76 protein-coding genes and 10 pseudogenes (2 of these 86 cut by a window edge) are annotated in these 115,343 nt (G+C 61.3%); 36 read left to right on the top strand and 50 right to left on the bottom strand.

Annotated elements, in window-relative coordinates:
- The 4 genes and pseudogenes from efeO (NIBR502773_RS00680) to efeU form a co-directional block, all read right to left on the bottom strand.
- Nucleotides 1–454, bottom strand: partial view of an iron uptake system protein EfeO gene (gene efeO, locus NIBR502773_RS00680; protein ID WP_141155068.1) — the 5' portion only. 365 nt of this gene lie to the left of the window's left edge; the window shows 454 of its 819 coding nt (coding positions 1–454); its start codon is at nucleotides 452–454; the stop codon falls past the left edge of the window.
- Between the two features lie 25 nt (nucleotides 455–479).
- Nucleotides 480–1,784, bottom strand: a complete 1,305-nt coding sequence (gene efeB / locus NIBR502773_RS00675) for an iron uptake transporter deferrochelatase/peroxidase subunit (RefSeq protein ID WP_141155067.1) — start codon at nucleotides 1,782–1,784, stop codon at nucleotides 480–482.
- A gap of 14 nt (nucleotides 1,785–1,798) precedes the next feature.
- Nucleotides 1,799–3,000 (bottom strand): annotated as a pseudogene (gene efeO / locus NIBR502773_RS00670) (iron uptake system protein EfeO).
- Nucleotides 3,001–3,010: 10 nt separating this feature from the next.
- On the bottom strand, nucleotides 3,011–3,856 hold the full coding sequence (gene efeU / locus NIBR502773_RS00665) for an iron uptake transporter permease EfeU (RefSeq protein ID WP_115486130.1): 846 nt from the start codon (nucleotides 3,854–3,856) through the stop codon (nucleotides 3,011–3,013).
- A 168-nt stretch (nucleotides 3,857–4,024) separates the two neighbouring features.
- Here efeU and NIBR502773_RS00660 point away from each other — a divergent pair, with 168 nt between their 5' ends.
- Entirely contained in the window at nucleotides 4,025–5,041 is a 1,017-nt protein-coding gene (locus NIBR502773_RS00660) for an AraC family transcriptional regulator (RefSeq protein WP_141155065.1), read from the top strand.
- Nucleotides 5,042–5,068: 27 nt separating this feature from the next.
- On the opposite strand, the gene NIBR502773_RS00655 is transcribed toward NIBR502773_RS00660, so the two are convergent.
- The 4 genes from NIBR502773_RS00655 to mexE form a co-directional block, all read right to left on the bottom strand.
- The gene (locus tag NIBR502773_RS00655; protein ID WP_257228100.1) at nucleotides 5,069–6,316 is read right to left on the bottom strand and encodes an MFS transporter; all 1,248 of its coding nucleotides are present in this window, start codon (nucleotides 6,314–6,316) and stop codon (nucleotides 5,069–5,071) included.
- Between the two features lie 295 nt (nucleotides 6,317–6,611).
- Nucleotides 6,612–8,027, bottom strand: coding sequence for an efflux transporter outer membrane subunit (locus NIBR502773_RS00650; RefSeq protein ID WP_141155064.1), 1,416 nt, complete (start codon nucleotides 8,025–8,027; stop codon nucleotides 6,612–6,614).
- Nucleotides 8,024–11,203, bottom strand: coding sequence for an efflux RND transporter permease subunit (locus NIBR502773_RS00645; RefSeq protein ID WP_065927735.1), 3,180 nt, complete (start codon nucleotides 11,201–11,203; stop codon nucleotides 8,024–8,026). The genes NIBR502773_RS00650 and NIBR502773_RS00645 overlap by 4 nt, the downstream gene beginning before the upstream one ends.
- A gap of 15 nt (nucleotides 11,204–11,218) precedes the next feature.
- Nucleotides 11,219–12,460 (bottom strand): multidrug efflux RND transporter periplasmic adaptor subunit MexE, encoded by a 1,242-nt coding sequence (mexE, locus tag NIBR502773_RS00640; protein ID WP_065927800.1) that lies wholly within the window; start codon nucleotides 12,458–12,460, stop codon nucleotides 11,219–11,221.
- 257 nt (nucleotides 12,461–12,717) lie between these two features.
- Between mexE and NIBR502773_RS00635 the strand changes: the two genes are divergently transcribed.
- Nucleotides 12,718–14,415: a hypothetical protein gene (locus tag NIBR502773_RS00635; RefSeq protein ID WP_141155063.1), complete on the top strand. Its 1,698-nt coding sequence runs from the start codon at nucleotides 12,718–12,720 to the stop codon at nucleotides 14,413–14,415.
- A gap of 75 nt (nucleotides 14,416–14,490) precedes the next feature.
- Here the strand turns inward: NIBR502773_RS00635 and NIBR502773_RS00630 are convergent, their stop codons facing one another.
- The 5 genes from NIBR502773_RS00630 to NIBR502773_RS00610 form a co-directional block, all read right to left on the bottom strand.
- Complete coding sequence (locus NIBR502773_RS00630; RefSeq protein WP_141155062.1) at nucleotides 14,491–16,701, bottom strand: GMC family oxidoreductase; 2,211 nt, start codon at nucleotides 16,699–16,701, stop codon at nucleotides 14,491–14,493.
- On the bottom strand, nucleotides 16,698–17,210 hold the full coding sequence (locus NIBR502773_RS00625; protein WP_141155061.1) for a sorbitol dehydrogenase: 513 nt from the start codon (nucleotides 17,208–17,210) through the stop codon (nucleotides 16,698–16,700). The genes NIBR502773_RS00630 and NIBR502773_RS00625 overlap by 4 nt, the downstream gene beginning before the upstream one ends.
- A complete protein-coding gene (locus tag NIBR502773_RS00620) occupies nucleotides 17,207–18,574 on the bottom strand; it encodes a cytochrome C (protein ID WP_141155060.1) in 1,368 nt (455 codons plus the stop codon). Before NIBR502773_RS00620 ends, NIBR502773_RS00625 begins: the two co-directional genes overlap by 4 nt.
- A gap of 156 nt (nucleotides 18,575–18,730) precedes the next feature.
- A complete protein-coding gene (locus NIBR502773_RS00615) occupies nucleotides 18,731–19,246 on the bottom strand; it encodes a sterol desaturase family protein (RefSeq protein ID WP_115486122.1) in 516 nt (171 codons plus the stop codon).
- Nucleotides 19,247–19,365: 119 nt separating this feature from the next.
- Nucleotides 19,366–20,280 carry a LysR substrate-binding domain-containing protein gene (locus tag NIBR502773_RS00610; RefSeq protein WP_115486121.1) on the bottom strand — a complete coding sequence of 305 codons (915 nt, stop codon included), beginning with the start codon at nucleotides 20,278–20,280 and terminating at the stop codon, nucleotides 19,366–19,368.
- 105 nt (nucleotides 20,281–20,385) lie between these two features.
- On the opposite strand from NIBR502773_RS00610, the gene NIBR502773_RS00605 reads away from it, so the two are divergent.
- Together NIBR502773_RS00605 and NIBR502773_RS00600 are read left to right on the top strand one after the other, a co-directional pair.
- The gene (locus NIBR502773_RS00605; protein ID WP_027605662.1) at nucleotides 20,386–21,198 is read left to right on the top strand and encodes a phytanoyl-CoA dioxygenase family protein; all 813 of its coding nucleotides are present in this window, start codon (nucleotides 20,386–20,388) and stop codon (nucleotides 21,196–21,198) included.
- A gap of 79 nt (nucleotides 21,199–21,277) precedes the next feature.
- On the top strand, nucleotides 21,278–22,246 hold the full coding sequence (locus NIBR502773_RS00600; RefSeq protein WP_115486119.1) for an ABC transporter substrate-binding protein: 969 nt from the start codon (nucleotides 21,278–21,280) through the stop codon (nucleotides 22,244–22,246).
- 113 nt (nucleotides 22,247–22,359) lie between these two features.
- Here the strand turns inward: NIBR502773_RS00600 and NIBR502773_RS00595 are convergent, their stop codons facing one another.
- The 5 genes from NIBR502773_RS00595 to glnH are packed head-to-tail and all read right to left on the bottom strand — an operon-like array spanning nucleotide 22,360 to nucleotide 26,526.
- The gene (locus NIBR502773_RS00595) at nucleotides 22,360–23,265 is read right to left on the bottom strand and encodes a MurR/RpiR family transcriptional regulator (RefSeq protein ID WP_027605664.1); all 906 of its coding nucleotides are present in this window, start codon (nucleotides 23,263–23,265) and stop codon (nucleotides 22,360–22,362) included.
- A gap of 40 nt (nucleotides 23,266–23,305) precedes the next feature.
- Complete coding sequence (locus tag NIBR502773_RS00590) at nucleotides 23,306–24,367, bottom strand: C45 family peptidase (protein WP_141155059.1); 1,062 nt, start codon at nucleotides 24,365–24,367, stop codon at nucleotides 23,306–23,308.
- Between the two features lie 9 nt (nucleotides 24,368–24,376).
- Complete coding sequence (glnQ, locus tag NIBR502773_RS00585; RefSeq protein ID WP_027605666.1) at nucleotides 24,377–25,099, bottom strand: glutamine ABC transporter ATP-binding protein GlnQ; 723 nt, start codon at nucleotides 25,097–25,099, stop codon at nucleotides 24,377–24,379.
- Nucleotides 25,096–25,752: a glutamine ABC transporter permease GlnP gene (gene glnP / locus NIBR502773_RS00580; protein WP_054987504.1), complete on the bottom strand. Its 657-nt coding sequence runs from the start codon at nucleotides 25,750–25,752 to the stop codon at nucleotides 25,096–25,098. Before glnP ends, glnQ begins: the two co-directional genes overlap by 4 nt.
- A gap of 30 nt (nucleotides 25,753–25,782) precedes the next feature.
- Complete coding sequence (gene glnH / locus NIBR502773_RS00575; RefSeq protein WP_115486117.1) at nucleotides 25,783–26,526, bottom strand: glutamine ABC transporter substrate-binding protein GlnH; 744 nt, start codon at nucleotides 26,524–26,526, stop codon at nucleotides 25,783–25,785.
- Between the two features lie 360 nt (nucleotides 26,527–26,886).
- Here glnH and NIBR502773_RS00570 point away from each other — a divergent pair, with 360 nt between their 5' ends.
- Nucleotides 26,887–28,215 carry an aspartate aminotransferase family protein gene (locus NIBR502773_RS00570; protein ID WP_141155058.1) on the top strand — a complete coding sequence of 443 codons (1,329 nt, stop codon included), beginning with the start codon at nucleotides 26,887–26,889 and terminating at the stop codon, nucleotides 28,213–28,215.
- Nucleotides 28,216–28,226: 11 nt separating this feature from the next.
- Nucleotides 28,227–28,790 carry a carboxymuconolactone decarboxylase family protein gene (locus NIBR502773_RS00565; protein ID WP_115486115.1) on the top strand — a complete coding sequence of 188 codons (564 nt, stop codon included), beginning with the start codon at nucleotides 28,227–28,229 and terminating at the stop codon, nucleotides 28,788–28,790.
- A gap of 18 nt (nucleotides 28,791–28,808) precedes the next feature.
- Here the strand turns inward: NIBR502773_RS00565 and NIBR502773_RS00560 are convergent, their stop codons facing one another.
- From NIBR502773_RS00560 to NIBR502773_RS00545, 4 genes are read right to left on the bottom strand one after another with little or no spacing between them, the layout of a single operon-like run.
- A complete protein-coding gene (locus NIBR502773_RS00560; RefSeq protein ID WP_027605671.1) occupies nucleotides 28,809–29,318 on the bottom strand; it encodes a response regulator in 510 nt (169 codons plus the stop codon).
- Entirely contained in the window at nucleotides 29,315–31,630 is a 2,316-nt protein-coding gene (locus tag NIBR502773_RS00555; protein ID WP_141155057.1) for an ATP-binding protein, read from the bottom strand. The genes NIBR502773_RS00560 and NIBR502773_RS00555 overlap by 4 nt, the downstream gene beginning before the upstream one ends.
- Nucleotides 31,631–31,640: 10 nt before the next feature.
- Nucleotides 31,641–32,294, bottom strand: a complete 654-nt coding sequence (locus NIBR502773_RS00550) for a response regulator transcription factor (protein WP_027605673.1) — start codon at nucleotides 32,292–32,294, stop codon at nucleotides 31,641–31,643.
- The gene (locus NIBR502773_RS00545) at nucleotides 32,291–33,469 is read right to left on the bottom strand and encodes a sensor histidine kinase (protein WP_141155056.1); all 1,179 of its coding nucleotides are present in this window, start codon (nucleotides 33,467–33,469) and stop codon (nucleotides 32,291–32,293) included. Before NIBR502773_RS00545 ends, NIBR502773_RS00550 begins: the two co-directional genes overlap by 4 nt.
- 167 nt (nucleotides 33,470–33,636) lie before the next feature.
- Between NIBR502773_RS00545 and NIBR502773_RS00540 the strand changes: the two genes are divergently transcribed.
- Nucleotides 33,637–34,155, top strand: a complete 519-nt coding sequence (locus NIBR502773_RS00540; RefSeq protein WP_141155055.1) for an SgcJ/EcaC family oxidoreductase — start codon at nucleotides 33,637–33,639, stop codon at nucleotides 34,153–34,155.
- Between the two features lie 630 nt (nucleotides 34,156–34,785).
- Entirely contained in the window at nucleotides 34,786–36,156 is a 1,371-nt protein-coding gene (locus NIBR502773_RS00535; RefSeq protein WP_141155054.1) for an ABC transporter substrate-binding protein, read from the top strand.
- Here NIBR502773_RS00535 and NIBR502773_RS00530 read toward each other — a convergent pair.
- The 6 genes and pseudogenes from NIBR502773_RS00530 to NIBR502773_RS00505 form a co-directional block, all read right to left on the bottom strand.
- Entirely contained in the window at nucleotides 36,128–40,018 is a 3,891-nt protein-coding gene (locus NIBR502773_RS00530) for a hypothetical protein (RefSeq protein WP_141155053.1), read from the bottom strand. The genes NIBR502773_RS00535 and NIBR502773_RS00530 overlap by 29 nt on opposite strands.
- 152 nt (nucleotides 40,019–40,170) lie before the next feature.
- Nucleotides 40,171–41,793 (bottom strand): ABC transporter ATP-binding protein, encoded by a 1,623-nt coding sequence (locus tag NIBR502773_RS00525; protein ID WP_141155052.1) that lies wholly within the window; start codon nucleotides 41,791–41,793, stop codon nucleotides 40,171–40,173.
- On the bottom strand, nucleotides 41,790–42,674 hold the full coding sequence (locus tag NIBR502773_RS00520) for an ABC transporter permease (RefSeq protein ID WP_141155051.1): 885 nt from the start codon (nucleotides 42,672–42,674) through the stop codon (nucleotides 41,790–41,792). The genes NIBR502773_RS00525 and NIBR502773_RS00520 overlap by 4 nt, the downstream gene beginning before the upstream one ends.
- Before the next feature lie 3 nt (nucleotides 42,675–42,677).
- Nucleotides 42,678–43,627, bottom strand: a pseudogene (locus NIBR502773_RS00515) (ABC transporter permease).
- Nucleotides 43,624–45,237, bottom strand: coding sequence for an ABC transporter substrate-binding protein (locus NIBR502773_RS00510; RefSeq protein WP_043293540.1), 1,614 nt, complete (start codon nucleotides 45,235–45,237; stop codon nucleotides 43,624–43,626). The pseudogene NIBR502773_RS00515 and the gene NIBR502773_RS00510 overlap by 4 nt, the downstream one beginning before the upstream one ends.
- Before the next feature lie 44 nt (nucleotides 45,238–45,281).
- The gene (locus NIBR502773_RS00505; protein ID WP_141155050.1) at nucleotides 45,282–47,714 is read right to left on the bottom strand and encodes a TonB-dependent siderophore receptor; all 2,433 of its coding nucleotides are present in this window, start codon (nucleotides 47,712–47,714) and stop codon (nucleotides 45,282–45,284) included.
- A gap of 505 nt (nucleotides 47,715–48,219) precedes the next feature.
- Here NIBR502773_RS00505 and NIBR502773_RS00500 point away from each other — a divergent pair.
- The 13 genes and pseudogenes from NIBR502773_RS00500 (at nucleotide 48,220) to NIBR502773_RS00445 (ending at nucleotide 61,931) form a co-directional block, all read left to right on the top strand.
- A complete protein-coding gene (locus NIBR502773_RS00500) occupies nucleotides 48,220–51,093 on the top strand; it encodes a PAS domain S-box protein (protein WP_141155049.1) in 2,874 nt (957 codons plus the stop codon).
- On the top strand, nucleotides 51,093–51,722 hold the full coding sequence (locus NIBR502773_RS00495) for a response regulator transcription factor (protein ID WP_065927714.1): 630 nt from the start codon (nucleotides 51,093–51,095) through the stop codon (nucleotides 51,720–51,722). The genes NIBR502773_RS00500 and NIBR502773_RS00495 overlap by 1 nt, the downstream gene beginning before the upstream one ends.
- Before the next feature lie 62 nt (nucleotides 51,723–51,784).
- Nucleotides 51,785–53,068, top strand: coding sequence for a methyl-accepting chemotaxis protein (locus NIBR502773_RS31125; RefSeq protein WP_373682374.1), 1,284 nt, complete (start codon nucleotides 51,785–51,787; stop codon nucleotides 53,066–53,068).
- Nucleotides 53,069–53,081: 13 nt separating this feature from the next.
- Nucleotides 53,082–53,450 carry a response regulator gene (locus tag NIBR502773_RS00485; protein WP_027605685.1) on the top strand — a complete coding sequence of 123 codons (369 nt, stop codon included), beginning with the start codon at nucleotides 53,082–53,084 and terminating at the stop codon, nucleotides 53,448–53,450.
- A 33-nt stretch (nucleotides 53,451–53,483) separates the two neighbouring features.
- The gene (locus NIBR502773_RS00480; protein ID WP_027605686.1) at nucleotides 53,484–53,801 is read left to right on the top strand and encodes a lipid asymmetry maintenance protein MlaB; all 318 of its coding nucleotides are present in this window, start codon (nucleotides 53,484–53,486) and stop codon (nucleotides 53,799–53,801) included.
- A gap of 4 nt (nucleotides 53,802–53,805) precedes the next feature.
- Nucleotides 53,806–55,938, top strand: a complete 2,133-nt coding sequence (locus NIBR502773_RS00475) for a chemotaxis protein CheA (RefSeq protein WP_141155047.1) — start codon at nucleotides 53,806–53,808, stop codon at nucleotides 55,936–55,938.
- 23 nt (nucleotides 55,939–55,961) lie between these two features.
- A pseudogene (locus NIBR502773_RS30775) lies at nucleotides 55,962–57,479 on the top strand (MCP four helix bundle domain-containing protein); the annotation flags it as partial.
- A 63-nt stretch (nucleotides 57,480–57,542) separates the two neighbouring features.
- Nucleotides 57,543–58,260, top strand: a pseudogene (locus NIBR502773_RS30770) (methyl-accepting chemotaxis protein); the annotation flags it as partial.
- A 122-nt stretch (nucleotides 58,261–58,382) separates the two neighbouring features.
- The gene (locus NIBR502773_RS00465) at nucleotides 58,383–58,895 is read left to right on the top strand and encodes a chemotaxis protein CheW (protein ID WP_373682373.1); all 513 of its coding nucleotides are present in this window, start codon (nucleotides 58,383–58,385) and stop codon (nucleotides 58,893–58,895) included.
- Nucleotides 58,896–59,000: 105 nt separating this feature from the next.
- Nucleotides 59,001–59,525, top strand: a complete 525-nt coding sequence (locus NIBR502773_RS00460) for a chemotaxis protein CheW (protein ID WP_115486104.1) — start codon at nucleotides 59,001–59,003, stop codon at nucleotides 59,523–59,525.
- 21 nt (nucleotides 59,526–59,546) lie between these two features.
- On the top strand, nucleotides 59,547–60,350 hold the full coding sequence (locus NIBR502773_RS00455) for a protein-glutamate O-methyltransferase CheR (RefSeq protein ID WP_141155045.1): 804 nt from the start codon (nucleotides 59,547–59,549) through the stop codon (nucleotides 60,348–60,350).
- Entirely contained in the window at nucleotides 60,343–60,828 is a 486-nt protein-coding gene (locus NIBR502773_RS00450; protein ID WP_141155044.1) for a chemotaxis protein CheD, read from the top strand. The genes NIBR502773_RS00455 and NIBR502773_RS00450 overlap by 8 nt, the downstream gene beginning before the upstream one ends.
- A 32-nt stretch (nucleotides 60,829–60,860) precedes the next feature.
- On the top strand, nucleotides 60,861–61,931 hold the full coding sequence (locus tag NIBR502773_RS00445; RefSeq protein WP_115486103.1) for a chemotaxis response regulator protein-glutamate methylesterase: 1,071 nt from the start codon (nucleotides 60,861–60,863) through the stop codon (nucleotides 61,929–61,931).
- An 86-nt stretch (nucleotides 61,932–62,017) separates the two neighbouring features.
- Here NIBR502773_RS00445 and NIBR502773_RS00440 read toward each other — a convergent pair whose 3' ends face one another.
- The 9 genes and pseudogenes from NIBR502773_RS00440 to NIBR502773_RS00405 all read right to left on the bottom strand — a co-directional run bounded on the left by NIBR502773_RS00440 (nucleotide 62,018) and on the right by NIBR502773_RS00405 (nucleotide 71,143).
- Complete coding sequence (locus tag NIBR502773_RS00440; RefSeq protein WP_115486301.1) at nucleotides 62,018–62,581, bottom strand: TetR/AcrR family transcriptional regulator; 564 nt, start codon at nucleotides 62,579–62,581, stop codon at nucleotides 62,018–62,020.
- Nucleotides 62,582–62,639: 58 nt separating this feature from the next.
- Nucleotides 62,640–64,280 carry an AMP-binding protein gene (locus NIBR502773_RS00435; protein ID WP_141155043.1) on the bottom strand — a complete coding sequence of 547 codons (1,641 nt, stop codon included), beginning with the start codon at nucleotides 64,278–64,280 and terminating at the stop codon, nucleotides 62,640–62,642.
- A gap of 96 nt (nucleotides 64,281–64,376) precedes the next feature.
- Nucleotides 64,377–64,568 (bottom strand): annotated as a pseudogene (locus tag NIBR502773_RS31210) (methyl-accepting chemotaxis protein); the annotation flags it as partial.
- Between the two features lie 111 nt (nucleotides 64,569–64,679).
- Nucleotides 64,680–65,309, bottom strand: a pseudogene (locus tag NIBR502773_RS31205) (PAS domain-containing protein); the annotation flags it as partial.
- A gap of 355 nt (nucleotides 65,310–65,664) precedes the next feature.
- A complete protein-coding gene (locus NIBR502773_RS00425; protein ID WP_115486100.1) occupies nucleotides 65,665–66,924 on the bottom strand; it encodes a GTP-binding protein in 1,260 nt (419 codons plus the stop codon).
- Nucleotides 66,921–67,583 (bottom strand): nitrile hydratase subunit beta, encoded by a 663-nt coding sequence (nthB, locus tag NIBR502773_RS00420; protein WP_141155041.1) that lies wholly within the window; start codon nucleotides 67,581–67,583, stop codon nucleotides 66,921–66,923. Before nthB ends, NIBR502773_RS00425 begins: the two co-directional genes overlap by 4 nt.
- A 40-nt stretch (nucleotides 67,584–67,623) precedes the next feature.
- Nucleotides 67,624–68,208, bottom strand: coding sequence for a nitrile hydratase subunit alpha (gene nthA, locus NIBR502773_RS00415; protein ID WP_065941365.1), 585 nt, complete (start codon nucleotides 68,206–68,208; stop codon nucleotides 67,624–67,626).
- Between the two features lie 84 nt (nucleotides 68,209–68,292).
- Nucleotides 68,293–69,807, bottom strand: a complete 1,515-nt coding sequence (locus tag NIBR502773_RS00410) for an amidase (protein ID WP_141155040.1) — start codon at nucleotides 69,805–69,807, stop codon at nucleotides 68,293–68,295.
- Nucleotides 69,808–70,084: 277 nt separating this feature from the next.
- Nucleotides 70,085–71,143: a phenylacetaldoxime dehydratase family protein gene (locus NIBR502773_RS00405; protein ID WP_065941367.1), complete on the bottom strand. Its 1,059-nt coding sequence runs from the start codon at nucleotides 71,141–71,143 to the stop codon at nucleotides 70,085–70,087.
- Nucleotides 71,144–71,384: 241 nt separating this feature from the next.
- On the opposite strand from NIBR502773_RS00405, the pseudogene NIBR502773_RS00400 reads away from it, so the two are divergent.
- A pseudogene (locus tag NIBR502773_RS00400) lies at nucleotides 71,385–72,319 on the top strand (helix-turn-helix domain-containing protein).
- A gap of 173 nt (nucleotides 72,320–72,492) precedes the next feature.
- Here NIBR502773_RS00400 and NIBR502773_RS00395 read toward each other — a convergent pair.
- Nucleotides 72,493–73,074, bottom strand: a complete 582-nt coding sequence (locus NIBR502773_RS00395; RefSeq protein ID WP_141155039.1) for a helix-turn-helix domain-containing protein — start codon at nucleotides 73,072–73,074, stop codon at nucleotides 72,493–72,495.
- Nucleotides 73,075–73,230: 156 nt separating this feature from the next.
- On the opposite strand from NIBR502773_RS00395, the pseudogene NIBR502773_RS00390 reads away from it, so the two are divergent.
- Nucleotides 73,231–74,123: pseudogene (locus tag NIBR502773_RS00390) on the top strand (DMT family transporter).
- 224 nt (nucleotides 74,124–74,347) lie between these two features.
- A pseudogene (locus NIBR502773_RS00385) lies at nucleotides 74,348–76,155 on the top strand (ABC transporter ATP-binding protein).
- A 52-nt stretch (nucleotides 76,156–76,207) separates the two neighbouring features.
- Here NIBR502773_RS00385 and NIBR502773_RS00380 read toward each other — a convergent pair.
- A complete protein-coding gene (locus tag NIBR502773_RS00380; protein WP_141155038.1) occupies nucleotides 76,208–76,945 on the bottom strand; it encodes a GntR family transcriptional regulator in 738 nt (245 codons plus the stop codon).
- Between the two features lie 136 nt (nucleotides 76,946–77,081).
- Between NIBR502773_RS00380 and NIBR502773_RS00375 the strand changes: the two genes are divergently transcribed.
- From NIBR502773_RS00375 to NIBR502773_RS00360, 4 genes are all read left to right on the top strand, one after another.
- On the top strand, nucleotides 77,082–77,921 hold the full coding sequence (locus NIBR502773_RS00375; RefSeq protein WP_141155037.1) for an ABC transporter ATP-binding protein: 840 nt from the start codon (nucleotides 77,082–77,084) through the stop codon (nucleotides 77,919–77,921).
- Nucleotides 77,918–78,919, top strand: coding sequence for an ABC transporter substrate-binding protein (locus NIBR502773_RS00370; protein WP_141155036.1), 1,002 nt, complete (start codon nucleotides 77,918–77,920; stop codon nucleotides 78,917–78,919). Before NIBR502773_RS00375 ends, NIBR502773_RS00370 begins: the two co-directional genes overlap by 4 nt.
- Before the next feature lie 13 nt (nucleotides 78,920–78,932).
- Nucleotides 78,933–79,682, top strand: coding sequence for an ABC transporter permease (locus tag NIBR502773_RS00365; protein ID WP_141155035.1), 750 nt, complete (start codon nucleotides 78,933–78,935; stop codon nucleotides 79,680–79,682).
- 61 nt (nucleotides 79,683–79,743) lie between these two features.
- Nucleotides 79,744–82,116, top strand: a complete 2,373-nt coding sequence (locus NIBR502773_RS00360; protein WP_141155034.1) for a hypothetical protein — start codon at nucleotides 79,744–79,746, stop codon at nucleotides 82,114–82,116.
- A 210-nt stretch (nucleotides 82,117–82,326) separates the two neighbouring features.
- On the opposite strand, the gene glcF is transcribed toward NIBR502773_RS00360, so the two are convergent.
- Genes glcF through glcD form a run of 3 tightly spaced genes read right to left on the bottom strand, consistent with a single transcriptional unit; the run spans nucleotide 82,327 to nucleotide 86,165 of the window.
- Entirely contained in the window at nucleotides 82,327–83,598 is a 1,272-nt protein-coding gene (gene glcF, locus NIBR502773_RS00355) for a glycolate oxidase subunit GlcF (RefSeq protein ID WP_141155033.1), read from the bottom strand.
- Nucleotides 83,599–83,601: 3 nt separating this feature from the next.
- On the bottom strand, nucleotides 83,602–84,666 hold the full coding sequence (glcE, locus tag NIBR502773_RS00350; RefSeq protein ID WP_141155032.1) for a glycolate oxidase subunit GlcE: 1,065 nt from the start codon (nucleotides 84,664–84,666) through the stop codon (nucleotides 83,602–83,604).
- Nucleotides 84,666–86,165 (bottom strand): glycolate oxidase subunit GlcD, encoded by a 1,500-nt coding sequence (gene glcD / locus NIBR502773_RS00345; protein WP_141155031.1) that lies wholly within the window; start codon nucleotides 86,163–86,165, stop codon nucleotides 84,666–84,668. The genes glcE and glcD overlap by 1 nt, the downstream gene beginning before the upstream one ends.
- 721 nt (nucleotides 86,166–86,886) lie before the next feature.
- Between glcD and NIBR502773_RS00340 the strand changes: the two genes are divergently transcribed.
- The 8 genes and pseudogenes from NIBR502773_RS00340 to NIBR502773_RS00305 form a co-directional block, all read left to right on the top strand.
- Nucleotides 86,887–88,053, top strand: a complete 1,167-nt coding sequence (locus NIBR502773_RS00340) for a hypothetical protein (RefSeq protein ID WP_141155030.1) — start codon at nucleotides 86,887–86,889, stop codon at nucleotides 88,051–88,053.
- A 28-nt stretch (nucleotides 88,054–88,081) separates the two neighbouring features.
- Nucleotides 88,082–89,011 (top strand): hypothetical protein, encoded by a 930-nt coding sequence (locus tag NIBR502773_RS00335; protein ID WP_141155029.1) that lies wholly within the window; start codon nucleotides 88,082–88,084, stop codon nucleotides 89,009–89,011.
- Nucleotides 89,012–89,117: 106 nt separating this feature from the next.
- Complete coding sequence (locus tag NIBR502773_RS00330; protein ID WP_141155028.1) at nucleotides 89,118–90,509, top strand: hypothetical protein; 1,392 nt, start codon at nucleotides 89,118–89,120, stop codon at nucleotides 90,507–90,509.
- Between the two features lie 13 nt (nucleotides 90,510–90,522).
- On the top strand, nucleotides 90,523–95,022 hold the full coding sequence (locus tag NIBR502773_RS00325; RefSeq protein WP_141155027.1) for a DUF6603 domain-containing protein: 4,500 nt from the start codon (nucleotides 90,523–90,525) through the stop codon (nucleotides 95,020–95,022).
- Between the two features lie 23 nt (nucleotides 95,023–95,045).
- Entirely contained in the window at nucleotides 95,046–97,520 is a 2,475-nt protein-coding gene (locus NIBR502773_RS00320) for a hypothetical protein (protein WP_141155026.1), read from the top strand.
- Complete coding sequence (locus NIBR502773_RS00315) at nucleotides 97,520–101,827, top strand: hypothetical protein (RefSeq protein WP_141155025.1); 4,308 nt, start codon at nucleotides 97,520–97,522, stop codon at nucleotides 101,825–101,827. Before NIBR502773_RS00320 ends, NIBR502773_RS00315 begins: the two co-directional genes overlap by 1 nt.
- A gap of 28 nt (nucleotides 101,828–101,855) precedes the next feature.
- Nucleotides 101,856–104,180, top strand: a complete 2,325-nt coding sequence (locus NIBR502773_RS00310; RefSeq protein ID WP_141155024.1) for a hypothetical protein — start codon at nucleotides 101,856–101,858, stop codon at nucleotides 104,178–104,180.
- A 571-nt stretch (nucleotides 104,181–104,751) separates the two neighbouring features.
- Nucleotides 104,752–105,072: pseudogene (locus NIBR502773_RS00305) on the top strand (tyrosine-type recombinase/integrase); the annotation flags it as partial.
- 97 nt (nucleotides 105,073–105,169) lie between these two features.
- Here NIBR502773_RS00305 and NIBR502773_RS00300 read toward each other — a convergent pair.
- From NIBR502773_RS00300 to NIBR502773_RS00265, 8 genes are all read right to left on the bottom strand, one after another.
- Nucleotides 105,170–105,949 (bottom strand): ABC transporter ATP-binding protein, encoded by a 780-nt coding sequence (locus NIBR502773_RS00300; protein ID WP_141155023.1) that lies wholly within the window; start codon nucleotides 105,947–105,949, stop codon nucleotides 105,170–105,172.
- An 11-nt stretch (nucleotides 105,950–105,960) separates the two neighbouring features.
- Nucleotides 105,961–106,722: an ABC transporter permease gene (locus tag NIBR502773_RS00295; RefSeq protein WP_141155022.1), complete on the bottom strand. Its 762-nt coding sequence runs from the start codon at nucleotides 106,720–106,722 to the stop codon at nucleotides 105,961–105,963.
- Between the two features lie 9 nt (nucleotides 106,723–106,731).
- Nucleotides 106,732–107,493: an ABC transporter permease gene (locus tag NIBR502773_RS00290; RefSeq protein ID WP_057012235.1), complete on the bottom strand. Its 762-nt coding sequence runs from the start codon at nucleotides 107,491–107,493 to the stop codon at nucleotides 106,732–106,734.
- A 170-nt stretch (nucleotides 107,494–107,663) separates the two neighbouring features.
- A complete protein-coding gene (locus NIBR502773_RS00285) occupies nucleotides 107,664–110,129 on the bottom strand; it encodes a TonB-dependent siderophore receptor (RefSeq protein ID WP_141155021.1) in 2,466 nt (821 codons plus the stop codon).
- Between the two features lie 68 nt (nucleotides 110,130–110,197).
- On the bottom strand, nucleotides 110,198–112,438 hold the full coding sequence (locus NIBR502773_RS00280) for a TonB-dependent receptor (RefSeq protein ID WP_065941388.1): 2,241 nt from the start codon (nucleotides 112,436–112,438) through the stop codon (nucleotides 110,198–110,200).
- A gap of 336 nt (nucleotides 112,439–112,774) precedes the next feature.
- Entirely contained in the window at nucleotides 112,775–113,833 is a 1,059-nt protein-coding gene (locus NIBR502773_RS00275; protein WP_065941389.1) for an ABC transporter substrate-binding protein, read from the bottom strand.
- Nucleotides 113,834–113,921: 88 nt separating this feature from the next.
- Nucleotides 113,922–114,995 (bottom strand): ABC transporter substrate-binding protein, encoded by a 1,074-nt coding sequence (locus NIBR502773_RS00270; protein WP_141155020.1) that lies wholly within the window; start codon nucleotides 114,993–114,995, stop codon nucleotides 113,922–113,924.
- Nucleotides 114,996–115,015: 20 nt separating this feature from the next.
- Nucleotides 115,016–115,343 carry the 3' end of an LLM class flavin-dependent oxidoreductase gene (locus NIBR502773_RS00265; RefSeq protein WP_057012240.1) on the bottom strand. It continues 824 nt past the right edge of the window, so 328 of the gene's 1,152 nt are visible here — the last part of the coding sequence; its start codon lies beyond the right edge, outside the window — the gene reads right to left on this strand; its stop codon occupies nucleotides 115,016–115,018.

Genomic DNA, 115,343 nt, shown 5'->3' with positions numbered 1-115,343 from the left:
GGAAAGTCAGGCCATCGACACGGGTTTTCAGGTCGTTGACGTCGGTGTTGAGCTTGGCCGTCAGGGCTTCCAGTCCCTTGGTCGAGTTCTGCGAGAACAGCGCGTACTCGATGCGGTGGAAACCGGTGAAGTCTTCGGCGGTCACGCCTTTTTCGTGGTCATCGACACGGGAGTCAATTGATGCGTCCAAGTCGCTGAACAGCTCGGCGATCGGCTCGATGGACTCATAGTGCACGCGGGTCGGCGCGTAGAGCTTCTTGGCGGTGGCCAGGTCGCCTTGGTTGATGGCGTCGGTAAAGGCCTGGGTCTGAGTGACCAGCTCGCCGATTTCTTCGGTGACGTAGATCTTGTAGTCCGACACCGGGCCTACCAGGTCCAACGGCGCGGTAGCGGCAAACGCTGCCAGCGGCGAAAGGGTCATTAACAACGACAACGCGATAGTCGACTTCTTCATGGGACGTGTTCCGCTCTGGTTTGTTTTAGGTGTGGGCAGTGGTTTGAGGAGGCGTTGCAGCGAGCAGCGTGCGCCCGATGAAATCCTTGGGGCCCGTGACCCCCGGCAAGGTGAAGAAGTACCCGCCGCCGACCGGCTTGAGGTATTCCTCCAGGGGTTCGCCGTTGAGCCGGGTTTGCACGCTGATAAAGCCTTTCTCCAGGTCAGCCTGGTAGCAGATGAACAACAGCCCCATGTCCAGCTGACCGTTTTTATTGACGCCGTTGGAGTAGTTGAACGGCCGACGCAGGATCAGGTTGGCCTGGGTCGGCGGGGTGCGCGGGTTGGCCAAGCGGATATGGGCATCGAGCTTGGTCAGCTTGCCTTCCGGGTCCTTGCTGTAGTCGGGCACCTGGGATTCTTTCTGGCCATCCATGGGCGCGCCGCTGGTCTTCACGCGGCCGATGATGCTTTCCTGCTCTTGCAGCGGCGTGCGGTCCCAGCGTTCGACGAAGTTGCGGATGATGCGCACCGCCTGGTAGCTGCCATGGGCCGCCCAGCTCGGTTCGTCGCTGCCGGGTTGGACCCACACAATCTGGTCCATGGCCTTGTTGTCGTTGGAGTTCGGGTTGGCCGAGCCGTCGCGGAAACCCAGGAAGTTGCGCGCGCTTTGTGCCGGTTCGCCGGGCTTGGCCGGTGCCTGGGGCGGCACGCTGCCTTCCTGCTTCCAGCGCACCAGCAGCAGGTCGGGCAGGTTTTTCACGATGTCGCGCAGGGCGTGGATATTGGTGTCCGGGGTGTTGGAGCTGAATTGCAGGCTCAGGTCGCCGTGGCACTGCGCCGGTTCCAGCGCATCGTTGGGGAAGCCCACCATGCGGATCAGGCGCTTGGGTTTGACGGCGGCCAGGCCGAAGCGCTCATCGAACAACGATGCGCCGACCGACACGGTGATGGTCAGGTTATCCGGCGTGACCACCGGGCCGAGGATGCCGGAATCGGTGGGCGGCAGTTTCGGGTCGACCTGGGGCACGGTGCCACCGGTCATCAGGAAACCGATGCGCTCGTTCAAGGTGCGGAACAGGCGCTCCAGGTCTTCGCGGTCACTGGCCAGGACGTCGAACGCCACGACCATGCCGCAGGCGGGGCGTGGGGTGACGATGCCGCTCTGGTGCTGGCCGAAAAAATCGTGGTGGTCCTGGGTCTTGTCGCTGCGCGGTGCGGTGGTGACTTGCTCGGCGGCGGCCGCCATGGCCGGGCAGGTCAGAGTGCTGCCGGCGATGGCGGCACCGGTGGCAGCCATGCCCAGGAGGACACGGCGACGTTGGGCTGAAAACTGTTCTGAATCACTCATGTGTGCGGTCGTCTTCACTGCAGGCCGGAAAGGCCAAGGGCGGGGTCGATTCCATCGAGTGCGGCGGCCAGAGCCTTGGCCTTGTCGGCGATCTGCTTGCGCTGATCGGCGGTAACGCTGTCGTACGTGGCATAGCCCTTGTCGAGCTTGAAACCCTGGAGCTCGGCATCGAAGGCGGCGAGGGCGCTGTCGACTGTCGGCAGCAGGTCGGCGGCGGACTTGGTCAGCAGCGGACGCATCAGCTCGACCACCTTGCGCGCGGCCTCCAGGTTGGCGGCGAAACCATTCAGGTCGACATGGCTGTAGCGCTCTTCTTCACCGCTGATGGCGCGTACATCCGCCAGGCTGTTGAGGTTGCGCACCACGATGCTCACCAGTTGTTCCGGCGGCAGCGACTGCGCCAGCAACTGCTGTTTGAGGCGGGTGACATCGCTCACCAGGCGCTGCGCAATCGGCCCCAGGCCATCGAGGCTGCGTTGCTGGAACAGGCTGTATTCGAGGCGATGGAAGCCGCTGAAGGCCGGGTCTTGCTCGCGTTTTTCAAAGTAATCGGCACGGGCGTTGATGGCGTTGTCCAGCTCGGCCAGGCGTTGCGAGGCCGGGGCCAGACGTTGGTAAGCCTCACGGGCCGGCACATACAGCGCTTGTGCCTGAGCCAGGTCACCGGCGTTGATCGCCTGTTGCAGGGCGGTCACGGCCTTGACCAGGGCACTGCCCTGGCTGCTCAGGTACACACGAAACTCCGACAGCGGGCCGATAAACGCCACCATCGACGGCTTGGCCTTGGCCTGGGCGTCGGATTCTGCGGTTGGCGTCACATGCAGGGTGCCGCGCGGGTTGCTCAGCAGGCCGCAGGTAATTGCATAGTCGCCAGGCAGCAGGTTGGCGTTGATCACCTGGCTCAGGCCGGGGGCGATGTTTTCGCGCTCTTCGACCACCAGCACGCCGTCGAGGATTTCCCACTCCACCGCCCGGTCAGAGCGGTTGATGATGCGAAAGCTCGCCCGGCCGGCCGGCACCGTCAGTGCATTGGGCTCGCAGGCATGGCCATGGATGGTCACGGCGATTTCATCGTGGTTGGTCTGGCGCTTGCTGGCCGCCAGTTGCGAGGCGTAATAGAACAGGCCACCGGCGGCGATCATCACGACCACCGAGCCGGCCACCGCCCAGCGCAGGGCGCGGGGGGCGAAGCGGGTTGAGGCGTTGGGTTGGACAAGAGACGGTCCTTACTGGCTGGAAACGGAAGAAGGGCGGGCGGCAGGCTTGGCCGGTGCCGCGGGCAGGAAAAACATCACCAGCGCCACCACCAGATAAACCAGATAGGCGCCCAAGGTGCTGATGGTCGGCGCTTCCTGGTAGCCGAACATGCCGGCCAGCACTGAGCCCAGGGGGCTGTCCATCGGCAATGCGGCGCTGAAATCGAACAGCACGGTCTGCCAGTGGTTCCACACGCCCGCTTCATGCAGGGCTTGCACCGAATTGGCGAGGATGCCGGCGGCGACCACGAGGATGAACAGTCCGGTCCAGCGGAAAAATGCACCGAGGTTCAGGCGCATGCTGCCGGTGTAGATCAGGAAGCCGACGATGATCGCCAGGACCAGGCCGAGCAGGGCGCCAATCGGTGCGCCTGGGCCCTCGCTCTGTTGGAACACCGCCAGCAGGAAGAACACGGTTTCCAGGCCTTCACGAGCGACGGCGAAGAACACCATGAGGATCAATGCCGTAACCTGGTGTTTGGAGCCGGTCAACGCCTGATCAAGGGAGGCGTGCAGCGAATGCTTGATGGAACGCGCGACCTTGCGCATCCAGAACACCATGGAGCTGAGGATGCCCACGGCGACCAGGCCGACGATGCCTTCGAACAATTCCTGCTGCTTCTGCGGAAACTCGGCACTGACCAGTTCCAGGCCACCGCCCACCAGCAAGGCCAGGGCCGCGGCGAGGAACACGCCGATCCATACCGCCGGCATCCACTGGCCGCGGCCGGTTTGTTGCAGATAACTGGCGATGATGCCGACGATCAGCGCGGCTTCAATGCCTTCGCGCAGCATGATTAAAAAGGGAACAAGCATCGGGCACCGCAGCTTAAGTAGATAGGAAGCTAAGTTGTAACATAATGATACTCATTGCTAAACAGGAAAACTTGACGTTTGCTGAACAATGGCTGAACGGTGGTGGCGAATCGCAAGCCACCTTATGATGCGCGGCATCGATAACGCCGCCGGATTGCCCAACCTCCCATGTCGGAAAAAGACACCATCTCCATCCATCTTGTGCGCGAAGCTTTGTTGCAGAGCTGCGCACCGGGGCCGGCCACCGTCGAAGCCTTGAGCAAGGTCGGGATCGAGCCGGCATTGCTGGAACAGCCCGTGGCCCGCGTTCCGGCCACCGCCTACGCCCGTTTGTGGCGTCTGCTGGCCAGGCGCATGGACGATGAGTTCTTCGGCATGGACCCGCGCAAGCTCAAGTCCGGTAGCCTGGAGTTCCTCTGTCGCGCCGCCATTGCACAACCCAGCCTGGCAGCGGGCCTGCACACCGGCCTGGGGTTCCTCTCGCTGATGCTGGAACACCTGCCGGCCCAGTTGGTGCGCCAACAGAGCCTGGCGGAAATCGTGTTGCTCGAACCCGAGCCGGCGCCCAAGCGCGCATTCACCTATTTCACCTACTGGATGATCGTGCACGGCGTCGCCTGCTGGCTGGCAGGCCGGCGCATCCCGATCCTGGCCATCGAACTGCGCTGCCCGCAGCCGGACTTTTGCGATGACTACCAGGTGATGTTTTCCGACAACCTGCGTTTTGATCGGCCACGCACCCGCATGATCTTCTCCGCCGACTGCCTGGACCTGCCGATCAAGCGCAGCCCGGAAGAACTCAAGCGCTTCCTCGCCCACGCGCCGGCCAACATCCTGGTCAAATACCGCAACCCCGACAGCCTGGCTACGCGCATCAAGCACGACCTGCGGCAAATGCCTCCCGACACCTGGCCTGAAACCGAGAGCCTTGCTGCCATTCACTGTATCTCCGCCTCGACCCTGCGCCGCCGCCTGGCGGAAGAAGGGCAGAGCTATCAGGGACTCAAGGACAGCGTGCGCAAGGAATTGGCGATTGTGTGGCTGGCCGAACCGCAGATCAGCTTTGCCGAGATTGCGGCGCGGTTGGGGTTTGCCGATACCAGTTCGTTTTATAAGGCGTTTCGCAAGTGGGTGGGGTCCAATCCTGGGCATTACCGCAGTTTGATTCTTAATGATCAAACGTAGGGTGTAAGAGCGTGTATTTGGGGGGGGTCAAGCTTCTTGTTTTTTTAAATGGGTTTTTCGACCACCTAACAGCAATGTTGCGCTGACACCCAATAAACCAATAAAGCAAGAGGCTGCAACTATCATCAAACTGTGTGAGAACCCATACGCATCTAATAATCCACCGAAAATAGTATAGGAGATGCCGATAATGACTGAGTTGACCAGGTTTGCAACAGAGAGGCAGGATGCTCGGATGTGTGACTCAATATTGTCATGAATATAGGTTTCGTATGAGGTTTCATATATGGCAGGAAGCGACATGATTAGAAGGAAGCTCGCGACCGAAGTGGTTGTACCGATATTCAATGAAAGAATGAAAAGAAGAAAGGTGGTAATAAGGGTGGTAGAGAAAGCAATTATGCCGAGAGAAAAACGAGAACAAAAAAAGCCAGCAGCCATGAACATTAATGCCGATAGGGCTTCAACAGCAGCATAAATGCCAGCGATGATAGGTACCTCTAAACCCTGCATGGAAAAAAAGGGTTGGCCATAGATGAACAAGGGGATCGTTGAAAGCTCGAATAAAGCATATCCAATAAACAAAGGTATAAGAAATGCGCCTTTTTTAGACCGAAAAAAATTAATCAGCGAGGTGAGATGTCCCTCCGTTTTTTCATTACTTTTGTGAATTTTTTTATTCAAATTCAGTGAGAAGGCCGGGAGCTTCATTTCGGGAATGAATGTCACAACAACAGCTCCAATGAGCTTTGATACCGCAAAACAAATATAAACACTGTTCCAAGACCATGTGTCTTGTAATACGCCACCAAGCAGCATAGATAAGCCTAATGAAATCGCACCAATGGCACGGGCGCGTGAGAGTATTTTAGGATACTCTTCGGCGCGATGCTGGGCCAGTAAGTTATCATACAGTAATGCCCTGTCCGAACCGGAGCCGATGGCAATGCTGGCGCCGAACAGACAAAATATTATGGCGAAAGGAATAAAGGAGGAAAATAGCAGAAATCCAATGCCGCTTATAAATAGCCCTAAAAAGCCGAGTATGAGAGAATATTTACGACCATATCGATCCGCGAGCAAACCGGATGGGATTTCTAACGCTACGGAAGAGAAGAATAAAAAAGATTGAAGAATGCCTATTTCTCCTTGTGTGATTCCAAGTTGCAGCAGATAAAGTACAAACAGGCTTCTTTGGACATCCATGTTCATAAAAATTGATAAGGAGTAATATAGGTTGTCGTGCTTGTCTTTGAGTGGGGTCAGGGTGCTCATTTTTATTTGAATGTCTGTCTTTCAAACTGAAGATATTTGAAGTTTAAGGTGCATGCATTTATTTTAGAAGACCTCATTTTCTGTATTGCAGAAGAAGTGGCAGCTGCAATAAAAAGCATGTACTCCTGATTGCCAGGTGTAGCGCGGTATTAGGAAATTACCTACGAAGGACTTCTTGTTTCACTTACAGAAGTAACTTTCAATATTTTAGGACGCTACAAAAAAAGCCCCATGACCAAACGGACCACGGGGCTAAAAATTGGCTGGATGCGACCAACCAAAGGAGCTCTTTACGTTACTTCGCAGTCGCCACGACGGTGTCCGGCTTCCAGCCACCCCCCAGCGCCTTGTAGATCGCCACAATCCCGCGATACAGGTCCACTTCGGCCTGGGCCTGGGAGTCTTCGGCGGCCAGGCGTTCCCGTTGCGCGTCGAGCAGGACGAGGAAGTCCACGGTGCCTTCGCGGTAGCGGATCGCGGCGAGGTCGGCGGCGGCGCGGCTGGATTCGCTTTGGCGGATCAGCGAGACCAGGCGTTGCTGACGCTTGCCGTAATCGCTGAAGGCATTCTCGGACTCTTCCAGCGCCAGCAGCACTTGCTGCTCGTAGGTCGCCAGGGCGCCATCGGCTTCGGCGTCTGCGCCACGCAGACGGGCGCGTACGCTGCCCAGGTCGAAGGCGGCCCAGGTGATGCTCGGGCCAAGGGCCCAGGCATTCGCGGCGGATGACCCGATCTGCGAACCGCGCCCGGCGGTGAAGCCGAGGAACCCGCTGAGGCTGACCCGTGGGAACAGGTCGGCCTTGGCCACGCCGATACGCGCGGTGGCGGCGGCCAGTTTGCGTTCGGCGCTGAGGATGTCCGGGCGCCGTTGCAGCAGTTGCCCCGGGTCGCCGATCGGCAACGCCTTGGCAATCGCCGGCAGGTCTTTCGGGCCCAGGTCCACGCTCAGCTTGTCGGGGCGCTGGCCGAGGAGGGTGGCGATGCGGTTGCGCTCACGCACCTGTTCGGCCTGCAGTTGCGGCACGCTGGCTTCCACTGCGGCGAGGCGTGCGTCGGCACGCTCCACGTCGAGTTGGTCACCCACACCGGCATCCCGCAGGCTGACGGTGATGGTGCGCGAGTCCTGCTGGTTCTTCAGGTTGTCGAGAGCGATGCGTTCACGCAGTTGCGCGCCGCGCAGTTGACCGTAGGCGTCCACCAGTTCTGCAATCAGGGTAACTTGCAGTTGGTACAGGTCGGCCTCGGCGGCTTGCTGGTCGGCATCGGTGGCCTCCAGGTTGCGCTGGATGCGCCCGAACAGGTCAAGTTCCCAGGCCATGTCCAGGCCCAGGTCGTACCGCTCGGTCTTGACCCGGCTAGTCGTCTGGCCGGGGATCTGGCCCTTGCCCTGGTCGCTGCTGACGCGGCTGGTAATGGTCGGCATGGCGTCATTGCTGGCGTCATCGCGGATTGCACGGGCAGCACGCAGACGGGCAAACGCCACGCGCAGATCACGGTTACCTTGCAGCGATTGCGTGACCAGCTGGTTGAGGGTCGGGTCGTCGAACTGCTGCCACCAGATGCCTTCGAACTTGGCGTGGTCATACTGCTTGGCGTCCGCGGCGGCGGTGATGTTCGCCGCCTCCGGGGTCTGGGTTTTGTAGTCCGGGCCCACGGCACAGGCGCTCAGCGCCAGGACCAGCAAGCTCGGCAGGAATACTTTCACACTCATTGCTGTGTCTCCAGCTTCAAGGCCTTGGCCGCTTTGCGCGCTTCGCTGCGCTCCACATAGCGACGGATCAGTACGTAGAACACTGGTGTCAGCAACAGACCGAAGAAGGTCACCCCGATCATCCCGGAGAACACCGCCACGCCCATGGCATGACGCATCTCGGCACCGGCACCGCTGGACAACACCAGTGGCACCACACCCATGATGAAGGCGAACGAGGTCATCAGGATCGGCCGCAGACGCAGGCGGCAGGCTTCCAGTACCGCAGCGAGCGGGTCGAGGCCTTCCTGCTGTTTGTCCTTGGCGAACTCGACGATCAGAATCGCGTTCTTGCACGCCAGGCCCACCAGTACGATCAGGCCGATCTGGGTGAAGATGTTGTTGTCGCTACCGGAGATGATCACCCCGGTAATGGCCGACAGCAGCGTCATCGGGACGATCAGGATCACCGCCAGCGGCAGGCTCCAGCTTTCGTATTGGGCGGCCAGGACCAGGAACGCCAGCAGTACGCAGAGCGGGAACACGAACAGCGCGGTGTTGCCCGAGAGGATTTGCTGATAGGTCAGGTCGGTCCACTCGTAGGTCATGCCGTTGGGCAGTTCATCCTTCAACAGTTTTTCAATCGCCGCCTGGGCCTGGCCGGAGCTGTAGCCCGGTGCTGCGTTGCCGTTGATTTCAGCGGTGATAAAGCCGTTGTAGTGCATCACGCGGTCCGGCCCCGAGGTGTCGCTGACCTTGATGAAGGTCGCCAGCGGGATCATTTCGCCCTTGTTGTTGCGTACTTTCAGCTGGCCGATCTGGTCGGCGTCCTGGCGGAACTGTTGCTCAGCCTGCACGTTGACCTGGTAGGTACGCCCGAAGCGGTTGAAGTCGTTGGCATACAACGAGCCCAGGTAGACCTGCAGGGTGTCGAAGATGTCGCTGATCGCCACGCCGTGGGTCTTGGCCTTTTCGCGGTCGATGGCGGCATCGACCTGGGGCACGTTGACCGTGTAGCTGGTGAACAGGCCGAACAACTCGGGCACGCCACGGCTCTTGGTGATGACGTTCTGCACTTCTTTGTACAGCTCGTCATAGCCGAGGTTGCCACGGTCTTCGATCTGCAGGCGGAACCCGCCGATGGTGCCCAGGCCCTGTACCGGCGGTGGAGGGAAGATCGCCATGTAGGCTTCTTCGATGTTGGCGTACTGGCCATTCAACGCACCGGCAATCGCCCCGGCGGACATGCTCGGGTCTTTACGCTCATCGAACGGCTTCAAGGTCACGAACACGATGCCGCTGTTCGGGCTGTTGGTGAACCCGTTGATCGACAGGCCGGGGAAGGCAATCGCAGCTTCCACACCGGGCTGCTTCAGGGCGATCTCCGACATGCGCTTCATCACGTTTTCGGTGCGGTCCAGGCTCGCAGCGTCGGGCAGTTGGGCGAAGGCCACCAGGTATTGCTTGTCCTGGGCCGGTACGAAGCCGGTCGGGGTGTGGGCAAACCCGAAAAAGGTCAGCACCATCAGGCCGGCGTACACGAACAGGGCAATGCCCGTGCCGCGAATCACCCGGCGTACGGTACTCACGTAGCCATGGCTGGATTTTTCGAAAAAGCGGTTGAAGGGACGGAACAGCCAGCCACCGAGGAGCTTGTCGAGGACCTTCGAGAAACGATCCTTCGGTGCGTCGTGACCGCGTAGCAACACGGCGGCCAGGGCAGGGGACAGGGTCAGCGAGTTAAACGCCGAGATCACCGTCGAGATCGCAATGGTCAAGGCGAACTGTTTGTAGAACTGCCCGGTCAAGCCACTGATAAACGCCGCTGGAATGAACACCGCACACAGCACCAGCGCCGTGGCGATGATCGGGCCGGTCACTTCGCTCATGGCCTTTTCAGTCGCCGGGAACGGCTCCAGGCCCAGCTCGATATTACGTTCGACGTTCTCCACCACCACGATGGCGTCGTCCACCACGATACCGATGGCCAGTACCAATCCGAACAGCGACAGCGCGTTGAGGGAGAACCCGAACAGGTGCATCACCGCAAAGGTCCCGATCAACGAAACCGGCACCGCCACCAACGGAATGATCGAGGCGCGCCAGGTCTGCAGGAACAGGATCACCACCAGCACCACAAGGATCAGCGCTTCGAACAGGGTGTGCACCACCGCTTCGATGGAACCGCGCACAAAGATCGTCGGGTCATAGGCGATGCGGTAATCCATGCCGGCCGGGAAGCTCTTTTTCAGCTCGGCCATCTTGGCGCGCACATCGTTGGAGATGTCGATGGCATTGGAGCCGGGGCGTTGGAAAATCGGAATCGCGACGGCCGGCTGGTTGTCGATCAGCGAGCGCAGTGCGTATTGGCTCGACCCCAATTCGACCCGGGCAATGTCCCTGAGGCGCGTGATTTCACCGTTGGCGCCGGCGCGGATCACAATGTTCTCGAACTCTTCCTCGGTCACCAGGCGGCCCTGGGTGTTGACCGACAACTGGAAGCTGGTGTCAGACGGTGCAGGCTGGGCGCCCAGGGCACCGGCTGCCACCTGGCGGTTCTGTTCGCGGATCGCGGTAACCACATCGGTGGCGGTCAGGTTGCGCGAGGCGGTCTTGTTCGGATCCAGCCAGACACGCAGGGAGTAGTCGCCCATGCCGAACAGCTGCACGTCGCCGACGCCGCCCAGGCGGGCCAGCTCATCCTTGATATTGAGGATCGCGTAGTTGGACAGGTACAGCATGTCGTAGCGCTGATCCGGGGAGGTCAAGTGCACCACCATGGTCAGGTCGGGGGAGGCCTTGTCCACGGTGATACCGATGCGCGTCACTTCCTCAGGCAGTTTTGGCTGAGTCCGCGTCACCCGGTTTTGCACCTGCACCTGCGCATTGTCCAGGTCGGTGCCCAGGGCGAAGGTGATGGTCAGGGTCAGCTTGCCGTCGGCCGTCGATTGCGAGGACATGTACAGCATGCCCTCGACGCCGGTGATGGCTTGCTCCAGCGGCGCGGCCACGGTTTCACCGATGACCTTGGGGTTGGCGCCCGGGAAGTTGGCACGCACCACCACGGTCGGCGGCACGACTTCCGGGTATTCGCTGATCGGCAATTGGAACAGCGAGATCGCGCCGGCGATCAGGATCAACAGCGACAGCACCGCTGCGAAGATCGGCCGTGAAATGAAGAACTTGGAAAAATTCATCTTGAGTCGTATCCCTTAACCGCGTGGAGACGCAACGGCTGCGAGCTTGGGCGCGGTTTTTTCCGGCGCCACTTGCTCCAGGTTGCTGGCTTCAAGCGCTTGTCGTTGTTGGGCCAAGGCGGCGAGGGTTTCCTTGCTGGCCATCGGAATGGTTTCCGGGGCGACCGGCGAGCCGGGGCGCGCGCGTTGCAGGCCCTTGACGATAATGGTGTCGTCCTTGTTCAGGCCGCTGCGCACGATGCGCAGGCCTTCGATCTTCGGCCCCAGTTCCACCGCGCGATACGCCGGCTTGTCGCCTTCCATCACCAGCACGAACTTTTTGCCCAGGTCGGTGCCGACGGCCTCGTCGTTGATCAGCACGGCGGAGTAGGTGCCGCTGCCGACCAGCTTCAGGCGTGCATACAGGCCAGGGGTGTATTCGCCCTTGCTGTTATCGAACACGGCGCGCCCACGGATGGTGCCGGTGGCCGGGTTGACCTGGTTGTCGACGAAGTTCATCTGGCCCAGGTGCGGGTTGCCGGTTTCATTCGACAGGCCCAGGTACACCGGGGTGGTCGCACCACGGCGGCCTTGGCGAGCCAGCTCGGTGTACTTGAGGTACACACGTTCATCGGCGTCGAAGTAGGCGTAGACCTTGTCGGTGGAGACCACGCTGGTCAGCGCGGTAACGTCGGCGGTCACCAGGTTGCCGGCGGTGATTTCCGCACGGCTGACGCGGCCGCTGATCGGCGAAGTCACGCGGGTGAAGCTCAGGTTCAGCTTGGCCAGGTCCAACTGCGCCTGGATCCCGGCGACGGCGGCGCGGGCTTCCTGGGCGGCGGTGGTGCGCGAGTCGGCCAGTTCGGCGGAAATCGCATTGCTCTGGCGCAGGCGTTCGCCGCGCTGGGCTTCGTTGTCGCTGCGGGTGGCGGCGGCTTTGGTTTGAGCCAGTTGGGCTTCCAGGCGGCGCACTTCGGCCTGGAACGGACGCGGGTCGATCTGGAACAGCAGGTCGCCTTTCTTGACCAAAGCGCCTTCGGTGAAAGCGACTTGGTCAATCTGGCCAGAGACCCGTGGACGAATCTGTACGGTTTCGGGTGCTTCCAGGCGACCGGTGAATTCATCCCACTCGTTGACCGGCTGCTCAAGCACCTTGGCCACGCTGACTTTTGCCGGTGGCATGGCGGCCGCTTGTTCCGGGGTCTTGCCGCACGCGCTCATCACCACCACGGCCAGGATCGCCAGGGGGAAGCGCAAATGTTTGAGTGACTGTTCCATGAGGTGCATCCGCCAATGTATTTGAGATGGGCGGATCATGCGCGGCGAGGCGGTATGTCACGAATCGAATGAAGCAAAGGTAACTATCATTCGGAATGATATAAGCGCGAGATTAGCCCTCTAGCATGGGGCTTTCGTTAGGGGGCTATCAATGGGCGTGATGACAAAGGACTGTTGCACAGCGTGCAAGCAACGTCGATTTCGGCAGCCGTATGGTTACTATGACGCACGCCGTTATTTCGACCAGGAAGTCATTCATGACCATGCTCCAACCGTCGCTGCGTAAGAATCTCAGGATACAGAGCGACACCTTTTCGCTTTCGCTCAGCCAGACCCTCACAACCTTGTCCGAGCGAATCACCCAAGCTCAAGCGACAGTCACCTACATCAACGGCCTGAGTACCCGCAGCGCCGAAAGGGAACGCCTCGAAGCCCTGGCACCGACCCTGGCGCGCGTGCAGAAGTGCCTGCAGAGGTTCAAACAGCAGAAAAACAAAGGGTACGGGCTCGGTTGGCTGCTCAACCCTTTGGATACGCGTCAGGCGTCCCGTGAACTCAAGGCCGCCCGGCTCAAGCATGAGCAGGCTGTGTTGGCGTTCGATGAGCCAACCGTCACTGCGAAGCGCGCCAGTGACATCGACCAGCACAACCGCGACGTCGCCGCCCAGCGCGAGGAACAGCTCAGACTCAAGGCGCTACTGGAGAAGCTGATTAAAGCCCAGCGTCAGTTGAATGACTTCAAGTTGGCGGCGACGAAGGCTTTGGCCGCCGCAAGCGGGGACGGATGGCTGGCTCCTGATTTCGCCATTACCTTCGCCCGCGTCATAGACTTTGTGCGCAAGGCAGATATGCCACAGGCCCATCACTATCTGGCACAACTGGTATTTCAAAAAACACCGGATAAGGCAGCCTATGGCGCGTTGCGCACACGGGCCGAAGCTATTCGAAAACGCGCCAATCGGGATCACTTCGGCGTCGCGGTGACGGGCGGCTTTCCCAACATTGTTGCGGCTTGCGCCAGCCTGGCGGCGGCCAACATGCACAGCGGCCCAGCCAGTGAGCTGCTGCAATGTCGTCAAACCGCCGATCAGTGGCAACTGTTGAGCCAATTGGCAACGTCACCCACTCACCTGTCCAACGATGTGCTCTGGGCGATCTACTGGGCGATGTTTCAGTGCGAACAGGAAATGGCCAGGTTCCTGAACAGCGCGGCGGCTATTGAAGATCTTTTAAATGGTCGGTTCAGTGCCTATGTCGAACACTGGCTCACTGGCTGGGCATCCAAACAGATCCCGCAGTTCGGCTACCCCATGTCCCAGTCTTTCCTCGGCACGTTACAACTGGCGGGTACCCCCGAAGAAAGCCGCTTGGGTGCCGATCTTGGCGTAATCATTTCATTGAATATTGGTGGTCTGGTCTGTCGCAAAGCCGTGCTTTTGCAAGCCAAGCGGGCAAAGGACTGGGTTGCCGATGTCGGCAGTAGAAAAGGCCAGTTACCCAAGCTCTCCACGTTGCAGCGGGGAGGGTATTACCTGTTCTATCACGAGTCGGCGAACCTGCAATTGGCCTGCGCTGTTCCAACGGTCAGCTCTGCCCAAGCGTTGGAGCAGTTGTTGCTCACGGCGGGTAAAAAGCCGGATGGCACTTACCTGCCCGTGGACGTGCGCGAGACGGGGTGGGATTGGGCGAGCTTTATCAGTTTTGGTCTATGTGACGCCCATTCGGACATCGGTGAACCGTTCGAAACCATTGATGAGGCGCTGCAGATTCTGGGCAGTGGCGAGACCGGTGAGCTTCCCCTGCGCCTGTTCATGATCGCTATCGAAGATGAGGAGTACGTTCATGAGCTTGCGCAGCGCGTGCGTGAGCACTATGTGGACCTGCACATGCCGCTGACTAAGAAAGAAAGGAAACAGATGGGTGGGGACGAACTAGAGCACCATCACGGTATGTGAAATGCCGAGGACCTGCCTGGCATTCGCTTTAGAGCACCAGGGCTGCGAGCCAGCTGCACTCGCAGCCCCTGGTTTTTACACGGTACCGAACCCCACCTGTACCGTCAGCGCCCCCTGGTTATCCCCCAAGCCAATGCCATAACGCCCCTCCAGATCATCGTTGATACACAGCTGCAATTCCCCGGTCTGCCCCGCCGGAATCTCCGCCAGGTCACCCACCAGAAACGGTGTCCCGCTGCTGCTCACCCGGCCAATCAGCGCCCCCTCATTGGCGCCCGGCAAGGTGTAGCCCGCCTTGGCGATCAGCCCGGGGCTGCCGTTGCCATCGACCAGGCCGCCCACCGGGCTGGCCAGCCACTTGCCGCTGACATACCGCACCAGGCGCGGGCTCGGGCCGCTGATCTGCACGCCGGTGCCTTGCCATGGCTGGTTGGCTTGCACCTGTACCGTCGCGGCCTTGAGCTCGTTGCACAGGGTGTCGCCGGCCTGGATCGACAGCGCGGCGATGGTCAGGCTCGGGTTGGAGGTGCCGGTGGTGGGGAACACGCCATCACCCACCAGGAACAGGTTGTTGTGGTCCCAACTGCGTTGGCTCTTGTCCACCACCGAGGTCTTGGGGTCGTCCCCCATGCGGTAGGTGCCCATCAAATGCCCGGCCCCCTGGAACGAATAGGATTGCCCTTGGTAGATGAACACCCCGGGCGGGATGTCGGCAGTCAGTTCGGTAGCCCCAAGCAGTTCGGTGATGACATGGCTGGCCAGGATCCGCGCCTGTTTGAAGCCTTCCTTGGTGTAGTCGGACAGGTCGTAATGGATTTCCGGGCGCGGGATGCCCAGGCGGTCCTTGTATTGGGCGGAGGGCACGATATAGCAGTTGGCGTTATTGGGATCTTCCTCCACTTGCTCCACCAGGAAACCTATCCGAAATTGCCGGGTAAGCAGGTTGTTCAGCTGTTGCACCAGCGCCGTGCCGAACAGCACCTGGGGCGCGCCCGTGCCGTTTGGCAGCGGGTTGGTGTGGCTGACGTTGGTGCCATCGATCAGGTCGGCGACGGTGGTGTAGGGGTCGCCGATCGGCCAGTTGAAGCCCTCGTTGCCGATTTCGATCCGCCAGGCCGCGCGCTGGCTGCGGAAGGCGCCGTCGCGCAGGCTTTCGATACCGGAGGTGGACACCGGGCCGCGATACGGGAACACCGTCTTGCCCTCGGGCATCAGGCCCCAGGCCAGGTAGATCGGGTGGTCCGCCAGGCTGCGCCCGACCTGGCCGCTGCTGTTGGCCACGCCGTTGGGCCAGGCGCTGCTGGTGGAGTTGAGCAGCAACTTGGGCGTCTCGATGGCATGGGCGGCAATCACATAACGTTGCCCCACGGCCACGCCGGTGCCGGTCGGTGGCCCATCGCCGAGCTGATACTGGATGAACTCGATACCGCTGATGCTGTTGTCCGCCGCCACGGTGACCTTGCTCGCCACGGTCTTGTACAGCACCCGCACATTGCCGGTGTTGAGGGCGTAGTTCATGGTCACCGTGGCATCGTACTTGGCCTGGATCGGGCAGATCGGCGTGCAGTTGGTGTTGCCTGCGCACACCCGTCGCCCGGCATACGGCTGGGAGTTGCGCCCGGCCGGCGTCGGGCTGACCACCAGGGGCAGGCCCTCGAACGACTGGCCCTGCACCGCGCTGACGAAGCTGCCATCGACCAGCGACAGCGGGATGCTGGTCATCGGGTATTCATAGTTGGCCGGGAAGGTAATGCCCAGGTACGCCTGGTCGGCCACGTTCGCCGCCACACCGATTTCCGCCTCGGCACGGCAATACGCGCTTTGCAGGTCGTTGTAGCTGATCGGCCAGTCCACCCCTACGCCGTACAGCGTCTTCATCTTGAAGTCATTCGGCAACATACGCAGGCAGGTGGCGACCCAATGCCAGGTAGTGCCGCCGCCCACGCGCTCATAGGTACTGGTGAACGGCAGCGGGCCTTTTTGTACCAGGTAGCTGATGTCGGGGTTGTTCCAGCCGTTGATCAGGTCGGCGATGGTCGCGCGCGGTGCGTTCTGTTCGGCGGGGTTGCGCGCCGGGCTCAGGGTGCTCACCGGCGGGTAGGGTGATTCGGGGGTCTTCAACGTCGCGGTATAGAAACGCTCCAGGTACTGGTTACGATTGGGCGGGATCTCCGGCCCCGATTCCAGCACCAGCACTTGCACCCCGGCCAGGCCCAATTGATAGGCAATCAGGCTGCCCGCAAGGCCCGCACCGACAATCACCACATCTGCTTGTTCGCTACTCATGACGATGCTCCTGGCTGCGTGCTGGCGGTAACCCCGGTGAAGTCTTGCAGGCTGGGCGGCGGGCTGTTCCAGTAGCCGAAGAAGAACTCGCTGTAGCCCATGGGGTGGGCCTGGGCAATACTCCACGCCCAGCTCTGGGTGTAGGCCTCGTCACTCACCACGGTTTGCTCGCCGAGCGGGAACGCACCCTGGGTATACGGCTGGTACCACACGCCCAGCAGCCAGAGCTTCATGAGCGCGCGTGCCACCTGGGCGGTTTGCGTGGGGGCTGGCTGGCCGTTCTGCATCAGGATCGCGGTACCGATTTGCTGCGGTGTCGCCTGCTCGGCCGCCAGCGCGGCGTACTGGGCCAGCAGGGCGCTGAGCACGCTTTGCCCGACACGCGGGCCGATGAAGTTGAGAAAGGTGCTGGGCAGGCCGATGGGGTCCACCGAGGGCGCCAGCAGTTCCTGGTCGATGCCGGTGAGCACCACGCTCAGGCCAGTGAAATTGTCCAGGTCGGTACTCATGGCTGACTCCTTGTCGCACCGGTGGATTGGGCGCGCTCGAGCAGGTAGGTGAAGTCCGCGAAGCTGGTGCGCGGCGACTGGGTCACTTGGGTGGCGGCATTGCCGTGACAGGCGATGCAACTGGACGACGCCTGGGGCACGGTGCCCTGGATATAGGTCTCCAGCGTGGCATTGGCGAGGAACGACGGCGCCGGGTTGCCCAGCGGCCGGGTTGCGGAGATCTGGCACGGCGGCTGGCCGCTGAGCGTCGGCCACTGGGTGCTGATCAGCTGATAGTTGGCCCATACGCTGTTGGGATTCACCGTGCGCAGCAGGGTCTGGTAGGCGGTGTTGAGGGCCTTGGTTTCATCCGTCAACGGTATCTCGCGCACGATCTGCGAGGGCGTGGCCTTCACCGCCGGGTTCCATGGCCGGGGCGGCGGCTGGTTGACCGCGGCCTGGCTGCTGGCGTTATAGAACAGGTACGGACCTTTGCGCTCGGCGGGCGGCGTGGTCTTTTCCGGCACATTGTCGACGTGCTCGAAGGTCGACCACACCCACTGCGGCGCGCTGGTGGTCTTGTGCACGATATGCAGGCCCACCAGCCCGACCGGTTCGGCCACGCAGGACTCGGCCACCACCGGCCCCTTGCTCGGGTCGCTGTTACCCGGCGTATACACCAGGGCATCGACACTATGGAAGCTGGCGGGATTGTCGTTGCCGTCCAACACCTTCCACGAGGCCTTGACCATCAGCGAACCCACCTCACTGGTGCTCGGGTTACCGCAACTGAACGCCACCGCATTGGTCGGGCTGGCGGCAAAAAACGCCTGTTGGCCCTGGATGCTGTAGAGGCCGTTGTTGACGATGCCGTCGAACATGGCTTGGTTGACCACGATTTCATTGCGCGTGTACACGCCGCTCTGGTCCACCAGGGGGCCGCTTTCAAACGGCTGGATAAACTCGTCGAGCACATCCGGAACCTTGCCCATCTGTTGCAGCAAGCGCCCGGAGCCCTTGCCTTCACAGGCTTTCGGCACGCTGGCGGGCGCATGAAAAGGCAGCGGCTTCTGCCCTTGGGCCAGGAATATCTGATAGCTCTCCTTATAGCTTTCCCACACGGTGGCCGCGTCCTGCTGGCCGATCTGTACAGCACTATTGGGTTGACCCGTGTCCAGGGCCGGCCAGTTCAGCGCGATGAACGTCTGCCACGACATTTCATCGAAGTTGGCTTGCAGGCTGTCGAGAGAGAAGGGCGGGGTCGCCGTGACATCGAAGGGTATTTGTGTAGACAACGTGGGGGCCGCGACGACCAGGGGGCTCAGCAACGCGCCAAACAGCGCACAGCCGAACCCGGGCCGGGGGCGATGGGTTTCCATTCTCATCGGTATCTCCTAGGCATCAGGCGCCGAGAGACAGTGGGTCCGTCATGGACTCTTCAATGCGCCTCCTGGCACGGGCTAGAGCCTAGATAAGGTTGGCGGCGCAGGTGTATGGGCGGCTAGATTTGTTCGTAATAAAAACAATCGCCATGAGGCGGTTCAGGCGCGCCCTGTTCGAATGTAAGTGCGAAACACATGGTCCCACAGCGGCGAAGACACACCGAAGTTCTTCTCGATGCCTTTGCGATGGTGCAGGTCGTGATTGGCCACCAATCCCGGAATAAAGGCGTAGGCCCAATGCTGCGGGCGGTGCATCACGTAGTGCAGCGAGATGTAGACGAAATAGCCCGTCACCGCGCCGATAAACGCCGAGGTGAGGCCGGTGGACCAGGCGAGCAGCAACAGCACGGCGAAGGTCGAACTGGTTTTCCAGCTGGACACGCCGATGTAGGCCAGCACGTCGAGATGGTGGGTCCAATGCTCGCGGCGATACAGCGAGTGGAACAGGAAACGGTGCGCCGAATACTCCACCAAGGTCCAGGCCAGCAAGCCGGCAAGGGCGAGGGTAAGGTCAAATGGCGCGAGGTAAAGGGCAAGGGCGACGAACAGCGGAACGGTAAAAAAGTCGAGGTAATAAGCGACTGACGACATCAGCCATTTATTTGAAGCAGCCATGTGCGGAATATCCCTGTAGTGCGCGATGGATGAATGGAGGCGCGAGTGTCAGCTTTCGCGGCTCTGCACACAACTGGCAGCGTGGGCACCGGTGACAGGATGAGTGTTGCGTCACATCGTCAAAACGTCGCAAACGGTTGTCGCTGTGAGAACCACGCCAACGCGTGCGCCTTGAACGCCTCGGCGGGCGGTGTCAACGGGTAGCGCTGATCGTAGGCCAGCACGATACGTTGCGCAGGCAGCTGCTGTTTGATCGGCCGGCACACCAGCGGCTGGCCGTCGTAGCTGTGGTCGCCGAAGGGGCGGGTGTAGGTGAGCGCCACGCCGAAACCATTGGCGACCAGGCTGCGCTGGAATTCGAAGCTGTGGGTGGGCTGAACGCTGGCGGGCACCATGCCAAAAGCGTTGAACAGGTCGAGGATGTGTTGCCAGCTGTGGATCTGGTCCATCACCACCAGGTTGCAGGCACTGAGCGCGGCCATGTCCACCTGCCTTTCTGCCGCGAGCGGATGATCTGCCGCCAGCAGGGCGTGGGCGGTCAGTTGGCAGAGTTCGACGCGCTCCATGTTGGCCGGCAAGCCCAGGTCGTAGGTCAAGGCCAGTTCCAGGGCCCCTTCGCCGAGCCGCTTGCCCAGGTATTCAAACCCGCCTTCACGCATATCGACCCTGACCCGTGGCGAGGCGTGCTGCAGGCGCTTGAGAATTTGCGGCAAGCAATACGGCGCGAGGTCCGCATAACAGCCCAGCACCAGGTCCCCGGCGAAGTCATCGGCTTGGCTGCCGATGTCCGCGAACGTCCGCGCCTCGGCGAGCACGCGCTTGGCCTGGGCCATGACGGTGCGCCCAAACGGCGTCAATGACACGCCCAGCCCGCGCTGGCGAACGAACAACGGTTGCCCGTAGAGGCCTTCCAGCTCGGTGATCGCCGTGGAGATGGACGGCTGGGAAACATGCAACTCTTCAGCCGCCAGGGTGAGGTTGCCGTGCTTGGCCGCCGCCAGGGCATAGCGCAATTGTCGCAAGGTGAAGTTCATAGGTTTTTCTTGGGTGATATATAAAGACTTATTATTTTATCTTACTTGGTCGTCATGGAATATTGGCCCTGCACAACTTTCATCTTGTTAAGGGAGTACCCGGCCATGACCCACAGCTCATACACCGTTGGCCAAGAAGACATCGACGCCTTCCAGCGCGATGGCGCGGTGTGCCTGCGAGGCATCTTCAGCGATTGGACCGCGCAGATCGCTGCGGGCATCGAACGCAACCTCGCGGAGCCTGGCGTGTACGCAAGCCGCTACATCGAGCAGGGCGGGCAGTCCGGCGGTTTTTTCGACGACTATTGCAACTGGCAACGCATCCCCGAATTTCGCGCGATCATCGAGCAGTCGCCGGCCGCCGCGATTGCCGCGCAGGTGATGCAGTCACGCACGGCACAGTTTTTTCATGACCATGTGCTGGTCAAGGAGCCCGGTACGCAAAAAGCCACGCCTTGGCACCAGGACATCCCGTACTACTTCGTCGACGGCAGCCAGTCCGTGAGTTTCTGGATTCCCGTGGACCCGGTACGCGAGTCAACCCTGCGGCTGCTGCCCGGTTCCCATCGCTGGGATAAAGGCATCCGGCCGGTGCGCTGGGCCGACCAGAGCGACTTCTACCAAGGCGCGGATGACTACCGCGACGCACCGGACCCGGACGCGGAGGAGGGCATGCCGGTGTTGGAATGGGAAATGCAACCGGGTGACGCGGTGCTGTTCGACTTTCGCACGGTGCATGGCGCCCGGGGCAATGGCTCCGCGCAGCGTCGACGGGTACTTTCGTTGCGCTGGGTCGGGGATGATGTGCGCTATCTCGAACGCCCGGGGCGTACGTCCCCACCTTACCCAGGCCACGCCATGCAAACCGGCCAGCGCTTGCGCGAAGACTGGTTTCCAACGATCCATACAGCTGGTTGACCCATAACTTTTAGAGCGTAATTTCGCTGACATCTGCCCATCCCTGATCTGACCCTTTCACTGCATAGGTGCATCAATGATGAAGCTGAATAACAACGTGATGGCATGGCTGCTTTCTTGCGGGCTGTTAGCGGGCAGCGCCACGACCCAGGCTGCCGGATGGTGCGAATCCGGCAAACCGGTGAAGTTCGCCGGCCTGAACTGGGAAAGCGCGATGCTGCTGACCGATGTGCTGCAAACCCTGCTCAAGGATGGCTATGGCTGCGCGGTCGACACCTTGCCAGGTAACTCCATCACCATGGAGAGCGCGCTGGGCAGCAACGACATCCAGGTGCTGGCCGAGGAGTGGATCGGGCGCAGTGAGGTGTGGAACAAGGCGGCGGCCAGCGGCAAGGTGGTGGGCGTCGGCGCCCCCATCGTAGGCGCCACCGAAGGCTGGTACGTGCCGCGTTACCTGGTGGAAGGGGATGCCAGGCGCGGGCTGAAAGCCAAGGCCCCCGAGCTGAAGAAGATTGCCGATCTGGCGCAGTACGCCCAGCTGTTCAAGGACCCGGAAGAACCCGGCAAGGGCCGCTTCTACAACTGCCCGGCGGGCTGGACGTGCGAGCTGGAAAACAGCGAGATGCTCAAGAGCTATGGCCTTGAAGCCAGCTACACCAACTTTCGCCCGGGCACCGGCCCGGCGTTGGATGCGGCGGTATTGTCGAGCTACAAGCGCGGTGAACCGATCCTGTTCTACTACTGGACGCCGACGCCGCTGATGGGGCAGGTCGACCTGGTCAAGCTGGAGGAAAAACCGGGCGTGGACAAGAAGATCAGCATTCAGGTCGGATTGTCCAAAGCGTTCCATGAACAGGCACCGGAGCTGGTGGCGGTGCTGGAAAAGGTCAACCTGCCGATTGACCTGCTCAACCAGAACCTGGCGCGGATGACCAAGGAGCACATCGACTCTCCCAAGCTGGCCAAGCTGTTCTTCCAGCAGCACCCGGAGATCTGGCATGGCTGGGTGAGTGAAGCGGCGGCGAAGAAGATCGAAGCGACGTTGTAGGTCGTTCCAGGGCAAGGATGCCTTGCTTCACGAGTAAAAGAGATTAATCAGCACGTCCGCGGCGATTAACGCCACGGCGAGGATAAACAGTACCCGAAGGCTCATGAGGGCGCTTACAGCGATGCGTTAAGTTCGTCGATCAGCGTCTCTCGGTACTTCAGCGCCGATATCGACAGCTCACCGAGCTTGCTGGCAACCGCGCTTAACAAACCCTGCGCCAGCAACATAAAGGCACACATGCTGTTGCTGAAGAACAAGCTGTGATTGGGGACATAGAAGCTGTGCAAGGCCACCTTCGCCAGTGGCGAGCTGGCAGAGTCGGTCAGTGCGATGACCTTGATCCCATGGCGAGCGGCGACCTCGGCCGTGGCCAGGACGCTGGGTGTGTAGGGAAAACAGCTGGACACCACCAGTACGTCACCCTTGTCCAGTTGTGCGAGGGCATCCGCCACACCTTGGCGACTGGAATCCAGGGCCGCCACATCCGGACGCAACATCCCCAGGCCGTAGGACATGAACAGCGCCAGTGAATTGAACTGGCGCATGCCATGGATCCGAACCCGGCGGGCACTGGCCAGCAGTTCCACCGTCTGTACAAACACATCGGGATCGACCTGCTCGATCATGCTGGCGATGTTGGCGTTTTCCTGGCGGCCCAGGCGCGTCAGCTGATTGAGGATGTCCTTGTCTTCATGATTGATGACCAGCCGTGAGGCCTGATCACTATAGAAATGCTTGCCTTCGGTGATCTCTCGGCGAAACACATCCTGCAATTTGCTGAAACCGCCATAGCCCAGCCGTTGCGCGAGCCGGGACAGGGTCGAGGCGTTGACATCCAGTTGCTGCGCCAGCTCGCTGATCGAACACACTGCCGTGCGTTGGGGGGATTCGATCAGCGCCATCAGCACGCGCCTGGAGCTGCTGCCCAACGCAATATCGACCTCACGCCGCTCGATGGCCGCGAGCAGTTGCTTGAGGCCGTCCAACGTGTCGGGAAGTGCTGCCGGGACTTTATTCATTAACGGTATCCATTATTCAGTGAGCGCCTGCGCTCCACCCTCAACGACCCGAACAAGCGTCAATCAATGAGCGGTGGACCACACCTTCAGCATCAGGCTGGTCAGGGTTCGGTTGCGTATAGACGCGCCACTCTACAGTGTTGGCGCTGATCAGAAAAACACCGGTTGCCAGGGTATTTTCGTTGTCCGAATCATCCGCTGCGCAGCGGTAGACAGGCAGGTCCTGCCCCGAAGTGTCGCGCAGGATACCCAGCGCGACGTCGGCGTCCAGGTCGCCAGGAAGGTGTTGCAGGCGCTGGTCGATACACCGCTGTCGGGCGCCTGAGCTGGCGGTGATGCGCTGTTTCACCTGGCTCAACGACAGCGATACCAGGTGGTTTGAATGCCCCGCCGGCCATTGGATTTCGCTGACATTGCTGCCCTCGGCGCTGGCCTCGACACTGACGACTCGGGCGCTCCCTACCTGGCCGAAGGTGTGGTGAAACGCCCCGGCGCGATCCTTGCGGGTCACCACGGCAATGGCTTCGTCGAGACTGCCGGCGTCGAGGGTCGCGCGCGCCAGGATCTGTCGAGGAATGCCGGCGGGAATGCGCGCCGGACGAATGTTGTTGACGGTCGCCACCAGGCCGCGTTCATTGATCGCCAGCGTGTGCCCGGGCAAGGACCCTGGATAGATAAAGCTGCTGAACGCCAGGCCCGATTCGGGCGTGGCATGCAGGAGCGCGCAATGCCCCTTGAGCTGCGGCAGGCCGTCTTCGTTATGGGCGATCAGCGTACCGGCGCGGGTTGGGCCGAACACTGTCGTGCAGCCATCCACGCTCTGTTCATGTACGTAGTCACCTCGGCAATTCCACATGAACACTTCGTCAAGTGGCAGTTGCAATCCGTCGGCCAGTCCCTCGATTTCCTGCCAGTAACGGGGGAACTCGGTCCGCACCTGTTGACGCATCTGGAACGCCGCGGGGGTTTGAGCCTGCAAGGCCAGGTATTGCCAGAGTGCAAGGGGGCGTAAGTGCCCATGCACGGCGTCCCGACCGAAGACACCCAGCCCGCGACCAATCGCGTAAGCGCTTCCATCAAGATGAATAGAGGGCAGTGTCATGGCATCTCCTCAGGATACGTGTTGCAGGAATTCCCGCAGGCGGGCACTGGGTGGGTTGGCGATCAGTTCAGCGGGGGCACCGTCCTCGGCGATGCGGCCCTTGTCGATGAAGATCAGGCGCGTGGCGACCTTGCGGGCGAAGTCCACTTCGTGGGTGACGATGACCATCGTCATGCCCTCATCCGCCAGTGACTTCATGACGGTCAGCACCTCGTGGCGCAACTCCGGGTCGAGGGCGGAAGTCGGCTCGTCGAACAGCATCAACTTCGGCTTTACTGCCAGCGCCCGGGCGATCGCCACGCGTTGCTGCTGTCCGCCCGACAGCTCGGAAGGGTAGTGATCGGCACGGTCGGCCAGGCCGACTTTGGCCAGGAGTTCGGCGGCGAGTTTCTCCGCCTCCTGGCGGCTGGCGCCGCGCACACGCACCGGGCCGAAAGCGACGTTCTGCAGCGCGGTCATCTGTGGGAACAGATGGAACTGCTGGAACACCATGCCCGCTTCCTGGCGAATCAGGCGTTCGTCGACCTTCGGGTTATTGACCTCCAGGCCATCGACCATCAGTTGGCCGTCGGTGACTTCCTCAAGTTTGTTGATGCAGCGCAGCAGCGTCGACTTTCCCGAGCCCGAAGGACCAATGATCACCACCACTTCGCCGCTGGCGATCTTGAGGTTGATGTCGTGCAACACTTGGGTGCTGCCGAAGTGCTTGGAAACACCTTTGAACTCAATCATAGGATTTTCAGCCTCGATTCCATGCGCCGCAGGACATAGCTCAGCACCAGGGTAATGATCAGATAAATGACGGCGACTGCAGACCAGATCTCCATGGCGCGGAAATTACCGGCGATGACTTCCTGGCCCTGGCGCGTCAGTTCGGCGACGCCGATGACAATGAACAGCGACGTATCCTTGATGCTGACAATCCACTGGTTGCCCAGCGCCGGGATCATGCGTCGAAACGCCAGCGGTGCGATGACGTAGCGCAGCGTGTCGCGCCTGGACAAACCCAGCGCCAACCCCGCTTCGCGAAAACCACGGTGGATCGACAGCACCGCACCACGGGTGATCTCGGCGATGTAGGCCCCGGAGTTGAGCATGATGGTCACCACGGCTGCGGTGAAAGGGTCGATGCGCACCGGCACCATCATGGGCAAGGCAAAGTAGATAAACATCACCTGCACCATGATCGGGGTGCCACGGATCAGTTCAATGAACACAAGCGCAACGCGGCTGCTGAAAAAACCGCCGTAGGCGCGGGCAAAGCCCGCGACCACGCCGATCACGGCACCACCGATCAGACCCAGGATCGAAATCCACAAGGTCAGCTTGGCGCCTTCGAGCAGTACCGGCAGCGCATCCCAAATGGCGCTCCATTGGAAATGCATGCTGAATTCTCTATTGATGAAGGGCGGGAGTTATTTCGGGTCAGTGCCGAACCATTTGCGGTAGATCTGCGCATAGGTACCGTTTTCACGGATCTTTTTCAGCGCGGCGTTGACCGGTTCACGCAGTTCGCTGCCTTTTGGGAAGCCGATGCCGTACTGCTGGGCGAGCATCTGCTGGCCGACCGCTTTTACCTGGCCTTCGCCGGCGGTCTTGATGTAGTACAGGACGTTCGGCGTATCGTGCATGGCGGCATCGACACGGCCAGTGCGCAATTCAAGGTAGGCATTGTCGATATTGGGGAACTGACGCAGGTCGCTGGCCTTCAGGTTGGCCTTGGCATAGTCCGCCGCCGACGTACCGCTTTTCACCGCCAGGGTCTTGCCGGCGATGTCCGCCTCACCTTTGATCGTGTCGTTGTCGCTCTTGACCATCAGGAGAAAGCCGCTGTCGTAGTAGCCGTCGGAAAAATCGATGGCTTGCTTGCGCTCTTCCTTAATGGTGATACCGGCCAACGCCACGTCGACATTGCGGGTTTGCAGGGCAGGGATGATGCCATTGAAATCCATGGGTTTGAGCTGGTAGGTCACGCCCATTTCTTTCGCGATCGCCGCCCACAGGTCGATATCGAACCCCACGTATTCATTGCCCTGCTTGAACTCGAAAGGCACGAATGCCGTATCGGTGGCCACCAGCAATTCCTTGCCGGCAGCGAACGAGCTTGAGGTGGTGACCAGTGCCATTACCGCCAGTGAGGCCTTCAGAAAGTTCTTCATGCGTGTTTTCTCTTCAGGGGGATACAAGCCCCAAGGCAAGCCTGGGACGGTGGGGATAGCGGCAGTTGAATTTTTGAGTGATACATCACGACCCACTCCATTTTTTTATTGTTGGCCCGGCTAGCCACCCGAGAAAGGAGGCGCACGAAACATTTGCTCTTTTGCAAAATATACATGCATTTAATTTGCGTGCAACTATATTTTGCTTGTCGCAATTAAGTTCGATAGGTTTGTTTTATCCAGTAAATGCTGGGATTTTTAGCGGTTAAGTCGGGTTTTCTGATGACGAGTGGCTTGCAAAAATTAATTGCATTTAAAATCCATGCATCTATTATTTGCAAAAATATCGGGAGCGGCACCATGAGCCACGTCTTTCATCGCAGCCTTACACATAGCTACCCAATGGCCGTCCGGGGCGAAGGGCCTTATCTGATCGACAGCGACAACCGTCGCTACCTGGATGCCAGCGGTGGGGCGGCGGTGTCATGCCTGGGCCATAGCGATCCACAGGTGATCGAGGCCGTGCGTCAACAGGTGGGGCAGTTGGCCTACGCACACACTTCGTTCTTCACCACCCAGGTCATGGAAGAACTGGCGGATTTCCTGGTTGCCCGGGCACCCGAAGGCATCGCATCGGTGTACTTCGTCTCGGGCGGGTCCGAAGCGATAGAAGCGGCATTGAAATTGGCCCGCCAGTATTTCATCGAGGTGGGCCAGCCTCAGCGCAAGCACTTGATCGCCCGTCGCCAGAGCTACCACGGCAATACCCTCGGGGCATTGGCCACGGGTGGGAATGAGTGGCGGCGCAAGCAGTTTGAACCGTTGCTGATCGACGTCAGCCATGTCAGTCCCTGCTATGCCTACCGTGAGCAGCAACCCGGCGAAACCCCGGAGGCCATGGGCGTGCGCCTGGCGGCCGAACTGGAGGCGGAGATCCTGCGGCTGGGGGCAGAAAACGTCATGGCGTTTGTGGCCGAGCCCGTCGTAGGGGCGACGCTGGGTGCCGTGGTCGCAGTGCCGGGCTACTTCAAGCGCATTCGCGAGGTGTGCGACCGCTATGGGGTGTTGCTGATCCTTGATGAGGTCATGTGCGGCATGGGCCGTACCGGAACCCTGTTTGCCGCCGAGCAGGAGGGCATCACGGCTGACCTGATCACCATCGCCAAAGGCCTGGGCGCGGGCTACCAGCCGATAGGTGCAACGTTGGTGAGTCAGAGAATCCGTGATGCCATTGCGGCGGGCTCAGGGTTTTTCCAGCATGGTCACACCTATATCGGCCACGCCACCGCCTGCGCGGCCGCACTGGCGGTGCAGAAAGCCATCGAGTCCCGCGGCTTGCTGGACCGGGTCAACCACTTGGGCGCAGGTCTGCGTGAGCGTTTGCTGGCGCAGTTGGGTGAGCATCCGCATGTGGGTGAGATTCGCGGGCGCGGGTTATTCCAGGGCATTGAGTTGGTTGCCGACCGGGCCACCAAGACCCCGTTCGACCCCGCGCTGAAGCTGCACGCCAGACTCAAGCAGTCCGCCATGGCGGCAGGCCTGATGTGCTACCCGATGGGTGGCACGGTGGACGGGCTGCGGGGCGATCATATCCTGCTGGCGCCGCCGTTTATTCTTGAGGACAGCCACTTGGATGAGATCGCCGACAAACTCCTGGGTGCGGTGAACAGCACATTGAAAAGCCTCTGAGGAAATAGCGCATGACGATTCAATCGCGGCTCAGCGAATTGACTGAAACGAGCATGGACGACGCTCAGCGCGCAGTGCTCAAGGACATTCTTGCGGGACCACGCGGGAACCTGGACGGCCCATTCCTGGCGTGGATTCAAAGCCCGGAACTGGCCAATCATGCGCAGCGCCTGGGGGCGTTCTGTCGGTATGGCACTCGGCTCGAACTGCGCCTGACCGAACTTGCGATCCTGTTCACTGCCGCCTGGTGGCAGTCCCAGGCGGAGTGGCAGATTCATGAGCCCATCGCACGTTCGGCGGGGGTGGCTGATGCGGTGATCGAGGCGTTGCGTGAGCGGGCGGTTCCGGTCTTTACGCGTGAGGACGAGCAACTGGTTTTTCGGTTAGGCAAGACGTTGTACGAGACGCGTCGAATCGACGACGCGCTGTATGCGCAGGCGATCCAGGCGTTCGGGGAGCCTGCCGTGGTCGAGCTGGTCGGGGTCTTCGGTTATTACGCCCTGGTGGCGATGACCCTGAATGTGTTTACCGTTCGCCGTGATACCGACACACCGCTTCCCTTTGCCGAACCTTGAACATCGAGCCCGCGGGCGCTAGCAGCGCCGTATCGCGGTTGATGCCGGCGGCGTCTCGACGTTGCCGGGCGTGGCGGTAGCACCGCGCCGCTGCAACAACTCAATCCGGTCCGCCGGCACCAGCGTGCGCAAGGTCTTGTACAGCACCCGGGTTTCCAGCAGGTTCCACACCCGCAGCATGGTTTCCAGCGCGTCCAGGGGTTTACTGATGAAGTCCCGGGCGCCCAGGGCCAGGGCGCGCAGGCGCGTGTCACGGGTGGCGTCGGCAGTGAGTACCAGGATCGGCAGGTATTCGCCCTGGGGAATGCGCCGGTTGAGCTGTTCCAGCACCGCAAAGCCGTCGAACTCCGGCATGTGCAGGTCGAGGATCACCAGGTCCGGCTCGAAGCTGTTGAACAACTCCAAGGTGCGCAGCGGCTGGGTGCTGCTCAGCACGTTGGTCAGCCCTTCGCGCGCCAGCAGTTGCTCCACCAGGTCGAGGTTCGGGCGTTGGTCGTCGATGATCAGGATACGCAGGTCGAGGTTCACGCGGGCTCCGGAAAAGCTTGGTCGAGGTGGGCGAGAAACGCCGGCACGTTGATCGGTTTGTTCAATACCGCGGTGGCGCCTGCCTCCTGCAAGGCCTGGCGGGTAAGGTCGCTGGCGTCGGCGGTGATCATCAGCACTGGTGTGTCGCGGGTGATCGGTGACTGACGCAGGCGTTGCAGCACCTTCAAGCCATTGATGTCCGGCAGCGACACATCCAGCAGAATCAGCTGTGGCGCATGCTGCGCGGCGAGGTCCAGGCCCAGTTGGCCTTGCATGCTCGACAGCAGCCGTATGCCGGGCCGACGTTGCAGCAGGGTTTCGATCAGCGCCAGGCTGGAGAGGTTGTCCTCGATGCACAACACCTTGCCCTCGAAGGTGCTGACGACGGGAGCAGGGCGCTTCAATTCGGTGTCGATGCCGGGCGTGGCGATGCTCTGGGCGTGGGCCACGCGCACGAAGGGCAGTTCCAGGGTGAAGCGCGAGCCGACGCCGGGCTGGCTCTGTACCTTGAGTCGGCCATCCATGTTTTCCAGCAGGCTTTTACTCAGTGCCAGGCCCAGGCCGCTGCCTTCCACATTCGGGTCGGCCCCCAGGCGTTCGAAAGGCTTGAACAGTTGCCCCATATGATCGGCGGCGATGCCGTTGCCGGTATCGCACACGGCCACGCTGATTCGTTGTCCACGGATATCGACCTCAAGGCTCACCTGGCCATCGCGCCGGTTGTATTTGATCGCATTGGACAGCAGGTTCAGCAGCACCTGGGTCAGGCGCTGGCGGTCGGCAACGATGCCCGTATCCGCCGCCAGTGCCGGCAGCGGCCGCAACTGCACGCCCGCGTCGGCGGCCATGGGCGACACCAGCGTCAGCGCCTCTTGCAAGGTGCCCGCCAGCGGGATCGGCACGATATTCAACGCCAGGCTTCCGGCCTCGATCTTGGCGATGTCCAGCACTTCGTTGATCAGCGTGAGCAGGTGCTGGCCGGCGCGCAGGATATGCCCGACGTCGGCTTTTTGTGCCTTGGGTGCGTCCATGTCCAGCAGTTGTGCAAAGCCCAGGATCGAGTTGAGCGGGGTCCGTAGTTCGTGGCTCATGCGCGACAGGAATTGGCTTTTGGCGCGGCTGGCGCGTTCGGCTTCCTCGCGGGCGGTGCGCAGGGCGATCTCCGCCGCGCGGCGGTCGGTGATGTCGCGGGTGATCTTGGAAAAACCGCGCAGGGCGCCGGTGCCGTCGTACTGCGCTGTGATCACCACGCTGGCCCAGAACCGCGTGCCGTCCTTGCGGCAGCGCCAGCCTTCTTCGGTGTAATCGCCGTTGCGGGTGGCCTCGCGTAACGCCATGTCCGGGTGCTGCGGGCATTCCTGGGGCAGGTAGAACAGCGAGAAATGCTGGCCGATGATCTCCTGTTCGGTATAGCCCTTGATCCGCTCGGCGCCGTTGTTCCAGCTGGTGACATGGCCCGCTGTGTCGAGGGCGAAGATCCCGTAGTCCTTGACCCCATCGATGATCAGCCGCAAGCGTTCTTCGTTGTCGCGCAAGGCGCGTTCGCGTTCGGCCAGCAATAACCCGGCCTCCACCAGGCTGGTGCCCAACTGGCCGATTTCGTCTTTTTCCGGTGGTTGTGGCAGCAGCGGCGAGCCCAGGGCCAGGCGCTGGGCGTTGCGCTGCACATTCTGCACCCGGGCGACGATGCCCTTGGACAGAAACAGCACCGCGACAATCGCCCCGAACAACCCGCAGATCGCCGCCAGCCAGGTCGACAGCAACAAGCGTTGGCGGGTCTCGGACGCGGCGGCGCTGCGCTCGGCCAGCAACGACGCCTCAAGGGTAAGCATGGTGCTGATATGTTGGCGCAGGGCGTCGAGGATGTGCTTGTTGCTGATCAGGATGGCACTGATGGACTCCGGTGTGGCGTCGCTGTCCTTGAGCATTTCCTCCAGCCCGTCGACCTTGCCGTCGATCAGCGGCTTGATCGCGCTGAGCTGCTCGCGCACCCGTGGATCGCGTACGTTGCGGTCCAGTCGGCGCAGGGCTGACTCGATCTGGGGCTTGGCGTTCAGGTAGCTGGGCAGGAAGTCTTCGCGGCGGGTGAGCAGGTAACCGCGCACACTGGCGGCGGCTTCCGCGAGCAGGGTATGCACGGCCTGGATATCGCTTTGCACGCGTAAAACCCGGCGCACATCCTCTTCGGCCCGGGCGGTCTGGCGTTCCGTGGTGTAGATCAGCACCAGGGACAGCAACAGCACCACCAGTGGCAGTGAAATCACCACCAGCGCCTTGCCGCGCAGCGGCAGGTCGGCCCAACGCTTTCTCATTTGGGCCGCCTCATGTGGGTGTCACCAGGCCCAAGGCGATGCCCCGCACGGCGGCCTGGGTACGGTCAGCCGCGCCGAGCTTGCCGATCACCCGCTCGACATGGGCCTTGGCCGTGCCGGTGGTAATGCCCAGGTGTTCGCCGATGGCGCGGTTGCTCATGCCGTTGGCGACCAAGCCGAGGACCTGGCGTTCCCGTGGGGTGAGCGGTTCGCCGGGGGCGGCACCGCTGGCCTGGCGTTCGGTCATGCGCCGCAACAGCCGGGCGCTGACCGCCGTGTTGAGCGCCTCGCCACCGGCGGCCACGTGTTGCAGCGCCTGGATCACCTCGGCGCGGCTGGCGTCTTTGAGCAAGTAGCCCACCGCACCGGCATTCATGGCCGCCTCCAGGTACTCGGGGCTGTCGTCCATGGTGAACATCACCACCTTCACCGCCGGCAGGCGTTGTTGCAGCAAGCGTGCGGCGCCCAAGCCATTGAGCCCGGGCATGCGAATGTCGAGGATGACAATGTCCGGCAGCAGTTGCTCACACAGCTCCACCGCTTGCAGGCCATCGCTGGCCTGGCCGACCACCTCGAACTGCGGATGGCCGGCCAGCAGGGAGACGAAACCGGTGCGCGTGACTTCATGGTCGTCCGCCAGCACCAGGCGCAGGACGTGGGTCATTGCGGGACTCCAATCAAGTGCGCAGGCATGCGCGCGTGCAGCCGGGTACCGCCGTCGACGGAGCTGACGCAGGTGAAGCTGCCGCCCAGCAGGCTGGCGCGCTCCTGCATGGTGGCGAGGCCCAGATGCTGGGCGTCATCCGCTGATGGCTCTGCCTTGAAGCCTCGGCCATTGTCGTCCAGCCGCAGGGACGCCTCGTCGTCGTGCAGCGCCAGGGCCAGTTGCACCTGGCTTGCGCGCGCATGCTTGAGCACATTGTTGATGGCTTCCTGGCCGATCCGGAACAAGGCGATTTCCACCTGGCTGGGTAAGCGCGCCTCACAGTGCGCCTGCCACACCACGTTGATGCCGGCGTCACGCAGGCGGTCGGCCTCCTTATCGAGGGCTTTGAACAAGCCGAAATCATCCAGCACCGTGGGACGCAGGCCCGCAATCAGTTGCCGGCCCTCGCCAACCGAGTGTTGGGCCAGGGTAAGAATCGCCTCCAGGTCGGCGGCCAATGCCTCTGGCAGCGGCGGACAGCGCCCGGCAAAGCCTTGCAGCCGCTGGTGCAGGCCCGCCAGGGTTTGCGCCAGGCCATCGTGGAGGTCGTAGGCGACGCGCTTGCGTTCGTCTTCCTGGGCGCGGAGCAAGCGGTTGACCAGGTCGGACAGGGTTTTGTCGCGCAGCTTGAGGGTGCTCAGCAGCCGGTCGTTTTCCAGGTGGGCGGCCAGCAGCGTGGCGAGCAGTTGCAGGGATTCGCTGTCTTCGTGCTCCGGCGCCCGCAGGCTGACGCTATTGCCCAGCACCAGTACACCAAAGGCATCGCCGTCACCGGCGCGCAACGGCACTTGCAAGACGCTGGGCACGTCCTCGGATGGCCGCTCCTGCCAACACGCTGTGCGCAGGCTGCGGTCGGCGAGGGCGGCCAGGCTGCCCAAGCGCGACGGGTTGCCATGGCGGGCGCTGGTATAGGCGATGCCCTCGGCGTCCCACTCCTGCAGCAGCCCGTGGTCCATGGCCAGAAACGCACAGGCCCGCGCGAGCACGCGTTCGCGCATGGCGTCGGGGGCCAGTTGGCGCAACTCCTGGCCGGTATCCACCAACAGGCGCAGGCGCGCCGTACGACTTTGCGATTGGCGAAAGTGCGCGCGCATGGCCAGGGCGCTGCCGGGATCATGGGGCGTGTCATGCATGGGTGATGCTCCATTTTTTGCTGCGGGCGCGAGGGTAGCTATTAAACAGGGGCGGACACCTTGGGCGCTATCTGCCAAATGGCATAGGTAAATACCTCCGGTTGGCCGATGGCGGCCGGCGGGCAGCTTGGCAAAGTGGCCGCAACGACGACCACTGGAGTATCGCCATGAAATTCAAGATTGCCCCGATCGCCCTGATGTTTGCCCTGAGCGTATCGTTTGTTCATGCCGCCGAGACGGCCCCGTATGTCTACCGTGAAGTCGCCCAGGCGCCGGCCAATGTCAAAGACCGCGAGATTGCCGGTTTATTCGACCGCTGGAACAGCGCCCTGCAGACCGGCAACGTGAAATCCGTGGTCGACCTCTACGCGCCGGGCGCTGTGTTGCAGCCGACCGTGTCCAACCAGGTGCGCACGACGCCGGAGCAGATCACCGACTACTTCGACCACTTCCTGGCGCTCAAGCCGGTGGGCCAGATCAACTACCGCGAGATCCGCCAGCTGGGCAGCAACGTGGCCATGGACAGTGGCGTCTACACCTTCACCCTGACCGAGTCGGATGGCAAGGTGCGTCAGGTGCAGGCGCGCTACACCTTCGTCTATGAGCAGGTGGGTGGCCAGTGGAAAATTCTTAACCATCATTCTTCGGCGATGCCTGAAGTCCAGGCCAAGCACGCCAAGCAGTAATGGTTGGAGGGAAAATGCCCATCCCTTGCCGGGGGTGGGCATTTTTTTATTGGGGCGGGGAGATTGTTTGTGACGGCTCGGGATCCGGCGCCTCTCTAACTGATGGCCCGCGACCTAAATGTGGGAGGGCGCTTGTCCCCCCCCGATGGCCATAGGTATCTACATGGACTTTGGGGCTTTTCCAAAGTGACCCGCTGTAAGAGCGGAACCATAGGTGGTCGTTACCGCAGCAACGGATATGTGCTCATTCCAACTCCAGCGCATGGTCGGCCCGAAGGCCGCCACGGAAGCAACCACCCTCACCACTCGGCACCTCGCCCAGGCTCGGTGTACCCGTCACCCGGTGAGTGCAGCAACGCTTTGGCGCCGTCCGGGCCATACCAGGCGTACTCGTAGTAGCGGTTGGTGAGGTTTTTCAGTTGCAGGTCGACGCTGACGACCGAGCGCGGTGTTGGTAGCGCAACAGCGGTTCAATAAAGTGTTCGATTCTCCTGGTCGTGAAGGGTGGCCGGTACAGCGCCAACCCTCGAATGTGAGGGTTTCCAGGCTTGGCATGAATTGTGTTGTGACCCGATTGGCGCTGACCCGACAACGGGAGGGAAACCTCACCTTTCATAAGAAACCACACCCATGCACAACGTCTTGCAACGCACAGTCATCGCCAGCCTGCTGGCACTCGGCGCCTTGGGCGGGCCGGTTGCCCAGGCCGCCAATGATCAACAGTTCATCCCGCTGGCCACCTACCGGGTCGGCGCCTATGCGTCCAGCGGCATTCCGTGGTGGGCGGGGGAGATTGATTACTTCCGCTACATCAACGAGGTCGAAGGCGGCGTGAACGGCGTCAAGCTGGTCTGGCAGGAATGCGAGACCGAGTGGAAGACCGACCGCATCATCGAATGCTATGAGCGCTACAAAGCCGGCCTGGACGGCGCACCCACCGGGTTCTTCTTCACCCACAGCACCCCGGCCTCCTATGCGCTGATGGACCGTGCCGCCATTGACCACATCCCGTTGATCGACGGCGCCGGCGGGCGTACCGAATCCACCGATGGCCGCGTGTTCCCCTACGCGTTCCCGCTGTTGCTCAACTACTACGGCCAGGCGTCGGTGGGCATCAACTACATCGCCCAGCGTGAAGGCGGCCTGGACAAGCTCAAGGGCAAGAAGATCGTCACCGTCTACCATGACTCCGCCTACGGCCGCGAAACCCAGGCGGCCATGCAGTTGCTGGCGCAAAAGTACGGGTTCGAGAACATCCAGATCCCCGTGGCCGACCCCGGCAACGAGCAGTCGACCCAGTGGCGCCAGGTGCGGCAGATCAACCCGGACTGGGTGTTCCTGCGCACCTGGGGCGTGTCCACCCCCGTCGGCATCAAGACTGCCGTGCGCTTTGGCATCCCCGTGGACCGTCTGATCGGTGATGTGTGGGCCGGCTCCGAAGCCGACGTAATCCCCGCCGGCACCGCCGCCAAAGGCTACCAGGCGCTGGCGCCGTTCCCCGGTGGCGACAGCTTCGAGATCCATAAAAAGCTCAGGCAGTTCATCCTCGATCCCGGCAAGAGCAACCTCAAGGACCCCAGCTATTTCGGCAAGGTCTACTACAACATCGGCCTGATCAACGCCGCGATCGCCGTCGAAGCGCTGCGCACCGGCCAGGCCCAATTCGGCAACCGCGCGCTGAACGGCGAGGAAACCCGCTGGGCGTTCGAGCACCTGGACATCGACGCCGCGCGCCTCAAGGCCATGGGGTTCGAAGGTCTGCTGGCACCGTTGAAGCTGTCCTGCGCCGACCACGAAGGTGGCGGTTCCGCCCGAGTGCAGCAATGGGATGGGCAAAAGTGGGTGCTGGTGACCGACTGGCTGCAGGCCGACCGCGCCACCTTGCGTCCGTTGATCGAAGCCAAGTCGGCTGCGTATGCACAGGAGAAGGGCATTATGGCGCGTGATTGTTCGGCTGAGGGAGCTAATGACTTCAGTGGAAATGCACCGGCTTATAAATAATAACTCTATTGGCGTAATGGGCTGGCTGTCCTAGTGCAGCTATGTTAATGCTCATGGTTTTACCGTGATTTCTTTTGATTTGTGGTGTTATCTTGCCGATAAATTGATTTTGCAATAGCTTTTCTGCTGTTTCCTCGATGAGTGCAGTACTGGCATTAGGATACACCTCTCGTGCCGTCTGCATTACCGCGTTTCTCTTTTTGGTCATAGCGGTAGATCCGTACTCCATAGTCACTTCACCCTCAAAAGCCTTGACCGGTCGCCGGATTTCTTGCTGGAGCAGTCTGCCAAAGGAACTACTTCCGCCCTCGCCGGAGTAGCAAATCAATAGTCTGATGTTGTTGTAGTTAGACGGATTCACACCCTTGGCCTGTAATAAAGAAATTAGTTCTTTGGCAGAGTAAAGCTTATTGTCAATAATGACTTCGGTGCCGCGCGCTAATACTTTGTCAACGAAACCACGAGGGCGTCCATGGGCAACGATATTAAGGCGGTCAAGTTTTTTGTACTCATCAACATAAGTGTGTATTTCGTTGGCGATCATTCTAAGGTCTTTCATGGGGTTCACCTTAAGACGGTTGTCAGCCCCAAGGCTTTGATCAATCCTATTTGGCGGCGACGAAGGTGCGGAAGAGTTGGTTGAAACCGGACTGGGTGCTTGTACTGAAAAGTTATTAATCTTTTGACCGTAAGCGCGGTCTTTGGCTGCATCATAATGAAACCAATCGCCTGTTTTTTCATCAAGTATGGCGGTCGCTTTGATCCGTTCACTGCTCGCGCCCACTTGATAACTGCCCTCAGCGATATCCGCTCTTTTGACGAACTCCCTGAACTGCGCATTGTTCATTCCACTTTGTTGCAACTGTCGGACGTTTGAAAATTTTGCGCCCGCCGCAGCGGGCCCATGACTGGCAGGCACGCCCGGCGCTTTGCGCAGCACACCACGGCCAAACGCCCGGCTCGCCGCGCCTGTTGCCCTGGCCCGCCCGGCCGCGCGGGCCGCCCCTGCGCCTTTGGAGAAGGCTGCACCTGTCAGGTAAGTGACACCGTCAGCAACCAGGTCGCCAAGTGCGGCCAGCAGGTCGCCGTTGATAATGTGCCTGACCGAGGACACGCCCGGTATCAGGCCCAGGATGATATTGGAAATAACAGCTTCCTTGGCTTTCTCTTCATCGAATGTAGTGATTGCCTTGGTCAATTCAAACAATTCATTGAAGTCGGATGCAGGTTGGCAATGGATGGCAACCAGATCGCCGATATAGTTACTACGTGCGCTGGTGAACGAGTCCGGCGTGGTGACAGGCAACAGACTGGCTGCTTGTTTGGCGGCCTGCTCCCGTGAAGGCGTTTTTTCATAAATTGCTGTGTTTTTCCAGGCCTCACCAACTTGACTGGGGATTTTGCGCCACTCGCCTTGCAGGCCTTCCTTGAACTTCTTTTTCAGGTCTTCGCGCTTGGTTATTTGCCCCTTCTGCGAGGATATTTCATAAAACTCCTTATTGCCGTCACGTTCGGTCTGGAAAATAAGTGCGCGCTTGTCCTTTGTCTGCCTTGGGACGCGATCTTGATTTTTTATTGTCCCGCCAGGATAGGAACTCTCCGACTTCCTGACTTCGCCCTCAACAAAGACGCGTATTTTTCCGAACTCGAGGTTTTTCCGGTCCTCCGAGGGAAGGCTGGCAATCTGGTTCTTTACAACAGTGGCATGTGCATCAGTGAACTGCTTTTTGTAGGTGTTAAACGCTTGTTCCTGCTTGGCCTTAGGATCGGGCAGGCTTGACAGTTGAGCGATCATGGAGGTGGGGAATCGGGGGTCATCGGATACCCAATTGGAGAATCCATTTAACTCAGGGTTGGAAAGGTAAAAATCGAAGAGCGAGAATTTCGGTTGCGTCGAACTGGAAAGATTTCCGTTGCCACGTCCTATCGGGCTGTTATCCCTGAAGCAAGGAAGGTTGTAAGGGCGTTCGGCGCCGAACTTTTTCTTGAGTTCCTCCAATGCAACATCTCGCTGGGTCGGCACCTTGGCGGCAAGGTGTTCGAGGGCGGTTTGCAACGCCTTTGTTTTGTCCTGAAACGCTTTTTGGGTCTGGTCAATTTCCGCTTGTGAATAGTCGTCGTTTTCTCGGGGCACGAGCGTACCGTGCAATTTCCCCCACTCGATCAACGCCAAGCGCGATGTCGAATTCTGAATCGCCTGGCCCGAAGAGGAAATCGGGTCCTTGGCATCCTGTGCAGACACCTGAGCAAAGGTCATCTGCGCCGTGACGCCCGGGCTGTATGCTTCGATGCGCGCTACCGCCGCCTTCAATGCCACCCATGCGGCCGACCCATAAGTCACCTTATTGGGAATGTCTTTTACCAGCAGTTCCGGCGCTGCACGTGCCAGCAGCAGGTGCGCGGCAACTGGGGCCATTTCTGCCGATACCCGCTTGAGCTTTATAAGGTGGTCGACGAGTCCCTGTTTGATCGTTTCAAGCGGTTTTCCATTGAAACGATCGTCTGCCAGGTTATATCCCGCCACATGATTGAGTTGCGGACGAAACATGCTCTCCTGGTCCAGGGTTGTCGCGATGGCGGTCAAGACCCAATCATGGGGCGAACTGGTTTGCCATTGCTCGCCCATCTTTTCTTGCAAGGCCGATTCGAGTTCCTGGGCCTTGGGCGTATTGACTATTTTCTCGATGACCTTAAGAGGGTCGCGCAATTCGCTGGCCGAAAATTGCATATTTTTTACCAGGTAACCCAACGCCCCCTTTGGGTCCGGCCGTGATGTCCCATCGTTGATCAGGCCTGGCAGCTTCAGGCTGTAGCCGAAGTGACTGTAAACCGATTTTTGCTCGTATTGCTCCAGCGGCACTGGCCAGGACAGGGCGCCACCCAGATTGCCAAGCGTAGACGCAGGCAGCGGGAGGCTGTTGATGACATTTCTAAGGTTTTCGAGTTCTTCGGCTGTCTTCGGCAAGATCCAGTTATTGGCCAGAATAAACTGCTCGAGTGTAGGCGATGCCGTGTGACCCAACTCGCTCAGTTGGCCGTATGACGAGTCTGGATCCACAGTCATGGTCGTGCTCTTCAACGCGGCTTCGATTTGACGAGATCCGCTACGCAACAGTTGCGTCAGCTTCCCTGACAATTCGTTGATATCCTGAAGATCTCCCAAGGCGGTTTTTTCGTTGCTGAGTTCGTCCAGAATGACGGCTGTCGCAACTTCACTTTCTGGAACGTTGGCAGCGTTTTTTCTGAAAGCCTGGGTCCGCTGCAACTCATCGGCTCGCGCGGCGCTTGTATTTCCGTCTTCGCCATAAAAATTCGCCACGACTTCAAAAGGCGCGGATGAGGGGCTGCCCGGCGTGACTTCCACGGGGTTCTTACCCGCCGCCACGATGCCTGTCGCACGCAGCAATGGCGCAACGACCATCTCCCATGACGGGTCCTTGTCCGCAGCCCTCAAGGTTTGGCGTCGACCACTGACCGTTGCGGTGAGGTGGCCGAAGGAACTGAGCGACAGAGGCTTGGACAGATCGATATTTTTGTGTCGTGCCCAATCCACGAACTGTGGATTTTTAAGCAGCTTGTGCAGGTGTGTCCACCACTGTCCGAAGGTCGATTCAGGCGGGATGTCGTCGAGCCGATCCGTGCCGTCAAATGAAGGCCCGGTCTTCGCAATGTCATGCAGGGCCTTGGCGAAAGCCAGCGCAAGGTCCTTGTCGCCCTTGGCTGCGGGTGTTTCGTCAGCGGCTTCGTCAGGCGTGGGTGTCGCAGCTCTGTCTTCGTCTGATGGGAGAAGCGTGGCGCCCCCCAGAGGAAGCGGCAGTCGGGTTTCGATATCCTGGCGTGCACCGGTTGCTGATAGGGTCATTAAGGTTTATCTCCCTGCCTTACTCAAACATGGGCGCCCGGTTCTGGTTCGATCGACCGGGCTCGTAGCCTGAGTGAGCAGTGGTGACGTTTGATTCCACACAAGAGTGTTATCGATTGCTTCCTTCCTGGGGCTGCGGGACGCAATCAGGCTCAGGCGGCGCTTGCCGTGACGTGACGGCCAGGGATGGCCGCAATCAGTTCACGGGTGTAGTCGCTGGCCGGCTGGTTGAAGATGCGTTCCACCGAGCCCTGTTCAACCACGCGGCCATTGCGCAGCACCAGCACCTCATGGGCGAAGTTGGCCACCACTGACAAGTCGTGGGACACCAGCACATAGGCGATGCCCATTTCCCGTTGCAGCTCTTCCAGCAGGTCAAGGATGCGCGCCTGCACCGACACGTCGAGGGCGCTGACCGGTTCATCCAGCAACAGCAGGTCGGGTTTCAACGCCAGAGCCCTGGCGATGGCGACCCGTTGGCACTGGCCGCCGGACAGTTCACGGGATAGACGATCGAGAAAGCTCACCGGCAGGTGCACGCGGCTGATCAACGCCCGCGCCGCCTGTTCCAGGGCGGCACCCTTGAGCAAGCCAAACGACACCAGCGGCTCCACGATGCTGTCGAACACGGTGAAGCGCGGGTCCAGCGCCGCAAAGGGGTTTTGTTGCACCAGTTGCAGGCGTTGGCGCAACGGGCGGAAGTCGCGCCAGCTCAGGTCGGTGACGTCTTGCTGCTCGAACCGCACCCGGCCCTGGGTCGGCTTCTCCAGGCCCAGGGCGATGCGCAGCGCGGTGCTCTTGCCCGAGCCGGACTCGCCGACGATGGCCAGGGTCTGGCCGGGATACACCTCCAGGCTCAGGTCCTCCAGGGCCACGAAGGTCGATGCCTCGCCCTTGACCTTGGGCAGGGCAAACGTCTTGCCGACATTGTGCAGGCTCAGGATCGGCTCACGTCCCAGGTCGAGGTTGAGCAACGGTTCACGCCGCCTGGCGAAGGCGGGTGCGGCGGCGATCAGCGCGCGCGTGTAGTCGTGGCTGGGGTGCGCGAGGATCTGCCGTGGCGGACCTTGCTCTACCACTTCACCCTGTTGCATCACCAGGATGCGGTCGGCACGGTCGAGCGCCACGCCCAGGTCATGGGTGATGATCAGCAGGGAAATGCCGCGTTCACTGACCAGGCGCTGCAAGTGGTCGAGGATCTTGCGCTGCACGGTCACGTCGAGGGCGCTGGTGGGTTCGTCGGCGATGATCAGGCGTGGGTTGCCGGCCAGGGCGATGGCGATCAGCACGCGCTGGCGCATGCCGCCGGAGAGTTCATGGGGGTACTGGCGCGCGCGCAATACCGGGTTGTCGATGCCCACCTGTTGCAGCAGCTCGACAATGTCGGCGTCGACAGCCGGGTAGCGTTTGCCCTTGGCGAGTATCAGCGCCTCGGCGATTTGCTGGCCGATGCGCAATGTGGGGTTGAGGCTGACCATCGGGTCTTGGGGCACCAGGCCGATGGTGCGGCCACGCAAGGTGCGTTTCTGGCGTTCGCTGGCGTGGGTCAGGTCGGTGCCGTCGACCCACAGCTCGCCGGCGCTGATCTGCGCGTGAACGGGCAGCAGGCCGAGAATGGCGTTGGCCAGGGTTGTCTTGCCGGAGCCGGATTCACCGACAATCGCCAGCGTCTCGCCTTGGGCGAGGGTCAGTGACAGGCGATTGACCGCCGTATGGCCGTGTCCATAGCTGACACTGAGGTGGCGAACATCGACTAATGGGGGCAGGGCGCTCATCGCTGGATCTCCTCGAACGTGCGGGCAATATGGTTAAGGCTGAACACGACGGCGACCAGGAACAGGCCCGGCAATAACGAGACCCACGGCGCGGTGATCAGGAAGTGTCGGCCGTTGGCAATCAATGTGCCCCATTCCGCCGCCGGTGGTGCTGCGCCGAAACCGAGAAAACTCAGGCCGGCGGTGGCAAGGATCGCCGCGCCGAAGTCCAGGGTGGCCAACACTGCCACCGGGCCCCAGGCGTTGGGCAGGATGTGCCGCAACAACGTACGGCCCCAGCTGGCACCGCCCAGGCGTGCGGCTTCGACATAGGGCAGGGTTTTCACCCGTAGCACTTCGGCGCGGGTGGTGCGGGCAAAACCCGGAATGATGCCGATGCCCACGGCAATCGCCACCGGCACCGTACCGAAGCCGATGGCCGTAACAATCGCCAGGGCCAGCAGCAGGCCGGGCAGGGCGAGCAGCACATCGACAAAGCGCATGATCAGCGCATCGATACGGCTACCGGCAAACCCGGACAAAACGCCCAGCCCCAGCCCGCCCACCAGTGCGATGCCGACGGCCAGGGAGGCGGCCAGCACTGACAGGCTGGCGCCGTAGACCACGCGGGTAAACAGGTCGCGGCCCAGCTCATCGGTGCCGAACCAGTGGGTCAGGTTGGGGGCGCTGAGTTTGGCGGCGGGCGCGGTGGCGTAAGGGTCGAAGCTGCTCAGCAACTGCGGCGTCACGGCGGCGACCAGGGAGAACAGCACCACCAGCACCGCCAGGCTGAACCCTGGCCGGCGCAGCAATGGCAGGAGTGTCGCCGTCGCGCGTTGCCAGGGGCTGCGGCGGCGCCAGAGTGTTTCGCTGCGGATCAGTTTCCGGGTAAGCGTCGTCATGGTCTAGGACACCTTGGGCGTGTGGGAGATGCGCGGGTCGAGCCAGGGGTAAAGCAGGTCCACCAGCAGGTTCACCAGGACAAATGCCGCCGCCGACACCGCGACGATGGCCAGCACCACCGGAATGTCCTGGCGCAGCACCGCTTCCTGGGCCAGGCGGCCGATACCGGAGCGAGCGAAGATGGTTTCCACCAGCACCGCGCCGGACACGGTGTTACCCACCTGCAGGCCGATCAGGGTGAGGATCGGCAGCGCGGCGTTCCTGAACCCATGACGGGCCTGCACCTGGCCGCGGCTCAAGCCCTTGGCGTAGGCGGTGACGATATAGGCCTCTTTCCACACGCCCTGGAAGCTGCGTTGCAGCACCTGGGCGTACACCGCGGCGCTCGGAATCGCCAAGGTGACTGCCGGCAGCACCAGACTTTCGAAGCCCTTGCTGCCGGTGGCGGGAAACCAGCCCAGGCCAAATGCAAACACCTGGATCAGCAGCAGGCCCATCCAGAACACCGGCACCGAAAATCCCAGGGACGGCAAGCGCGCCAGGGCTTTTTTCAACGGTTGCCAGCGGATGTACGCGGTGAGGTAAGCCAGGCCGATACCACCGAGCAGCGACAGCACAATCGCCAGGCCGGCCAGGGACAGCGTCTGGGGCAGGCGTTCGGCGAGTAACTCGGCCACCGGGCGATTGAGTGACAGCGACTGCCCGAAGTCCCCGTGCAATGCCCCAGCAGCAGGTCGATATATTGCTCGAACAGGCCTTTGTCCAAGCCGTAGTAGACGCGCGCCTTGGCCAGGTCTTCCACCGACAGGGCGTCGGCTTCCATGCCGGACGCGCTGAGCATGATCGACAAGGTATCGCCCGGCAGCAGATAGAGGATGAAGTAGGTGATGCTATAGGCCCCCCATAGCACCAGCAGCGCCTGGCCGACCCGGCCGATCAGGTAGCGGCTCATGGCGTGCCGACCTCGATATCGCCCAGCAGGGCGAAGCCTTCGGCGGTCCAGCGGAAGTTTTTCACCTTGGGCGACGTCGCGGCCTGCCACACGCGCTCGTACACCGGGAACGCCGAGCCTTCGTCGATCAGCAGGTCCTGCAGGTCGCCGTAGGCTGTCGCCCTTTGAGCGCTTTGGGTGGCGGTGATGCCGGCATCGAACAGGCCCTTGGCTTTTTCCAGGGTCGGCGCTGCGTAGAGGTTGGTGGCCAGGGTCGAGCTGTTGGCGGTGCGAGGGTCGAGGATGGTCTGCAGGATGATCGGATCGGCGCGGGTCATGTAGGTGCTGGTCAGGTCATAGTTACCGGCCGAGTTGTTGGCGACCCATTCGGCGCGAGTGACCACGTTGAGCTTGACCTCGATACCGACCTTGCGCAGTTGGTCCTGGAGCAGCACGTCCCCGGCAGTCTCCGCCGGGGTGATGTTGTAGCTCAGGCTCAGGCGCTTGCCGTCTTTGTGCCGGTAGCCATCGGTGCCCTTGGCCCAGCCGGCCTGGTCCAACAGGCGCTCGGCACCCGCGGGGTCGTAGGCCAGCTTGGCGCCCTGGCTTTTGAAGTAGGGCGTGGTGACGTCGTAGATACCGTCCACCACCGGGAATTCGGCGTTGTACACGGTGCTGGCGTAGCTCTTGCGGTCAATGGCCTTTTGCACCGCCAGCCGTACTTGCTTGTCGGCCAGTGCCCGCTCGCCGCGGGTGTTGGGGTACAGGTTCAGCGCCGGCCCCGGCAGCGAGCGGCTCTGGATGGTGGCGCCCTTGGATTGGAACAGTTTCAGGTCGACTTCCGAGAACGGGTTGCGGGGCCACAGGATGTCGGCCTTGCCTTGCAGGAATAGGCCGTTACGCACGCTTTCCTCGGGGATGTAGGTGACGTCCACCGCCTCCAGGTGCGCTTCGCCCTGGTTTTTCATATTCGCCGACGCCCAGGCGTAACCCTTGCGCTTGGTCAGGTGCGCGCCGACTTCTGGGGTATAGCTGGCCAGTACGAACGGGCCGGTACCGATGATCTTGCCGAGCGAACGCTCCTTGACGCTCAGTGCGTAGGAGGCCGGCGCGAGGATCGCCAGGTTGGTGGTGGAGGTCGCCTGCAGGAAGCCCGCATTGGGCTTGGCGAGCACCAGCTTGACGGTGAAGTCGTCGACTACTTCGGCGCGATCAAAGCCCGCCAGGTACGTCGCGCCGAAGGTGGCCGGCAGCTCGGTCGCCAGCGCCTTGTTGCTGTCAAAGGCGGTTTTCACGGCCTTGGCATCGAAGCGTTCGCCGTTGCTGAAGGTGACGTTGTCGCGCAGGTGGAAGGTGTAGGTCAACGCGTCGTCGCTGACTTCCCAGCTTTTCGCCAGCCAGGGAATGATCCTGCCGGTCTGCGGATCCTGGTCGGTGAGGGATTCGGCGATATTGCGCAGCAGCACCCGGTGTTCGAGCCAATAGACCTGGAACGGGTCGACGCTGACCAGGGTGGTGTTGTCGCCGAAGAAGGCGATGTTCAAGGTCTTGCCGGCCTGGCTGTCAGTGCCCGCAGGCGAGCAAGCGGCCAGGCTCAATGCCAGGGCGCAAGGGGCCAATAGACGGCTCATCAAGTTGGAGGTGTTCAATGGGATGCCCTCGTATGGCGATTGGCTTAGAAGTCGTAGGCCAGCTTGGTGTACCAGTAGCCGCCGCCGGGGTAGAACGGCGGGTTACCGTAGGGCGCCAGGCCCAGGTTGCTGTAGACGGCGTGCCGGTCGGGGCGCACGTCGAAGATGTTGGTGCCGCCGATGCTGACGGTGATCTGGTCGACGAAGGTGTAGCTGACGTCCAGGTCGGTGATCCATTTCGCACCGAAGCTGCGGTCGCCGGATGGGTTTACCGCCAGGGTCTTGACCGCGCCGTAGCGGCTGGTTTGCAGGTTCACTGCGAGGTCCTCGACTTTCCAGTTGGCGCCCAGGATCCATTTGGTCTTGGGCGAGGCTTGGGTGAGATCGCCTTCGCGGTCGCGGCCCACCAGGGTGACGCCGGAGTTGGCCAGCGCACTCGGGGTGTCCCGGGTGCCTTCGATAGTGGTCTTGTTCCAGTTGAAGCCCAGGCTCCAGCGCACATCGCCCCAGGCCTCCAGCGGCGTGGTGTGGTCGGCGACCACGTCCAGGCCACGGGTGCGGGTATCGAAGGCGTTGGTGTAGTAGTTGACCCAGGTCCCCGAGGGCACGCCTTGGGCGCTGAGGATGCCGTTGATCACGCCGTTGCCCTGGTCGTAGATATTGCTGGTCAGGGCGATACGGTCGTCGATGTCGATCAGGTAAGCGTCGGCGGTGATGCTGGTGCGCGGTGCCGGCTGCCAGGTCAAGCCCAGCCCGAGGTTGCGTGACTTTTCCGGCTTGAGGTCATCGCCACCCAAGGCCTTGGCCAGGTTGCTGCCCGACGGGGTCAGGCGGGTCACGGCGGGCACCACGTTGCCGTTCACATCGGTAGCCACCCGGTTGTCGGCCACGGTGTAGCCGATCTGGGTCAGGGATGGCGCGCGGAAGCCGGTGCCGACGGTGCCGCGCACGGCCACACTGTCGGTCAGTTCGTAGCGCGAATTCACTTTGAGGCCGAAGGTGTTGCCTGAATCATCGTCGTAATGTTCGATCCGCCCGGCGACGTCGAGGAACCAGCGCTCGGTCAGGTCGAAGCCCAGGTCCAGGTAGCCGGCGTAGTTGTTGCGGATCAGGCTGACTTCATCCTCCGGGCGAATCGTCACCGCCGCCTGTGCGCCCGATGCCGCCGGGTAGGTGCCGGTGATATAGGCTTCGGGGTCACCGGCGAAGGTGCTGAAATGTTCCCAGCGATGCTCCAGGCCGGCCGACACCTGCACCGGCGAGGTCAGGTTGAACAGGCTGTCGTAGCGGCGGGTGACGTCCAGGTTGTTCACCCACTGCTCGAAGCGAAAGGTCGCCAGGTTGTCGAACCTGGTCGGCGACGCGGTGCCCAGGGACGGGTTGATATTCAGGTCGCTGGAATGGTGGACGTTGTTGCGTCCGTAGGTGGTGCTCAGGTCCCAGTTCCACTCGGCCGCCTGGCCCTTGCCGCCGAACAGCAGTTGGTAGTCGCGGTCCTTGATGTTGTTCAGCGGGTAGTAGCCGTCGGGGAACACCTCGGGCACGGCGGCCCGGCCGGTCGGCAGGCGGAAGTAGTTGGCGGCCTCGGCATCGCGCTCGCCGTAGGTGGAGAACGAGTAGAGCGTCAGGTCTTCCAGGGGCAGTTCGGCGTTGTAGGCGAGGTTGAAGGCTTTCAGGTCCGGGTCGCCGTTCTTGATTGCCACCCGGTCCCAGGCCGCTTCCCTGGCCGGATCGTTGAAGGCGCGCACGCTGCTGTCGGCCTTGTCGTTCCAAGAGGCCTCGCCGCGTTTGCGGGCGTCGGCGGAGAGGTGGAAAAAGCCGCCGTCGCCCAGCTTGAAACCCTGGTCGCCGGCCACCTTGATCGTTTCCCCCTGGCCGGAAAACAACTGGCCGTAACTGGTTTCCAGGTGCCCGCCGCTGTTGCCGGCCTTGAGGATGATATTGATCACCCCGGCCACGGCATCCGAACCATACTGAGCCGCCGCGCTGTCTTTAAGGACCTCGATATGGTCCACCGAACTGACCGGGATCAGGTCGATGTCCACCGCATTGGCGCCACTGTTGTCGATCGACCCGCGCTGGCCGGTGGCACCGTTGTGCCTGCGTTTGCCGTTGACCAGCACCAGGGTATAGGCCGGGCCGAGGCTGCGGTTGCTCAGCGGACGCGTCACCGAGTTGTAGCCGGCGATATTGGTGCCGAAGTTGAACGACGGCAGCAGCTTGGCAATCGCCTCGGACAACTCGGCGCGCCCGGTCTTGAGCAGCTGTTCGCTGTTGATCACGTCAATCGGCGCCGGGCTGTCGGCCACGGTGCGTTGCTGGCCACGCAAACCGGTGGAGATCACGGTCACCGTATCGAGCTTGGCCTCGTCGGCGGCGGCTTCGGCGAAGGAGGGCGCGCCGGCCAGCAGCAGGGAACTGGTCAGCAGTGACAGGTGGAATCTTCTGCGGGGTAGGGGGGCGGCGATGTCTGGCATGTCGGAAAGGGTCCATGTAAGCCTGCTGAAGGCTCCTGGTGATCGGGGGTACGTCCTCCGCCAGGCATGGGGTCGGTGTGTGGAATGAAGATATCCCTATAAAAAACCGTGGGGAAAGTCTTTTTTGGAATAAGCTAATTATTAGATATTGTTATCTTGTAAATTTATAAGATCATCTATTTTTATTATGTGTAGGGCGTTGGCGTGGGTTGAGTGTTCGACATCCAAAACATCGACGTGGGGTGGCATGCCGGAGGCCGGCGTGAGGATTCCCTGCGGCTGAACGTAAATCTTTAGTCTGGCTGGCGCCGGCCGTAAATGAGACTACGATAGTCTCCATCAAGTGCCGGGCAACGCTATCCATAGGGTATTGTTTTTTGCATGCACCCGTTGGGCATACATTCAATTGACGGGTTTCAGGCTTTTATGGGGCGAGCCAGCACGAACTGATGAAGTATTTACGCTGGGTTTTTCATCGTAAGCGTGAACGCATGCAGGAGCGGTAATGGCAGACAAGGATGTGCTGCAAACCCTTGAAGGCGTGCTGGATTGCCTGTCGGGCGCGGTTGTGGTCCTGGATCGATCTGCACGGGTCGTGTTGGGCAACCCTGGGTTTTCAACGTTGCAGTGTCAGAACGGCATCCCTCCCGAGGCAAACACCGAGTTTCTCTCCTTGCTGCGCCCCCAGGACAGCCAGCTTTTTTATGCGGCGCTGGAAAAGGCCGATGGGCAATCCCGTGTGTGTTTCGAGGCGACCGCGAGGCAGTCCGGCCGGTTGAACCTGTCGATGACACCGTGGCGCGACGACTATTTTATCGTTGAAATCATTCCCCTTCCTGAGCCCCCAATCGCGCATTCCCACAGCGAGCGCATCTCCGAGATCCCCCTTGAAGCCATTTTCGATTCCTCCGGCACTGGCTTGGCCCTCGTGTCACTGGACGGTCGTTGGCTGAGGGCCAACAGCGTCATTTGCAGGTTGCTTGGCTACAGCGAGGCACAGCTGCAAAGCACCACATTCATGGCCTTGACCCACCCCGAAGACCGCGAAGTGGGCAAGCAGCTGATAGAAGAATTGAAGGGCGGTGCACGGCAGGGCGCCACCTTGCATAAACGCTACATCCACCACGACGGCCAGGTTGTCTGGGTGCGCCTGACCGTGGGGTTGGTGCGGGACGACCAGGGGCAGCCGATCTGTTTTGTCTCCCAACTGGAAGACATCACCGAGAACTGGCAGCTTCGCGAAACCTTGCTGGGCAGCGAGCTGAAATTCCTCACCCTGGCGGAGAATTCACCCAACATCATTGTTCGCTACGATCGCAACCTGTTGCGTACGTACGTCAACCCGACGTTCCTGCTCTTGACCGGTATGTCTTATGACGAGGCCATAGGCGCCAGCCCCAGGGAGCAGCCCGGCGATTACCTCGATCATCTGCGTCATGTGGCATCCACAGGCGAGACCGCTCAATTCCTCAACAGTTGGCCGGCCGGCACCGGTGGTGAAGCGGTGAGTTGTGTCGTCAGCCTGATGGCTGAACGCAGCCCATCCGGTGAGGTGGCAGGCGTGCTGGCACTGGCCCACGACATCACTGAGTTGCGCAAACAGCAAGTGCTTGAAGACGCACGTCTGCGCATCTTCGAAACAATGGCCACGGGCGCCCCTCTGGACGAAACCCTGGGGTTGCTGGTGAGTTATCTTCAACTGGCCTTGCCTCACTGTTCCTGTGGCGTAGTGCTTGCTGAACCGCAAAGCCTCGATTCGTCGGTATTCAAGCCTTCTTCCGCCTGCTGGTACGAGCCCATCCTCGACAATCAGGGGCAGACCCTTGGGGCTTTCGCGTTGTCGCGCTCGCCCGGTTCTGCGCTGGATGAGAGCGACCTGCAGCGCGTGCGCCAGACCTGCCACATTGCCGCGATTGCCATTGAACGCTGGCGCTCCGAATCCTTGCTCAGGGAGCGCGAGCGCCGCTACCGGGATATTTTCGACCATACCTTGGACATGTTGTGCCTGCTGGAGGCTGCGCCATGGGGTGATCTGCGCTGTGTCGAGGTCAATCCGGCCCTGTTGCAGGTGCTTGGGAAACCCCATGGCGAGGTTATTGGCGAGGCGCTGGCGTCGATCTTTGGCCGGCTCAACGCGGAAAAAATCCAGGCCCTTCATGACCAATGCAGGGCCGCCGAGCGGGTGGTGGAGTCTGAGGAGAGCATGGTGCTGCGCAACGAAGTGCGCAACCTGCACTTTACCCTGGTGCCGGTCGCCGACTCGGGCAGCGTGGGCCCGCGGGTGTTGGTGATCGGTCGTGATGTGACCCATTTGACCCGGGCCCGGCAGAAAGAACTGGAACGCCAGCACGACATCAACGCCCTAGTGGAAAACAGCCCGGACGCCGTCGCGCGCTTGAGTGTTCTCGGGGAGGTGCTCTACGTCAATGCGCAGTTGCGAAAATGGGTGGGCGGGGCCTGGCCGGAACTGATGGGCATGCCCATGGATGAAGTGGTGCCGCTGAACGCCCAGTCCCAGCTTTTTCGGGAATTGGTGGCCCAGGTGATTCGCCAGAACAAAGCCACGGAACAGGAGTTCTTATTGTCGGGTTTGAAAACCGCGCCCAAGGTGGTGTTGATCCACTTTGTTCCCGAGGTCGACGGCCAGCGCGTCGTCAGCGTACTGGCCGTCGGGCGCGATATTTCCAAGCTGCGCGCGGCGGAGCGGCGCCTGGCCAATTCCAACGCGCAATTGCGCGACCTGTCGACCCGCCGGGAAACGGCGCGGGAAGAGGAACGCAAACTGATTGCCCGGGAGATCCATGACGAACTGGGCCAGCACCTGACGGCGCTGCGCATGGGCATCTCGTTGCTGAGGTTTCAGTTCGGCACCGATACGCCTGAGCTCACCCCTCAGGTCGAGCGCTTGATGGCGCTGACCGACAAGACCATTCAGGTGGTGCGCAATGTGTCCACGAGCCTGCGCCCCTCCGCGTTGAACCTGGGGCTGGTGTCCGGTCTTGAATGGCTGACAGCCGAATTCGTCACCCTGACCCAGGTTCCCTGTGCGTTGAACCTGCCGCTGATTGCCCTGACCCTTCCGGATACCCACGTGACCGCGGCGTTTCGCATTGTGCAGGAATCGCTGACCAATATCGCGCGTTATGCCGAAGCGACGCAGGTCAGCGTCACCCTGAGCCCGCAGGAGACGCACTGGGTGCTCGAGGTCCAGGACAACGGCAAGGGCTTTGACCCGGATGCCGCGGGTCGCCAGACCCTGGGCTTGGCCGGTATGCGTGAGCGCGGCCTGATGCTGGGCGGCAAAGTGATCATTTTCAGTCACCCTGGACAGGGCACTACGGTCCAGGCGTTCATTCCGATGCACAAGGATAGGTATTGATGATTCGCATGCTGATCGCCGATGACCACACCATCATGCGCGAAGGGCTCAAGCAACTGTTCTCGCTGGTCGCCGACGTGCAGGTGGTGGCCGAAGCCGAGAGTGGCACGCAACTGATCGAACTGTTGCGCCAGGTCGAGATCGACCTGCTGCTGCTCGACATGAATATGCCGGGTATCAGCGGCGAGATTTTGATTGCGCGCCTGCATACCCAATACCCGAAACTGCCGATTCTGGTGTTGAGCATGCATAACGAAATCCATATCGCGCAACGGGCATTACGCGCCGGTGCACTCGGCTACCTGACCAAGGATCGCGATCCCGAAACCCTGTTGGTCGCGATGCGTCGAGTGGTCAGTGGCCAACGCTACCTCGACCCCGGGCTGGCGGAACAGATCGCGCTGCAAAGCAGTGGCTTGAAGCAGCAGACCTTTGTCGAGAGTTTGTCCGATCGCGAGTTCCAGATACTGCGCTTGTTGGCGCACGGCATGAGCGTCAACCAGATCGCCGAGCAGTTGGTCATCAGTAACAAGACGGTCAGTACCCATAAGACCCGGCTCATGGAAAAGATGGGGTTCTCCTCCACCGCCGACATTGTGCGTTTCGCCATGACCCTGGGCATTTCGTGACAAGCCTAAGTGGGTAGGGATTTTCCTAGGCGGTTTTCCAGTATCCCTACCCCAGAATAGGGATGCTCCGATGGTGGCGGTGCCATTATCGGGCCAGTATCTCTTTCAGCAGTCGAATGGCCGGTCAGGCCGTGACGACAGGCCTTGACAGGGAGACAGACCGTGAGCGCACCGACACCACCCCTTCCGCTGCTTTGACCCTGTTTCCGGTTGCGTTCGCGGGTCTGCTGGGCGGGCTTGCGATTGCCTGGAGCGAGCGCTTCAGCATGGGGTCGCTGGCCGCTGGTGGCGCGTTGTTTACGTTGTGTATCGGCATGGGCCTGTGGGCAAACGGCAGGTGCCAGGCGCAGTGGCGTGGCCTGCAACAGCAGCTCGATCAACCGGCATCCATTGCTCCGACGCTGGCCGTCGATAACGGCCTGGCGCAGGTGTGCGTCAGCGTGCTGCCGATCTGGTCGCGGCAGATAGAAGCGGCGCGTTCGATCAGTGAGACCTCGATTCTCAGCCTCAGCGAGCGTTTTGGCACGCTGTCATCCAACATCAGCCACAGCGTCTCCAGCAATGGCGGCCAGGACGCTTCGCAACAATTGGTCGACTTGCTGGAGGTCGGCCAGCGTGACCTCAATTCCATCGTCGTGGCCCTGCGCGCCGCGCTCACCAACAAGGAGAATGAGCTCAAGGAAGTCATGCAGCTCTCGGGCTTCACCGAGCAGCTTCAGCAGATGGCCAAGTTCGTCGGCGACATCGCCAGTCAAACCAACTTGCTTGCCCTCAACGCGGCTATCGAGGCTGCGCGAGCCGGGGAGGCGGGGCGAGGGTTTGCGGTGGTCGCCGATGAAGTGCGCAAGTTGTCGAGCATGTCCGGCGAGACCGGGCGCAAGATCAGCGAAACCGTGATCACCGTCAACGCCGCCATCGCCCGTACGGTGCAGATGTCCCGCCACCACGCCGAACAAGACACCCTGACCCTCGCCGATTCGGAGCGCGTGGTGTCGGAGGTTATCGAACATTTTCGCGCAACCGCCCAGACCATTGTGCGCAACAGCCATGACCTGCAGCAGCAGAGCGCCAACGTCGCCGACGAGATTGCCCAGGTGCTGGTTGCCCTGCAGTTCCAGGACCGCGTCAGCCAGATGCTGGCCTTGATTACCCGCGACCTGGACAAGTTGCAGCAGCAGTTGGACGAACGTCATGAGTCGAGCCTCAGCGGACAGTCCCTGGCGCCGATGAGCAGTGACCGTTGGCTGCAGGAGCTGTCAACGGCCTACACCATGCCGGAGCAGCACGCCATTCATGGCGGTAAAGCGCCTGCCCAGGCCGCTGCCAACGAAATCACGTTTTTCTAGAGGAGTTTTTCCGATGAGCAAGACCATTCTGATCGTCGACGACTCGGCCTCCATCCGTCAGGTGGTGAGCATCACCCTCAAAGGCGCCGGTTACGACGTGATCGAAGGCTGTGATGGCAAGGACGCCCTGAGCAAACTGGACGGCCGCAAAATCCACCTGATTGTCAGCGACGTGAACATGCCCAACATGGACGGCCTCAGTTTCGTCAAGGCGGCCAAGCTGTTGCCGGCCTACAAGTTCACGCCGGTCATCATGCTGACCACCGAAGCCAGCGATGCGATGAAGCAGCAAGGCCAGGCCTCCGGCGCCAAGGCCTGGATGGTCAAGCCCTTTCAGCCTGCGCAAATGCTGACCGCCGTCTCCAAGTTGATCCTGCCATAGCGATGACCAGCGACCGCTGGCCAGGAGGTTTACATGAAAAGCGCCGTTCCGATGCTACGTCGAATCCAGGTCATGGAAGGCCCCCTGACGATCTACACGGCTGCCGAGCAAAAGGACGTGCTGTTGTCGTTGTTTCCCCTGGCCCATGAAGTGGAGTTGGACCTGTCCAGTGTCGATGAACTCGACAGTGCCGGTTTGCAGTTGTTGATCCTCATCAAGCGCGAGTCTCTCAAGGAAGGCACCCAGTTGTTGCTGAGCAACCCCAGTTCGACGGTGAGCGAAGCCTTTCGCCTCAGCGGCCTTGACGACTACTTCACCAATGCGAGTTTCACCCAGTCGGTCGGAGCGTAAGCGTATGAACATGGATGACGTGCTCCAGACGTTCATTGCCGAAAGTCGCGAGCTTCTGTTGCAAATGGAAGATGCGCTGCTGCAGATCGAGAAGTCGCCCCAGGACCTGGACACCATCAACGGCCTGTTCCGCGTGGCCCACACCATCAAGGGGTCGGCCGGCCTGTTTGGCTTGATGCCGATCGTTGAGTTCACCCACGTCGCCGAAAGCGTGCTGGACCGGGTGCGCAGCCTGGAAGTGCGCGTCGACGAGGCGTTGAGTGCGTTGTTCCTCGACGCCCGTGACCATATCGGCCAATTGATCGACCTGCTGGCTGAGGACGGCAACCTGGATCGCCTCGACGAACCAGTGCGGGCTCAGGGTCAAGCGCTCATTGAGCGGCTGTCGCTGTATCTGGACGCTGCGGTCTCGACCCCGGCGCCGGCCCTTCAAGCGCCGGCGCCGGCGGATGAGCCAGGCGCCAGTCCCGGCCATTGGCATTTGTCGCTGCGCTTTGGCCCGGATGTGTTGCGCAATGGCATGGACCCCTTGGCGTTCCTGCGTTACCTGAGCACGCTGGGGCGCTTGCTGCATACCGTTACCTTGTTCGATGGGTTGCCGCCCATGACCGCCATGGACCCGGAGACCAATTACCTCGGGTTTGAACTCGCACTGGCCAGCGACGCTTCCCTGGAGGTCATCGACGGCGCCTTTGATTTTGTCCGCGAGGACGCGCTGGTTCGCATCCTTGCACCGAATGCCACGGTGCAGGCGTGTCGGACCCATCTCGACGGGTTGCCGGAAGACAACGCCACGCTGGTCGAGCTGCTGGTGCGTTGCGGCACATTGACCGAGGCCCAGGCCTTGCTTGTGACCCAGGACGCCGAGCAGGCGCCGGTCGAAACGCGCAGCGAGCCTGATGTCCAGGAGTCGACAACGCCGCCGGTCAAGGCCGGCAAAAGCGCGGCGAGCAATGAAGGCAACCTGATTCGGGTCGATGCCGCCAAGCTGGACCAACTGATCAACCTGGTCGGCGAGCTGATCATTGCTGGTGCCGGCGCCAACCTGGTGGCGGTACGCAGTGGGATTGGCGAGATGATCGAATCCACCAGCCTGTTATCGCGGCTGGTCGAGGAAGTCCGCGACTCGGCGCTGACCCTGCGCATGGTGCAGATCGGCGCAACCTTCACGCGGTTCCAGCGTGTGGTGCGGGACGTCTCCAAAGAGTTGGGCAAGGACATCGTGCTGCACATCGGCGGCGGTGAGACCGAGCTGGACAAGACCGTCGTCGAACGCATTGGCGACCCGCTGACCCACTTGGTGCGCAATGCCATGGACCACGGCATTGAGCCTGCGTCGACGCGCCTCCAGCGGGGCAAGCCGGCCCAGGGCACGGTACGCCTGAATGCCTATCACGAATCCGGCAGCATTGTGATCGAGGTGTCCGACGACGGCGGTGGCCTGGCCAAGGACAAGATCCTGGCCAAGGCCCGTGAGCGTGGCCTGGTAGGCGAGGCCCAGCAGCCGTCGGACAAAGACATCCTGAATCTGATTTTCGAGCCGGGATTCTCCACCGCCGACCAGGTCAGCAACCTGTCCGGCCGTGGCGTGGGCATGGACGTCGTGAAGCGCAATATCACGGCGTTGCGCGGCAGCGTCAGCCTCGAGAGCGAAGTCGGGCAGGGCACCACGGTGCGCATTCGCCTGCCGCTGACGCTGGCGATCATTGACGGTTTCCTGATCGGCGTGGGCAAGGCTTCTTACGTGATTCCGCTGAACATGGTGGAGGAGTGCATCGAGCTGGCCCCTCAGCGGGGCACCGAAACCGGCTACCTGGACCTGCGGGGGGAGGTGCTGCCGATCCTGCGGCTGCGCGACATGTTTGATGTGCAAGAGCCTGGAGGCAACCGGGAAAACGTGGTCGTCGTGCAATACGCAGGTTTGCGTGCCGGCCTGGTGGTCGATCGCCTGCAGGGGGAGTTCCAAACCGTGATCAAGCCACTGGGCAAAGTGTTTGGTGATGCCCATGGGCTGGGCGGGTTCACCATCCTCGGAAGTGGAGCCGTTGCGCTGATCCTGGATATCCCGAATTTGCTAGGACAGGTTGCCAAGGAAACCCCCCATCGTTCGATCCCAAGCCCTTTATCGACTCATTGAAGCGTCATCAGGAGTGCCTCGCCATGACTGTTATCAGAAATATCATGTTGCTGGTTTTCACAGCCATGCTGGGTGTCTTCGTGTTGGGTGGCACCAGCCTGTACCTGGCCGGTGAAATCAATACGAGCGCCAGCTATGCCAACGTCAATACAGTGCCCAGCCTGCTGGAGATCGACCGCGCCGCCGCGGCCTTCACCGACCTGCACGCCTTGCAATGGCAACGTTTGAACGAGCCAGACAAAAATAGCGTGGCGGCTTACGCGGCCAGCGTGGCGCAGGATTTCAGTGCCGTTGGCAAAGCCCTGGATCGCTATCAGGCCGAGTTGACCTCTGACGAGCACGATGCGGCGTTGTTGAAACAACTGCGTGGCCACTTGGCTGAGTTTGCGGCGTTGCAGACCCACTTCGACAAGCTGATGGATGACGGTGACCAGGCCTCGGCCCGTGCGTTGATCGAGACGAGCCAGCCCCTGCAGACCGCCGTGCTCACGGCGATCGGCGAGCTGCGTGAATACAACCTGGAACTAGGGCGCAAGGGCCAGGTGCTTGCCACCACCACCGAGAAGAACGCACGCACCCTCATCCTGCTGGTGAGCGGCCTGACCCTGGTGGCTACCCTGCTGATCGGTGTCTTGCTGGGGCGCAATCTGATGCGCCGGCTCGGGGCGGAACCTACCGTGGTGCAAGCCTATGCGGCACGCCTATCGGCCGGCGAGTTGAATGCCAAGGCAACGCTCAAGGCGGGAGACACCACCAGCCTGATGGCGAGCATGCAGCAGTTGGGCGCGAACCTGCATGAATTGATCGTGGAGATGGACCGTATGTCCAGTGAGCACGACAAGGGCGAGATCGATGCACAGATCGATGCCGGCCGCTTTCATGGCAGTTACCGCTCCATGGCCCAGGGCATCAACGATATGGTCAACGGCCACATCGCGGTGAAGAAAAAAGCCATGGCCTGCATACGTTCCTTCGGTAACGGTGATCTGTCTGCGCCCCTGGAACAATTCCCCGGCAAAAAAGCCTTTATCAACGACAACATCGAGCTGTTGCGCACCAACATCCTGGCGCTGATCAATCAAATGCAGCACATGTCCAGCGAGCATGAAAAAGGTGACATTGACGTGATGATCGATGTCGAGGGCTTCTCGGGGTCGTACCGGGATATCGGCCAGGGCATCAATGACATGGTCAACGGCCATATCAACGTGAAGAAAAAGGCCATGGCCTGTATTCGCGCGTTCGGCGAAGGGGATTTGTCCGCGCCCCTGGAGCGTTTCCCCGGCAAGAAAGCCTTTATCAATGAAAACGTCGAGCAACTGCGCGCCAATATCCTGGCCCTTGTGGAAGACACCAGCGAGATCAGCGACAGTGCGCTGATCGGCAAGCTGGACACCCGCCCTGACGCCGCCCGGCACCAGGGCGATTTCCGCCGCATCATCCTCGGTATCAACGGTTCTCTGGACGCGATCATCGTACCGATCACCGAGGCCATGGAGGTGCTGTCGGCGATGGCCGCCGGCGACCTGACCCGCAGCATTACCGGCGACTACCAGGGCAAGTTCCTGGAGCTGAAGCACTCGGTCAATGGCACCGTGGAAAAACTCTCGGAAATCATCGGCGAAGTGCGCGGCTCGGCGGACTCGCTGTCGAGTGCTTCGGAAGAGATCTCCGCCACCGCCCAAAGCATGGCCCAGTCGGCTTCCGAGCAGGCGGCATCAGTCGAACAGACCTCGGCGTCGATGGAGCAAATGTCGGCGTCCATTTCCCAGAACACCGAAAATGCCAAGGTCACCGATGGCATGGCGGGCAAAGCCAACAAGGAAGCCTCGGAAGGCGGTCGAGCCGTGAAGGACACCGTGGCGGCGATGAAAACCATTGCCGAAAAAATCGGCATCGTCGATTCCATTGCCTACCAGACCAACTTGCTGGCGCTCAACGCGGCAATCGAAGCGGCACGGGCCGGCGAGCACGGCAAAGGCTTTGCGGTGGTCGCGGCCGAAGTGCGCAAACTGGCGGAGCGCAGCCAGATTGCCGCACAGGAAATCAGTGAAGTGGCCAAGAACAGCGTGGCCCTGGCCGAACGGGCGGGCAACCTGCTGGACGAGATTGTGCCGTCGATTGCCAAGACCTCCGACCTGGTGCAGGAAATTGCGGCGGCCTCGGAAGAACAATCCATCGGTTCCGAACAAATCAACAGCGCGATGTCGCAGATGAGCCAGCTGACCCAGCAAAACGCGTCGGCCTCCGAGGAACTGGCGGCGACGGCCGAGGAAATGAGTGGCCAGGCCGAGCAGCTGCAGGAACTCATGGGGTTTTTCACCGTGCAAAGCAAACGTGTCGGGCGCAATGTCTCGATGCCGCAGATCAGCCGAGCGATGTCCACGCAGGACCTGGACAGTCGCTCCTCGGACGGCGGTTTCGTCCGCTTCGGGAGTTGACCCATGGGCACCTCAGCGGTGATGCAGGGCGCTGTCGAAGCTGCGTCGCCAGTGGATGAACCCTTGCAGTACCTGACCTTCCTGGCGGCCGAGGAGATGTACGCGGTCAATACCCTGAGCGTTCGTGAAATCATCGAATACAACCAGGTGACCAGCGTACCGATGATGCCGGAATTCCTGCGGGGGGTTATCAACCTGCGCGGTTCGGTGGTGCCGGTCGTGGACCTCAAGGCGCGTTTCGGCAAGGGCACGACGGTACTGGGCAGTCGCACCTGCATCGTCATTCTTGAGGTGGCGAAGGAGGGCGAATCCCAGGTCCTGGGGGTGGTGGTGGACTCGGTCAGCGAAGTGATCGAGATACTCGAGATCGATATCAAGCCTGCTCCGGCGTTCGGCAATCACATTCGCACCGACTTCATCGGGGGGATGACCAAGGTGCGAGGCGAGTTCGTCACACTCCTGCAGATCGAGCATGTGCTGTGTGTCGATGAGATAGCCGGCCTGATCGCTGTCTAGGTATCTCCCCGGCGGATAGAGCTGTTGTGGTGAGCGGGCTTGCCCCGCGCCGGGGTGCGAAGCGCCCCTGATGAAGACGAAAACGTATGTGACCCGAGGTGAATCATGGCCCCACCCATTGACAGTCCAGGCAATGCCAGCGTCTCGAGCCCGAGCCAGTACCTCACCTTTGTGCTGGGGGAGGAGATGTTCGCCGTGGGCACGCTCAACGTCCGGGAAATCATCGAATACGGGCCGATCACCAGCGTGCCGTTGCTGCCTCCCAGCATACGCGGGGTGATTAACCTGCGCGGCGCGGCGGTGCCCGTGCTCGACCTGGGGGTGCGCTTTCGCGGCGAACGCACGGTGCAGACTCCAAGGACTTGCGTTGTGATCCTTGAGGTGCAGGCCAATGCCCAGCGCAAACCAGTGGGCATTATTGTCGATGCGGTCAGCGAGGTCCTGGAAATCGCCGACCAGGACATCGAGCCGTCGTTGAATTTCGGCACCGATGTCAGGGCCGACTTTTTACTGGGCATCGGCAAACTGGAGAGCGGTTTCGTGCTGTTGCTGGACATCGGTCGCGTGTTGTCCCTGGAACAGGTCGATGCGCTGGCCAACCTTGAGTCTTCGCTACCTTCGATCGCCTGAACAGGCTGGGGGAATGTCCTGATGAACGTGATCCTCTCTGACGCCGAGTTCGTGCAGTTTCGTGACCTCATTTATCAAATCGCCGGCATCAGCCTGTCCGATGCCAAGAAACAGTTGGTGAGCGCTCGCCTGGCCAAGCGGCTGCAAGTGTTCAAGCTCAATACCTACGGCGCTTACTACAAGGTGCTGATGAAGGACAGCGTGGAGTTGCAGGTAGCGGTGGACATGCTGACCACCAACGAGACCTACTTTTTCCGTGAGCCCAAGCATTTTGACTTCCTGCGCGATGTCGCGCTGCCCGAGCTGCGGGGCAGCGGGCCGTTGCGTATATGGAGTGGCGCCTGCTCGACCGGCGAAGAACCCTATACCCTGGCGATGGTCCTGGCGGACAACCTCGCCGGCCGGCCCTGGGAGATTGTCGCGTCGGATATCAGCAGCCGGGTATTGGAAAAAGCCCGCCTTGGGCGTTATCCCCTCGACGGCATACGCGGCATTCCCGAGGCGCTGTTGAACAAGTATTGCCTCAAGGGCGTGGGCGCCAACCACGGTTGTTTCATGGTCGACCCGGCGCTGGCGGCGAAGATCGATTTCCAGTCGATCAATCTGAATAACCCGTTGCCGAAGCTGGGGATGTTCGACGTGATCTTCCTGCGCAATGTGATGATCTATTTTGACAACGACACCAAAGTGCAGGTGGTCAAGCGCCTGGTCAGTCACCTCAAGCCGGGTGGGTACTTTCTGGTCAGCCATTCGGAGAGCCTCAACGGCATCACCGATGAGCTGCGGCTGGTCAAGCCTTCCATCTACCGGAGGCCGCATGCCTGACAGTCGACCGCCCAACGAGGTGTTCCTGAATCCCGGCGATTGGTTTTTCGGCTCGGGTGCGATTCGCCTGCGTACGGTGCTGGGATCATGTGTTGCATTGGTGTTCTGGCATCCCCGGCGCTTGCTGGGGGGCATGTGTCACTACCTGCTGCCACAGCGCGCCGTGACCAAACAGGGCGTCCTGAATGGTCGCTACGGCAACGAAGCTTTTGAACTGTTGCTCGCTCGAATACAGTCGATCAAGGCCCTGCCGACGGAGTTCAGGATCAGCGTATTCGGCGGTGGCAACATGTTTCCCGGGCTTGTGCGCTCGGACAATGATTACGTCGGCCAGCGCAATGTCGAACAGGCCATGCGCCTGCTCGATCTGCATCAGTTGCGGTGTCAACACTTCCATGTGGAAGGCGTGGGTTATCGGACGATTGTGTTCGATCTGGCCAACGGCGAAATCGAACTCAACTACCTGGCCTTGAAGTGAACCCCCAGCAGCCCTCATGGAGAACGTGCGACATGAGCCTTATCAAAGTGCTGATCATTGATGATTCCGCTGTGGTACGTCAGGTACTCACGGCGACCCTGGGGCAAGACCCCGCTATCGAGGTTATCGGCGCGGCGGCAGACCCGGTGTTCGCCATGGACAAAATGAACAAGCAATGGCCGGATGTGATTGTGTTGGACGTGGAGATGCCACGGATGGATGGCATCACGTTCCTCAAGAAGTTGATGGCCGAACACCCCACGCCCGTGGTCATCTGCTCCACGCTGACCGAAAAGGGCGCGGCCACCACCATGCAGGCACTGGCGGCCGGCGCGGTCAGCATTGTGACCAAGCCACAACTCAACCTGCGCCAGTTTCTCACCGACAGTGCCGATGAATTGGCGGGGGCCGTCAAGGCCGCCGCGCGGGCCAACATGAAGCGCATGGTGCCTTCCAGCGAACGCGCTCCCGCCAAGCTGACGGCCGACGTCATATTGCCGGCGGGCACCCAGGCAATGGCGCGCACCACCGAAAACATTGTCGCCATTGGTACGTCCACGGGCGGCACCCAGGCCCTGGAGTTGGTGTTGACCGCCTTGCCCAGGGTCTGCCCGGGCATCGTCATCGTGCAGCACATGCCCGAACACTTCACCGCCGCGTTTGCCGAGCGCCTCAATCGATTGTGCGAGATCGAGGTCAGGGAGGCGAAGAACGGTGACCGGGTTATCCCCGGTTGCGCACTGATTGCCCCCGGTGGCCGGCACATGGTGCTCAAGCGCAGCGGTGCCCAATACCAGGTGGAAATTGTCGATGGACCTCCGGTCAGCCGGCATCGACCTTCCGTTGATGTACTGTTTCGTTCGGTGGCCCGCAGTGCTGGCGGTAACGCACTGGGGATCATCATGACGGGGATGGGCGACGATGGCGCCCGGGGCCTGAAGGAAATGCACGACAACGGCGCCCGCACCCTGGGCCAGGATGAAGAGTCCTGCGTGGTGTATGGCATGCCCAAGGAGGCGTTCAAGCTCGGCGCGGTGGAGCGTGAGGTGCCCCTTGAGCAGATCTCGGCGGCGATTCTGCAATCCATGCACCAGCGGCGCTGACGGTTCGCGGTTCTGTGCTGATTGATAAGGCGCTCCGGCAATCCGCCTCGGGCCAGCCTGGGGTTTCAGTATGGGTCATGGTGGGCTCAGGGCAGGGAATCAATGGCCTGTAACACCGCACAGGCAATGGTCTTCGTAATCGTTCGCCGCTGGGCGTTATCGAGCATCGGGCTTAACCAGGTGGGTAGACTGTTCAGCATGGGCAAAATGGCCGTGAGCGCGCCCTCGCGCAACGGCCCGCCCGGTGGATGGCCTGCCTGGCCGATCAGATCCATTATTTCCGACTCATAGGCACGCCGCAGTTGCTGGACGTTTGCCTGCATCGAGTCGCCCAGGCAATTGGCGTCCATGACCGCGAGCTTGAAGTGTCCGGTCATGTGTTCATGCAATTGAAGGTGACGGTCGATCAGTTGGGCCAGGCGTTGATCGGGTGCCAATCGGCGATTCTTGATGCCGTGCACCTGGGACAACAGGGTTTGATACAGCTCCATCAGCAGTTCGTAAAGCAGCGCCTCTTTGCTTTCCACATGGTGATAAATCGCCCCCGGGCTTATACCAACATGCGCGGCGAGTTCACGCATGCTGACCTGGTTGAAACTGCGCTCCTTGAATAACTCCGAGGCTTTGCGCTGGAAGTCTGATCGGTTCAGCACACGCTTTGCCTTGGATTGCGCGCACGCCTGGCGCTCCGGCACACCGGCCACGGGTTCATGCCCCCGGCGCCTGCTGCCGGGCAATTTCCTGATTGCGCAGGATAAAGCGCTGCAACTTGCCACTGGGGGTCTTGGGGAGTTGCTCGACGAACTCCACTTCCCGGGGATAAGCATGGGCGGCCAGGCGCTGCCGTACATGCAGCCGCAGTACTTCGGCCAGCTCGGCGCTGGGCTGGTACTGGCTGTCGAGCACGACAAAGGCTTTGATCAGCTCGGTGCGTTGTGGGTCGGGTTTGCCGATCACCGCCGCTTCGATCACCGCCGGGTGTTCGATCAGCGCGCTCTCGACGTCGAACGGCCCGACGCGGTAGCCGGACGTGGTGATCACATCATCGTTGCGGCCGACGAAGCTGATACTGCCGTCGTCATTCAGCTCCACACTGTCGCCGCTGAGGTAATAGCGCCCCACAAAGGCCCGGGTGGGCATACCCAGGTAGCCGTCGAACCAGCACAGGGGCGAGCGTTCGCGATCCACCGCCAGGACGCCCGGCTGACCCGCCGGCAATTCCCGATGCGCGTCGTCCAGCACGACGATGCGGTAGCCGGGCACCGCATAACCCGCCGAGCCCTCACGGACCGGGTGACGCAAACCATGGTGATTGCACAACACCATGCCGATTTCCGTCTGGCCGTAATGATCGTGAATGGTCACGCCGAGCTGCTCGGCAAACCAGCGGATCACGTGCGGGTTGAGCGGCTCGCCGGCACTGCTGACGGCACGCAGGCGGCCGCGCACGGCGTCGGCGAACGCTGCCCCCTCGGCGATCAGCAGGCGGTACGCCGTCGGGGAGCCGGCCAGATTGCTGATGGCGTACTTGGCAATGACTCGGCACGTACTCTCCACCGTGAAAGGGCCGTTGTAGAACAGCGTGGCATGACCACAGGCCAGCGGGCCGGTCACCGCGTAATACAGGCCATAGGCCCAGCCGGGATCGGCCAGGTTCCAGAACCGGTCGTCCTGCTGCAGGCCAATGGAGTCGCGCATATAACCCTTGAAGGCCAGAATGGCGCGCAACGGCACTTCCAGAGGCTTGGCCGGCCCCGTGGTACCCGATGTGCACATCAGCAGGAATGGCGCGCTGGCGTCCAGCAGTACCGGTTCGCACTCGACGTCTTGGCCGTCGAGGATGCTCCAGAACGGGTAGTCGTCGAGGTTCTGAGGGCTGTCACCGGTTACGATCACGCTTGGGCAGTTGCCGATCTCATCCAGCTTGGGACGGTTCTGCGCATCCGTCACGATCCAGCGCGCGTTGGAGCAGCCCAATCGTTGCTCGATCGCCTTGGGACCGAATGCGGTGAAGAGCGGTTGATAGACCGCGCCCACCCGCCAGGTCCCCAAGATGGCAATCAGCAGTTCAACCGTGCGCGGCATCAGGCCGGCAACCCGGTCGCCCGGTTTTACCCCTTGCTCGCGCAAAAAATGGCCGAAGCGGGCAGCGCTGGCCTGCAATTGGCTGAATGTGTATTGGGCGGCGCTGCCATCCTGCGCTTCGCAATACAACGCCACGGCGTCGTCGTGGGCGTGTCGGTCACAGCATTCGACGCAGGCGTTCAGGGCAGTCAGGTCGCCTTGCAAAGCCAGTTCGGCGGTCTGCTGGTAATTGAAGGATGTGGCCACAGCTTGATAATCACGCATAACGATACCTGGTTCTTATTGTTGGGTTTGTACGGCCAATAGTTGCGCTGCTCACGACTCGGCGCGGTGGCGCTAGCTGTCCATCATGTCGGCCGCTTGTTGGGTCGCCTGGCTGGTGCGGGTCGCCAGCTTGCGCACTTCATCGGCGACCACCGCGAACCCGCGTCCGGCGTCGCCAGCGCGGGCGGCTTCAATGGCGGCGTTCAAGGCCAACAGGTTGGTCTGGCTGGCGATGCCCTGGATGGTGGCGACAATGTGCGTCAGCTTGCGCAGGGTCTCCTGCATCACACGGTGCTGGTGTTCCTGAGCCTCACGCATGCTGTTTTCTTCATGGTGGGCATGGATATCGGTAATGGCGCCCACCACCCTTTGCGGGGAACCGTCCTCTGCGCGTCGCGTTTGCCCACGGCCGCGAAACCAGCGGTAATTGCCACTGCTGTGCTTGAGCCGATAATCGACATCAAAGGGTGTTTTGCCGCTGTGGTCTTCGACGTGGGCGACAAACGCCGCGATTGCCCGCGCGCTGTCGTCTGGATGCAAGCGTGAGGTCCAGCTTTCCAATGTATTGGGAAATTCCTCAACCGTGGTGTACCCCAGCAGTCGCCGCATTTGCGAAGACCACCAGATGGTGTTGTTCGGGTTCGCCGGGTCACCCGCCACCACCTCAATGTCCCAGAGCCCGTCATGGAGCATTTCACGGGAAATCTCGAAGCGTGTGGCCGCCAGTTCGAGTGACTCTTCGTGCAGGCGCTGTTCATGAATGTCACGCAGGCTTCCGCCGATGGCGACCGGTACCCCTTGCGCATCCCGGCGCGCGACGCCGCTGATCCTGCACCAACGATAGTCACCGTCTGATGCAAGGGCCATGCGTACGTCCAGCGCAAAGGGCGTTCGCCCGCTGCGATCAGCCAGGTGCCGGGCCAGCGCGTCGAGCAGGCGTTGCCGGTCCGTCGCGTGCAGGTGCTCGTTCCAGCGGCCAAGTTGATCAATACCTTGGGTCGGGATCGACGCGGACCCTGTCCACTTCATAGCCCACTCCGGTGCGGGTGCAGCAATACCTGCCGGTTGCAGTTCCCAAAACAGTTCACCTGCGCCTTGGGCGATAAGTGCCCAGCGCGCTTCCTGCTCCTGTAAAAGCGCGTCGCGGCGGGCCAGGTGTTCGGCCAATTGGGTGGCTTCCAATGCCAGCGCGTGTGTCTGTGCTTTCAGGGCTCGCCGCTCTTGCAGCAATGTCTCGACGCCCGCCAGGATGCGTCGCAATAACGGGTTGCTCGACGACAGCGGTGTACTCGCCTGGTCAGGCTCATCCAGTCTGTCGGCAAGCGGAGCCAATACCCAGCGGCTGGTTCGGCTGAAAAAGAGCATGGGGCACCTCTATCTCGGATCAAATGGGGGCAATCGCCATGGGCTGTGTGGGGGGGCGGGCAAGGGCCTGTCGGTCAAAGGCGGTCGCCCCTGGCAGCGCCTGCCAGGCCAGTGGGCCGGCGGCGATTTCCTGGGCGCTCAGCAGGCAGTGGTCGAGCTCACGCTGTAACGCGTCGGTGTCGAGGCCCTGGCCGATAAACACCAACTCCTGCCGGCAGTCGCCGACCACGCTGTCCCATTTGGCCCTGATGCCCAGCAGCCGGTATTCGTCCCGGGGCCATTGCGACGGCTCGATGAAGTTCCACCAGCGCCCGACATAGTCCCACTGGAACCGCTTGCCGCTTTGCACCAGCAGGCCGGTTTCCAGGTGGCGGCTGGCGAGCCAGAAGTAACCTTTGCTGCGCAGCAACCGCCCGTTGCTCCAGGGCTGCTGGAGAAAGTCGAGCAACCGCTGCGGGTGGAAAGGCGCGCGCTCACGGTACACCCAGGACGTCACGCCATAGGTGTCCGACTCGGAGACCGGCGCGTCGGTCGCCTCCATTTTCCGCATCCAGCCCGGCGACGCCGCGAGGCTGGGTAAATCAAACAGATGGGTGCCGAGCAGGCTGGCTGACGGGATGTTACCGTGGGCCATCGGCATGATCCGCGCCGTCGGGTTAAGCCCCGTGAGGATCGCCTGCACGGCCTGATACTGCGCTGCATCGATCAGATCCAGCTTGTTGACGAGAATGACGTTGGCGTACTCCACCTGTTCGATCAGCAGATCGGCCAGGTGGCGCTTGGGTGCGTCTGGCGTGGCGTCGTCGCGATCAACGGTGTCCGGCGATTCGAGCAGTTCCTGGAAGCGACTGCCATCGACCACCGTCACCAAGGTGTCCAGACGCGCCAGTTCGCTGAGGCTGAAGCCATCAGCGTCAAGGAAGGCGAACGTCTCCGCGACCGGCATCGGCTCGGAGATCCCCGTGGATTCAATCAGCAGGTAATCGAAACGCTGTTGGCGTGCGAGCATACTGATCTGCTCGAGCAAATCGGCGCGCAGGGTGCAGCAGATACAACCGTTGCTCATCTCGATCAACTCATCGCGACCACGGTGCAGCGCGACATCGCGCTGCACTTCTTCGGCATCGATATTGACTTCGCTCATGTCGTTGACGATGACGGCCACGCGCAGGCCTTCGCGATTGCGCAGGATGTGGTTGAGCAGGGTGGTTTTGCCGGCGCCGAGGAAGCCCGAAAGGACCGTCACCGGCAGTCGGCTTGCCTGGGCGCCGTCTGTCATGGGTTCACCGCGCGCGCGCCGGCGGCCTTGTCCAGGTAGCTTTCGAACAGGTCGACCACGACAAAACCCTCATCGGCCGCATCTCCCCACAGGTCTTTCACGGAAAACTCGACGTGGTAGGTGGGTTGATGGGCGGCGCTTACATCGCCATGCCCGATTGCGTCGGGGAACGGCCATTTCTCTGACGTGCGGTGCAGGACCACGCCTTCCTTGCCGCGCACGTAGGCGGGCATGCGGATGTGTCCAGCCACATATTCGTCTCGCACCACCACCCGATCCCCCACCTCGAAGGGCGGCCGCCCCGTGATCGCCGGGCGGCCCTCGGCATGGGCGGGATTCGCCAGTTTGAAGTGGGTGCCCAAGGCCTGATCAAGCTCCGCCTGGGTGATCACGCCGGTTTCGACCAGCAGGGTGGCGGTCGCGATGACGTAGCGTTCGTAGTACTGGGTGCCGACATGCTGGCGCACATCCAGGCGTTCGACGGCGTGACGCACTTCGTCCACGCTGAACTTTTTTAAGTGGTCGGCACCGATGAACATCAAGCTGTAGGCCAGATGCTCCCAGTCCTGCTTGAACACCTGTTTGTAGCTCAGGCTGTTGATGGTGTGAGGGACTTTTCCAAAGCCTTGGAAACCGCCGAGATCGTGAAAGCCATCCATAATCAAAACTCCGGGAGTGAACGATGATGAGGTGTTGTTTTCAGCCCACGCGGGGCAGGGCGACGCCGATCAGCACGTCTTTGGTCACCAGCGCTTGAAGCTGCTCTTCGCTCATGTGTTCTGAGCCTTCCGGCCTGACCGGCAGCACCAGGTAGCGGCTTTCGGCGCTGGTATCCCAGACCTTGACCACCATGTCCCGGGGCAACTCCGTCCCCAGCTCGCGCAGTACCGTGCGCCCCTCCCGGACCAGGCGTGCGCGGAACTCGAAACCCTTGTACCACTCCGGTGGCAGGCCGAGGACCGGCCAGTTGGTGCAGGAGCACAGGCTGCAGACAATCACGTTCTTCAGCGTCGGCGTGTCCTCCAGGGCGACGATGTATTCGCCCTGGGGGCCGGTGTAGCCGAACTGGGCGCAGGCCGCGGTGCCGTCCTTGAGCAACAGTGCCCGGAACTGCGGGTCGACCCACGCCTTGGCCACCACACGGGCGCCGTTCTCGGGGCTCCAGCCGTGCTCCATCAATTGCGTGAGCTGCTCGACATAGCCCTCCGGGATGAGTTCCTTGCTCTTGAGGACTTGAAACAATGCCCAGGCTCTTTCGCCGGGCGTTGAAGTAGCTGTACTCATGGGGTCATTCCTATCAGTCAACACGGTGGTAAAGTCATTGGATTTCTTATTGTTCTACGGGCGCCGGCGGCGCCCGTAGACGGCTCAGAGCGTGCGCCAGTCCACGGAGGCTTCAAACGCCGCCGCAGCCTGGTAAAGGGTGCCTTCGGCATAGTGTTTGGCGACCAGCATCAGCCCGACGGGCAGGCCGTCTACCCGCCCGCATGGAATCGACAGGGCGGGATGCCCGGTGATGTCCTGTGGCGCGGTGTTGCCGATCATTTCCAGCGCGCGCGCCACGTACTCAGTGATCGAGCAATCCGCCGGTGGGTGAGGTTGGGCAATGATCGGCGTGGTCGGCATCACCAGCAGGTCGTAGGTCTGCAGCGCCTTGTCATAGCCCTGCCGGGCGAAGCGCGCGAGGTTTTGCGCCTTGGCGTAATAACGTCCGTTGTAGTGGTTCAGCCCGTATTGGCCGACGAACATGCACAACTTGAGCGACGCGGACAATTGGTCGGCCTGCTCGCGCCAGCCGACCTGTTTGTCCAGCAGGCCGACATCGTAGAGGCCTTTCCAGTTAAAGCCCGCGCCGTTGCCATGCATCATCTGCATGGTCAAGCCTTCGCAGCCGATGGGGTGCCACAACGAGCCCGCCAGGTTGTGCTCGGGAACGGACACCGCCTCGACCTGCGCGCCCAACGCCTCGAGACGAGCGATGGCGTCACGCACTTTCTCGGCGACGCGAGGGTCCTGGTTGGCCAGTGCGAAGCCCTCTTGCAACACACCGATTTTGAGCCCGCGCACGCCCCTCGTCAGGTAGCTGTGATAGTCGTCGACTTGCGGCGCAGCCTGGCGCGGGTCAAGCCCATCCGCGCCGGCCATGGCTTGCAACATCAGCGCGTTGTCGCGCACGTTGGCGGTAATAGGGCCGACATGGTCGATCGTGGCTTCAATCGCCATGACCCCGGAGTAGGGCACCAGGCCGTGGGTCGGCTTCATGCCGTAGGTGCCGCAGAAGGACGACGGGATTCGGATGGACCCGCCTTGATCACCGCCAACGGCCATGTCCACCTCTCCGGCCGCGACCAACGCCGCACTGCCCGAGGAAGAACCGCCGGCGGCGTAACCGTGACGATGGGGGTTGTGCACGGGGGCAGGGTCAGAGGTATGACTGCCGCCGGACAAACAGTAATGCTCACAGGTGGCCTTGCCCAGGATCGTCGCCCCGGCATCCAGCAGGCGCGTGACCACGGTGGCGTCGAATGACGGCACGAAACCGGCCAGCGGCGCGGCGCCATTCATCATCGGCACGCCAGCCAGGGCGATGTTGTCTTTCAGCGCGACGGTTTTGCCGGCCAGCAGGCCCTCACGGGCTCCGTTCACTTCGGCCCGGTAGTACCAGGCGTTCAACGGGTTTTCCCGGTCCGAGGGGCGATAGCCCGAACTGCGTTCGTAGCGTACGGGCGGAACGAAATCAGGCAGCTCATCGACCAGGTCGTACGCGTCGAAACTCGGTTGCATCAGGTCCAGGTACTGCGCAGCCTGCTCCGGCGTCAGCTGCATGTGCAACTGGGTGGCGAGGTCCTGCAGTTGATCAAGCGTGGGTCGAATAATGGCCATGATTTTCCTTGATTTCATCGATGATCGGCGGGAAGACTTGAGGCTGTTCAAACACTTCCAGCACTTTCGGGGTCGGATCATTCCGGGTAGTAATGGAGAACAAATTAGGCCTCTTTTGCCACTGCGGCTTGGTTGAACAGGACACTCGCTTGGCTGAACAGGACAGCTCGGCCCGGTGCCACGTCATGGTCAGATGCCTGTCAAAAAGTGGCCCCGACCCCATGCGCTAGAGATGAGGGCCAAAAAATAATCGGGACGGATGGGGCGGTGCCGGGTGTCAGCTTTGCGCGACACCTGCATCACGCAACATGCCGGTCTGCGGGTGGCAGTTGATGTACTCGAACAGCTGGCTCTTGGCGTCCGAGACCGACACTTCGTGGTACAGCCGCAACTTCACCAGGCCGGCCGCTACACGGAAGAAGGTGACAAAAATGCGCAGGTGGGTGGGATGGGATTCCGCCCAGCGTTCCAGTTTCTCGACCGAGCGCCAGTGGCCGATGTTGTAGCTCATGTCGAGGAAGTTGCCGTCGAGGTCGATATTGCGCACGAATCGATTGCTGTAGCAGCCCAGGGGCGCACCGTTATCGCGCAGGAAATCCATGCCGTCCTGCAATGTCGGCAAGATTTCGTCGAGGTACAGTGAACGCTCGTCAGCCTCGGCGTCAGCCCAGTCCTGGCCGGAGCGAATCAGCGCGATGTTGTCATGGCCCATGACGATGACGCGGCCACCTTTGGCCGGGTCTCCCAACACCACCTTCAGTTCGCCCGTGGGGCTCATCCAGTCCGTCTGGGACGCCGGGAAACGATCGCGCATCGAGCCCCAGTAACCGTGCTCTTCGATCTCGCCGCTGGTGGTATCCATGATCGCGCCCACCCCCGGCAACTGCGTCTGGAACGCATAGAGGGTTTCGAACTGCTCGGCACGCGGCGCGGTGATTTCGCGAAAATAACCCAGGCCATCGTTCAGGCGATCCGGCGATGCCCACCAGTCATTGACGGGCGGTGATCGCAACCAGCGGCAATAGGCTGCGGCGTCCTTCCAGTAGCCGACGATCATCAGGTTGTCGTAGCCACTGTTGTCCGTGTGATGGGTCAAGTCGTGGGTCTGCGGGCCGTCGGGCAGGCTGAAGCTGCCGACGATGTCGCGCATGGCCTTAAGGGCACGCTCACGCTGCGCCTCACCGCGAAACTGCACGCCCAGGTAGGCCATCGCTACCTGCTTCAATTGTTCGCCAGCGCGGCCGACCCACATAGGGAAGGGCGGCTGGTAGTCCTCGGGCACCCGGCGGGACAACGTCCGTGGGCATCTAAGGTGTTTGTCGATCGCAGATTCCATGGGCGGCTCCTTGTTTTTTTCAGGTTCAGGCGTAACGGGCTGGACAGGCTGTGAGGTCATAGTCAGGCAGGTACGAACCGCCTCGCTTTGTTCGCCAGGACAACCGTTTGGTTGGAAAAGACAGATGCCCGATGCCAGGGCTCAGGCGCGATAAAGGGGGCTGGGCGTGGTCTGAATTTTGCTTTCCAAGATCGACCGGCAGCGTGTCGCTGCTTCAAGTCGTTGCATTAAGGTGAGTGCCATGGCTCAGAACAATCACTATTCCACCCTTGCCGTTTCGCAACCGCGTCGCTTCGATTACTGGAAAGAAGTGGTGTGTCGCCATTGTCTTATGGCTGACAGCAAACCCTCGACCCAGAGCGATTTCAACGGAACGCTCCAGGTCTCCGGCGTAGGGGCGTTGGATGTCTCCAGGCTGTCGTCCCCGCTGCATCATTGGGTCCGTTCCGAGCGGCATTTACGCAGTGGCCCCGCCGACGACCTGTGGCTGGGCTTTACCCTCAATGGGTATGGCGAACTTGAGCAAGAGGGGCGCAAGGCCACACTGGGCGCGGGTAATTTGTTCCTTTATGACGCAACCCGGCCGTTCCGATTCAGCCTGGGGGGAGCGAAAACCACTTGATGCGCATCCCTCGGCAGTTGCTGACCGAGCGGTTGCCGCGTGTGGCGGAATGCACCGCAATGGTGCTGGATGACCGCCGCCCTGGCGTGGTGCCGCTGCGCGAGATGCTGCGCCAGATGGCGAACACTCCCGTGCTTCTGGAGGATGGAGGCATTTGCAATCGTTACTCCAACACGATAATCGACCTGCTCGTGATCAGCCTGGAACTCCAGGACCTGAAGACCACTCACCAGGAGCTGGATCTGTATGCGCGGATAATGACCTACATCCAGCACCACTTGAGCGACCGAGAACTGTCGATCGAACTGATCGCCCAAGCCCACCACGTGTCTACCCGCACGGTGACCCGTGCATTCGCCCGCCATCAGAAAAGCCCCGTCGCGGAGATCTGGAAAGAACGGCTGAATGCCAGTCGCACGGCTATCGAGTGCGGCCAGGTGCGCAGCGTTTCCCAAGCCGCACTGGACTTCGGTTTTTCCGATTTCTCCCACTTCAGTCATGCTTTTCGCAAGGCGTTTGGGGTTGCGCCGCACACGCTCTTGACGCGCAACTGATGGGCCCCCCAAAAAAAGGCGGGGGTTATTAGCGTCCTGCTCGATAAAATTGACGAGATGAAAGGGTTAAGTTGCTAGCAATCCCCCTGCCGATTCAAGCCCGAGTCGCGGCCGACACAGCCTCGCCGGGGCTCGGCAGCTACGGGTTTGACAGGCTTCAAGGTGCTCCCAGTTCAGGAATGCTCGATCACCATCACCGCCGTAGTGTCCGCCTCAAGTGCCTCGAACACATGCGGCACATTCGCCAGGTAGCTGATGTAGTCGCCGGCGTTGAGCAACACCGGGCCACTCGCCGGGCCGATACGTGCACTGCCACTGCACAGCACCACATGCTCTACGGTGCCCGGTGGATGAGGCTGAGACAATCGAACTTCGCCGGGCTGCACCTTGAGTCGGTAGATGTCGCGCTGCACGCCGGCCGGGCAATCGGCAAGCAGTGTCGCTGCGTAATGGGCCGTCTCGGCATAGGCGGTCATGCCCTCGTTGGCGCGAATCACCCGCAGGGCCTGCCGGGGTTGCTCGAAGAACCGGGTGACTTGCAAGCCCATGGCCATCGCCAGCGACCACAAGGTTTCGATGCTGGGGTTACCGATGCCCGACTCCAATTGAGACAAGGTCGACTTCGCTACCCCGGCGCGCTTCGCCAGCTCGGTCAAGGAAAACCCGGCGGCCAGGCGCTCGCGCTTGATTGACAGCGCCAGCAGATCGATTCGAGTCAGATTATTTTTCGGCAGGTCGTTCGTTATATCGGTCATTTGTTTTGTAAACCATCCCTAAATGGGTTGACGCTCTTGGGTACCATGTTCAGTATATCGGCCATACGTTCATTATAAAGTTGTATTTGCCAGCCTATTTCCCCGCGAACGGTGGCTTGGGCCATGGCGATGTCGATAGCAAGGAAGCCGTGAGTGATGAAGTCGCAAACCCGTGGGACGCTCGAAATGATCTCGGCCATGGTCATCTCCGGCACAGTCGGCTGGTTCGTCGTCATGTCGGGGCAGAGCCCGGAGGCGGTGGTGTTCTGGCGTTGCCTGTTCGGCGCCCTGGCGATGCTGGTCGCGTGCCTGGCGCTTGGGGTGCTGCGTCGCTCCCGGATCACTGCCCGGCAATTCCTTCTGGTGTGCCTGGGCGGGGTGGCGCTGGTCCTCAACTGGGTGCTGCTGTTCGGTGCCTACACCCATTCCTCTATTGCCATTGCCACGGTGGTCTACCACGTTCAGCCGTTCATGCTGGTCGGCCTGGGTGTGCTGTTTTTTGCCGAACGCCTCAGCATCGCCAAGGTCGGCTGGCTGCTGTTGGCCTTCGCCGGGCTGCTGTTGATCGTGTCCGCCAAGGGCCGTGGGCAGGCCACCGGCGCCGACTACCTGCTGGGCGTCTGCCTGGCCCTGGCTTCGGCCTTTTTCTATGCCGTGGCGGCGGCGATCACCAAGCGTCTCAAGGATTGCCCGCGCACCTGATCGTGCTGATCCAGATGGTGGTCGGCGTGCTGGTGCTGGCACCGTTCGTGGACTTCACTGGGGGCGAAACGCTCAAGGGCGCCTGGACTTACCTGATCATTATCGGGGTGGTCCATACCGGGCTGATGTCGACCCTGCTGTACAGCGCCATCCAGAAAATCCCCACGGCACTGGTTGGGGCACTGTCGTTCATCTATCCGATTGTCGCCATCCTGGTCGACTGGGTAGCCTTCGCCCATCCCCTCAGCGCCCTGCAGGTGATGGGCGCAGGCGCGATCCTGCTGGCGGCGGCGGGCATGAATTTTGGCTGGTCGCTGGGCCGCGCGGGGCGTCAGGACGTGACCTAAGGTCGGGCGCCCAACCGCCATCGAGTCAAAAGACGTCACGCCAACCACTGGCGACGACGCACCTGGGAAGAACATCGATGAATACGCGTGGTTCTGGTGTCACGGCCTGTCATAATCCGGGGCGCGCCTGGATCCGGGAGCGAGTGGCGCAGTGACCCGCCCATATCCATGGCTCTCGGCCGTCCGGCCTGATTTCACCCCCCCTCAAGGAGTCCGTGCCATTCATGGTGCTGTTCAATCGATTGAGCGCGTTTTCGACCCAGGCGCGCAGAGCACTGGGACTGGTGTGGGAAACCTCGCGGCCACTGTTCACGGGGCTGTTGCTGGCGACGATTGTCGCCGGACTGCTGCCTGCACTGGCCGCCTGGATTGGACAGCGCATCGTTGATGGCGTGGTCCACGCCATGCAGGTTCATGCGGCCGGCAGCCAGGCCCCCGTGTGGCCGGTGATGCGCTACGTGCTGGCCGAGGCCGGTGTGCTGGCTTTGTTGGCGGCGGCGCAACGGGCGCTGTCGATGCAGCAGTCGCTGTTGCGGGTGAAGCTGGGCGTGAAGGTCAACCTGATGGTCCTGGAGAAAGCCCAGACCCTTTCGCTGCTGCAATTTGAAGACGCCGAGTTCTACGACAAGCTGGTGCGCGTGCGCCAGGGGGCTTCGACGCGCCCGCTGAGCCTGGTGACCAAAGGACTGGGGTTGGTGCAGAACCTCATTTCGCTGGTCAGCTTTGCTGTCCTGCTGGTGCACTTTTCGCCGTGGGCCCTGTTGATTCTGGTGGTCGGTGCGTTGCCGGTGTTCTTCGCCGAGACGCATTTTTCCGGCAATGCGTTTCGCCTGTTCCACCGGCGTGCACCGGAGACGCGCCGGCAGAACTACCTGGAATCCTTGCTCTCCCACGAGTCCCATGCCAAGGAGGTCAAGCTGTTTGGCCTGGCACCGCTGTTCCTCCAGCGCTATCGCGACAACGCTCAGCGCTTGTATACGGAGGACCGCCAATTGACGCTGCGCCGCGATGCCTGGGGCTTCGCATTGGGCCTGCTGGGCACCGCAGCGTTTTACCTGGCCTACGCCTGGGTGGTACTCGACACCGTGCGTGGCCAGACGAGCCTGGGCCAGATGACCATGTACATCGTGCTGTTCAAGCAGGGGCAGGCCGCAATCACCGCCAGCCTCAGCGCCATTGCCGGGCTGTACGACGACAGCCTGTTCCTCTCGGACCTGTATGAATACCTTGAAACCCCCGTGATCACGCCGCGCGGCCGGCTCACCGAGGGCGCGCGCCCTGGCGATGGCCTGCGCTGCGAGCAGGTGGGGTTCACCTACCCAGGCGCCGGATCCGCCGCGCTGCGCAATATCAGCCTGCACCTGGCACCGGGGAAAAGCCTGGCCCTGGTGGGTGAGAATGGTTCCGGCAAGACCAGCCTGATCAAACTGCTGACCCGTCTGTATACCCCGGATGAAGGCCGCATCCTGCTGGATGGCAGTGACCTGCAGGAATGGGACGAACACACCCTGCGCCAGCGCATCGGCGTTATTTTCCAGGACTACATCCGCTACCAGATGAGTGTCGGCGAGAACCTCGGCGTGGGGGACGTCGATGCCCTGGACGACCAGGCCCGCTGGCGCAGCGCTGCCACTCAAGGCGTGGCGGCGGAATTTATCGAGCGCTTGAGCCATACCTATTCAACCCAGCTGGGACGCTGGTTTGGAGGCCAGGAACTGTCCGGGGGCAGTGGCAGAAAGTGGCCTTGTCGCGGGCGTACATGCGTCAGGATGCCGATCTGCTGATCCTCGATGAACCCACTGCCGCGCTGGATGCCGGGGCTGAAGCGGCGGTGTTCGAGCACTTCCGTGAGCATGCCAGGGGCCGCATGACCCTGCTGATTTCCCACCGTTTCTCTAGTGTGCGCAGTGCGGATCACATTATCGTGCTGGAACGCGGGCAGATTCTGGAGGAGGGCAGCCATAACCAGCTGATGGCTGCGGGTGGGCGTTATGCCGAGCTGTTCGACGTTCAGGCGCGAGGCTATCGCTAGGAAACCCAGCGCAGCGTATCTGCCGATCCCTTCAAGTGACTTGTACAGATTGCTATTTGGCAGATTTGAATACGCCGCTGAGGACAAACGCATAGCGTTCCGGACGGATAAAGAAGGTGGTGCGGTCGCAGCAACGGCCGTCGGCAAAGTAAGAGCTGCGTTCCATCACCAGCAGCGCGGCACCGCGTTTGACGTGCAGGGTGCTGGCCAGGCGTGCATCGGCTGCTTGCGCACGGATGGCCAGGTCGGCACGGGTGACGGCCTGGCCGGTGATCGATTCCAGGATCGAGTAGATCGGTTGATGCTCGACGTCCGTCCAGACCACGCCGGCCAACTCGGCCGGTAGATGGCTGCGGCCCAGGGCGATAGGTTCGTCATCCACGAAATGCAGGCGCTCCAGCAGCAGGCAATCGTGGGCGCCTTCAAACAACGCCATCAAGGCTTCCGGAACGGGCTGCAGCGTGTGGCCGATCACCTGCATGCTCGGTTTGAGCCCCTGCAATAACAAGGCTTCATGGAAACTGCGCAACGCATCCAGGCCATGCCGAACCTGCTTCGCGGCGACGAACGTGCCCTTGCCTTGCTTGCGCTCCACCACGCCGTCGTCGCTGAGCTTGCCCACTGCCAGGCGCACCGTGACGCGACTCACGCCAAAGCGTTCGCCCAGTTCGGCTTCTGACGGCAGTTTGCCGGTGGGTTCGAAATCGCCGCGCTGAATCTCTTCCAGCAAACGATGGGCGATCTGTTCGTAGAGCGAGGTGGTGCTATCGCGCAGAATGGACGTGGACACGGTCGGCTTCCAGGGGCCTTGGAGTGGGGCGGTGCGCCTTCACTTCTAAGGTTATAAAAATAGGTTATTGGGACAGCTTGTATTAATACGTATTATGTCAGGCATTCCCATTGTAAACGACCTGACGATACTTGCCATGCCCGACTCCTTGCCTTACGCACCGCCGCAAGCCGACGCCCTGACGGTCGATCACATCAGTTTCAGCTACCCCAACGGCCATCGGGTGTTCAACGCTTTCAGCCTGAACGCCAAGCCGGGTGAATTCGTCGCGATCCTCGGGCCGTCCGGCTGCGGAAAAACCACGTTGCTGAATTTGTTGTCGGGTTTTCAGCAACCCCAGAGCGGCCGGATCAGCATCAACCAGACCGCCGTGCGCCCGGAGCGCTCGGAGTTGGGGTATGTGTTTCAGGCGCCGCAGTTGTTTCCCTGGTTGAGCGCGCTGGAGAACGTGCGTTTCGGCCTGCGGATGACGGCGCAACTCAGCGAGGCGCAACAGCGTGCCCAGGCGTTGCAGTATTTGCGCCTGGTCGGCCTGGAGAACGCGGCACAGCGCTTGCCCCATCAACTGTCGGGCGGCATGCAGCAGCGCGTCTCCCTGGCCAGGACCTTGGCATTGGAGCCCAGCGTATTGCTGATGGACGAACCCTTCGCCGCGCTGGACGCCATCAGCCGCAATAGCATGAATGAAGAGACGCTGCGGATCTGGGCCGAGCTGGGTCAGACGGTGCTGTTCATTACCCACGACATCGACGAAGCGGTGTTCCTGGCCGACCGGGTCATCGTGCTCAACATCGCCCCCGGCGGTATCCATAGCGAACTGGATATCCATTTGCCGCGCCCGCGTTCCAACCTCAAAACACGACGCCTGCCGGCCTTTCTCGATTACCGCAATGAGCTGATGGAGCGCATTTCCCAGGTCATGGGCGCGGCCGAAGCCATCCCTAACCCCACCCGCCAACCCGAGTTAACCCCATGATCAAACGTTCGCTGCTTGCTCTTTCCTTGTCTGTTGCCGCCTTGGCAAGTAGCACAGGTGCCGTGGCCGCTGAAGAGAAACCCCTGCGCGTGGGGTATGTGTTCGCCATGGCCAACGCCCCGGCGCTGATCGCCGACAAGCAGGGTTACTACCGCGAGGAAGGCTTGAATGTCGACCTCAAGGCCTTGGGCGATGGCCCGGTGATCCAGCAGGCGCTGGCCGCCAATGAGCTGGACGTGGCCTATGTCGGCACGCCGCCGGTGTACCAATGGTTCTCCCGAGGCTTGCAAAGCCGGATTCTGGCCAAGGTCAATTACGGTCAGGCGGCGGTGATTGTCGATGCAAAAAGCCCGATCAACAGTCTGGAGCAGCTCAAGGGCAAAAAGCTCGCTGGGGTCAAGAAGGGCAGTGGCATGGACGTGCTATTGCGCGGCTATGTGCTGAAAGAAAAAGCCGGGCTCAACCCGGACAAGGACCTCGACATCATCGACATGCCACCCGGCAACATGAACGCGGCGCTGGAGCGCGGCATCGTCGATGCAGCGTTTTCCTGGGAACCCTTTGTCAGCCAATCGTTGCTGCGCGGGTCGAGCCGGGTTCTGCTCGACGTCAACCAGGCACTGCCGAACTACCCGTGGTACGTGGTGATCGCGCTGCCCAAAACCTTGCAGGAGCGACCGGACGATGTGGTCAAACTGCTGCGTGCGCACCGCAAGGCCATCGCGTTCCTCAACGAGCATCCCGACGAGTCGAATCGCATCATCGCCGAGGCGTTCAAGCTTGAAGCGGTCCAGGGGCCTGACGGCAAGACCATTGCCCCGGAGGCCATCGTCGCCCAGGCGCGCACGCGGTTGGGCTGGTCGGCGGGCTTGCTGCCTGCGGATATCGAATTCATCCAGCGCCTGATGAATTACTCCCACGACCTGGGCTTTATCGACACCACGCTCAAGACCGAGCAGATCGTGGATACCGCCTACCTGGAAAAAGCCTCGCGCTGAGTCTGAGCCTGTCATGTCATTGCCAAAACCGAATTGGGGATGGGCTTCGCTGCCATTCCTGCTGTTGATCTGGATGGCCCTGGCCAGCCGCTTTCCCACCTACATCCTGCCGCAGCCCTGGGATGTGGCGCGCGAAGCGCTGCGTTGGCTCAGCGACAGTTCGCTGTGGCAGCACCTCAGGGCGAGCGTCCTGGAGGAAGTCGGCGGCTTCTGCGCGGCGGTGTTTGTCGCGATTGTGCTGGGCACGGCCGGCGGCTTGTCTTCGCGCTTTCGCGATTTCATCTCGCCGCTCAACAGCCTGTTCATGGCGATCCCGCCGATTGCCTGGGCGCCGCTGATCATGATCATTTTCGGCCTGGGCTATGTCTCCATCGTGCTGGTGATTTTCATTGCCGCGATGTTCCCCATGGCGGTAACCATCCAGGAAGGCGTACAGAGCATTCGCGGTGGCGAAGTCCGCGCGGCGCGCACCTTGGGCGCCAACCCCTGGCAATTGCTGGCCCACGTTTACCTGCCGGCCTCATTGCCCTTCGTGACGGCGGCCTTGCGCATCGGGTTCAGCCAGGGCTGGCGGGCACTGGTCGCCGCAGAAATGATCGGCGCCTCCCAGGGCATCGGCTGGATGGTCTCCACCGGCGGGCAGATCGGCAACAGCAGCCAGGTGCTGCTGGGCATTGTGCTGATCGGCCTGATTGCCTGGCTGATGGAGAGTTTTGTGTTCCGGCGCATCGAGCGTCACTACCAGAAATGGCGCGTGCAGTAAGCATCGTCCTTTGCCTTCGATCCCTTTCAAACCTTCAGTGGACCACTGCACGAGGTGTCATGTGAGTAACGTATTCGATCCCCGCGAAGCCGGGCATTACATCGCCCCCCAAGGCCTCTACGAACGCAACAAGCAACGCCCGTTCCTCGGCAGCATCGACTGTGATCGGGACACGCTGATTGCCGGGCAATGGGATGAAATCACCCTGGTCTACGAGGTCGGCGGCAGCGGCCTGGCGGATGGCGCCTGGCTGAAACTGGCGTTCAAGTTCTACTCCGATTGGGCACTGTTCCAGACCTCGAACCCGGCCGGTCCCAACTACGTCAGCGCCGAGTACCAGGCGGGCGAGTTGGTCCCCGGGCAGAGCCAGGCCACCGTGCAGCACCTGAAAGTGCGCTTCGACCAGAAGGGCCACGAACGGCCGTTCCAGAAAGCGATCATCATCGACATCATCGACGGCTACCTGAATCCCGGCGACAAAATCACTATTCGCCTGGGTGACCGTCGCCAGGGCGGGGCGGGCACGCGGGTGCAGAGTTTCGTCGAGAAAGACTTCCGTTTCCGGCTGTTTATCGACCCCTTGGGCAGTTCGAAATTTGCCGAGGTGCCAGGCGATCCGTTGCTGAACATCGTGCCGGGACCGGCGCAGAGTGTGCAGCTGATTGTGCCGCGCCTGGTCGGCGCCGGTGAGGCGTTCGACGTGCTGCTGCGAGTCGACGATGCCTGGGGCAACACGTGCCGCAACCTGCCGCTCAACGGGGTACTGACCCTGGTTGATCCGGAAGGCGGCGAGCGCCAGCAAGCGTTTACCCTGGCCAATGAAGGGTGGGCGACGGTGCGGCTCGAGGGATTTGACCTCGGGGCGGTGGGCGAGTGGCGTTTGTCCGCCGAGGTGCAGGCGCCCGGTGTGCGTGGCGCCCAGGCCTTCGTGACGGTTGATCCGGCCGGCAGCGCATTGCGCCCGCTGTACGCCGACCTGCATGTGCACTCCGATGACACCGTGGGCACCAACGACACGCTCTACAACCTCAGCTACGGCCGCGATGTCGCCGGCCTCGATGTGCTCGGCTACACCGCCAACGACTTCAATATCACCGAGCAACGCTGGGATCAGGCGGTGAAGCTGATTCACGAACTCAACGAGCCCGGCCGCTTCGTCTGCTACCCCGGCACCGAGTGGTGCGGCAACTCCTGCGCGGGCGGTGACCGCAATGTGGTGTTCCTGCATGATCGCAAGCCCGAGTTTCCGTTCGACAATCAAGGGCGCCTGGTGCGCTCGTTCGAGTGGAACGAGTTCACTGCCGGCACCATCAAACCGGGCGCCTGGCCGGTGGACGAGTTGTACGCGGCCTATGCGAAAGACCCGGAAGGTCACCTGATGATGCCCCATGTCGGCGGGCGCCGCTGCAACCTCGACTGGCACCATCCGGAGCTGGAACGCTTGATCGAAGTCGGCTCGGCCTGGGGCCAGTTCCATTGGGTCTACGCCGAAGCCCTTCAGCGTGGCTATCGGGTCGGCGCCGCGGCGAACAGCGATGAGCATCAGGGCCGTTGCGGCGGCGGGGTTCCGGCCACGGCCGTGTTTGGCTCTCGCGGCGGATTGACCGGTGTGATTGCCGAGTCTTTCGACCGTTCGAGTGTCGGCAAGGCCCTTCGCGCCCGTCGCACCTTTGCCACGACGGGCGAGCGTGCGTTTGCCAGCCTGCGCCAGGGTCAGCATTTCATGGGCGAGGTCTTCAGCGCCGATTCCAATGCCACCCTGGACTATCGATTGCTGGGCGAGGCGGGCTGGGAGCAGGTGGACCTGTTCGACGGCGATAAACTGATCTGGTCGCGCAACCTGCATCAGGAGCTGGGGTTTTCCGCCCAACGCATCCGGCTGCGCCTGGGGGGCGCACGCATCAAGGACCGTTATCGCGGCGCGTACTGGACCGGGGAAATTCGCGTGACGGGCGCGGTCATCAATGGTTTTCGTGCCTTGGGCCTCGATCATCCGGAGCAAACCGTATGGCGCAAGGACGCCACGACCCTGGCCTTTCGCACCGACACCAACGGCGACACCGACAGCATCGAAATCGACCTGTCGCAATTGGCCGGCGCGACGTTGCAGGTCCGCAGCCGCATCGACAACTACATCAAGGTCGGCGATCCGTCCGAACCGCAGCCCTACGTGCATGCACCGACGGTGCTGATGGAGCTGTCCGGCGAAGAACTGCTGGCGCAATCCCAGGTGATCGAAGAGCTGCCAGGGGCGGAGCTGAAAGTCTCCCTGGAAAGGACCACCGCCGAAGCGCTGCCCCGTGAGCTGCAGGGGCAGATCGAGCTGGCGCCACTCAATCTGCACGCGGGGCGCGAGCATCCGCTGTTCATCTGCGCGCGCCAACGCGACCAGTCCCGGGTCTGGACCTCGGCGTTGTTCCTCACGCTTGCTTAAGGCCGCCGTGTTCGAACCCGTTCGAGAGCGCGCAAAGAACCCTGTGGCGAGTGGGCTTGCCCCGCGTTGGGCTGCGCAGCAGCCCAAAAACCAGGCGCAGAGGCGTGCCTGATACACCGCATTCGTCTTCATCAGGGGCTGCTTCGCACCCCAGCGCGGGGCAAGCCCGCTCACCACAGGGGGCCGATTCAATCCAGGCATTGCCCCCGGCTAGTTTGCTGTGGCCTTCGGTGCGTGCAGCCGCAAGGATTCTGCAGTACCTGGTGAGGGCAACGCGGCCTCGACCAGTTCGATCCAGTGCCTGACCGGGGTGCGTCCTGCGCCGTCGAGGTGGGACTGGCAGCCGATATTGGCGGTGACGATGACGTCGGGGTGGCCGCTTTCCAACGCATTCAGCTTGTTATCGCGCAGTTGCCGCGACAATTCGGGCTGGGTCAGCGAATAGGTGCCCGCCGAGCCGCAGCACAGGTGGCCGTCGGGAACCGCGGTCAGGTTGAAGCCCAGGCTTGTCAGCAGGGTTTCAACGGCACCGCCGAGTTTTTGCGCATGCTGCAACGTGCAGGGGCAGTGGAACGCGAGGCGCTGGTCGCTGTGTACGCCGAGCTTATCCAGTGGCTCGCCGCGCAGCACTTCAACCAGGTCCCTGGCCAGGGCACTGACCCTGTGCGCCTTGGCGGCATACGTCGGGTCGGTGCTGAGCAGGTGGCCGTAATCCTTGATAAAGGCCCCGCAGCCGCTGGCGGTTTGCACAATGGCCTCGGCCCCGTTTTCAATGCTCGGCCACCATGCATCAATGTTGCGGCGGGCGCGCTCAAGGCCCGCAGCCTGAGCGTCGAGGTGGTAATCCACCGCACCGCAGCAGCCTGCCTCGCGGGTGGATATGACGCTGATCCCCAGGCGATCCAGCACCCGCGCCGTGGCGGCGTTGGTATTGGGGGACAGACTCGGTTGCACGCAGCCCTCAAGCATCAATACCTGGCGGGCGTGGCGCGTGGTCGGGCGCGGTTTGGGCGGGTAGACGCGGCGAGGCAACTTGGCCTGCAAGGTGTTGGGCAACAATGCTCGAAATAGCTGGCCACTGCCGATCAGCAGGTTGAACAGCGCGGGATTCGGAGCGACGCTGCGTAACCCTTCGCGCAGCAAACGCTGACTGAGTGGGCGCGGTACTGCTGCGTCGACCACCGCCCGGCCGATGTCGAGCAAGTTGTGATAGTCGACGCCGGAGGGGCAGGTGGTTTCGCAGTTACGGCAGGACAGGCACCGGTCCAGGTGTTGCTGGGTCTTTTGCGTGACTTCATTGCCTTCGAGCACCTGCTTGATCAGGTAGATGCGCCCCCTCGGGCCATCCAGTTCATCGCCCAGCAGTTGATAGGTCGGGCAAGTGGCATTGCAAAAACCGCAGTGCACGCAACTGCGCAGGATGCGTTCGGCTTCTTCGGCGCGAGGCAGTCGGCGGGCGTCTTCGCTCAAGGTGGTCTGCATGGTTTAAAGCTCCGCGTACAGGCGACCGGGATTGAAGATGCCCCGTGGATCGAGTTGCTGCTTCAGGTTCCGGTGGTAGCGCATCAACGTGTCGGGCAGCGGTTGGAAGGGACTGTCGATCAGGCCCGGGTGGTAGCAGGTCCCATGCCCGCCGGCTTTTTCGACCACCGCGCGAATGACGCTCGCGTCGGCGTCGGATTTGAGCCAGCGCTGGGCGCCACCCCAGTCGATCAATTGGGTACCTGGCAGCGCCAGTCGGGGCGTGTTGTGCGGCAAGGACAGGCGCCAAAGGGGCAGTTCCTCATCGAAAAAACTCAACCGGTGTTCGTTCAGGTCTTGCCAGTAGGCCGCGTCCAGCAACTCGCCGCCCAAGCGCTCATGGGCCGCCGCCACCGAGCCTTCGCCCCCTTCGAGCCGCAGGTGCAGGCGCTGGCCATCGTGACACGCGGCGCTGATCGGCAGCGGTTGCTGCCCCCATTCCGCCAGGCGCAGCAAGGCACGGTCGGTGTCCATTTCCAGGCTGATACTCAAGGTTTGCCGTGGTTTGGGCAGGACCTTGAGGGACACTTCGGTCACCACCCCAAGTGCGCCGTAACTGCCGGCCATCAAGCGCGACAGATCGTAGCCGGCGACGTTCTTCATGACCTCGCCGCCGAAGCGCAAATGCTTGCCCTGTCCGGTGATGACCCGCGTCCCGAGGACAAAGTCGCGGACCGATCCTGACCAGGGGCGTCGCGGTCCCGAGAGTCCGCAGGCAATCATGCCGCCGACGGTGGCGTGCTCACCGAAGGAGGGCGGTTCGCAAGGCAGCATCTGGTGCGCGGCGTCCAGTACTTCTGCCAACTCCGCCAAGGGCGTGCCGCAACGGGCGGTGATCACCAGTTCCGTCGGGTCGTAGCTGACGATGCCCCGGTGGGCGCGGGTGTCGAGGACATCCCCGGTGACTGCGCGGCCAAGGAACGCCTTGCTGTTGGAACCCTGGATACGCAGCGGCGTGGCGTCGCTCAGCGCCTGGTTGACCTGCTCCAGCAGCACTGCGCTGGCGTCGATAGGGTGTTCGCTGCGCATCAGAAACGCTCCAGGTCGGGGAAGGGCATCTGACCCAGATGAACGTGCATGGCGCCAAACTCGGCGCATCGATGCAACGTCGGGATGTTCTTGCCGGGGTTGAGCAATCCGCCCGGGTCGAAGGCGGCTTTGACGGCGTGGAATACGGTCAGCTCATCGCTATTGAACTGGGCGCACATCTGGTTGATCTTCTCGCGGCCCACACCGTGTTCACCGGTAATGCTGCCGCCGACCTTCACGCACAATTCGAGGATCTTGCCGCCCAGGGCTTCGGCGCGGTCGAGTTCGCCCGGTTGATTGGCATCGAACAGGATCAGCGGGTGCATGTTGCCGTCGCCGGCGTGGAAAACATTCGCCACCCGCAGGCCGTACTCGGTCGATAACGCCGCGATAGCGTGCAGCACGCCAGGCAGTTCGCGGCGCGGGATCGTCCCGTCCATGCAGTAATAATCCGGTGAGAGGCGGCCCACCGCCGGAAACGCATTCTTGCGCCCGGCCCAGAAACCCACGCGTTCGGCCTCATCCCGAGCCTGGCGCACTTCGGTGGCGCCGGCCTGTTCCAGCACCTGGCGCACGCGGTCGCAGTCGTCGTGGACGTCGGCTTCCACACCATCGAGTTCACACAACAGAATCGCTTCGGCGTCCACCGGGTAGCCGGCGTGAATGAAGTCTTCGGCGGCGCGAATGGCCAGGTTGTCCATCATTTCCAGGCCGCCCGGGATGATGCCGGCGGCAATGATGTCACCCACGGCACGGCCAGCCTTTTCGACACAATCGAAGGCGGCCAGCAGCACTTTGGCGGTTTGTGGTTTGGGCAGCAGCTTGACCGTGACCTCGGTGATCACCCCGAGCATGCCTTCGGAGCCGGTGAACAATGCCAGCAGATCGAAACCCGGAGCATCGAGGGCCTGGGAACCCAGGCTCACGTGTTCGCCGTCGACGGTCAGGATGTCGACCTTGAGCAGGTTGTGCACGGTCAACCCGTACTTCAGGCAATGCACGCCACCGGCGTTTTCCGCCACGTTACCGCCGATGGAACAGGCGATCTGCGAGGAAGGGTCCGGCGCGTAATACAAGCCAAACGGCGCGGCAGCCTGGGAAATCGCCAGGTTGCGTACCCCCGGCTGAACCCGGGCGGTGCGGGCGGCGGGGTCGATGTGCAGAATGTTGTTGAAGCGCGCCATCACCAGCAGCACGCCTTTTTCCAGCGGCAGCGCACCGCCGGACAACCCGGTGCCCGCGCCGCGAGCCACAACCGGTACACGCCGCTCATGGCAGACTCGAAGCACGCCCTGGACCTGATCGATGTGGCGCGGCAGCACCACCAGCATGGGCGTGGTGCGATAAGCCGAGAGTCCGTCGCATTCGTACGGCTTGAGCGCTTCGTGCTGGTGCAGGATTTCCAGGTCAGGCAAGCGAGTCTGCAGGGCGTGCAGCAGCGCCTGTTTGTCGACGTCAGGCAGGACGCCGTCGACGCGTTCATCGTAGAGAATGTTCATAGTCGGTAGGCGACCCTCCGTTGTTTTTATTCGAGGTCTGTTCCGATGCAGCTGGCTTGCATCATTCGCCTGGGGCGATTTACTGTCCAGTCGATTAGTCGGATGTTTGGGCAGTCGTGAGTCGAACGCTGAAGCTGCTCATACCCGCTTGAGATTGCATGGGCAGCACAGGAACGGACAGTAACCGGGACTCGTCGAGCCGATTTTGCAAGCCCATTCCTCCCCCCTGTCGATTGTTATCCTCAGCGAGATATGCTCAGACGACCGGCGGTAGCAAACCGGGCCGGAAAAAATTAGACAGGGTGATGGCTCGTTGCTATACCCATTCAGCGGATACACCCGCCACACCGGTAATGGGGAGCGCAGTCCCCAACCGGGCATAAAAAGTTCTGATCTAGCATTCCAGTGTTAAGCAGTCGAGATTTTCAATCGCAATGGTTCTCTGCCACTCCGGCCGAGAGCTCGGATCGCTGACCTAGGCCAAGGAGGCCGATGATGCGTTTGCCAATGATTCGCTCGAACTCATTTCCCTTCCTGCAACACCTGTCGAACGCCGACCGGCGCACGCTCGCCGTTCGTGTCGAACGCTACCCAATACCTCGATACCCGTAGACCGTTGCAAGTCACCTGATGTGATGTTGCATGGAGAAGGTTTAACCGGCGCATCCATCTAAGTTGTCATCATTCCGACTATCACTCTTTTAAAATGTGAGGCCTCATCATGGCTGTCAAAAATGATTTTCTGATTCGAAATAATCTGAGTGACACTGGTAAATTACCGCGCTCGGGGAGCTGGACCGGGAGCCCCGATATCCTGGTCGCTGGCCAAAGTGCGCTGACGACCCAGGAAATGGTTTCGAAGTATGACCAAGCTTACGATCAGGACGTAAAAGAGTTCTTCAGCAATAACTTTTATGTCCGCGCGAAAAACGTCAGTGCGGCAAATGTCTCCCAAAACATCTATTTGTTTCAGGTGCCGCAGAATCTCTTCCTGGCCCCGAATGTCTGGTACAACCAAGACAGTCTGATGAACTACACCTCCGTCGTCGAGGACCCCAACGATCCGAGAAAAACCATTGAAGTGCGGCAGAACTATCAAACCCTGACTGCCGGTCCAGGAGAAGTAGTTGCCACTAATGCGTTCACCTGGAAGCCGCAAACCACCGAGCACCATTGCCTGATAGCGGTCGTCGCGGACAGTTTCGATGCGGTGAATGCGCAGTTCCCGTCGGGCGTCAATTCCAGCGTCGATCAATACGCAGCGTGGATCTACGCCAACCGCAACCTGGGCTGGCACAACGTGAATATCCAGGCGGTCTCGGCCTCGGATGTCTATGAGCAGCAGATCAGCATGAACCAGACTTGGGATGATGCGCTGTTCACCTGCTCTATCCAGATAACCAACGTGCCGGTCGGGGCGGTCGTCGGTTTCTCGTCAAACAACAACACCAAATGGGGCGACTCCATTGCCGTCGGGGACACCCCCGTACCGCAAAAACCCGGTGCTCCAGACCCCAACGTCAACCCCAACTTTATCGTCGGCACCAATGTGAAAATCCAGGGTGGTTATGCCGGCAAAGTCACCTTCTATGTCAACTTCAAAGGCAAGCCAAAGCCCGCAAACTTCACCATGCAGTTTGTTGTGACCAATGCACCTGAACTGTCGGCTGCAGTGCGTGCCAGCATCAGTGATTTGCTGGATGGGGATCAGAACCTGGAGAACCATTACAAGCGTTGCAACTTCGATGAACACAGTGTGTTTGTGGACTCGAAAAACGGCGAGCGGTACCTGGGCTACGAAGGCTACAGGACACTCCTGGATGTAGAGCCGACGCTGGTGACAATTGTCGGTTCCAATGGCGTTGTTCCCAACGGCGGCTTCCGTTAGGCCGAAACCTTTTAAGGAGGAATGCAACATGTCTAATGACTACAACTGGCTATTCGTGCGCAACAACCTGGCCCAGACATCGCCAGGCAAGACGCCGCCGAACGACGCCTCGCCGGACCTCATCACCCGCAGTGCGCCAGCCGGCCCCGCGGACCTCAGCAGTTTCGTGGAGTGCTACGACCAGGGCTTTTCGCAGGCTGTCGATTATCACGGCACCAACTACGTGTATGTCCGGGCCAAGAACCTGAGCACGGATGTCACTAAGACGGCCGTCGGCAGCGTTCAGCTGTGGTATTGCAGCGCGGATAACATCAACAAGAAGCTGCAGTGGGTCCGATTGAACACCCAGGACCAGAGCAACGTTGTCAGCATCAGCGCGCCAGGGCAGGGGGTGGCCGTCACCGACACGCCGTTCCTGTTCAGCAACGTGTCGCCACCCGTACAGGGTGCGCCGTATAACCTGATCGCCTTCATTACCGATGCCAACCATCCGGCACCTGCCGGCAGCGCGATTATCCCGCTGCAAGAGGCGATCGTGGAAGCGGGTAATGCGGCCTACGTTGCGCTGGCGATCCCGCCCAAGCCGCCGACTCCCGCCACAGGCTTCGGCTGGTCGAGCACAGTTGCACTGAATAACGCCAATCCGGTGGATGTGACGGTGGCGTTGTCGTCTTCCAGGTTTGATCCGGATGCCGAAATGTATTTCATCTTCGATACCCCGGATGCCAACGGCGAGATCATCTCGATCGGTAAGTCCCCGCTGGTCACCGGGCGAGTCTTTGCCACCAGTGCGACGTTGCCGGCCAACTACGTCAGCAAAGTCACCGCCTATTACAACGCCAAGGTCCCCGTCAGCGGCCAGCTCAGCGCAGATTTCGCGCTGCAGGTGATTCAGGCTCCCCCGCAGGGTGGGGGGTACAGCCGTCGAAATTGCTCGAGCAGTTCAAGGTGTCGCTGACGCAACTCCTTGCGGTTGCCAAGTAAGGCCCTAGCCCAGCGCAGGGGACCGCGCAGGCGGTCTCCTGCAACAGCCACTCACTTGGATAACCGGGTCAGGAGTATTTATGGCGATTACCCTGCGCGTGAAAAGCAACTATGGCGGCAACCTGGTCAGTCAAAAGTATCAGCCGATTGAAACCCCGGTACTCGAAGATACCGACCAGAGCGATTGCCTGGAGTTGGTCAACGACAGGATCGATGTATTGCGCGACGCGGGAAAGCTGCCCCGGGCGCTGGACTTCTACACCAACGGCACCTCGGCCGCGATTCTACTCGCCGAAAACAATGCTGCGTCCCTGCCGCCGCTGGTCGTCATTTCAAGCAATCGCAGCGACTGGATCGCCTCCGGTTTCGCACGCGGTGCGGATCTTCTGCAAGACCTGGGGCAGACGCACTTCGCCAATGTGTCGGACCTGCAAGCCTTCAATGCACGCACCCAGCAAAACCCTAGCGGCCAAAGCGTGCCAGACACGCGCCCGGTACCGGCCTGGTATTACCCGGGGCGGGTCAATGATGCCAATCGGCGCATCTATCTCATTGTTCACGCTCTCGAATACCCCAAGTACTGGAAAGTCTTGCACACCGTTCCCAACCTGCATGTCATCGGTTGGTCGTTCCATAACGATGCCGGCTGGCTGCTGGGTGGAAACTATCCCTATGTCGGTTTCGGCGCCAGCCGTTACGCGGCCATCGAGTTTTGCAAGTGGCTGCGGCGCAGCTCCAACAATCGCTGGAACTACGCCTGGCTGGTGGATGACAACGTCTATCACCTTAATGCCTTCCGGGGGCTGGCCGCCGCCGAAGGTGCGATGCTCGCACGCGGCTTCATCGGGATGGGATTTGGCAGCGAAACGGCCACCGACACCACCGACAGCATCATTGCTGATCGCCAGGCGCATCGAAGGTTGCTGGGCAGCCCGGGTGGGGACTACCTGAACTCGGTGTTCAGGACAGACCGGGTACTCCAGCAGGCGGTGCTGTGGAACATCGACTGGCTTGACCAGAACAACCTGAACTTCAGCCCGTATTTCATCGCCTCGGCCGAGGACACCAGCCTCACCAACTATCTCGACATCAAGAGGCACGCCTTTGGCATCACCACTGAGTCGACCATCCTCAAGCAGACGAACAGCTATTTCGACAGCGACGAGAAGGGCAAGGTCCTCAACAGCATCCGTTACAACTACGAACGCTGGTATGCGATCACTGAAGGCACCAAGAGCGTCATCAATCAGGGCGCAGCCGCCACGCCTGTCTCGCTGAAGGACTTCATCGTCAACAGCGTGTTCCCCGTTTCGCAGATCGCTTCCCAGGCCGGGAATGCCGAAGCTCGCAACCGTGCCATCTGCCAGGCCGTGGAATCGATCATCGCTGCCGGGGTGAAGAAGGCCGGCTTTATCCCCGACAAGTTGTTCCAGCCCAACGGTAATAACCAACAAGTGACCAATATCACTTGAGCAGGAGTCCACAGTGGATATCAATCAACTGGCAAGCGACCTACGCAAGCAGGCAGCGGACAACGGTAAGGTGGTGCTCGACAACCGCCTGCTGAGCGATGAGCAGGTAGCGGACATCGCCACCGCGTTCTTGTTGGAAAAAGGCACCAAGCTGACGGTCGAGGGCCTGCAGAGCAGCGATGTCAGCGGGCCCGACCAAGGCGTCGTGCGAGTCAACACCGGGACCGCTGCGCTGCTCAAGGTCAGCGAAGTCGGCGTCCAGCTGAGTTTTACCATCAGTGATGGCAAGGTGGCTGTACTTATCGGTGCAACCTTGCCGCCGGGCTGGGAGCTTGCTTCCAGCTTCCCGGGGATGACGTTCTTCCCCTTTGGGCTGTTGAAACCAGCCAACCCGCGCTTCGTCTATACCTCGCTGGCACAGACGACCTATCGCTGGTCAAAGGACGATGCGACCTCCATTTGCCTGGCCCAAGGGCAGAACTTCCTGTCCACGATCGGGCTGGAGAACATCAGCGGTGTCGGCGCGATTCTCGGCGATCTGGTGGGCAGTACGCCGTACAAGTTCTATGGGCCGTTCGCCCCGGCCGCAGATGCGCCGTACCCGACCGGGCGGCTTAGCGCCCCGGTTTCCGAAGGCGTGTTTTCCATTGGGGTAGGTGACTGGCGGTTGAGCCTGGCTGCGCCAGCGGTCGGGGTGAGCATCAGCGAGAAGGGCGATGATCTCCAGCAGATCGGCTTCGCAGTCTCCTCGCTGTTCGACGGCAAACTCGACTGCGGCGTGGAGATCACCCGGAGCCTCGATTCGCTGGTGATTTTCGCGCAACCGGCACCGGGTGCGACATTCAGCGCGTCGGACCTGATCAAGAGCCTGCCGGGCGGGCAACACTACGACGAGTACATTCCAAGTGTGCTCAGCAAGGTGTTCGAGAACATCAGCCTGACGTTCTATCGCATGGTGCTGGCGAACAAATCGGCACCGGTCAGTTCGGTCACGCTCGCCATCCATACCGAGGCCCCCTGGACACTGATACCCAGCGTGCTGTCGCTGGAGTCGCTGACGCTGATGGTCAGGCTGACCGAGCCCGCCGGACCGAAGCCCACGACTAATGTCGAGATCCGGGCCTCGGCGCAGTTCCTGCCAACGATCTTCAACACCACGTTCGACTTTTCGATCGTGCTGGTCAAACAGGCGGCCGCTTGGAATATCGACCTGATCAGCGGGCAGATGACCGATAGCGTGTCGCTGGGCAGTATCGTCAAGGGTGTGGTCAGTGCGTCGGTGCCGGTGCCCGATGTGCTGAGCACCATCGTGTTTGACAGTTTCGGCGTGACAGTGGCAGGGGGCGAAAGCAATTATGCCTACACGGTGTTCGGGGCTGCCCGCACGGCGTTCACGCTCCTGGACACCAGCGTCGATGCACAGATGTCGGTGCTGTTCAAAAAGACCGGCGCGGACGCATCTGTAGCGCTGACAGGCAGCTTCGTGATCGGGCAGCAGAACTTCAGTTTCGCCCTGACGTTCGATTCCGGCACCCAGCCCGGCCTGAAGATCCAGGCGAACTGGAAAGCCCAGGACAACGACTACCTGCAGTTCGCAGATATCGCCGGGGCGCTGGGTTTCTCGATTCCCGCCATCCCCGCGGAACTTGACCTGGCCCTGTCGCAGGCGAGCTTCGTCTATGACATGAGCAACAACACCGTGCTGCTGTCGGCGACTTCGGCCCATTACGGCACAGGCACTTTCGTGGCGCTCAAATCCCTGGACCCGAAGACCGGGACCAGTACCTCGAACTACGTGTTCCAGATGCTGCTCGGCTTTGAAGCGTCGCTGGCCGATCTGCCGCTCGTGGGCAAGATCTTCACCGACGATAACCTGGGCAGCATCAAGAACGTGCAGGCACTGTTCGCCGCATCGCCCCTCAGCGCCGATGAGGTACAAAAGCTCAACGCCTTGCTGACGCAGGCACAGGTGCCGTGCCGCTTGCCGTTACCTAAGGATGCCAAGGGCTCGACGACGGTTATTGCCGCGGGCTTCAACTTTGCCGCCGACATCGAACTGGGCGGCGTAGCGTTGCCGCTCTCGGCCGGTGGCGATACCGCACCCGTGAGCACGCAGACGGTGGCGGCCGTAGCGGCGAAACCACCGGCGGGCAATGCCGCCTGGTTGACGGTGGGGAAATCCATCGGCCCGGTATCGCTCGCCCGCGTCGGTGTACGTTACGAAGACGGCCGTGTTTGGCTGCTGATCGATGCCGGGTTCAGCCTGGCGATGTTGTCCTTCGATCTGCAGGGCCTGGGGCTCGGCTTCAAGATCCCTGATAGCAAGGGCTCGGATCTGGACATCTCGGCCCAACTGGATGGCATGAGCCTGGCGTTGCAGACCGGTCCGCTGAGCATCGCCGGTGGCTTCCTGCGTTTTGACAAAGACTACCTGGGGGAAGCGCGGGTCAATGTGGCGACGTTCTCGCTCACCGCCATCGGTGGCTATGCGCCCGATGAAAGCTCCTTCTTTATCTTTGTTCGGCTTCAGCAACCGCTGGGTGGGCCGCCGTTTTTCTTCGTGACGGGGCTGGCTGGCGGTTTTGGCATCAACCGTAGCCTGGGGCTGCCGAGCATCGACCAACTGACCAGCTACCCGTTGCTGCCGCAGAACAACAAGCGCCCGGAAAACAGCTTTCCCACCACCCTGGGTACGAGCAATCCTGGGCAAGTGTTGCAACAAACGCTGGTCAAGACTGCAGCGTACATTCATCCACAGGCGGGCGAGTACTGGGTGGCGGCCGGCATCGATTTCACCTCGTTCGAAATGGTCGACGCCACCGCTTTGCTCACGGTGTCCTTCGGCGTCTCGCTGGAAGTGGCGCTGCTCGGAATCTGTCGAGTGACGGTACCCAAGGGCGCGCCAAAGCCCATCGTCTACCTCGAAGTAGCGCTGGAGGCGCGTTTCGAGTCCAGCAGCGGACTGATCGCCGTCGATGGCCGTCTGACCCCGGCGTCGTTCATCTACGCCGGGCTCTGCCACGTCAGTGGCGGGTTTGCGTTCTACACCTGGTTCGCCGGTGAACACTCCGGGGAGTTTCTGGTCTCGATGGGCGGCTACAGCCCGCGGTTCAAGAAACCTGACTATTTCCCGACCGTGCCGCGCTTGCAGATGGTCTATGAAACCGGGCCGTTGGTGCTCAAGGGCGAATGCTACTTCGCGCTGCTCTCGCACACGCTGATGGCGGGTTTCACGGTCCAGGCCACTTGGGAATCGGGGCCGATCAGCGCCTGGTTCAGCGTGGGAATCGATTTTCTGCTGGGCTGGCGGCCGTTCCATTACGAAGCCGCCGCGTATATTCACCTGGGCGCCTCGTTCAAGGCCAACCTGCTGTTTGTCACCGTCAAAATCACCATTCACGTGGGTGTCGACCTGAACATCTGGGGCCCCGAGTTCGGCGGTGTAGCCACGATTGACCTGGACATCATCAGTTTCAGCGTGCGCTTCGGCAGCGGCAGGGCCGAACCCGATCCCGTGACTTGGGAAGACTTCAAAACGTCGTTTCTGCCGGCGGCAAATGGCGACACAAAACGCCTGGAGATGTTCAGCCGCACCGACGCCGACAAGGCCGGTGACGTACAGCCAACCCAACTGGTCAGGGGCACGGTCCAGCAGGGTTTGATCAGCGACCTCAAGGCCAAGGACAGCACGGCCTTCTTCGACTGGGTACTCGACCCCAATCATTTCGGTATCGCCTCGAGCATGGTCATTCCCAGCAAGACGGCGCGGTTCAACGACTTCAAGGTCAATACGCCGTTCACCCCGGCGGGCGCGTTCACCTATGTCGGTAGCGGCACGCCCGCCGCGATGCCCACGGCCCATGGCGCGAATGACGATGGTGCGGGCTGGGCCGATGATTTCGGTGTCCTGCCCATGGCGCTGAAGGCTAGCCAGTTCAGCGTCGACCATCAGATGCAATTGACTCGCCTGCCAGCCGGCGAGGACTACACCAAACCTGAAAACTACAACGTGCCGGTCAACGAAGTGGCGGTCGGCATCGCCTTGCAGAACGCCCAGTCTGCCCTGTGGGCCGGGCAGGACCCTGGCATCAACGGGGCGCGGATGATCGCCAACACACTGAGTGGCCTGGAACTCTCGCCAATGATCCGTCACCCGGCAATCACCGCGGACGCGGACCTTTGGGCGCTGCTTTTCGACACCACGAAGAAGATGCTCTGGCTGCTCGATACACCCAGCGTCGCCACCCGCGACAGCTTCGCCGCCGTCATCAGCGAGGAGGGCACCGTGCTGACCTACACCCGTGCGACCGCCAGTATCCGCAACGTCAACTTCGAACTGGCCGACCTGGCGGCGGCAGCGGTCGCCGCCGAACGCAAGAAGATGGTCGATAGCCTCGACTCGCTCGGTTTCAACTTTGACAGCGCCGCACTCGATGTCAGCCGTCTGGCCCGTTACCCGCTCTGGGACTGGCCGCTGATTCGTGTGCTCGGCGAGGAAACGAGTGCAATTTGATCACTACGTGTTGGAGATAAGCAGTGACTGATAATCGAGAACACCCCATTCAAGGGACGGTCAAATTCATCCAGCACAACCTGCCCGGGCTGGAGGCGGGCGAGTACCAGTTCACGGTCTCCCAGCGCGTCTCGCAGGAGCAGCAGCACTATGCCAATCAGTATCACTTTGCGGTGCAGGCGCCGCGTTTCACCCTCGACAGCAACGATATCCAGACCGTGTTCCCGCCTGACCAGACCCAGGGCGAATACACCGATACGTTGGCGCATGTAGTGTTTACCAAACAGACGTTGCCCTGGATGCGCCGCCCGAGTCTTGCTGAGCCGGTGGTCAGTTTTCCCGACCAGGAGCACGATCACGACGTGCCCACCTGGATGGCTGTGCTGATTTTCGACGAAGATGACGAGCTGGCTTTCAAGCAACAGGGGTTCAGTGCCAGCCCGAGCGCCGGCAAGCTGCGCGACCTGTTCTTCAAGCGTCCGCAGACGCAGATCGCGCAGGGCTATTCGTACTTCTACGCCGCCGCAGACCTGGACAGTTCAAGCGATGCGGCACGGCTGGAGAAGTATCTGGATTACGGCCAGCACGCGGACGACGCCTGCAACTACATTGATGTCCCATTAGGGTTGTTCTGGAGCGTTGCGCCGTCACTGGACGACTTGAAAATGATGGCCCACGTGCGCAATGTCGAGATCATCCGCAAGGCGACACAGAACGGCGTCCCGGCCTCGCGCAACGACCTTTCGAAAGTGCCGGGCACTTCCAACTTCGCCATCGTCACCGGCAACCGCCTGCCGCAAACCGGCAAGCGTTGTATCGCACACCTGGTGTCGTTGGAGGCCATGGAGCCGTTCCTGCCGATCGACCCGGCCACTTCGGACAACGGTGGCGAAGTCAGCCGGCCACGCTCCGTGCAGGCGCCGAACGAACCGGCGTTTGCCATCGATGACAAAGGGTTCATGCGCCTGGTCTCGCTGACGAGTTGGTCCTTCACCTCGACCGGTACGGGCAAGCGGTTCGAGCAGTTGCTGCTCGAACTCAAGCCAAAGAACCCGCTGGCAGGTCAGGCGACGCCGTCGACAGTCGCCGCCAACTTTGCTCTGGGCTTGCCGGTCGCGGCGGTGGAGGAGGGCGACACGGACGAAACCCGGCGGGCCAAGAATGCGCTGCAAATGGGCTATACGGCGCTCAAGCACCACACCCGCGATGCGGGCAATACCGTGTCGTGGTACCGCGGACCGCTGACGCCGTATCAGATCAAGACCGACACCGTGCCGCCGACCTGGACCTCCGCCGATGCCGCGACCCAGTACGACCCCGACACCGGGCTGTTCGATATTTCCTATGCGGCGGCATGGCAAATGGGTCAGTTGCTGGCCTTGCAGAACAAGCATTTCTCGGTGTTGCTCTACAATTGGCGCCGGGACAACCTGCGCGATGTCGTGGCGCAGATGGAAGCTATCGTGCTGCAGCAGTCGCTTGATGAAATCCAGCAGCAATTGCAAAGCGACTCGCTGATCTATCCCTTGCTCAAGCCCTTCCTGCCAACCCCCGACGCACTCCTGGCCACCGGCAACCTGGCTGTTGCTCGCGCCGGACGCGTCAGGTACCAACGGGAGGTGCTTTCGGACGCGACGCAGTTGCTCGCCATCGGCGACGCTCGGTTCAGCGTGCCGCTGGAGATCTACACCTGGCTGGCCAAGCTCAAGCTGCTCGATGGCGTCCCGTTCAACTATCTGGTGCCGGACGAGCGCATGTTGCCGCCGGAGTCGATACGCTTCTTCTATCTGGACGAGAACTGGATTCAGAGCTTGCTGGACGGTGCGCTGAGTATCGGCCGGGCCGTGACCGGTAATGCTGCCGACCCGACCATCGCCCACGATGTTGCGATCAAGGCCAGGGTCAATTTGCACACCACCCGGCATGCCTCGATCAGCCGCAGCATCGCGCTGGGGTTGAAAGACCAGGCCGAGGAAAAAATCGACATGGACGTGGTGAGCGGTTTCATTCTGCGCTCGGACGTGGTGCAGGGCTGGCCGGGGCTTGAAGTGAACGCTTATACCCCCGACGGCAAGGCGATGGACATTGTGCGCTTCGAGCGCCTGGCCCCCGGCGTGCTGTTGTGCCTGTTTGACCTCGACGGTCAGACGCTGGGCTCGGTGGATATCCATGAGCCCGCCGAAGGCTTGCACTTTGGCGTCGCGGCTACTGAGCCCAAAGCCATCAACCTGCGCTACAACTTCACCAACGCCACCCAAACGAATACGGCGGGCGAGCAGGTGCCTGGCGTGTTCCAGAGCGTACCGTTCCGGGATGCGAGTGAGCGGCGGCTGCTGCGCCTTTACCGGCTGTCAAAGAACCTGCACGACCCCAAGTACGGCGACTACATCCAGGGTATCTACAGCGGCTTCGACCATCTGCCGTCCTCCGAATTTGCCTTGCAAATGGTGAAGGGTGTCGGCCTCGTTTCGTTCGACCTCAGCGCAGGATCTGAATAATGACCTTGATCATCCCCGTCAACGTACAGGCATTGCGGGTCAGCCCGAACGACGCGAGCCTGGTGACCAAAAGCACTGAGCTGTTTTCCGGCGGCACGACCGCCTATGAGGGGCTGCCCTGGCGCGAACCGGGCCGTAACGGCGCCATCGTGCATAGCGGCACCTGGACCAAGGCCAACGTCAGCAGCAACACCTACAATCCCTTGAGCCAGAACGTGATCGAGCAGCTCAAGGCGGGCATCCACCTGCACTGGGCGCTGCCCGACACCATAGCCCAAGGGCGCCAGGCACCGGACGGCACGGTGGACTACCCGCCGGCACCCAACCGCTGGCTGGTGACGCGCATCCTCCAGGGGCAGCAGGGCACGCAAGTGAAACAGTGGGTGGTCGAGAGCGACTACCTGATGACGCCCGAGGAGTACGTCTCGGACTATTACCCCTCCAGCCAGCGCACCAGCATTTCCCTGCCGGTGGGCTGGGATGTACCACCTGGCTACGACATCGCCGGCAATGGCGGCGCCGCTTATTACCCGCCGTCGCGGCGCATGGGCCGGGTGTTCGAGCTGCAAACCTGGCAACCGGAGCCGGACTTGCCCGGTACAGCGCTGACGGATGTGCGCCACCTGCCAGCGTTCGTCCTGTCGGGTAGCAACTTCATGGCGCCTGGGCAAAGCCTGGGTGCGATCAGCGCGTTGGGCAACAGCGGGCCGACGTTCAGTGCCTATTACCCGGACTGCGCCAGTGCATTCGGCTTCCACGACACATTCCAGGATATAGGGCAGGGGTTTGACCTGGGCAATGCGCGCTTCGAGGTGTCGTACCAGGTCAGCGGCTGGCACAGCAGCGCGACGGACGACCCCTTGCAGAGTACAGCTTTCGAACAGGCGCTCGCGCAGGCTCGTGTCGACAACGGCAAGGCGCCGCTCGACGAGCAACTGACCCCGGAGCAACTGCTCGCCCAGGTGGTGGAAGGGTTTTACCTGTGGCAGTACACGCCCACGCCCGCACAGCTTCCCTCGCGCTGTGTCTACACGGCGCAGGTGGCGAACATCCCTTGGAATACCACCGGTCAGAACCCGGTGTTCCCCAATGCGAAGCCGGGATTTCCCAAGTGCTACCTGGTACCCGTGACCGACCGCGACGAATCAGTGCGCGCCGCCATGGGCAGTTCGAGTTCGTCGGCACTGGCCGCGCTGATCAAGGAGCAATGGCGCAACCGAAAACCCCAGGACCCCAAGGGCCAGCTTGACGGCGCCGGCCAGGAGATCGAAGACAACCTGGAATTTCTCCTGGATGCGCTGCAGATGGGTTTGCTGGAGCGGCTTGGCAGCTCGCTGACGCTGGTTCAGCTTGAGCAGGAAGTACATCAGAACGGCTTCGGCGCCCTGCAAGCCGGGCGCATTTGGATGATTCGGCAGAAGCAGACCAGTAGCGGCTCGCAGTACGCCGCGCCACAGGTGGTGCTGCCTGAGGATCACAATCAGTTGGGCGATAAGCTCAATGCGCTTAACCTGTACCAGCAGCGCCTGGATGCGTTGCTCAACATCATCGTGTCCTGCCGTCAGCAGATCTTCATGGATTGGTACAAGTACATCACCGGTCTCTACGACGATACCGGCTCAGTGCCTTTCGACGTCACGCAACTGAACACTTACCTGGCCGAGCAGATTCTCGATTTGTGGGCCAAGTTCGAAGCTGCCTTCGGCAAGGCCGCTGCCGCGTCCCCGGCCACCCAAAACATTCCGGTGTTTTACTGCGGGCCACAGGATTTTCTCAGTCAGGCCGCCGACGGCAGTTACGTCAGCAAGGCGTCCGCGCAGAGTCTGGTTGGGCAACTGGTGACGCAGGCCAATACGTTGGTGAGCCTGCTTGCCTCCTCCTACAGCCAGTTCGAATTGCAGACCACCAACGCCGCGCGCTTCTGGCAGCCCAACGAGCCGGTGCTGGTGGTGACCGGCGACACGCTGCAACCGGCCCGGCGCAACGGTAACGTCAAACGCCTGCCGTGCCGGCTTGGTGCTCAATTGCTGAGCCAGGTCAGCGCCAACACCAGCGGCGCCAGCCTGACGGCCGCCGCCCTGCAAAGCGCGTTGACGCTCGGTGTGCCCAAGGTCAATCCGGCCGGCAGCCCTGAAGCACGCGACCTGCAGCCGATTCTCGATGATCTGAGCCGTCTGCTGGGGGAAAAGTGCCTGCTCGACCCGTTGCTGGTGCCGCAGATCGCCGGGGCGCTCAAAGGGACCCCACAGACGGACGTCGCGGCCGCACAGCAAGCGCTCGTCGCGCAGATCCAGCAAGCCTGGACGGAAAACGCGGCGGCCCCGTGGAAAAACCTACCGATCATCGAAAACCCCAGCGAAACCAGCAACGGCCTCACGCTCACCTGGAGTGGGCAAGCGCCGCAGGGGCTGGCCCTGAACCATGCGCTCGATTGGCAGGACCCGTTCCTGCCGCTGTTCCTGGTCTGGGAAGCCACCTACGTGCCTTTCGAGCACAGCACCAACGGATCGCAGGACTATGAGGCCAGCTATATCACCGAGCAGTTCCAGCTGGATGAACGAGAGATCGAACTGGTCTTCGGCAAGACCCCGCCGCAACCGGCCAAGGGGCGGGTGAAGCTGACCGACAGCATCCTGTTGTCGTCCAAGGTGGCCGAGCCGCTGATCGAACAGTTGCGCCGCTACCTGCAACACAACGACAACCCCGACCTGCAAGCGATCGTGCAGTACCTGGTGGACAAACCGCTGCTGGCGCAAGGGTTGGGCGGGGTCAACGCCGGGTTCATCACCCGAGCGGCGGGCTTGCAGCTCAATCCGTTCAACCCGTTCTACGACGAGGAGTCGACGCCGACGGCGCTGGTCGACAGCTTTGACAACACGCAGTACGTCAACAGCCTGACCCATTTCGTGGCTTGGGCGGCGGGCGAGCAGACCGGACAGGTGCCGATCAGCCAGGAGAGTCTGTACAACCTGATGCGGGCCGGTTATTTCACCTTATCGAAACTGCAACTTGTCGATGTGTTCGGGCGCAAACGCCTGCTGGTCGACACCGAGGAGTTCGAGGACAGCAAGAAGGTCTCGGTGTCCTGGCAGATGCAGGCGCCCGACGGTGTCACAGGTAAAGGCTACTTGGCGCCTCGCATTGCCCAGCCCAGTCGTTTGCTGTTCCGCTGGCTGAGTGCCGGGAACGACGAAGTGCAGATGAACCCGGTGCCCTCGACGTCCCCACTGTGTGGTTGGATTGTGCCGAACTACCTGGAAAACGCGCTGATGCTGTTCACCGGCACCGGCGAGGTATTGGGTTCGCTTGGGGTATTTGGTGCGCAGCAGGCCGTTGCCTGGCATTCGGCGCCTGGCAATGCCGCCCGTTCGATGCAGGAAGACCTCGCCGACGCCAACCCGCACCTTGTGAAGTTGGCCACATTCATCCTGGGTAAACCCAGGGCATTTTTTGCCACCTTGCTAGGTACCATCGAAAATGCCCACACCTACATCCTGCCGGACGACAAACAGGCCGCTCAGGCCCAAGCAGTGCTGATGGGCCAGCCGCTGGCCCTGGTGCGCGCCGGCTTGCGTTGCGAGGTGCAGGGGCTGCCGGCGTTCGTGACCAGCAGCGACGAACTGGCGCGCTTGTTACCCGGCCAGAACGACAAGACTTATGACTGGACGCAACGCGACAGTGCCGACATACGCGGCATCGATATTCCGGTGCGCCTGGGTGATCGCGACCACCTCGAGGATGGATTGGTGGCGTACCTGCTCGACAGCGACACACCGTACACCACCCTCTATGCACCAGCGGCCCCCAGCCCGGGAGTCGCGGGGATCGAGCGGCCGACCGCGCAGACCATCACCCTGAATCTACACGCCAATATTGATCCGCCGACACACCCTTACGCCGATGCCAAGGCGCAGATTGACGATCTGCGAGATGTACGCATCCCGGCGCAGAAAACCCTGAGCCTGCTGGTCGACCCTCGGGCGATGGTGCATGCCACAACGGGCCTGTTGCCGGTGAAGGCCATCGGTATCCCACCGGACATCACGGCGGCGGCGCTGCGCAACATCGAAATGACCTTCTTTACCCATCCGATCCTGCGCAGCCAGCAGCGATTGAGCCTGCCGATACCGCCGGAATCGGGATTCGTCTGGGAATGGACCACTAGCGTGTTGCAGGACGGCCAGCAGGTTCCGCAGGACGAACCGTTACCGGCCAGCCAGGTGGGCGATCGGGCCGCGTTTTCCTATACACCGCAAACGGCCGAGGACGGCTGGCTCAAGCTGACGCCTGCGCCGCAAACCAAGTAGATACCGGGTAAACCAAAGGAGCCACGACATGGCTGTCAGCGCGACATTTTTGAACGACTCGACTCAAAAGCCCGAAATCTACATCGGGCGCTCGGACCTCGGCAGCTACACGCTAACCCTGCGCAGCCCCTCGGCGCTTACGGCCGTAGATATTCGCCTGCAATTCCCCGGCACTTTGTTCAATGCCCCGGATGTGGCGCAGATCAAGGTGCTCACTACCGGCTGGGCAGCGACAGTGCAGGGCAACATGCTGGTGCTCAAGGGGAGCCAGCTAATCGATGCGGGCGGCACTCTCATCATCAAGCTTGGCAGCGTTGTTTCAAGCCTCACCAGCCAGACCAACGCCGATCTCGGTGTGCGCGTTAACGGGCAGAACATCTCGCCGCCGTACAAGATCTTCCTGTTGCGTTACCCCGAGTTTGCCGGCGATCTGCGCCAGAACATGGCGGTGCAATTGTTGCCTGACAGCAGCGTTTATGTCACTCCGCTGGACAACGTCACCATCGAAAACCTGTTGGTGCTGCAGTTGACCAACCTCAAGCCCAGCGAGGACCTGGTCACCAAACCCTGGGTGGACACGCCGACTGTGCTGTTGTCCTTCGTCTATGGTGACAGCATCGGGGCGTTGACCCCGTCGGACCCCAAAGACCCGTTCTCGGCCTGGAACATCAAGACGTCGGTCGAGGCCACGTACCATGACGGCCATCAGACTTACGAATGGGATGCGACCAACCCCGACTCGGGTGCCGGTGCCAACGACCCGGTCTGGACGCTCAAGCCGGTCAACACTAACCGGGCCGTGCTGGGGCCCGCCAGCGGCGCGACGGCCGCTTTTGTCGTAGAGAAGATCACCACCCAGGCGCCCCGCGGGGCCACGGTGGCCTACCTGCAATACAGCGACTTCCCAGGCTATGACGATGGCTACTTCACCCTGGTGCTGCAAAAGCGCGAGCCGACGCCGAACATCATCTTTTTCAATGCCGTCCCTTCCAATCTGGCCAAGCTGGGGGACGAGGTCACTTTGCGTTGGCAGTGCTTCGACGTGCAGCAGGTCAAGCTGCAGTTCGGCGACACGACCCTCGACAGCGCAAAGGGGCAGATCGGCACTGGGGTGAGCGGCATTGACCACTACAAGATCAAGCTCGACACCACCACCCAGTTCACGCTCAATGCCTACAAGACCCTCAATGCAGCCACCCCGGATTTCACCACGCAGTTCACTGTGAATGTGCCGCCGGTGGCGCTGGATGCCTTTGTCGCCACTGCCTACAGCGGCACGCTGCCGGCCAGGGTGAGCCTGACCTGGCAGACCCGCGCCGCCTTGTCGGCGGTTATCAGCGCACCGGGGCAAAGCGATTACGTGATTCCCCGGGGCGACCTTGTTTCGGGCAGTTATCCAGTGTTTCCGCAGAAGCCGATCACCTACACCCTGACTGTGCAAGGGCAGGGTGGACCGTTGAGCAAGTCCTTAGACCTGTTCTTCCTGAACCGGGGTTGGAACACCTTTAATAGCGGTACTGACTTCAAAGCGCTCAGTGGGGCCGTCCTGCTGGGTAACGCCAATACCTTGTGGCTGTTTTCGCCAGACACGGCCAAAGCGATCTTCAACACGCGTGACGGGCAGACCTGGACCCAGGTCGCGGGTTTCGACGACAGTTTTCCGGCGCGTTCGAATGCCGGCGGCGTGTACTGGAAAGGCAAGTTTTGGCTGATGGGTGGGGACACCGGAGCGCAGCGTCTGAATGACGTCTGGAGCAGCAATGACGGCATGCAATGGACCCAGGTGACCGCGAATGCGGCCTGGTCCGGGCGCAGTGATTTCGGCTGCGTGGTGTTCAAGGATAAACTGTGGGTGCTGGGGGGCTCTGGCCAGAGCTATCAGCCTCTCAATGATCTGTGGTGCTCAAGCGACGGCAGCAACTGGCAAAAGGTCGGTACGGCCGGCTGGACGCCGCGTTCGCGGTTTGGGATCGCTGCATCGGACACCACCCTGTATGTCGTTGGCGGACAGACCGATATCAACACGGTCAGCAATGATGTGTGGATCAGCAGCCAGGGGAGCACGTGGGAAGAGCAGCCGCCGCTGCCGGCGTCGGCTCGCTCGTCTCCGACGGTGTTCACCCGCGACGGTGGCGTGTTTGTCCTGGGCGGTGTCGCGCCGGATGGCTCGGCACTGGGGGATCTCAATTGTTATTCGGACAATGGCTGGAGTGTGCTGCCGGGCTTGGCCTGGAGTATATCGCGCCCGGGCTCCACATCATTTCGCGGTGGCGTGTGGATTGCAGGTGGGACCACCGGGACCCATACCCCGAGTGCCGGGCCAAACAAGACGGTGTATGCGTTGATGCTCTAGGCTGGCTTTGTCGCCAGCCAACTGACCGAGTTGACAACCGCTGCCTGAGGCGCGGCGGGCAGAGGATGGGTTTTCGGGGTGAGCTGGCCCAGCGGTGAGGAGGTAGAGTGCACCGCCCGGATATCCTGTAGTGGTCCAGCCCCCCTCGTTCACCTGACCACTGGAAGTGAATGGCGCTACAGGGTTTGTGGAAAGGCAGAAATGATCAGATGAACAGTCTACCCGACGACGCCTAAAGACTCTCAGGGTCGCCAAAGAACATTTTGACTAGGCTCTAGCGCAGTATTTTCAGGTCGGAAAACCTAAAATATGCCCCCAGTTTTGCCCCCAGTAGCGCGGGATATGCGGGTGATCGAGATTGGCGATCTCTGAGGCGGAGCAGGGTGGTCGTCGATGGCTTTCAGTGTAACTCCTCATCGGATCTGACGGGAGGGGGCAGGGCTCATCAAGGACCAGCTAATCCGCTCTCGGTCGAGAACAGCAACTCCGATCGGCTGTGTTCGACCTAATATTTGCATCCGCGTAATTTGTTTGCTGGGCTTGGAGGTGTCTACGAAACCAAGAGCGATTCATGGTGAAACAACTCCAGCTAGCGATGCGGAAGCCAGGTAAGCAGACCCAAAATGTACCGCCTTATATCGTGCCGCTGTCGGTTCAGGCGCTGGAGATCGTGCGTCACTTGCTGGACCAGGTTGTTCCCGCACAGCGCTACTTATTTGCGCATCGAAGCGATCTAAGCAAACGCATCAGCGAGAACACGCTGAATGGCGCGTTGCGTCGAATGGGGTATGCCGATCAACTCACTGGTCATGGGATGAGGGCGACGATCTCGACGGCGCTGAACGAGATCGGATACCCAAAGGTGTGGGTGGATGCTCAGCTTTATTCCGCCGCGAATCGACCGGTAACCCTCACGGGCAAAGCGTCGCGCCAATGCAGCGCCAAGTTAGACGTACGGGATCGGAAGGTGCAGCCTGTGAGCGGCAGGCTCAATGCCCTACCAATTCTTCCAGCAACTGCTCCTTGTACCCCTGTAGCACTGATGATGTCCGATCCCTCGGATGGGGCAGGTCTATCTGGATTTCATGCTTGATCCGGCCAGGATGTGCGTCCATCACGATCACTCGATCTCCCAGGTATAACGCCTCTTCAATATCGTGGGTGACCATAATCACCGTGCAACGCTGCTGTACCCAGATGCGTTGCAGCTCGCGCTGCAGGTGCACGCGGGTCAAGGCATCGAGGGCGCCCAGCGGTTCATCCAGTAGCAACACTTTGGGTTTGTTGATCAGCGCCCGGGCGATCGCGGCGCGCTGCGCCATACCGCCTGAGAGCTGATGGGGGTAGGCATTTTCAAATCCTTCAAGGTTCACCAGCGTGATGTGTTCAGCTACCTGACGGTCTTTCTCCGCCTGGGGCAGTTTGTGGTTTTTCAGGGCCAGGGCGATGTTCTGGCTGACGGTCATCCACGGGAATAGGCGGTGGTCCTGGAACACGATGCCGCGTTCCAGGCTGGTGGCGACGATACGTTTGCCGTCCAGCAAAATATCGCCTTCGTATTCGGCTTCCAGGCCGACAATCAGTCGCAGCAGAGTGGATTTTCCGCAGCCGCTGGCGCCGACAATGCTGACAAACTCGCCAGGGCGCACGTCGAGCTGGATATCGTGCAACACCGGCAGTGAACGGCCCTCGATCTGGTATGTCTTGTTCAGGCCGCGAATCTGCAGCGCACCGGTTTGCGCGTAAAGTGGGGAAGCGATTGCGTTCATATCAGGGCCTTTCAACGGAGGTTGCGCCAGCGCAACAGGTGGCGGCTCAGTAGGGTGAATAACAGGGTCATCAGGTAGCCGAGCAAGCCGATGCACAGCACGCTGAGCACGATCACTTCCATGCGCGAGCCGGCCTCTGCGTTCATCATCAGATTGCCCAGGCCTGCCCCGGAGGACAGGAACAATTCACTGCCTATCGCGGTGACCCAGGCGAATGCCAGCGCGTGCAGCACGCCGGTGGCGATACTCGGCAGCGCCGCCGGCAGCAGCATCTGGGTGAATTGCTGAACAGGAGTGAGCACCAGCACCTGGCCGACTTCCCGGTAACGGCGCTCCACATGGCTGAAACCCTGGTAGGTGTTGAGTACCATCGGGTAAAACGCGGCAAGGGTGACGATCAGCACTTTGGAAAACTCGCCGTTGCCGAACCACATCGCAATCAGCGGGATCCAGCCAAGCATCGGCACCTGACGAATCGAGTGGAACAGCGGGCCGATCAAACGGTTGGCTACACTGGACAGTGCCATCAGCACCCCCAGCATCACGCCGAACACAATGCCCAGTAGCAAGCCACTGCTGGTGCGCGCCAGGCTTGCCAGGAGGTTGACCAGTAGTTCGCCGTTGCCGAGCATTTCCAGCAACGCCGAGCCGATTGCCGATAACGGCACGAAGGCATAGGCGCCGGCAGCGTCCTGACGTGAGGCGTATTCCCAGGCGAGCACCAGCAGCAGTGGCAGCAGCAGTCCTCGGGATTTCTTCAGTAAGGGCAGCATATGAGGCTCCTAGCGGGTCTGCCAGCGAAACAGGCGCTGTTCGATACGGCGAAAGGCATAGTCGAGGGCAAACCCAATCACCCCGGTGACCACTACACCGACCATCACCACATCGATGCGCAGCATCTGCCGGGCCATCTCGATCATCTGCCCCAGCCCACTGTCGGCCGCCAGCAACTCAGTGGCCACCAGCACCACCCATGCACGGGTCAAGCTGATGCGAAAGCCGGTGATGATCGGCGGCGCTGCGGCGGGCAGGGCCACAAGGCGCACAAAGGTCGGCCAGCGCAAGCGGTACACGTCGGCCACTTCGAAGTAACTGCGCGGAATGCCGCGTACCCCTTCTCCTGCTGCGAGTGCCACCGGGAAGAACGCGGTTTTGGCGACGATGATGATCTTGAAGGTTTCATCAATGCCGAACAGCAGCACGAACATCGGGATCAAGGCGATGCTGGGGATCTGGCGCAGGGTGTGGAACAGCGGCCCGCAGTACACCTGGACGTTCTTGGACAAGGCCATCAGCACGCCGAAGGCCAAGCCACACAGCGAACCAATGCCAAATCCCAGGCCGAGCCGCGACAAGCTATTACCCAGGTGTTCGAGCAACTCGCCGCTGGCCAGCAGTTCTTCGAAGGTGTGCAGCACCTGGGCCGGTGGTACTAGCAGGTTGCGCGGGAAAATCCCGAGATGGGCCACCCACGTCCAGACGGCGAGCAAAGCCAGGGGGGAGATCAGCCAGGTGAGAGCGGTGAACAATCGATGGGTGCGCATGGCAAGTCTTTTTCAGCGAAGTACAACGTGTCCATCGCAAAACATGTGCCACAACCCAACCCATCTGTAGGAGCCCGGCTTGCCGGCGATTAGGCCCGTAAGATCAGCTCATGGCAAACGGGCAATTGGTGATGGGGTGCTGCTGGGGCAGCACCCATTCAGCAGCCGCCTCAGAAGTCGTAGCTCACGCTGGTGTAATAAAACGCCCCCTGTGCGCCTTCCGGGCTGGTGATGGAGTATTTCGGTACCCCATACAGCTGCGCACCATCGGATTTGTCAGGGTGGGTATCGAACAGATTGATCGCACCCACCGAGACTTTTACGCCCTTGTGGAAGGTGTACGACAGGTCGAGATCGGTCACCCATTGCGGGCTGTAGGTTTGATCGAGGCTGGGATTGGTGGCATTGAGGCTTTTCCATTCGCCATAGCGGCGCTGGGCCACGGTCAGGCCCCAGTTTTCATACAGCCAGTTGGCGCTCAGGGTCAGCTTGGTGTCCGGCGTGCCTTCCTCGATCAGGCCCTGTGTGTTGCGCCCGACAATCTGCGAACCCTTGATATTGCCCACATCGCGCAAGCCGGTGATGGTGGTGTCGGTCTTGGCAAAGCCACCGCTCAGGTTCAGGCGACCCCATTGCTGCAGGTCCCACTGGTAATTGCCGGTCAACTCGATACCGTCGGTGCGGGTGTCGGCGACGTTGGTGTAGAACGCCGCGCTTTGGATATTGGCGTAGGGCGTACCGGCAAAGATCGGCGTGACCACGCTGGCGGGTAACTGGTCGGAAAGGGTGATGCGGTTATCGATGTTGATGCGGTACGCGTCCACCGTGACCGAGGCATTTTCCAGTGGGCGCCAGACCAGGCCCAGGGAATAGTTGGTCGACTCCTCTGGCTTGAGCGCCTTGCCGCCAAGCGCCTGGGCTTCCGGGCTGTTCGCGCGCAACGTACGTTGTTGCACCTCGACGAAGTTGCCGCTGCCCGGCGGTTGCTCTACCACCTGCACACTGAACGAGGACATGCCGCTCTGCACCAGCGAAGGCGCGCGATAGCCGGTACTCGCAGTGGCCCGTGCGGCGATCTGTGGGGTGAAGTCGTAGCGCAGGGACAGTTTGCCGTTGGTGGTGTCGCCAAAGTCCGAATAGTGCTCGGTACGCACCGCCACGCCGGCCTGGAATTTCTCGGTAATCTGGCCTTCGACGTCAATGTAGGCGCCCAGTACCTTGCGATCCAGCGAGGCGGCATCTACCTGGGTGATGCCTGAGTAATAACCGGGAATCCGGCGCCCGGTGATCGGGTCGGCCGTATTGAACAGCGGGCCGTTCTGCCAGCCTGCCGCTTCACCCGCGCTCAATTGGTAGTTTTCCTTGCGCCAGGCCAACCCGGCGGAGAGTGTCAGCGGCTTGAACAACAGGGCGGTGGGGAAGTCACGCACCCAGTCCAGGGTCAAGTTGGTCTGGTCGTTTTCGCGCTCTCCGGTGTAGATCTTCGATGGGCTATTGGTGCCGTAGCTGGGGTTGATCGCATTGCGGTCGGTGGATTTGAGGGTGTTGTTGCCATGATTGAGCGCCAGGTCGAATTTGCCCAGGCGCTCGTTCTCCCAACGCAGCCCGCCGGTCACCGCATAATCCTCCAGGCCGTAGCGGGTGATCGGCAAGCGGCCGTCCGGGTAGCGCGCCAACGCGTTACTGCCGTAGTTGTTACGCAAGGTGGTAGGCGGGTCGAAGAAACCTTCGGCGTCGGTGTTCTTGTGGGAGTAGGTGACGAAGCCGTAGGCGGTCAGGCTCTCGCCGATGCCGACCTCGCTGTTGGCCACGAAGTTGTACTGGTCCGAGACATTGCCTGCCCCCCAACGCCAGGTGCGGTAGCGGTTATTCTGCTCGCGGGGCGTGTTAACGCTGGTATCGCCGGGGTAAAAGATCCGGTTGTCGGGGTTGGTGTCGCTGGCCGGGTCCTGGCTGCCGGCGTCGAAGCTCAAGGTCAGGAAGCCGTCGTTGGGCAGCGTGAAACCCTTCCAGCCGTTGAGCTTACGCTGCAGGCCATCGCCTTTGTCATAGCCGCCAAAGCGATAGCCCAGGTTGCCGCCGTCGTCGTTTTCCTTGAGCACAATGTTGATTACCCCCGCGATGGCGTCGGAGCCATATTGGGCTGCGGCGCCGTCGCGCAGGATCTCTACGCGCTGGATCGCACTCAACGGAATCAGGCTCAAGTCCACCGCTGCCGCGCCACGCCCATTCACCAGGCTCTGACGGGTGATATTCGCGCTGCTGTGACGGCGCTTGCCGTTGACCAGCACCAGCACTTGGTCCGACGCCAAGCCACGCAGCGAAGCGCCCTGGGCGATGGAGCCGCCGAAGGCTCCTTGAGGTGATTGTGGGAAGTTGAACGACGGCGACAAGGCGGTGAGGGCGCCGGAGAGGTCGGTGGCGCCGGTCTGCTGCAATTGCTCGCCGGACAGTACGTCGACGGGGGCTGCGCTTTGCAGGGCGGTCAGGTCGCTGCGGCGGGTGCCGAGTACCACTACGGTGTCCAGGTGATCGTTTTTTGCAGTGGGCTGCGTATCGTCTGCCGCAAAGACAGGCACGGCAAGGCTGCCCATGACCAGCGCAATGGCGCCGGCCAACGGAGTGCGTTGGAACATAAAAAGGTCCTTTCAGAATGTAGGAGCCCGGCTTGCCGGCTCCTACAGGGAGTGGAGGTGTGGTTGGGTTAGAAGCGGCTGGTCACGCTCAGCCCTACGGTGCGAGGGTCGCCGTAGGTGATCACGTACTGGCCCAAGCCGCCGTTCGGCCGGCCATGGACTTGGTAGCGGCGGTCGGTGAGGTTGTTGACGAAGCCGGTGACGCTGAGTTTTTCGTCGGTGCTGTACCAGGTCAGCCGACTGTTGGCCAAGGTGTAGTGAGGCTGGCTCAGGTCCTTGTCGGCGCTGCTCTGGCGGTCGGCGAGGAAGTATTCCTTGTCGCGGAAACTCACATCCGCCCCCGCCACCAGCTTGCCGCCGATTTCCAGTGGGATGGTGTAGTCGCCGCCCAAGGACACCACATTACGCGGCGAGCGCACGAAGCTGTTGCCGCTGTAGTCGCCGGTGACGGCGCCGGTGGTGGGGTTGGTGTTTTTGAAATCGGTGTATTCGCTGTCCAGGAACGAGATCGCTGCGCGCAGGTGCAGGTAGTCGGTGGGTTGGCCTTCCAGCTCAAGCTCGGCACCTTTGACCTTACCCTTGGCGCCGTTGGTCAAGGCGGTTGTCAGTACTCCGTTGTTAACCGTCAGCAGGTTCACCTGAATGTCCGAATAGTCGTAGTAGAAGATATTCGCGTTGGCGGTCAGGCGATGGTTGAACCACTCGGACTTCACGCCGAACTCATAGGCGTCGAGTTGTTCCGGGTCTACCGTGGTCAGTTGCGACAGGCTGGTGGACAACCCGGTGTTGAAACCGCCGGAACGGAAGCCATGGGCGTAGCGGAAAAACACGCGCACGTTGTCGTTGATGCGGTATTCCGGGGTCAGGTCGTAGGTCCAGGCTTCCCATGTTTTATCCTCCTGGCGATTGCCGTTGCTGCCGGCGGCGGCGAGCGGGATCAATGGGCCGTTGGCGGTGGCGCGGGTCAACTGGGTCAGGCTGAGGTCGATGTCTTTCTTTTCCTGGGTCCAGCGCAGGCCACCGGTAACGCTGAAGTTGTCGGTGAAGTCGTAGGTCAGGTTGCCGAATAGCGCGTAGCTGTCAGTATTATGGTCGTAGCTCAGGTCACGAAAATCCGTGGCGCCCCCAATCTGGTTCGAACCTGTGCCATTGGGGGTCGGGCCGGGCTGGATAAAACGCCCGGCGGTGCTATCCAGATCTTCATGGAAATAGTGCGCACCCGCCAGCCAGCGCAGGGTTTCCTGCTGGGGCGAGGCCAGGCGGATTTCCTGGGAATACTGAGCGTATTTGTTGTCTGCGGTGGAGGTCCCGTTGACCTCGTACGGCGTGTAGTCGCCGTCACTGCTGGACTGGCCGCGAATATAGTCATAGGCGCTGATGGACGTGAGGGTGTAGTCGCCCAGGTGCCAGTTAAGGGTCAGCGAAGTACCGTCGTGATTGAGCTTGGAATCGTCTTTCACATTGAGCGCGATATCGCGCCCGGCCGGCCGCTGGTAGCCCACGTTGTAATAGCGGCCCAGGGTCAGCGCACCGTTGGCGCCATCGCCCTTGAACTCGCGGCTGTGGATCTTCCACAGCGCGTCCAGGTCGTCGTTGAGCTGGGCGAAGAACTGCAGGCGCACGGCCTTTTTGTTCACGTCACCGTAGGTGTGATCGTCCACCAGGTTCTTCTGGAAACCGTCGCGCTCTTCGGAGTACAGCGAGATCCGCGCGGCGAGTTTCTCATCCACCAGGGCCCCGCCGAGGGCGCCGCTGAGGATGCGTTCGTTCTTGCTGCCAAAGCCGATGGTGCCGAAACCGTCGGTGTCGAACGTCGGTTTCTTCGAGATGATATTTACCGCGCCGGCCGTGGTGTTCTTGCCGTAGAGCGTGCCCTGTGGCCCGCGCAGGATCTCGATGCGCTCCAGGTCCCACAGCGGGCCGCCACCGGCAATCGGTGCATTCAGGTACACGTCATCGGCATAAATGCCTACGGGGTAAACCGTGGCCGCACCAGTGTCGCCAGTGCCCAGCCCGCGGATGTACCAGCGCGGGCGACCGTCGCCGTCGGGATTCTTGGCCGAGGCGTTGGGAATGAAGGTGGTGATGTCGCCCATGTTACGTACGCCATCGGCGACGATGCTGGTGCCCTGGACCGCCGATACCGCCACCGGAACCTCTTGAAGGGTTTGCTCGCGGTGTTGCGCGGTGACGGTCACGGTCTTGAGTGACGGCTCGGTCTTGCTGGCGTCGTCTTCAGCGGCGTGCGTGCTGCCGGCGACGAGCAAAGCGAGCCAAAGGCCCTTGGTGATCGGATTGATTTTATGCATTGCAGTCTCCCCCGGAAAATATGTCCTTAAGGGGGGTAGAGCAGAGATCGTGCCAAGAGGATTTCAGTGTTGATACATGATCATAAGCTACTGATTTTAATTATAAAAAAAATATATAAAGCTGAGTTTTATAACGCTTTCAAGAGGCGTGAAAACGACCTGCGGAGGATTCAGCAGAAAGTGCGCGCAGTGTGTTGCTGGAGCAGCAGGGAAAGTGTTGCCAGGCCAGCACCGCTGGCACTGATCACACATTAATTGTAGGAGCCCGGCTTGCCGGCGATGGCGTTTTCACGGCTGCCATCGCCGGCAAGCCTGGCTCCTACAGGTAGGGTAGGACTAAACAGCGACGCGCGAAGTGGAACCAATGACTTTTTCCAGCACGCTGAAGTCGATCCAGTCGCGCACATCGAAGCGGCGCGGAATGAAGTTCCAGCGGAACAGGAAGTCGGTAAAATCCTGCAATGCATCGATCGAGCGCGAGTCCAGCGTGGTCCGCAGTCGACGGTGCGCATCTTCACCATAGGCGGCCGTGACCCAGTATTCGCTGGTATTGAGTTCTTTGGCGAGAAAGCGCCGGGTTTCATCCGGGTTGGCCCAGGCCCACTGCTCGGTGCGCAGCACGGTATCGACGATTTTCACGCTGGCATCGAAATGCTCTTGCAGCAGGTTGATATCCACGGTGAGGGTGCGCGGCGTGCCGTTATTGCTGCGGATCAACGGGTCAGGGTGCGAGCCAGTATCTACTACGACATGCAAGCCGAACTCATTGGCCAAGTGCACAGCGTGGGCGCCCTTGAGAAAGATCGCGTCGATATCGCCGCGCAGCAGGCCGATCAGTTCATTGTTGCGCCGGCTGAAGCGGCTGACCCCCAGTCCGATTTCGGGGCCATACACATAGGAGGTCTGGTTATCGCTGTAGGTCCCGCCATAGGGGTAATCCACCAGTTCCACGTCCGACACGTTCAAACCTTCGAGTTTGAGTGCGTTTTCCAGGCCACGCAGGGCCTGGGCACGCGTGAAGTCGATCTGTACGTTGGCCCACTTGGGCAGACCGAAACGGCGGTTTTTCAGGTCGCGTACGTTCTTGACTCCGCTCTCTGCGGTGGTCAGGATCAACTGCACCTCGTCGCTCCACGACAAGCCCAGCACGCGGGTTTCGACGCCACTGGCGTAGGCCCAGATCGCCGGGATATTGCCACCGTGGCGCACCGAATTCTGCAGGTGATGGTCATAGTGGGCTTCGCGCACTTCCCGCTCGGTGGACTCGCGCAACGATTGGATATTGGTGCCAAAGGGCAGGAAGGCTTCGGCCAGTCGCCCGGACTGCACCGCGATGCCAAGCCCGGTGGGGACCGGGCTGTGGGTATACCAGAGAGTATCGAGTGGTTTGCTCATAAAATTCTTCGTTCAAATCCATGAAATGTTCGCACATTGCAGGAGCCCGGCTTGCTGGCGATGGCGCCCGTGAATGATGCAGTAATCATTAGGAGGCCATCGCTGGCAACCCAGCTCCTGCAGGGTTGGCGTTGTCGTTGAGCACAGTGTTCAACGGCCGTGCATCGATCCATTCACGCACATCGAAGCGCTGTGGAATAAAGCGCCAACGGTGCAAAAAGTGGGTGAAGTCCTGCAGGGCAGCAATCGCCTGTTCATCCAGCTCGGTACGCAGGCGCCGGTGCGCGTCCTGGCCATAGGCGGCTGTCACCCAATACTCGCTGCTGTTGGTTTCCCGCGCCAGGTAACGGCGGGTGTCTTCCGGGTGGGTATGGGCCCACTGTTCGGCGCGCAGCACCGCGTCGAGGATGCCAGTGGCCACGTCAAAATGGTTCTCCAGCAGGTTCAGGTCTACCGCCAGCGTGCGTGGGGTGCCGTTGTTGCTGCGGATCAGTGGGTCGGGGTGGGCGCCTGTATCGATCACGATATGCAGGCCGAAATCATGGGCGTGCTGGGCGGCGCTGGCGCCCTTGAGGAAAATTGCATCCACCTCGCCGCGCAGCAGGCCGATCAGTTCCAGGTTGCGCGCGCTGACCTGGGTGTTAACCGGCGTGCCGGCTACATTGCGCACGGCGCTGTCACTGAAGGTACCGCCGTAGCGGAAGTTGACAAGCTTCACATCGCCGACTTTCAAGCCTTCCAGCGACAGCGCGTTTTCCAGGCCGCGCAGGGCCTGGGCGCGGGTGAAGTCGATTTGAACGCCGGCCCAGTCCGGCAAGCCGAAGGTGCGGCCGTTGAGGTCCTTGACGGTCTTGATGCCGCTGTCCGGGCGGGTCAGGATCAGTTGCACTTCATCCGCCCAGGACAAGCCGATCACCCGGGTTTCGCGGCCTTGGGCGCGGGCCCAGATCGCCGGGATATTGCCGCCATGGCGCACCGAGTTCTGCAAGGTGTGGTCGAAGTGCGACTCGCGCACGGCCTTGTCATTCGATTCGCGCAGGGACTGCACCTCGGTGCCCAAGGCGCCGACGGTGTCTTGCAACCAGCCCTTTTGTACGGCGATGCCCAGCCCGGTTGGCACAGGACAACGGGTATACCATAGAGTGTCGAGGGGTTGTGTCATCAGAGGTTCTCCCCCAGCGCTTAGGCGCTGGCTTTCAAAGGTTGGATCGCCGGGCGTTGGTGCACCAGCGGCAATACTTCCTGGCCAATGCGCAAGGCTTCCTCAAGGTGCGGGTTGCCGGCAAGGATAAAGGTCGAGAAGCCAGCGTCGCGGTATTCCACCAGGCGCTCGGCGATGTTTTCGTGGCTGCCCACCAGGCCGACGGTGGGTCCCGGCTTGGCCTTGGCGAAACCAGCCCAGAGGTTGGGGCCGATGGTCAGGTCGTCGAAGCGGTCGACGTTCTGGTGATAGGCGGTCTGCCGCGCGCCGCCGACTGAATCCGAACCGCTGGTAAAACCTTTGGCAACC

Origin of the sequence: Pseudomonas sp. NIBRBAC000502773 (assembly GCF_006517195.1) — a bacterium.
In the GTDB taxonomy this organism is placed as follows: Bacteria; Pseudomonadota; Gammaproteobacteria; order Pseudomonadales; family Pseudomonadaceae; genus Aquipseudomonas; species Aquipseudomonas marginalis.
The sequence above is the reverse complement of the archived record's forward strand: the minus strand, read 5'-3'. Positions and strand labels throughout refer to the sequence as shown.

Bases quoted from the DNA above. Each gene is read 5' to 3' on its own strand.
- NIBR502773_RS00410 (WP_141155040.1), bottom strand. From the start codon at position 69,807: ATGGCCATTATTCGACCCACGCTTGATCAACTGCAGGACCTCGCCACC.
- NIBR502773_RS00290 (WP_057012235.1), bottom strand. From the start codon at position 107,493: ATGCGCACCCATCGATTGTTCACCGCTCTCACCTGGCTGATCTCCCCC.
- efeB (WP_141155067.1), bottom strand. From the start codon at position 1,784: ATGAGTGATTCAGAACAGTTTTCAGCCCAACGTCGCCGTGTCCTCCTG.
- NIBR502773_RS00525 (WP_141155052.1), bottom strand. From the start codon at position 41,793: ATGAGCGCCCTGCCCCCATTAGTCGATGTTCGCCACCTCAGTGTCAGC.
- NIBR502773_RS00660 (WP_141155065.1), top strand. From the start codon at position 4,025: ATGTCGGAAAAAGACACCATCTCCATCCATCTTGTGCGCGAAGCTTTG.
- NIBR502773_RS00455 (WP_141155045.1), top strand. From the start codon at position 59,547: ATGAACGTGATCCTCTCTGACGCCGAGTTCGTGCAGTTTCGTGACCTC.
- NIBR502773_RS00395 (WP_141155039.1), bottom strand. From the start codon at position 73,074: ATGACCGATATAACGAACGACCTGCCGAAAAATAATCTGACTCGAATC.
- NIBR502773_RS00625 (WP_141155061.1), bottom strand. From the start codon at position 17,210: ATGAGTACCGACCTGGACAATTTCACTGGCCTGAGCGTGGTGCTCACC.
- NIBR502773_RS00595 (WP_027605664.1), bottom strand. From the start codon at position 23,265: ATGAATAAAGTCCCGGCAGCACTTCCCGACACGTTGGACGGCCTCAAG.
- glnH (WP_115486117.1), bottom strand. From the start codon at position 26,526: ATGAAGAACTTTCTGAAGGCCTCACTGGCGGTAATGGCACTGGTCACC.
- NIBR502773_RS00510 (WP_043293540.1), bottom strand. From the start codon at position 45,237: ATGAGCCGTCTATTGGCCCCTTGCGCCCTGGCATTGAGCCTGGCCGCT.
- NIBR502773_RS00565 (WP_115486115.1), top strand. From the start codon at position 28,227: ATGACGATTCAATCGCGGCTCAGCGAATTGACTGAAACGAGCATGGAC.
- NIBR502773_RS00485 (WP_027605685.1), top strand. From the start codon at position 53,082: ATGAGCAAGACCATTCTGATCGTCGACGACTCGGCCTCCATCCGTCAG.
- glcF (WP_141155033.1), bottom strand. From the start codon at position 83,598: ATGCAGACCACCTTGAGCGAAGACGCCCGCCGACTGCCTCGCGCCGAA.
- NIBR502773_RS00550 (WP_027605673.1), bottom strand. From the start codon at position 32,294: ATGACCCACGTCCTGCGCCTGGTGCTGGCGGACGACCATGAAGTCACG.
- NIBR502773_RS00505 (WP_141155050.1), bottom strand. From the start codon at position 47,714: ATGCCAGACATCGCCGCCCCCCTACCCCGCAGAAGATTCCACCTGTCA.
- NIBR502773_RS00315 (WP_141155025.1), top strand. From the start codon at position 97,520: ATGACCTTGATCATCCCCGTCAACGTACAGGCATTGCGGGTCAGCCCG.
- NIBR502773_RS00465 (WP_373682373.1), top strand. From the start codon at position 58,383: ATGGGCACCTCAGCGGTGATGCAGGGCGCTGTCGAAGCTGCGTCGCCA.
- NIBR502773_RS31125 (WP_373682374.1), top strand. From the start codon at position 51,785: ATGCTCCGATGGTGGCGGTGCCATTATCGGGCCAGTATCTCTTTCAGC.
- NIBR502773_RS00405 (WP_065941367.1), bottom strand. From the start codon at position 71,143: ATGGAATCTGCGATCGACAAACACCTTAGATGCCCACGGACGTTGTCC.
- NIBR502773_RS00295 (WP_141155022.1), bottom strand. From the start codon at position 106,722: ATGCTGCCCTTACTGAAGAAATCCCGAGGACTGCTGCTGCCACTGCTG.
- NIBR502773_RS00285 (WP_141155021.1), bottom strand. From the start codon at position 110,129: ATGTTCCAACGCACTCCGTTGGCCGGCGCCATTGCGCTGGTCATGGGC.
- NIBR502773_RS00545 (WP_141155056.1), bottom strand. From the start codon at position 33,469: ATGCATGACACGCCCCATGATCCCGGCAGCGCCCTGGCCATGCGCGCG.
- NIBR502773_RS00655 (WP_257228100.1), bottom strand. From the start codon at position 6,316: ATGAGCACCCTGACCCCACTCAAAGACAAGCACGACAACCTATATTAC.
- NIBR502773_RS00615 (WP_115486122.1), bottom strand. From the start codon at position 19,246: ATGGCTGCTTCAAATAAATGGCTGATGTCGTCAGTCGCTTATTACCTC.
- NIBR502773_RS00445 (WP_115486103.1), top strand. From the start codon at position 60,861: ATGAGCCTTATCAAAGTGCTGATCATTGATGATTCCGCTGTGGTACGT.
- glnP (WP_054987504.1), bottom strand. From the start codon at position 25,752: ATGCATTTCCAATGGAGCGCCATTTGGGATGCGCTGCCGGTACTGCTC.
- NIBR502773_RS00605 (WP_027605662.1), top strand. From the start codon at position 20,386: ATGACCCACAGCTCATACACCGTTGGCCAAGAAGACATCGACGCCTTC.
- NIBR502773_RS00450 (WP_141155044.1), top strand. From the start codon at position 60,343: ATGCCTGACAGTCGACCGCCCAACGAGGTGTTCCTGAATCCCGGCGAT.
- NIBR502773_RS00530 (WP_141155053.1), bottom strand. From the start codon at position 40,018: ATGACCCTATCAGCAACCGGTGCACGCCAGGATATCGAAACCCGACTG.
- NIBR502773_RS00275 (WP_065941389.1), bottom strand. From the start codon at position 113,833: ATGAGCAAACCACTCGATACTCTCTGGTATACCCACAGCCCGGTCCCC.
- NIBR502773_RS00645 (WP_065927735.1), bottom strand. From the start codon at position 11,203: ATGAATTTTTCCAAGTTCTTCATTTCACGGCCGATCTTCGCAGCGGTG.
- NIBR502773_RS00495 (WP_065927714.1), top strand. From the start codon at position 51,093: ATGATTCGCATGCTGATCGCCGATGACCACACCATCATGCGCGAAGGG.
- NIBR502773_RS00435 (WP_141155043.1), bottom strand. From the start codon at position 64,280: ATGCGTGATTATCAAGCTGTGGCCACATCCTTCAATTACCAGCAGACC.
- NIBR502773_RS00310 (WP_141155024.1), top strand. From the start codon at position 101,856: ATGGCTGTCAGCGCGACATTTTTGAACGACTCGACTCAAAAGCCCGAA.
- NIBR502773_RS00365 (WP_141155035.1), top strand. From the start codon at position 78,933: ATGTCATTGCCAAAACCGAATTGGGGATGGGCTTCGCTGCCATTCCTG.
- NIBR502773_RS00280 (WP_065941388.1), bottom strand. From the start codon at position 112,438: ATGCATAAAATCAATCCGATCACCAAGGGCCTTTGGCTCGCTTTGCTC.
- NIBR502773_RS00270 (WP_141155020.1), bottom strand. From the start codon at position 114,995: ATGACACAACCCCTCGACACTCTATGGTATACCCGTTGTCCTGTGCCA.
- NIBR502773_RS00535 (WP_141155054.1), top strand. From the start codon at position 34,786: ATGCACAACGTCTTGCAACGCACAGTCATCGCCAGCCTGCTGGCACTC.
- NIBR502773_RS00610 (WP_115486121.1), bottom strand. From the start codon at position 20,280: ATGAACTTCACCTTGCGACAATTGCGCTATGCCCTGGCGGCGGCCAAG.
- NIBR502773_RS00500 (WP_141155049.1), top strand. From the start codon at position 48,220: ATGGCAGACAAGGATGTGCTGCAAACCCTTGAAGGCGTGCTGGATTGC.
- nthA (WP_065941365.1), bottom strand. From the start codon at position 68,208: ATGAGTACAGCTACTTCAACGCCCGGCGAAAGAGCCTGGGCATTGTTT.
- NIBR502773_RS00520 (WP_141155051.1), bottom strand. From the start codon at position 42,674: ATGACGACGCTTACCCGGAAACTGATCCGCAGCGAAACACTCTGGCGC.
- NIBR502773_RS00460 (WP_115486104.1), top strand. From the start codon at position 59,001: ATGGCCCCACCCATTGACAGTCCAGGCAATGCCAGCGTCTCGAGCCCG.
- NIBR502773_RS00555 (WP_141155057.1), bottom strand. From the start codon at position 31,630: ATGAGAAAGCGTTGGGCCGACCTGCCGCTGCGCGGCAAGGCGCTGGTG.
- glcE (WP_141155032.1), bottom strand. From the start codon at position 84,666: ATGCGCAGCGAACACCCTATCGACGCCAGCGCAGTGCTGCTGGAGCAG.
- NIBR502773_RS00635 (WP_141155063.1), top strand. From the start codon at position 12,718: ATGACCATGCTCCAACCGTCGCTGCGTAAGAATCTCAGGATACAGAGC.
- NIBR502773_RS00620 (WP_141155060.1), bottom strand. From the start codon at position 18,574: ATGAGAATGGAAACCCATCGCCCCCGGCCCGGGTTCGGCTGTGCGCTG.
- NIBR502773_RS00650 (WP_141155064.1), bottom strand. From the start codon at position 8,027: ATGAGTGTGAAAGTATTCCTGCCGAGCTTGCTGGTCCTGGCGCTGAGC.
- NIBR502773_RS00570 (WP_141155058.1), top strand. From the start codon at position 26,887: ATGAGCCACGTCTTTCATCGCAGCCTTACACATAGCTACCCAATGGCC.
- NIBR502773_RS00300 (WP_141155023.1), bottom strand. From the start codon at position 105,949: ATGAACGCAATCGCTTCCCCACTTTACGCGCAAACCGGTGCGCTGCAG.
- NIBR502773_RS00600 (WP_115486119.1), top strand. From the start codon at position 21,278: ATGAAGCTGAATAACAACGTGATGGCATGGCTGCTTTCTTGCGGGCTG.
- NIBR502773_RS00335 (WP_141155029.1), top strand. From the start codon at position 88,082: ATGTCTAATGACTACAACTGGCTATTCGTGCGCAACAACCTGGCCCAG.
- NIBR502773_RS00375 (WP_141155037.1), top strand. From the start codon at position 77,082: ATGCCCGACTCCTTGCCTTACGCACCGCCGCAAGCCGACGCCCTGACG.
- NIBR502773_RS00480 (WP_027605686.1), top strand. From the start codon at position 53,484: ATGAAAAGCGCCGTTCCGATGCTACGTCGAATCCAGGTCATGGAAGGC.
- NIBR502773_RS00330 (WP_141155028.1), top strand. From the start codon at position 89,118: ATGGCGATTACCCTGCGCGTGAAAAGCAACTATGGCGGCAACCTGGTC.
- nthB (WP_141155041.1), bottom strand. From the start codon at position 67,583: ATGGATGGCTTTCACGATCTCGGCGGTTTCCAAGGCTTTGGAAAAGTC.
- efeU (WP_115486130.1), bottom strand. From the start codon at position 3,856: ATGCTTGTTCCCTTTTTAATCATGCTGCGCGAAGGCATTGAAGCCGCG.
- NIBR502773_RS00590 (WP_141155059.1), bottom strand. From the start codon at position 24,367: ATGACACTGCCCTCTATTCATCTTGATGGAAGCGCTTACGCGATTGGT.
- NIBR502773_RS00425 (WP_115486100.1), bottom strand. From the start codon at position 66,924: ATGACAGACGGCGCCCAGGCAAGCCGACTGCCGGTGACGGTCCTTTCG.
- NIBR502773_RS00540 (WP_141155055.1), top strand. From the start codon at position 33,637: ATGAAATTCAAGATTGCCCCGATCGCCCTGATGTTTGCCCTGAGCGTA.
- mexE (WP_065927800.1), bottom strand. From the start codon at position 12,460: ATGGAACAGTCACTCAAACATTTGCGCTTCCCCCTGGCGATCCTGGCC.
- glnQ (WP_027605666.1), bottom strand. From the start codon at position 25,099: ATGATTGAGTTCAAAGGTGTTTCCAAGCACTTCGGCAGCACCCAAGTG.
- NIBR502773_RS00340 (WP_141155030.1), top strand. From the start codon at position 86,887: ATGGCTGTCAAAAATGATTTTCTGATTCGAAATAATCTGAGTGACACT.
- NIBR502773_RS00630 (WP_141155062.1), bottom strand. From the start codon at position 16,701: ATGAGTAGCGAACAAGCAGATGTGGTGATTGTCGGTGCGGGCCTTGCG.
- glcD (WP_141155031.1), bottom strand. From the start codon at position 86,165: ATGAACATTCTCTACGATGAACGCGTCGACGGCGTCCTGCCTGACGTC.
- NIBR502773_RS00370 (WP_141155036.1), top strand. From the start codon at position 77,918: ATGATCAAACGTTCGCTGCTTGCTCTTTCCTTGTCTGTTGCCGCCTTG.
- NIBR502773_RS00475 (WP_141155047.1), top strand. From the start codon at position 53,806: ATGAACATGGATGACGTGCTCCAGACGTTCATTGCCGAAAGTCGCGAG.